Genomic DNA, 115,343 nt, shown 5'->3' with positions numbered 1-115,343 from the left:
CAGCCTCGAGGGGCTGAGAAAAGGTTGCCATCGTCATACAACACTATCGTGTGCTGGTCGTTGATACCCAATTTACCCATGGCTTCACCGAATGCTTCGGCGCTAGGCAACATGTGAGGCAGAGAGGTATTGTGGTCGGAAACCTCATCAATATTGAAGAAAACCGCGCCTGGGATATGACCTTGCTCAAACTCGGCCTGAATATCGCGTTTAGGGTTCAGCCCCGGCGGTGACAGCCGGGCATCCAGAATAACCACTTGTTTATCGTCTAAATGTTCAGCCAGCCAGTGCGGGCTAACCAGAAAAGAAGGGTTCATCGAAAGTCACCTGTCCATGGGTTAATGAAAATGTTTAGCTTACAACTATATATCTAAATTGGGCTCGGGGGTTTTTCTCTCGTCACTATCTTTCCCTATTGCGCGTTGGCTCTGATTTTTTCCGTTGTCTTAGTATGGATACGGGCTTATCTGGCTTATCAGCAGCGCAGTGGGGGATTTGTGGTGAATGGCTATACTGAATGGTTAGGCGAGTACGCATTCCAGTCGGACAAGGTTTAAATTCACCCGTGAGGCTGACTCCCCTCGTGATGATAGCAGGGAGAATAGGCTAAGTTTGCGTGGGTTTAACGGATAGCCGCTGAGGATTAAATGAACGACTAAGGCAAATAAAGTCGACATAGTTATTGATTTGTTAATAGTTATTGGGTCATAAAGAACGCTGTAACCCATTAAAATCCTTCGATGATAAGAGGCAAACCGATGGCACTAACCCTTACCTTTAGACCTGTTATAGCACTGGCAACCATCATGTTAAGCCTGACGACCGGTCTGGCACAGGCGGCAGATAGCGTGCGTGTGGGGTCTAAAATTGATACTGAAGGCTCGCTGCTGGGCAATATTATTGTGCAAGTTCTGGAGGCCAATAATATTAAAACCACCAACAAATCTCAGTTGGGGACGACCAAAGTGGTGCGAGCGGCTATCAGTGCGGGTGAGATTGATATCTATCCTGAATATACCGGTAACGGTGCCTTTTTCTTCTCGGATGAAAAAGATCCAGCGTGGAAAAACGCGAAGGCTGGTTACGAGAAAGTCAAAGCGCTGGATTATGAAAAAAATAAACTGGTCTGGCTGGATGCAGCGCCAGCAAACAATACCTGGACCATTGCGGTTCGTCAGGATTTAGCCAGTCAAAATAATCTTAAGACGCTGGCTGATTTAGGAAAATGGATAAGCGATGGCGGTCAGTTCAAACTGGCGGCGTCGGCAGAATTTATTGAACGACCAGATGCATTACCTGCGTTTGAACAGGCGTATGGCTTCAAATTAACTCAGGACCAACTGCTGTCGCTGGCAGGAGGCGATACGGCTGTCACCATTAAAGCGGCAGCGGAGCAAACCTCCGGCGTGAATGCGGCGATGGCTTACGGTACTGACGGCCCGGTGGCCGCTTTGGGCTTACAAACGCTGACCGACCCTAAAGGCGTACAACCGATTTATGCCCCGGCGCCGATTATCCGGGAAGCAACGCTGAAGCAGCATCCTGAAATTCCTGCCGTGTTGAATCCGGTTTTTGCAACTCTCGATGGCCCAACCCTGCAAAAACTGAATGCGCGAATTGCTGTAGAAGGACAGGACGCGAAGAAGGTTGCCGCGAGCTATCTAAAAGAGAAAGGGTTTATCAAAGGTTAATCCTCGTAATGAAATACTGACCGGCGACGGATTGCATCTTTAGCCGGTCATGGAGACTTTTTGTTTATGTTAGTCAAAAACCGCGTGCTGCTGGCGCTGGTGATATTGCTGATTTTGGCAGGTGCCGGGCTTCCTTTTCTCAGCCACGCGCCGAATCGGTTGATTTCAGGGCAGGGTATCGCCTTCTTGTCTTTATTACATGGGCCTGCGGGGTTAGTACTGTTGCCTGTTATCGCTTTGATTGCCCTTTCTTTTGTTTCCCCTCAGCCTTGGATTTACGCGGCCATTGTCCTGATGGCGGAGTTGCTGCTTTTCGGTTTGGTCTGGTTGGCGGGATTTACTGCCTTTCAGCTTTCCGGTAGCGAAGAAAGTTTGGTTCGCACTTCGCTGAGCGGCGCTTTCTGGCTCATGGCCGGATTAACCTTTCTGATTGCCGTCGATAGCCTTTCTAGGGCAATGTCCAGTCCGCTGTGGCGTATGTTAGCCAGCGTGCAGGTACTCGCCCCTGTGATTATTCTGTTGTTTATCGGTCAGTTGGATCAGCTATCGCTGATGAAGGAATATGCCAACCGACAGGACGTCTTCGCTGACGCCTTCTGGCAGCACCTCGGAATTTTGCTGGCGACGGTTATTCCTACCGTTTTGCTGGGAATCCCGCTTGGGATGCTGTGCTTTCGTTCTTATCGCCTGAAAACCGCTATTTTTTCTGTGCTCAATATCATCCAGACGGTGCCTTCTATTGCGTTATTTGGTTTGTTGATCGCGCCGTTGGCGGGGTTAGCCGCAGCTTGGCCGTGGCTAGCAGAGCTGGGGGTGAGTGGGATCGGTCTGGCTCCAGCAATTATAGCGTTGGTACTTTACGCCTTGCTGCCGTTGGTTCGCAGCGTGGTCGCCGGATTGGAAAGCATACCGGATAGCGTGATGGAATCGGCGAGGGGAATGGGGATGACCGGCAGCCAACTGTTTGTTCGGGTACAGATCCCGCTGGCGTTGCCGTTGATTCTATCGGGCATTCGCATTGTGGCAGTGCAAACCGTTGGATTAGCGGTGGTTGCAGCCTTGATTGGTGCCGGTGGATTAGGCGCTATCGTGTTTCAGGGCTTGTTAAGCAGCGCATTGGATTTGGTGTTGTTGGGGGTTATACCGGTGATAGTGATGGCCATCGTTGTTGATTCACTGTTTAAATTTATGGTTTCTTTTCTGGATGTTACCCGCCGATGATTCATTTTTATCAGGTTAGTAAATATTTTGCCGGCAAACTGGCGGTAGATAATCTCTCACTGGATATTGCCAAAGGGGAGTTTACCGTTTTGATCGGCACTTCTGGATCGGGTAAGTCCACGACGTTAAAAATGATTAACCGGCTGATCGAGCACGATGAAGGGCAAATTCATTTTGCCGGTGAAGAAATTCAAAAATTCAAACCCGAAGATTTGCGCCGCCGGATGGGCTATGCGATTCAATCTATCGGCCTGTTTCCGCATTGGACGGTAGAGCAAAATATCGGCACCGTTCCGCAACTGCTTAAATGGCCGCGTGAGAAAATCCGCCAGCGGGTCACGGAGTTATTGAATCTATTACAACTGGATGCGGATCAGTTCCGCCACCGTTATCCCCATGAGCTTTCGGGTGGGCAACAGCAGCGGGTTGGGGTTGCCAGAGCGCTGGCTGCCGACCCGGAAGTGCTGTTGATGGATGAACCTTTCGGCGCGCTGGATCCGGTGACTCGCTCAGCGCTGCAGTTTGAAATTGCCCGCATACACCAAATGTCAGGCCGAACCATAGTGCTGGTAACCCATGATATTGACGAAGCCTTGAATCTGGCCGATCGCATTGTGCTATTGGATCAGGGGAAAGTGGTGCAGCAAGGCACGCCAATTCAAATGTTGACGCAGCCGGCTAACGATTTTGTGCGTGATTTCTTTGGCCGGAGCGATTTGGGGATCAAACTGTTGGCACTTGGTTGGGCGGCGCAGCGTATGAGGGTTGGGGAACGCGTGGCGGGAGAGCCGATTTTAGCGTCAACCAGCCTGCGGGAAGCGCTTTCGCTGTTTGTCTCACGTAAAGCCGATAGATTGCAGGTGATCGACGAATTATCACAGCCTCTCGGCGTGCTCTATTTTTCCGATCTGATCGCCAGTCAGGAGCAACCATGACTTCATCTCTTTGCCGTAGGTTATGGCGTAGCGTTACCGATCCATTGAGCTGGGCAATTTTACTGCTGTTGGGATTGGTATTTGGCATGACATCGCTGCATGGCCTATTTGCGGCCTGGTTCCCCGATCTCGATCGTCCTATTTATTTGCAGGATACGTTCTGGTCGTTATTGGAAGCTCACGTGTTGCTGGTGTTAATTTCCAGCCTGATCGCGGTGTTTTTTGGCGTTGCGACAGGCATTGCCGTTACGCGTCCGGCAGGGAAGGAATTTCGTTCGGTAGTTGAAACGGTGGTGGCGATTGGGCAAACCTTCCCGCCGGTGGCTGTGCTGGCTATCGCGGTGCCGGTGATGGGGTTTAGTGAGAAACCGGCAATTATTGCATTGGTACTCTATGGGTTGCTGCCGATTCTGCAAGGCACGTTGACGGGGCTGGAATCCGTATCTCAGGCCACCCGTGAAGTCGCTCAAGGCGTAGGGATGAGTGCCAGACAGATTTTATGGCGCGTAGAATTGCCGCTCGCCGCTCCGGTTATTGTCGCGGGAATTCGCACATCGGTGATCATCAATATTGGGACTGCCGCAATTGCTTCTACGGTAGGGACCAAAACCTTAGGTTCTCCAATCATTATCGGTTTAAGTGGTTTTAATACTGCTTATGTTATTCAGGGCGCTTTGATTGTAGCGCTGTTAGCTATCATTACCGATATGTTGTTTGAACGCTGGACGCGAAAACTCGCGGCCTGGCGCGAGTTACAATTGATATCTCCGTCGAATAACCCGTAATTCACGCTTTTTATCCTCAGCGATATTCTGGAGCCTTTGGTGATCTTCTGGCCTATTTACTGAGTGCATTAAAGTGGCGTCTAGCCATTCTGGCCGTGTTTACGCGGGCATTTAATTGCTTAGGGTGTGCATCAGGTGCCGGATAGCTTGGGATGGAAAGAAGATCTATTGGCACAGTGGCGGCATCCGTATTGCCGCTAGTTTGCTCGGTAAATATATCTGGTGGTTATTAACCTTAATTAGACAGGGAATTAAAGTGGCAATAACTGCTCCAGCGGCGTTAGCAGCGTATTGCTGGAAATTTTTTACGTCACTTCTTTATCTAAATATTTGCTGATTAACGAGATGGGGATGTTCGCGGCTAGACAGGGTTTAGTGAGTTTATAACATAAATAAAAATAATTAATTAACGGCATTAATTTACTTATTTATTCACTGTGGTCGGGGCAAGAAAAAACGCGCCTCATAACTCAATAACCTCTAAAGTCAGGGGTGACTCAAATCTGATTTATATCAATTCGATTGATTATAATTAATTTCTAATATGTCTATTCATACAGCACCGTTTAATTCCCTATAAAAATATAGTTATCTCCTGTGATTAAATTATTTGAAGATAACTGTAAATTCATGTGTTTACAAATGTATACAAAAGCATACAAACTTCTTTTTTACATATTACGATTCTTGTTGTATCTGATCTTATTGATTCCGATCGTATCGAAGTCATGTTTTATTAATCAATGAATTAGCTTATTTATAAAATTGAATCGGTTAATTTATTGTTGTCAAAATGTTTTTTATTTGTTTATTATTGGTATTTATTTATTTATTTCAATGTGTTGTGGTTATTTCATTTTTTTGGCTATTGTCTTTTTTTTATTAAGGTTTTTTTGCGATTTCGAAAATTTACGGATTTTCCACCTGCCTAATTGGTTGTTGTGTCATGTTTTTTTGATCAGGATTAAAATTTTTCTAGATTATTTATTTTCTTTCTTTATAAATTTTATCGTCTATCTTTAAATACGCATGCGGTTATTACTCATTATTTCATCCCATTCCTGGGGGTTTGTAAGGATTACCTATGTCTACAGATGATCAAAAGGTGGGCCTAATTCCTGTCACCTTGATGGTAGCAGGCAATATAATGGGCTCTGGCGTTTTTCTTTTACCTGCTAACTTAGCCTCAACCGGCGGGATAGCTATTTGGGGATGGTTGGTAACTATTATTGGTGCACTAGCACTTTCTATGGTTTACGCAAAGATGTCATCCATAGATGATAGCCCCGGTGGTTCTTATGCCTATGCACGTCGCGCATTTGGGCCATTTTTAGGGTATCAGACCAACGTACTTTATTGGTTGGCCTGCTGGATTGGGAATATTGCCATGGTGGTAATTGGGGTAGGTTACCTCAGTTATTTCTTCCCAATTTTAAAAGAACCTATGGTATTAACCATCACTTGCGTAGTGTTCCTGTGGATATTTGTTGGGCTGAATATTGTCGGTCCTAAAATGATTACGCGGGTTCAGGCTGTCGCCACCTCACTGGCATTAATCCCGATAGTCGGGGTTGCGCTGTTTGGCTGGTTCTGGTTCAAAGGCGAGACCTACATGGAGGCATGGAACGTCAGCGGACTAGGGACTTTCAGCGCGATTCAAAGCACTTTAAACGTGACTTTGTGGTCATTTATTGGGGTTGAAACCGCCTCTGTAGCCGCTGGGGTAGTTAAAAATCCTAAACGCAACGTACCTATTGCTACCGTCGGCGGCGTATTGATCGCAGCGGTATGTTACGTCCTGTCCAGTACCGCCATTATGGGGATGATCCCGAACGCCGCGCTGCGCGTTTCTGCCTCGCCTTTCGGTGATGCGGCTCGTTTAGCGTTGGGTGATACCGCGGGTGCCGTGGTTTCCCTGTGTGCTGCAGCCGGTTGTTTAGGTTCACTGGGGGGCTGGACGCTGGTAGCGGGTCAAACAGCCAAAGCTGCAGCGGATGACGGTCTGTTTCCACCGATTTTCGGTAAGGTCAATAAAGCCGGTACGCCGGTAGCCGGGTTGCTTATTCTTGGCGTATTAATGACTATCTTCCAAATCAGCAGCATTTCGCCAAACGCGGCGAAAGAATTTGGTCTGGTCTCTTCAGTTTCGGTCATATTCACTTTGGTGCCTTATATCTATACCTGTGCGGCCTTGCTACTACTGGGTCACGGGCATTTGGGCAAACAGATCAATACCTATATCGCCATTACCATGGTTGCGTTTGTTTACTGTATTTGGGCTGTGGTGGGCTCCGGTGCAAAAGAAGTGATGTGGTCATTTGTGGTACTCATGGTTATCACTGCACTTTATACATTTAACTATAACCGTACCCACAAAAACCCGTTCCCGTTGGATGCTCCATTGGATAAAAGCAATTAATTCATCACCCCGCGCCGAAAGGGGCGGGGAAACATGAATCTGATGTTTTAGTCTTATAACAAGGACAACTACGATGATTGATTTAAGTAGTCACAAAAAACGCAACGTTTTGGTGGTGGACAGTAATATTCTCGAAGCCAATACCGCGAATGGACGAGCCGTTAACGAACTGATTGAAGCCCTGAGAGACATTAATTTCAATGTTATCGCCGCCGCGACCTTTGAAGACGGTATTGCTACGGTCGCTTCAGACTCTTCTTTGTGTTGTATTTTTGTCGATTGGACATCCGGTGGCAACGACGATGCTTCCCACAGCCAGGCTTCCGCGCTACTAAAAGAAATTCGCCGCCGCAATAAGGATGTGCCGGTATTACTGATGGCAGAGCATTCTTGTATTGATAGCCTTAGCCTGGAAACCATGCGTTTGGTGAATGAATTTGTCTGGATGCATGAAGATACCGCTGAATTTATTGCCGCTCGCGCCCATGCGCTGATCGTAAAATATTATGAACAGTTGCTGCCGCCGTTTACCAAAGCACTTTTCCAATATACCGAAGATAACCCGGAATACTCCTGGGCCGCTCCCGGCCATCAGGGCGGGGTTGCATTCAGTAAAACGGCAGTAGGCCGCGAGTTCCTCGATTTCTTCGGTGAAAATCTGTTCCGTACCGATACCGGTATCGAACGTGAATCATTGGGTTCGCTGCTGGATCACAGCGGTCCAATCAAAGATTCAGAAGCTTACGCCGCCCGCGTTTTCGGGGCGCATATGAGCTATTCCATGCTGAACGGGACCTCCGGTTCTAACCGCGCGATTATGGCGGCGGTAGTCGGAGAGAAAGAAGTTGCTCTGTGTGACCGTAACTGTCACAAATCCATTGAGCAAGGATTGGTCATGACCGGCGCGCTGCCGGTGTTCTTTATTCCTACCCGTAACCGCTACGGCATTATCGGGCCGATTCCTAAGTCTCAATTCAAGTCGGAGTCTATCCAGCAGAAAATTGAGCAAAATCCATTGAAATCACAGGTTAACAGTACAAAGCCGGTCTATGCCGTAGTCACTAACTGTACCTATGACGGTATGTGCTACAACGCTAAACAGGCGCAGGATCTGTTGGCGGAAAGCGTTGATCAGATTCACTTTGATGAAGCCTGGTATGCTTATGCCCGCTTCAATCCAATGTATCGGGATCGCTATGCAATGCGCGGTAATCCGGCGGATCACGATCCCGATGGTCCAACGGTCTTTGCGACCCAATCAACCCATAAACTGTTGGCAGCGTTGTCTCAGGCTTCTTATATCCACGTGCGTAACGGTAAGAAACCGATTGAGCATTCTCGTTTTAACGAGTCCTACATGCTGCAATCGACCACTTCTCCGCTGTACGCCATTATTGCCGCGAACGAAGTTGGCGCAGCCATGATGGACGGCGAGCAAGGGCACGCTCTGACGCAGGAAGTGATTAACGAAGCGGTCGATTTTCGTCTGGCGCTGGCTAGAGCCCATGATACTTTCGCTAAGCAAGGGGAATGGTTCTTCAAGCCGTGGAACGCACCGGAAATTACCGATACGAAAACGGGTAAGAAAGTGCCGTTTGCGCAGGCCTCTCGCGAGCAGCTGGCAACAGATCCATCTTGTTGGGTATTGAAACCGGGTGAAAACTGGCACGGCTTCGATCAATTGGAAGACGATTGGTGCATGTTGGACCCAATTAAAGCCGGCATTATGGTGCCGGGCATGGGTGACGACGGCAAAATGCTGGACAAAGGGATTCCAGCGGCGGTGGTAACGGCCTACCTCGGTGAGAAAGGGATTGTACCTTCTCGTACCACCGATTTTATGGTGCTGTGCCTGTTCTCCGTCGGCGTAACTAAAGGGAAATGGGGGACCTTGATCAACGTATTGCTGGAATTCAAACAGCACTACGATGACAACACGCCTATTGCCCTGTGTCTGCCGGAACTGGCGAAAAACTACCCGCAGCAATATGGCAAAATGGGGCTGAAAGACCTGTGTGACGACATGTTCGCCCACATGAAAACCAGCGAAATGGATAAATTGCAATCTGAAGCTTTCAGCAATTTACCAAAACCGGTTACTTTGCCGCGTAAAGCATTCCAGGATCATATGGCAGGCCGGTGTGAATTACTGCCGATTGATAAACTGGCGGGTCGTATTTCAGCGGTTGGGGTTATTCCTTACCCACCGGGCATCCCTATTATCATGCCGGGGGAAAGCTTTGGTTCTAACGATGAGCCTTGGCTGCGCTATATCCAGAGCATCGCGGAATGGGGTGAAAAATTCCCAGGTTTCGAGAAGATTCTGGAAGGCTCCGAGCAGAAAGACGGTAAGTACTATATTTGGGTACTGAATAAATAATATTTGGGTACTGAATAAGTCATTACCGGTAGTCAAACCGCAGAGAGAATTCTCTTTGCGGTATTAAAGGGTAAAGAGCGAAGGATCTGCACTTTGCCCTTTTGGCGTTTAAACGGTCTGACAAAGTTAAGGAATATTGATGATTGGCAGGGCGTTCTAATCTGAATAAAGGCAATACGGATGTCATTAAGGAACTGAAGGAGTAACGAAGGGATGAGCTGTGTGTACGCTGTGCCCCTTCCGCTCGCAGGTGGTTGATGGGGTTAGGGGCTAACAGTCTGTTTACAGCAGCGATGCCATGATGAATTGAGTGATTAAGGCTGCTTTTGACCGGCATTCGACATCCCTGCCGGTGCGATGTCACCTAGCGGAGAGTGTACTGTTTCGGTTTCCTGCGGCGTGGTTGAACGGGTATACATGTTCAGACCCGCTAGGAATACGCCGCCCAGAGAACTCATAGCCATCACCGCAAACAAGGCGATCAGTAATTTCTTCTGCATAGTTATATTTTCACTTTTTATCGAAACAGCAGGAATTATAGACGGTTCCCTTAGCGAAACAAGGGGGCCGCTTTTAACGCTTACCAATTAAAAACTTGCCTAATGTTACCAATACTACCGCCGAGACAATAATCGCCAGTGCCAGCCACTCGGTCAGAGACAGACTCTCGCCGGCAAATCCGATGCCCAACAATACTGCCACCACCGGGTTAACGTAGGCATAGCTGGTCGCCACCGCCGGAGGGACATTTTTCAGCAGGAACATATACGCGCTAATGGCCAGCATTGAACCGAATACAATCAGGTACATCAAAGCCAGAATTCCGCTGAGGGTTGGCGGTTGCGTCAGTTTTTCTTCGCTTAAGGTTGAACCCAGCAGTAATACTACGCCAGCAACTAACATTTGAGCAGCGCCAGACATCGCGCCCGCAGGTAATGCCAGTCTGGAACTCCAGATCGAACCAAAGGCCCAGCTCGCCGAAGCCACTAAAATCATCAGCGCGCCGGTAGGATTTCCCAGCAAATTGCTGCCAGTATTTAGCAAAATGATACCAACCAGTCCCAGCGCAATGCCGGCCCACTCCAGTTTGGTATTCTTCATGCCCCACAGCAGACTAAAACACAGGGTAAACAGCGGAACGGTGGCGGCCATAACCGCCGCGATACCAGAAGGAACGTGCTGATGTTCAGCAAGAGTCACCAGCCCATTACCAATGGCTAATAGCAAAATCCCGATGGCGCTGGCCGCCAGCCATTGGCGTGGGGTAGGTAACTTATGGCCACGAATAGCCAGAAAACTGAACAGAATAATCCCCGCCACCAGATAACGAATTCCGGCCATCATCAACGGAGGCCAGCTTTCTACGCCAATACGAATCACCAGATAGGTCGATCCCCAAACGAAATACAGCGTGAAAAGCGCGCCAATTAACGGCCACGGGTTACGGCTAGTTTGTTTTAGCATGATTATTCAACAGGTAAGGGTGGGAAAGTATGGTTTAGTAAACATGATCTGGCTGATGATAAGCAAAGGATTAAATACTTTTTTTCCCATATTATCTGCGGGGATAAACGCCCCGCAATCACTAGGCTTTTATCTATCGTATTTATGGTGCTACCAAACGCCTAACGGTAGCGGGTTACTTAAAACGCTGGATGTTATGGCACCTTCTATCGATAAAAGCACAGATTGGCCTTATCCTACGCGGGATCGCTTTGGCATTTGGCTAATACCTTTATTGAGTTAGGCGGATAAAGCGTTGGGCCAACCTCGTTATCAGCATTGGATTACTATGGGCCGTTTTAGCCAACCGACAGGAACATCTGTAGCTAAGGTGCGTGGGGCGGTGAACGGGGCTTTACGAGATAACGGGCCGCTACTGACTCCCGAGACGCGTTAATTTTCTGTATGAATGAAATTGAAATATAAAAAAGCCGGGAATACATCCCGGCGAACGACCTGAAAAATACTTCATATAAAATGAGGATAATGCTTTACAGAAAAATTAGAATTGATAAACCAAACCGACGGCAACGATATCGTCATTATTCAGCTTCAGTTTGTTGTCGTTGCTCAACTGATTAATTTTATAATCAACGTAAGTAGACATATTTTTATTGAAGAAGTAATAAGCGCCTACATCAATATATTTAACCAAATCGACATCGCCCAGACCTTCAATATCTTTACCTTTTGATTGAACATAGGCAAGAGAAGGTTTCAGACCGAAATCGAACTGATATTGAGCCACTAATTCAATATTTTGTGCTTTATTTGCAAAGCCGCTCACCGATGTTGATGTGTTATTAATGCTGGCCGTGCCGGAAATTGGCGTCATATTACGGGTTTCGGCATAGGTTGCAGCCAGATAAACGCCGTTATCATCATATTTCAGACCCGTGGCGAAGGCTTCAGCTTTATCGCCTTTACCGAATGCGCCAGCCTTCTGAGCGGTTGTACGGTTGGAAGAGGTATAAGCAGCGCCGATGCTAACGCCAGAACCAATTTCATAGCTGGATGCCAGACCAAAGCCGTCGCCGTTTTGTTTCGAAGTCCCGCGGGAAGTATCGTCGTTTTTGCCCTGATATTGCAGGCTAAATTTCAGACCGTCCACCAGACCGAAGAAATCGCTGTTACGATAAGTGGCAACGCCATTGGTGCGGCCAGTCATAAAGTTATCGGTTTTTACATAGCTGTCGCCACCAAATTCCGGCAGCATATCGGTCCACGCGCCGATATCGTATAACACGCCGTAGTTACGACCATAGTCGAAAGAGCCTAATCCGGCGTAGCGCAAACCGGCAAAACCTAAACGGGTTTTGGTATCGGCGGTGCCCTCGCTTTCCGCGTGGTTTACCGCAACATGATATTCCCACTGACCGTAACCGGACAGTTTGTCATTAATTTTGGTGACGCCTTTAAAGCCAAAACGAACGTAAGATTTATCTCCATCATTATTTTTACTATCAGAAAAATAATGTAGACCTTTTACTTTTCCGTATAAGTCGAGTTTATTACCGTCTTTATTATAAATTTCCGCTGCGTGGGAAGTTGTAGCAATTAAAAGTGCCGGTATTAACATTGCCAGAATATTAATTTTCATGTTTTTGCCCTGTTTTCTTCATTGAAAGATGCCAATCATCAAAGTTTTTGCTGTATTCAATATCTGTCTGAACTTTCTCAGCGCAGAATTTTTACCGCAACTGTGTGATGTATTTATGACAAAGTGAATTTAAGGATGAGATAAGCAAAAATAGTGGATGATTAGCGGTGAAGACGCTGAATTATTCTACGCATTCGTGGTCTCGAATAGGCTGACGTGAGCGGCACACTGTGGGACAATAAGGTCACATTCAGTTTAGATAAGATATGCATGGCGTTATCCCCCACAGTAAAAGATCAAATCAGCCAGTGGTATAAGGCTCTTGGGCAACAGATTCCGGACTTTGTTTCTCGTGCTCCGCAACGTCAAATGATTGCAGAAGTGGCGAAAACGCTGGCTGGTGATGCCGGTCGACATTTGGCTATCGAAGCCCCAACCGGCGTGGGGAAGACCTTGTCGTATCTGATTCCCGGTATTGCGATTGGCCGTTCGGAAGCCAAGCCGCTGGTGGTAAGCACTGCTAACGTGGCGTTGCAGGATCAGATTTACAGCAAGGATTTGCCGTTGCTGAAAAAGATCATTCCTGATTTGAAATTTACCGGCGCATTTGGGCGCGGACGCTATGTTTGCCCGCGAAATCTGGCCGCCATGAGTACCGATGTCTCTGGACAGGGTGATTTATCACTGTTCTTGGGCGATGAACTGGCGCCAGCCAACGGCGAGGAACAGGCAACCTGCGTGGGGCTGTCTAAAGCGTTGAGTCGCCAGGTTTGGGATGGGCTGCGCGATCATCATCAACAATCTATCAGCGATTCTCTGTGGGGCAAGCTCAGCACTGATAAAGCCAACTGCTTAGGGCGTAACTGCCATTATTTTCGTGAATGTCCCTTCTATATTGCGCGTAAAGAGATCGAAACCGCGGATGTGGTGGTAGCCAACCATGCATTGGTCATGGCGGCGCTGGAAACCGAATCGGTATTACCGAATCCAAAAGAATTATTATTGGTACTAGATGAGGGGCATCATCTTCCCGATGTGGCGCGGGATGCGTTGGAAATCGAAGGTGAGATTACCGCCGTCTTTGCCAATATGCAGTTGGATATGATTACCCGCCTGGTGGATCAGTGCATGGTGCAATATCGGCCGAAAAACCCGCCTAAACTGGCTAATTCGGAACGGTTAAAAGATCACTGTGAGCAGATGCGGGAGCTGATTCTGCAAGTGGAACAGCAGGTTAGCCAATTGCTTCCTACGGATACTATTCAGGCGACTTATCGTTTTGAAATGGGCATCCTGCCGGAAAGCCTGACAGAAAACTGCGCTAAATTATTTAAGTTAACGGATGCACTACGTGGTTTAGCCGAGTTTGTTCTCAATGATTTAACCGAACAAACTGGTAAGCACGATATCGTGCGGCTGCATCGGGCGATTTTACAGATGAGCCGTACTTTCGGTTATCTGGAGGCAATGACCAAACTGTGGCGTCTGGCCGCAATGGATAAAGCTTCAAATGCGCCTATTTCTAAATGGGTTACACGGGAATATCGCGAGAATCAGACCCACCTGTCCTTCCACTGTGTGGGGATTCGCGTTAGCGATCAGTTAGATAAAATGCTGTGGCGTAAAGTCCCCCATGTCATTGTAACGTCGGCTACGCTGCGTTCCCTCAACAGTTTTGCTCGCCTACAGGAACTCTCCGGTTTGAGCGAAAAGGCCGGCGATCGTTTTGTGGCGCTTTCCTCCCCGTTTAACCACGTTGAGCAGGGAAAGCTGGTTATTCCCAAAATGCGTTTCGAACCGACAATGGCGAACGAAGCGGAGCATTTGGCTGAAATGGCGCAGTATTTCCGAGCTGAACAGGCCAGTGGTCATCATAAAGGCATGCTGATTTTGTTCAGCAGCCATCGGGCGATGCAAACCTTTCTGAGCCACGTCACCGATCTGCGTTTAATACTGCTGGTTCAAGGAGACCAGCCGCGCTACCGGTTGGTTGAAGAGCATCGTAAACGGGTGAAAAAAGGAACGCCCAGCGTGCTAATTGGTTTGCAATCCTTTGCGGAAGGCTTGGATCTGAAAGGGGAGTTACTGACGCAGGTGCATATCCACAAGATTGCATTTCCGCCGATTGATAGCCCGGTGATTTTGACGGAAGGAGAATGGCTGAAATCATTAAAACGCTATCCGTTTGAAGTGCAAAGTTTACCTAGCGCTTCGTTTAACCTGATTCAGCAGGTGGGGCGTTTGATCCGCAGCAATGAGTGCCATGGCGAAATTATAATTTATGATCGCCGTTTACTGACCAAAGGCTACGGCTCACGCTTGTTGGCGGCGTTGCCGGTTTTCCCTATCGAACAGCCGGAGATGCCAGAGGTGTTAGCGACGCCTGTTGCGGTAAAAAAAACGTCGGTTAAAGCAGCGAGCACGCGAAAAAAAGCCTCCAAACGTCGCCGCACGGACGTTACGCTGGGCAGCTAACGGCGCAGTCAAAAATGCGCGAATGGCAGTGAGCAATTCACTGCCATTTCTATTTGTGGCTAGGCGTTTCAAACGGCTTCACGCAATTCTCTTTCATCTCAAAAAAATCCGTGGCTAAGATTAAATTAGCCGCAGGTCAGTCAACTCTTATTTGCTAACTCATAATCGTTAAGTCTGGGTGTACCTCCGGCAGTGGCGTAGTTCAGTTTCCAGCCCATTTTATGGGTCTATCTGGCGTCAGAGGTAAGCAGCATGAAACAGGTTATGGCAGAGTTTATTGGTACTTTCTGGTTAGTTTTGGGCGGCTGCGGCAGTGCGGTGTTGGCGGCTATGTTTCCAGTAGCGGGAATCGGTTTTCTGGGCGTGGCATTGGCGTTTGGTTTAACCGTCGTCACTATGGCTTATGCTTTGGGCCACGTCTCCGGCGCGCATTTTAATCCGGCGGTATCGCTGGGGCTCTGGGTGGGCGGACGATTTTCCGGCGCGCAGTTGCTCCCCTATATTATTGCGCAGGTTTTGGGGGGGTTAGCCGGTGCTACGGTATTGTATCTTATCGCCAGTGGTAAGGCGGGATTTGACGTTACCGCAGGCTTTGCCAGTAATGGCTACGGTGTGCGTTCTCCGGGGGGCTACAGTCTGCAATCGGTGTTGATTGCAGAAGTGATTCTGACAATGGGGTTTGTGATGGTGATTATGGGCGCGACGGATTCCCGTTCACCCGCCGTCGCAGCGCCTTTAGCCATAGGTTTATGTTTAACCTTAATCCATTTGATCTGTATTCCGGTGGATAATACTTCGGTTAATCCAGCTCGCAGTACTGGCGTGGCCATTTTTGCCGGTGGAATTGCCTTACAGCAGCTTTGGGTATTCTGGTTAGCGCCGTTGATCGGCGGAGCTTTAGGTGGCGGTCTCTACCGCGCGTTGTTTAGCCCTACGTCGTCGAAGACCTAATGTTATTCATCCGCTCCCTGCGACGCCGGTTGGGCTGCGGGGGGCGTTTTCCTACGCAGCCAGTGGCAAAGTCTTCGACGTTTTACCGCTTATCTAACCCCTAGGCCCCATGATTAAGACCTGACAGTAAAATGGCCAGCGTGCTAATCAGCAATAGTAGACCGATGATATCCAATCTCTTCTGGCTGGTATCAAGATGCGATTCGCGTACGTTGCTCCGACAGCAGGCAACGCTCGGTAAAATCAGCGGTAAATTGAGTAAAAATACCCAACGCCAGCCTAAGGTGCTAACCCGTATTCTGCCCGCCACCGCCCCAATCACCAATCCCAGTCCGTTTACGACCAGCGACGTGCCTATCGCTCGTCCGTGCTTTTTTGGGAAAAGCGGCGGCAATCAGGCTGACTGTTACCGTATAAAGCACAGCTAGGCTGCTTCCTGGGATAAGCGAAAGAGATTCAGCAGCCAAATACTATCTACCAGGCTGCGCCGGGTGATGATAAGCCAAATAGCGTTATCCCTCGATAAAGTGCCCGATGGCGGCAGAAGCGACCCGCCAGCCGCCCGGTGGTATTGACGAGAATAAAGTCGATACAGTCAAAAAACTGGCCAGACTGATTACCGTCAGCATGCGACTTATTATCGACGGGGCAGAGGCCAACCCATCCGAAGTGAGCGCTGAGGTCATAAGGATCAGCCGGTAAGCAGGAATCTTCATTGTGTCGTGGCGAGTTGCGTGAATCGGTTGTGGCATTTTTTATTCTATAGCGGAATTAAATTCTCCAATGGGGTATCAATCAGTACAGCTTTATTTAAGATGGTTGATATTCATTGGGCTTCGATCTTCGATAAGGAGAAAGTGATGATTTCCGGCGATCGTTTGCACGGCATACGAGCTTTTGTCCAAGCGGCGCAGGCTGGCAGTTTTAGCCGTGCAGCAGAACAGCTTGGTTTATCCCGCTCGGCGGTGGGTAAAGCAGTGGCGCGGCTGGAATCCCGCCTATCGGTGCGTTTGTTTCAGCGCACCACTCGTAGCCTTTCTCTGACCGACGAAGGGCAGATTTTCTATGAGGATTGCGTAAAAGCGCTGGATGCGCTGGATGCCGCAGAGATTCAGTTGGCGGCGCGAGCCGTGGCTCCCAGCGGGCGCTTGCGCGTGTCATTGCCGATATTGTTTGGCCAGCAGTGGGTGATGCCGCCGTTGCTCGAATTAGCCGACAGCTTTCCCGCGCTACAGTTGGAAATTTTGTTTTCCAATCGCCTGGTGGATTTTGCGGAAGAAGGCGTCGATCTGGCTGTGCGTATTGGGCATATCGGTGATGCAGCTGGGTTGGCGGCGCGAAAGCTGGGAGAGCAACAGTGGGTACTGTGCGCCAGTGCTGATTACTTAGCCACCTACGGTCATCCCACTTCCATTGCGGATTTAGCGCATCATCGCACGATTAGTTTGTTACGAAATGGTCGCAGTCAAACGTGGCGTTTGGTGAATGACGCAGGTAAAACCGAATCTATAACGCCAGCCAGTCGTTTACGATTGGATAATATGGCGGCGGTAGCCACGGCTGCGGAAGCGGGGCACGGTATCGCGCTACTGCCGCGTTGGCTCGTCAACGCTGCACTGCAAAGTGGTCGATTGATGGAAACCTTGCCAGGCAATACTGGCATCAGTTTACCGATTAATATTGTCTGGCTAAATGGGCAGGTGATGCCCGCGCGGATTCGGGCGGCGATTGATAGGCTGGTGGAGGCATTTACACCACAGGCCCCCTGGGAGTCAGTGAGCCGGTTTTAGCCAAATCAAACCTGAGTTATGCTAAACAAAATAGCGAGAGGAAGCCTTTGTTGATGGATTACCGCAAAATTATCAAAGAAGTAGGACGTGGCAAAAATCACGCCCGCGATTTGGATCAGCAGACAGCCTGCGAGCTATATCAACGAATGCTGGCGGGGCAGGTGCCTGAACTGGAGTTGGGGGGCATTCTGATTGCTTTCCGTATCAAAGGGGAATCGGAGGCGGAAATCCTCGGTTTTTATCAGGCTCTGCAGCAGCGAGTGATGGCGCTAGAGGCCCCTGAAGGTCGGCCAATGCCGGTGGTGATCCCAAGCTATAACGGCGCGCGGAAACAGGCTAATTTGACGCCGCTTCTGGCGTTGCTGCTGTCGCGTCTAGGGCTGCCGGTGGTGGTACACGGTGTGAGCGAAGATAGCACTCGCGTGACCAGCGCCGAGATTTTTCAGGCGCTAGGTATGCCTTGGTCTGAGACGAAAGAAGATGCTCAGGCTCGGTTAAATAACGGCCAGCCGGTCTTTATTCCGGCATCGGTATTTTCCCCAGAGTTAGATAGTCAGCTACAAATGCGCTGGCGTATGGGGGTGCGTAATAGCAGCCATACCTTGGCAAAACTGGCGACGCCGTTTCTGCATCAGCGAGCGCTGCGTTTGGCCAGCGTTTCACATCCAGAATATTTGCAAAAGGTCGGTGGATTCTTTCAGGCAATTGGTGCTCCGGCGTTGCTGCTACAGGGAACTGAGGGGGAAGTTTACGCTAATCCGCTGCGCTGCCCGCCGCTCCACGCGATCGTTGGCGGAGAGCAAAGAGTCTTGTTGGAGCGTGCGGAAGAAAGTGACGTGCCCGATCTACCTGCATCCAAAGATGCGACAGAAACTGCGCGCTGGATTGAACGCTGTTTGGCTGGCGAAGTGCCGGTTCCGTTATCGATCCTGAAGCAGTTAGCCTGCTGTCAGGTTATTGCCGGGCAGGCAATATCGGTAGAGCAGGCATTGCAGCAATTTGCCGCTAAATAACCCGGTTTTCATAGAATAAACTACGTGGTTTCCGCCAGTTTTAGCCCTGATTGGCTTCCCACTGGCATCAGGTCTGCGAGAGTTTTTAGCGTGATAACCCTATCAATTATGCAAGGAATCCTATGCAACAGGCTTTGCGTTATTTCAACGCGTTGAATCAAGATTATCTGGCAGTGCATCAGGCCAAAGAAGACCTGTTTTGGCAGAATTATATGGGGTTGGGGGATGCCGGCGTTGGGACGCAGTTCTCAGCGGCGGAAACAGCATACAAAAGGTTTATTGCGGAAACTCGCCGTTTAAAAGAGCTGCGTGAACTGATTACGACATTAGAAGCCCAGCCCAAAACGCCGGAAAATCAAGGTTTGCTTCATGGGCTGCGGGGCTGGTATCGCTTTTTTGACTGTAACGCCATTGAAGATCCTCAGGCGCAGGCTTTGCTAGATGAAATCATTGCCTTCGAGTCCGATCTTTATCAGCGGCGCAAAACTCACCTGCCAATGCATTTTAATGCTAAAGGTGAAAAAGTAGCGGCTTCTCTGGGCGAGTTGCTGACCAATCAGGCCACTAATGAACATGAAGCTTTTCGACAAAGTTCTCAGCAGGCGTTGCGCGAAGTAGAGCAATGGTTATTGCACAATGGATTGCCTGAGTTGATTATCTTGCGTAACCGATTTGCTCGCCAAATGGGGTATCGCAACTATTTTGACTATAAAGTTAATAAAACCGAACAAATGACGCCGGAACAACTGTTTGCCATTCTGGATATTTTTGAACAGCAAACTCGTGAAGCTAACCGGCGTAGCCTGCAACAACTGGAGGAAAAACATGGAGAGTCTGCATTAGAACCCTGGAATATCCGTTTTGCCAGCGCTGGAGACGTCACCCGTCAGCTCGATCCTTATTTTCCTTTTGCCGAATCATTAGATCGTTGGATCAACAGTTTTAAACGCCTGCACATTGGTTTTCGCGGCGCGGAGATGAATCTGGATTTACTGGTTCGCGCTGGAAAATATGAAAATGGTTTTATGCATGGTCCGGTGCCGCCATTTGTTCAGCAGGGTAAATGGATACCGGCGCGGATCAATTTTACCAGTCTGGCGAAACCCGATCAGGTGGGAAGTGGAGCTTCAGGCTTGAATACGCTGTTCCATGAAGGCGGCCATGCGGCGCATTTTGCTAATATTGTGCAAAATGCCCCTTGTTTCTCGCAGGAATTTCCACCGACCTCAATGGCTTATGCCGAAACTCAGTCGATGTTCTGCGATAGCCTGCTGGACGATGCGGATTGGTTAAAACGTTACGCCAAAAATGCTGCCGGTGAACCGCTGCCAGATGAATTAATTCACGCCAATATTGAATCTCGCCAGCCTATGCGCGCATTTAATGAACGTCATATTTTACTGGTGCCTTACTTTGAGTGGGCTTTGTATCAATGGGATGACGTGCAGCTAACGCCGCAGGCAATGACCCAACTGGCGCGAGATATTGAGCAAAAAATTCTGGGTGTTAACGGTAGTCCAAGGCCAACGCTGGCGATTCCTCATTTATTATCGATGGAATCAGCCTGCTCCTATCAGGGTTATCTATTGGCGTTGATGGCGGTAGAGCAAACTCGCGCTTTCTTCCTGCAACGTGACGGCTATTTAACTGATAACCCAGCAATTGGCTCGGATCTGGCGGAACATTACTGGCGTCCCGGTAATAGCGTTAGCCATGATGAAACCTTACGGAGTTTGACTGGCGAAGGATTTAATCCCGTTTATCTGGCGGCGGCCTGCAATCAAACGGTTGAGCAAGCGTGGGCTGCGGCACAGGATGCTATTGCCAGCGCCGCGCAGCGACCACAGCCAGCGGCTGATTTTGATCTGAATGTCAGTATCCGAGTGGTCGATGGTGAACGTTTGCTGGCTGATAATCAGCATGGAGACGAAGCGATGTGTCGTGCTTTCGCTAATGCTATTAATGCTATTTAATCAATAGGATGGAACGAAAAATGCCCATCAGGGGTGCTGATGGGCATTTTCGAACTGCTCAGGAATATCAGTTATAAATCACTGCGGTGCCGTGCATCAGGTTGTTACCGGTTGCAGAAGTCATGGTGAAGGCTTTAGCGCCGGCAGCATCAGCTTTTTCAGCTAACTGTGCTTTCAGGCTGCTCAGGTCAGTTGCGCCGCTAACGGAGATTACGCCCGCTTTCTGGTATTGAGCCGCGTCCTGGCTATTAACGTGCTCAGCGGCAACGCTGGCAAATGAAAGGGTAGTTAGAGCGATAACTGCAACAAAGTTTTTGATGTTTTTCATGATATAATCCTATCCGGTTTCGTTAGAGTGAAAGGGCGTTCCCTTTCGATAGAAGCTATGTTACGCCTCTGTGATATTTATGAAACCAGATAGAATTGAGAATCTAATTCAATTTTTATGAATAACATCTAACGTGCAACGACACCCTGAGGACGCAGCATATCAAAGCGCTGTTCTTCGGTGATGCCATAATAAGCACTCGGCCCGCCTCCGCGCAGAATAGGCTGCGCCGCCGTGGTCAGATAGGTGCCGTTACTGTCTAGCAATTGACGATTAATATGCACCGCAATCACTTCCCCTAGTACCAGCCAACTATTGGTATTGCCGCCGTCGGCAGCCTTTAACTGAATACATTGTGTGAGTTTACACTCAAAGTTCACCGGACTTTCCGCGACGCGATCTACGGCGACCAGCCTACCCGGTTGAGGCGTTAAACCGGCAAACTGGAATTCATCCTGCTCCCGAGACAGCGGGGCGGAACTGTTATTCATCGCCTCCGCTAACGGGCGGGTGGCCAGATTCCAGACGAACTCGCCGGTTTCCACAATATTAGCCACGCTGTCTTTCCAACCGTTGCTGGAAAAACCGATGATAGGTGGCGTATAGCTAAAGCAGTTAAAAAAGCTGTAAGGGGCTAGGTTACGCTGGCCTTTGGCGCTAACAGAGGAAATCCAGCCGATAGGCCGTGGGCCGATAATGGCGTTTAATGGGTCGTGGGGCAGGCCATGACCGCTGGCGGGTTCATAATAGTAATTGTCTTCGGTACTCATAACATCCCTACATAAGGTTTATCATAAGGAGTCAGCTTAGCGGCTAAACGGAATTTCGCGCACTCTCGCTGGAAAATTAACAGGTTATTGGCGGCCTGCTTTGTCACTCGCCCGTTTTAAGGCGATTTATGCTATCTTACGCGCCAGAAAATGCCTATCAGAGACTCAAAACGATGGAAAACAAAAAAATCTTTCCCAAAGAAAAAAGCGGATTACATCCCCGAAATCGCCATCGTTCCCGCTACGATTTTGATGCGCTTTCAGCCAGTTGCCCTGAATTAAGCGTATTTTTGGCGCCTAACGCTTACGGTGATATTTCTGTGGATTTTGCCGATCCTGCGGCGGTAAAAATGTTAAACCGAGCGCTGTTAAAACATTTCTACGGTATTGAATTCTGGGATATTCCGGCGGATTATCTGTGCCCGCCGATACCTGGGCGTGCAGATTATCTGCACCATTTGGCCGATTTGCTGGCTAGCTGCAATGGCGGCGTGATTCCTCGAGGGAAAAGCGTGGCGGTATTAGATGTCGGCGTGGGTGCCAACTGCATTTATCCGATTATCGGTCAGCGTGAGTACGGCTGGCGCTTTACAGGTACAGAAATCGATCCGCATGCGCTAAGCGCGGCGAAAATGGTGGTATCGATGAACCCGACCTTGAGAAATACGCTACGTCTGAAATTGCAAAAACAGCCTGAAGCTATCTTCGACGGCGTTTGGGCCGTTAACGAACGCTATGACGTCACCCTGTGTAACCCTCCGTTCCACGGTTCTGCGGAAGAAGCCGCGGCTACAACTCGTCGTAAATTACACAAATTGGGCAAAGGTGAAGTGGCGGCTAAGCCGGTGCAGAACTTTGGCGGCAAGAATAGTGAACTGTGGTGCGACGGCGGTGAAGAAGGCTTTGTTACTCGCATGGTGCAAGAAAGCGTTCCGAGGGGCAATCATTGCCTGTGGTTCACTTCATTGGTATCGAAAAAAACCAGCCTGCCAGCGATTTATCACGCTTTACGCTACGCGAAGGCGGTAGAGGTTCGCACTATCGATATGGCGCAAGGGCAGAAAGTCAGCCGTTTTGTGGCCTGGACATTCCAGACTGAAGAGCAACAGGCTGCCTGGGTGGCTGAACGCTGGTAACGTAGCGTGCTATTCGGTTGAATAGGATTGGTTGAAAGTATTGATTAAAGTCCTTGAATGAACCCTTAGCCCGGCGGCAACGGTGGTGTTATCTGCTGAATGTTGTCGGGCCATATTTTATTTCTGCTGTATCCCCACTTTTTGTTCCACTTATCGGCTTTCCTAGCCATTTTATCAAAAATAATCACAGTTTTTATCCGGTTACTGTGTCGAGCAGTTAACACTATCCTTACTTTGTTCTACGCTTAAAGGATAAATACCCGACGGGCAATATAGCCTGCTAATGATCATATAAATTACAAAATTTTTCGGTGTGACTTTCTCTAATTATTACAGCAATGTCTCATTCTCCCAGGGTGAAGACTAAAGCTTACGGAGGATATTTTTAATGTTCTTCGAGCTTTGGCATGTTTTTTCTAAAAAAAGCATGTTGATAAAGATAAGGCCTCGGCTTATTCATTATTCGCCATAAGGACTCTCAGCTATGTTCTTTAATTTACGATCTTCTCATGCGCCCTGGCGTTCCGAATTAACCTCGATAGATAGCGCAGTACCGATGATTATATTTAAGCCTGATGGGACGGTAATACAGGCAAATCAGTTATTTCTACAGGCGATGGGATATCAGCGCGAAGAGATAATAGGCAAGCATCACCGAATATTTTGCGATCCAAATTATGTTGGAAGCGAAGCCTATAAACGCCACTGGCAGATATTAAATCAGGGAAAGCCGATCACTGATAATATCAAACGTATTCGCAAAGATGGCTCGGCGGTCTGGTTGCAAGGGACTTACACGCCAGTGTTGGATCGTCAGGGTAAAGTAGTGGAAATTATTAAGATTGCCAGCGATGTGACCGAGCGAATTTTACAGTCTCAAGAGCACCAAAGTCTGCTAAAAGCCCTAAATCGTTCAATGGGCATGATAACCTTCACTCCCACTGGCATTATTCTGGATGCCAATGACAATCTATTAAATATCATCGGTTACTCCCTTAGCGATATTCAGCATAAACCCCATCAAATTCTCTGTAAGCCTGAATTTGCCCATAGCGACGAATATCGCCAGCATTGGCAACGTTTGGCGCGTGGCGAATTTATTGTCGGCCGCTTTGAACGTATGAATAGTCGTGGGGAAGATGTCTGGCTGGAGGCTAGCTATAACCCGATTATGGATCACGATGGGCAGGTAATAAAGGTGGTTAAAATTGCTCAGGATATTACTCAGCTAATTCAACAACAGCAGCATGAAGAAGCGCTGATGCGCAATGTACACCATCTTTCAGTCAATACCGATAAGTCAGCGTCCGAAGGGGCAAATATTGTCCAGCAGGCGGTGAAAGGCATGCAGGAAGTGGAATCTATTGCCCGCGAAACGTCGGACGTAGTGAGCGATTTAGGGCGTTGTTCCAAGGAGATCGGCACCATTGTAGAGGCCATTCGTAAGATATCCTCTCAAACTAATTTGCTGGCGATTAATGCTTCCATTGAGGCTGCTCACGCGGGAGAGCATGGCAAAGGGTTTTCCGTGGTGGCCAGTGAGGTGCGATTGCTAGCGGATCAGTCCCGTAAAGCTGCCACTGAAATCGAGCACATGACCAAAACGATCCAGAACGGAGTGACTGCAGCGATTAAAGGTATGGGAACCTGCGTGGAACAAGCCGGTGGCGGCGTGTCGCTTACTCAGGATGCGGGGGAAGTGATTAATCAGGTCAATATTGGTATGCAGGATGTGGTTAAGCTGATGGCGGCGTTCGCGCAGATAAAAAACCGGCAAAATTATAGCGGTAGTTAATTGAGAAAAATTAATTCAATAAACGTTAATGAGATAAACAGGGATAAGAAATCGTGAAACACCCAGCGGGAGCCATTAGCCGCCCGCTGGGTAGGGTTTATCAGGAAACGTGCTGCAAGAACTCACGTAGCCTGTCGCTTGGCGGGTTGGAGATCAACGTATCAGGATCGCCATCCTCAGCCACGCGGCCTTTATCAATAAAGATCAGGCGTGAGGCTACTTTCTGTGCAAAGCCCACTTCGTGGGTGACGATGACCATGGTCATGCCTTCTTCGGCTAAATCTTTCATTACGGTCAACACTTCATGACGTAATTCCGGATCCAGCGCCGAGGTTGGCTCATCAAACAGCATCAATTTAGGTTTCACCGCCAGCGCGCGGGCGATAGCCACACGCTGTTGCTGGCCGCCAGACAGTTCGGCTGGGTAATGATGTGCCCTCTCGGACAACCCTACTTTTGCCAACAGGGCTCGCGCCTGTTTTTCTGCTTCAACCTTACTGGCTCCACGCACACGAATCGGGCCAAAAGCCACGTTTTCCAGCGCGGTTAAGTGAGGGAACAGATAAAACTGCTGGAACACCATACCGGCTTCCTGACGAATCAGACGCTCATCGACTTTTGGGTCGTTAACATCCAAACCATCGACAATCAGTTGGCCTTTTGTGATGACTTCCAGCTTGTTGATGCAGCGCAGCAACGTGGATTTACCTGAGCCTGACGGCCCGATGATCACCACCACTTCTCCCTTGGTGATATTCAGATTGATATCGTGCAGCACCTGGGTTTGGCCAAAGTGTTTAGAGACGTTTTTGAATTCAATCATATTATTTTCAGTTTTCTTTCTAACCGACGCAGGACGAAACTCAGCGCCAGCGTGATAATCAGGTAAATCACCGCAACAGCCGTCCAGATTTCCATGGCGCGGAAGTTACCGGCGATAATCTCCTGACCCTGACGAGTCAGTTCGGCTACACCAATCACGATAAACAGTGAGGTGTCCTTAATGCTAACAATCCATTGGTTGCCCAGCGGTGGCAACATGCGACGCAATGCCAGAGGGGCAATAACGTAACGCAGGGTATCGCGTTTGGATAAACCCAGAGCCAAACCGGCTTCACGGAAACCATTGTGGATTGACAACACTGCACCGCGGGTAATTTCCGCGATATAGGCGCCGGAGTTGATAATGATGGTGACTACCGCCGCCGAGAAAGGATCGATGCGAACCGGCATCATCATTGGCAAAGCAAAATAGATAAACATCACCTGTACAACGATAGGTGTACCGCGAATCAACTCAATAAAAACTAATGCAATATTTCTACTTAACCAACCACCGTAAGCACGGGCAAAACCTGCTACAACCCCAATGATCAGGCCGCCAAGTAACCCTAGGACCGAGATCCATAGGGTTAACTTAGCGCCTTCAAGCAGGATTGGTATGGCGGGCCAAATAGCGCTCCATTCAAACTGCATGGATATTCTCCTGGTCTAAAAACGGCAAACAATTAATTACTTAGGTTCAACACCGAACCATTTTTTATAGATTTCGTTGTAAGTGCCGTTCTCTTTTAATGTTTTCAGTGCAGCATTTACTTTCACACGCAATTCGCTGCCCTGTGGGAAGGCGATACCGTATTGCTGAGCTTTGATGGAATCACCCACCGCTTTAAACTGGCCATTGCCGGCAGTTTTAATGAAATACAGGATGTTTGGCGTGTCATGCAGTACTGCATCAGCGCGGCCAGTACCTAATTCCAGGTAGGCGTTATCGATGTTAGGGAACTGACGCAGATCTTTGGTTTTGATGTTGGCTTTTGCGTAATCAACAGAACCGGTGCCACTTTTCACTGCAACAACTTTGCCTTTCAGGTCGGCTTCACCTTTGATGTCATTAGTGGTGGTTTTTACCATGACCAGCAGGCCACTGTTGTAATAACCATCAGAGAAATCAACGGCTTTTTTGCGTTCGTCGGTAATGGTGATACCCGCCAGAGCTAAATCAACGTTTTTGGTTTGCAAAGCAGGAATGATGCCGCTGAAATCCATTGGTTTCAGCTCATAATCCAGATTCAGCTCTTTGGCAATGGCGGCCCAAAGGTCAACATCAAAACCAACGTACTTATCCCCTTGTTTAAATTCGAAAGGAACGAAAGCGGTATCCGTGGCAACAATCAGTTTGTCCGCTGCGTGAGAACTTACTGCAAAGGCCAGAGTGATTGCGGCCAATGAAACTTTTACAAGTGACTTCATATGTGGGAGTTCCTTTGTACTTTGAGTGGAGGAGATCCGTTTTTTTATAATTCAGGGAGCAATATGAAAAGATCGTGCCAAAATTGCAAGTCTTTTAAAAATAAAGCAATTAATCTAAATAATTAGGTTGCAACTACTTAGTTACTCTATTTTGCACTACTATGGGTCACCATAATGGTGCGTTTCTGCCATTTTGGTGCAATCACTCCATGAGTAACTCATCGGTAACTAATTAGTCAATAATTAATGATTTTAGTTTAACAGTTAAGAAACAAAAATGCGGGTGAGTTCAGGTTTTTATACGTAAAGAATAATGATCGACATTTATTGATGAGAGAAATAACGAAGGTTTAAGAAGTCGGTATTAGTGAGTGAGTATGAGAAAATATAGGATAAAGAGGGGAAGTTAGCGTAACTGGCTGTCTTTACTGCCTCGGCGGTTATAGCCAGCGTGATCAGCCTGTTGTTTATCCAGGATATTTTGACAATTGATACAATACCGAACGCCGGTTAGCGCTTTTCTACGCGCCTCAGGAATTTTTTCACCGCACTCTAGGCAGTATAAAGCGCTCTCGCCCTTACCCAGCGCTTGACGCGCACGCTGAACCGCATCGTCAACGGTAGAATCAATCTGATCTTGCACTGCGCCGTCTCCGGCCCATCCGCTTGCCATCGTCAGTTTCCCCCCAAAATCATAAGGGCCAGCTAAGCCGACCCTCCATAGTATTTCATCTAACAATTATTAATTAAATTATTCGATATTAGCTTCGATAAACCACAGGAACTGATCCAGATCGCGAGAGGCGGCGGTAAACATATCCGCAGTGTCTTCGTCTTCGACCTGAGTAATCGCCTTACGAATATCATTCGCTACCACCGCATAGCGGTCGGCCAGCGCTTTCAGATGCTCTTGCACGCTATGAATATTGGTCGGATAGCTTTTCAACGGGGATTTATCGTTGACGACTTGTACGGTTCCCAGCGCTACACCACCGAGTTGCACCGCGCGCTCTGCAAAGGTATCCAGGTGGCCGGTAATTGCGGTACGGAAGCCATCCAACATTTCATGAACGGCAATAAAGTTGGCGCCGCGCATGTTCCAGTGAGCCTGTTTGGTGATCAATGACAGATCGATAAACTGAATCAGCATGTGGTTCAGCGCTTTGATTGCGCCAATTTTTACGCTTTCATCCAAATCATTACGGGTGTAAAGCAGGTCAGAAGATTTCGTTTTTACCAGTTTAGCGGTACTCATAATAGGTATCCTCATGCTGTATTGGTTATTAATTTCTTTACCGGGTCAAGTATAGCAGGATTATATAATTCCGTTGCTCCGATACGGCCTATCAATTTAATTGGTTATAACGTCAGATAATTAGTAATAGAAAATTTTCGAATAAAGATTCTGTAACTTCATGATTTAAAATAAATTAGCTGAAAATATTTATTCATCGGTGCTTGCAGGCCTATTTATTTTTGGATAAATACAGTTGGTTAACCTGTACGGGGCAATAGGTTGTCCATATTTATATGGCTGCGGCCTTTAATTTCTGCTCACTAAGATAAAGATAATTCTTTATGAAATATAGCTATTGTAATAATAGCTATATACAGGGCGTTAATTGAGAGGTTTTCTGGGTTATAAATCAAAAAAATATACGGGCTGATATTAGTCGGAAGTCATCAAATGAATACTTTGTTGATAGCGATAGGGTTATTGCTATCCGCAAGGAAGAAAAAGTCTATCAGGCCGTTTGAGCGATGATAAACAGGCGAGGAAAAGCCAGCAGCAGGTTACCATTATTGTGTACCGGATAGGCCGCCGTGATTTTTAGCAGATAAGCTTGCAAGAAATCTTGCCGGTCGGTCTCATTTAAAGGGTCAATAAAAGGGCGTAAGCCTGTGGATCGTACCCAGTCAACGATTGCCTGAGCCGAAGGCATCGGGTGGAAATACAGGGTTCGCCAAATATCCACGCGTTGAGCAAGAGGATTCAGCAGATCGTAATATTCGCTGGCCGACAAAATTTTTACACGTTCGGCGTTACTTGCCGCTAATTGTTGTTGCCAGCGGCCTTCAGTGGCGACTTCTCGCATGGCGCGGTGGCTGGGTTCGTCACGGTTATCGGGCATTTGGATGGCCAGAATACCCTGCGGGGCCAAATGGCTCATCAATTGAGGAATCAAAAGGCGATGATTTTCTAACCATTGTAGGGATGCGTTGGCATAAATCACATTTTGTGGCTGAGGAGGTTGCCAATGCCGAATATCCGCAGGTTGAAATATACAGTCTGGCAACCGCTTTTGCGCGCTTTCCAGCATTGCCTGAGAGTTATCGATTCCTACCAGATGGGCGTGAGGAAAACGCTGTCGCAGTAATTCGGTGGAATTACCCGGCCCACAGCCTAAATCGCTGACAAAATCGGGCGTATTTATTGCCACGCGAACCAGTAAATCTGTTGCCGGTCGGGTGCGTTCCGCTTCAAACTGGCGGTACAAATCAGGATTCCAGTCTTTCATCCTAAGCCTCATTGTTGTCGGGTGATGAGCTCAGCACGCCGGCATTAAATATTCTGTAATGGTCCGCTGTATAATACCGCTCCGGTAGGTTGCCCAGTTGGAGAACCGCCATGGGGTTCTACACTGATTGCCAGCACGTTGCCTTTGGTTAAGGGAACTTCGTTGAACGCGATCTGCGTCGGCCCGCTAGCATTTAACAAGCCGAGAGAGTGAGGTTTTTCGCCAGCGGCAATACTCCACAGTTCAAGGCTATGCTGCTCGCCAATCGGGGCTGCGCTTAACGGCGTTAACGTCAGGCTACGGGTAGATTTATCCATGCTGACAATCCATTGGCCGTTTTGCTCGCTGCTGGCCAGTACCGCCACCGGAATGGGGGCTTCAGGCTGTACCAGCAGGCGGGGGACCAGCAAGAGTGCCGCCAGACAGGCTGCGATCGCCCAGCCGAGATAAGTGCCGCTTGCGCGACGTATTGAAGACACTTCGGATTTTTTGGGGGGAGGCAATTGGAGCTGGAGTTTTTTCCATATCCATGCCGGCGGCGTCACGGGCTGTAAGCTATTGTCCATTTGGCTAAACAGGTTTTGCCAACGAGACACTTCTTCTGCCAGTTCGGGATTCCGTAGGATTTGTCGCTCAAATTTAATTCGAGCCAGCCCGCGCAGAGTGCCCAGCGCATATTCTGCGGCCAGTGCTGATTGATATTCGCGTCTGTTTTTCATATTCCTACGCAGCTCTTTAAGTGCTCCAGCGCGCGGCGGATCCAGCTTTTCACCGTGCCAAGAGGCTGTTGTAAGTGTTCTGAGACCTCGCCATGAGAAAGTCCCTGATAATAAGCCAGCATAATACTTTGCCGCTGTTCAGCGGGGAGGTGCGCCATGCAATGTTCCAGCAGCTTGGCTTCTGAACTTTGCTGTAGCTGGGAGGCTGGCGAGGGCGCGTCATCGGCTAGATTATCGGCCTCGTCTTCATCCCATCCCTGCAAACGGTTATCATTGCCACGCATCAAGTCTATTGCCCGATTACGGACAATATGTGTGAGCCAGGTAAGGGGAGAACTGAGGCGGGGATTGTAATTATTCGCCTGACTGAGCACGGTGATAAAGCAATCGTGTAATACCTCTTCGGCTCGGGCATGGTTACGTAACATACGTAAGGCAACGGCGAAAAGACGTGGGGAAGTTAACCGGTATAATCGTTCAAATGCCGATTGGTCGCCTTTGCCAATCGCTTCCAGTAGCTCAATTTGTTCAGCCAAAGACGCTTCATTCATTCGTAATCCCTAAAAGCAAGGTGCAGTGAGACACTGCACCCAGTATAGACCGCTTTTATTTAGGCATTAGAACGGTATCAATAACATCTATCACACCGTTTTTCTGATTCACATCATAAGTGCTGATATTGGCCAGATTGCCTTTGGCATCTTTAATCTGAATATTATGAGGGCCATTGTTCATAAACCACAGAGGCTGACCGTTGACGGTTTTCAGTTCGGCGGTGCCGCCACCCTCTTTAATTTTTTTCTCAAGCTGTTTCATATCGTATTTGCCGGGTACCACGTGGTAAGTCAGAATTTGGGTCAGCACGGCTTTATTTTCCGGTTTGACCAGATTCGCAACGGTTCCGGCTGGCAATTTAGCAAACGCGGCATCGGTTGGTGCAAACACGGTAAATGGCCCTGGCCCTTGTAGGGTATCCACCAGACCGGCAGCTTTAACGGCCGCCACCAAAGTTGTGTGATCTTTAGAATTCACGGCATTCTCAATAATGTTCTTACTCGGGAACATTGCGGCTCCCCCCACCATCACTGTGTCGGACATCATGGCTGCCATAGATACACTGCTGAATACTAAAGAGGCACAGATAGCGGTACGGATAAGCGTTTTCATAATGTTATTCCTTATTAGGATGGAAGAGGTGAGTCTTGCCTCACATCTACCTATACGAATCAGCCAGCCGTTTTGGATGCAAAAAGAAGTGAAAATAATCAAAAAAAAACGCCAGTCCTTATAAAACAAGGCATAGCGTAATGAATAAGTCTTATCTAACCGGTGTTAAACCTGAGTGGTTGGCTCAGGATGCAGAAAGCGGTGCATGACGTAAGCGTCTACGTAACCCTGTTTCGGGTGTTTAAACGCCTGCGGCAGGGTTGCAATAATGTCGAAGCCCAGTTTTTGCCAAAGGCTGACCGCCAGAGTATTGGTACTGACGACAAAATTGAACTGAATTGCCCGGTAACCCAAGCGCTGAGCTTGTTCAATGCAGTGCAGCCCCAGCTTTTTACCAATGCCTAAACCTCTGACGCTGGCATCGACCATAAAAGAGGCGTTGGCAACGTGACAGCCTAACCCTCGCTGGTTATCAATCAGCTTATACATCCCGACAATTTTATCTTCATGCAACGCGACCCAACAGCGCACGCCGTCACCGAACCAATATTCATAAGCGACCCGCTCTGGCGTGTCTGCGATGAAAACGTAGGTGTCTTCACTGGCGATAACCGCCTGAAAAAGTGGCCAGATTGCGGCGAAATCTTCAGGTGTTGCCGGTCTTATTTCCATGCCACTGTTCTCATATTGATTAAGTCAATTCTTCAATCTTGGGTTTGGCTTTAATCGTTAAAGTCGCGCCAATAGAGGCGGCAATAATACAGCCCAGCGCTGACCATTGTATCAATGTCAGATATTCATTCAGGAAGATTAGGCCAGAGATGGCGGCCAAAGCCGGTTCCAGACTCATTAATGTACCGAAAGTGCGGGCCGGAAGTCGGGTTAACGCCACCATTTCCAGTGAGTAAGGCAAGGCGGTAGAGAGAATGGCAACGGCCAGAGCAATTGGCAGAATGGCGGGAGAAAACAGCGCCATACCGTTATAGGCTACGCCAATCGGGCAGAAAACCAGCGCAGCGATCAGGGAGCCAATGGCTACGGTACCTGGCCCGTGGTTGCCCCCCGCTTTTTGGCCGGAAATAATATAAATTGCCCAGCAGGCACCGGCACCCAAGGCGCAGGCGGCACCGAACAGATCGATACTGTCCACGCTTTTGCCCAGCGGTAATAAGAAGGCTAAACCTAACACGGCCAACCCAACCCACAGAAAATCGATGAGGCGGCGGGAAGAAAACATGGCAACGGCCAGCGGGCCGGTGAATTCAAGAGCCACGGCAATGCCCAAAGGGACCGTTTTCAAAGACAGGTAGAATAGAAAATTCATTCCGCCGAGCGCCAGGCCGTAAACCAGCAACGGCATGCGGCTACCGGCAGTAAAGCGCATCCGCCAGGGCTTAAAAATCACAAACAGAATAAGCGTACCAATCCCCAGACGTAGGGAGGTAATTCCCTGCGCGCCGACCAGCGGGAACAGACTTTTTGCCAGTGAGGCGCCGCTCTGGATCGAGATCATGGCTATAACCAGCAGGAAAACGGGCAGCAGGGGGAGCGATAATTTGGACTGAGAGGACAGCGACATCCGTTAGAGCCTCGGCAAAAGTAGTGAATAATCAGATTATTGCCAGTGTAAATGAAATGCTGCCGATGTATCTAATAATTCGCAAAAGTAGCGGATCAGAGGCGGGGAAAAAGAGAAATAATTTATTGCTGAGTGTTTTTTATGCGTTTTGTGGTTATTTTTTAGGCGGCAAAACTAAGAATTGTCTGGAATAGCGTTAAGTGATGAACTTCACGGTTTCGACAAAAATGCGGCAAAAGTCGTATACTTTTAGCGAGTTACACTGTTCTTGAAAAGATTTGTTACACCATATAAAAGTTTAGACAACGATTCAGGTGCAGAGTTTCTACCTAAGTTTTGTTATATTTTAATGGTGTTTTTGTTTAATTGAAAATAATTTGCGTCTTGAGGTGGTTATGAAAAAAATTGCATGTCTTTCAGCAGTAGCAGCTTGTGTATTGGCAGTGAGCGCAGGTAGTGCATTTGCAGGCCAGAGTACCGTTACTGGCGGTTACGCTCAGAGCGATTACCAAGGTGTTGCTAACAAGGCTTCAGGTTTCAACCTGAAATACCGCTACGAGTGGTCCGATTCCCAACTGGGCGCTATCGGCTCTTTCACTCACACTGAAAAAAGTTCTTTCGGTGACAGCAGCAGCGTTTACAACAAAGCACAGTACAACGCAATCACTGCGGGTCCTGCTTACCGTATCAACGATTGGGCTAGCGTTTATGGCGTAGTTGGTGTGGGCTATGGTCGTTTCACTGCAAACGGCGCGGGTAACCCAGAAGCTAAATCGGGTTCAAGCGATTACGGCGTAGCATACGGTGCTGGTGTTCAATTGAACCCAATGCAGAACGTAGCGCTGGACTTCTCTTACGAGCAGAGCCGCATCCGTAGCGTTGACGTTGGTACCTGGATCGCTGGCGTTGGTTACACTTTCTAAGAGTAATCAGCCAGTTTAGCATTGGTTCCTACGAGCTAGATGCGAAATCCAATAAAAATCCGCCTCCGGGCGGATTTTTTTATGTGCCGAGTATTATGTGATGCCACATTATGCAGATAGCCGTCTTTATGGAAAAGTATTTCCCAATTAATAGCTATGCCATTATTTTATCGGGGAATATATAAATTTATTTATATCACTTGGTTATTATAAAGAAGCAATTAACCATTTTTATAAGATGGGTATATTCCCGCGCCCGAAGTTAATGTGTTTAATTATATTAATTACAAAACATTGACCAATATTAATTGTTGGCTTGCGACCATTCTGGTCTGACTAGGTTATTCATTATTGATGTGAATAAATAATTACATTATCATTTGTAGCGTCATTTAATTAATAACATGGAGTCGTTAATGAAAGGAATCGGAGCGTTATTACTCAGTTTATTATTAACCGGATGCGGCGGGACGTGGTTCCCAGAAGGTCATTATAGTGAATCTCGTGAGCCTAAATTTCGGGTTCACGGCGATGAACGTACAGGCGCAGAACGTATGGCGGCTTGTCATCGCACTAAAAGTTGTCGCGGCGACGAGTGGCACAAACCTAACCCGGATTATGTGGGCGTTAGCGTGACTTATTGATAAACTGCTTCATCTATTCTTATTGAATATCAATAATGATGGATAATTATTTTAGCCGCCGTTATTGGTATTCAACGCTCAATATCCCGTGTTCTGGGCGTGTGTAAATAAGGTTGATTACGCTGTTTTATCTGGAAATTTTCAAATTAATTTACAGTGTAAAATGCGTAAATAGATCTCACTGATTCACCTTATCTTGCGATATTCAATATAGCGAAGCTATTTGCGCTTCTACAGAAGTGTTTATGTTCTAACAGGGTTGACTCGGAATGTTTCTTGATTAGAACCCCCTTCGCCGAATGAAATTATCCGGAGCCAGCGACGCTGACTCCGAGAGAATGAATAATTTAATAATTACTGGCGGCTTCTTCTATTAGCGCGATGATGTCGTCGGGATGAGAGGCTAGAGACGCATGGCTGGCGTCCAGTCGAATGGTTTTTTTCGGTTTCATGCGTTCTGTAAACCATTGTTGGGTTTCCGGCGGAATCATATGGTCCTGATTGGATATTTGATACCAGCTCGGCTTAGTCTTCCATGCGGGTTCCGTTGAAGTATCGGAGAAGCATTTCCCTGAGGTCGGTTTTTGTGCAGCAGCCATGACAACGGCCTCAATATGGTCCAAATCCTGACAGAAGCTTTCGTGGAATTTATCGTATTTTACCCATAAATAACCGTCTTGATCTGGAAACAGATTAGCGGCTCCGGAAGGTAAATCGCGCAGTTGGAAAATACTGCCGAGACTTTCGCCTTTATCCGGTGCGAAAGCGGCGACGTAAACCAGTCCTACCAAATTAGGTAAATGTCCGAGCTGAGAAATAACCATGCCACCGTAGGAGTGACCGACCAGAATGGTCGGGCCTTGGAGCGAGGCGGCCAATTTTTCGGTGCGTTCCACATCGTCGGCCAGAGAGGTCAGCGGGTTTTGTACCGCATACACAGGATAACCTTTATTATGTAAAGTCGGAATAATATGACGCCAGTGCGAACCATCGCCCCAGGCGCCGTGTACCAACAAGATATTCGGTTTTGTCGTCATATTGTGTCCCATTATCAGAGTGAACTATCAAGCATGATAATCCGCGGCCCCTTGCCGCAATACCACACATCCATCAAAAGTATAGTGTAGATATGTGACTAATTGATGAGGCTGGGCAAATTTGCGCATCGGTTTTAGCCATCTCATAACGCAATAAACTCGACTTACGATCATTTAAAATCAAACGACTAGCATTTAAATTTGGCCGAAATAATAATTCTTATAGAACAATAAATTAATCTATGGGTGATTCTGAATTTAATTATCTTATTGATTTGTAAATATTCAATATGATGACAAACTATAATGTATTAAGAGATTTATTCAGTGCGCTGGGTTCCTGACTAATCATTAATATAAAACAATAGGTTGAGCCACAATGACTGCGCTAGCAAACCCCATCATTCCTCAGATTCAGGATACCCGACTTGAGCAGCAGATACTTCGACGCTCTATTTTCTGCACTGTGATTATTGCGGTGATGGGAATTGGTTTTGGTATTTTGTGTGGGTCAATGTCGATTATTTTTGACGGCATGTTTTCGGCGTTAGATGCTGGTATGTGCAGTTTATCTCTACTGGTGTCACGTTTATTAGGACAGCCGAATAGCCGCCGTTTTCAATACGGCTTCTGGCATGTTGAACCCTTGGTACTGGCATTTAACGGCAGTCTATTAGCCTTTCTATGTCTTTACGCCTTTGTGAATGCAATCAAAGGCATTACAGAGGGTGGCAGGGAGCTGGAATTAGGCTGGGCCATTGCGTATGCATTAGCGGTCAGCATTTTCTGTTTTATCATTTTCCTGAAGCAGCACCGGTTAAATAAACAGGTAAAATCAGAGCTGATTGCGTTGGATACCAAAAGCTGGCTGATGTCTGCCTGCATCAGTTCTGCGCTGCTGGTGGCTTTTCTGCTGTCCTGGAGTTTGGAAGGCACCGCCTATGAGCATCTAATTGTTTATACCGATCCGGCGGTGTTGGCATTGTTAACTTTGGTTTTGATTCCGGTGCCAATTAAAACTGTCATATCCGCCGTGCGCGAAGTATTACAAATGACGCCGGATACGCTTGATGCTTCCATCGAACGTATTATGGAGCTATTAATTTTGGAATACGGTTTCCTGGATTATTCCCATTATGCAACACGGGTCGGTCGAGGATTATTTATTGAAATTCATGTGGTTATTCCGGAATCTATGGAAAGTGATGGCGTGCGGCGTTTTGATAAAATCCGCGATGAGATAGCTTTGGCGATTGGTGATCCCGGACCGCATCGCTGGCTGACAATTTCATTTACCCGCGATCCTAAATGGCTGTAATTATTGTTTAGTCTTCAAGTGTTTTCACCGGAATATCAACGAAGAAAGATGCTTTATTCTCTTGTTTTATCTTTGGGGGAATGGTTCTTCCCTGATTCTATTATTGTTCCACATTGGATATGCACCGGTAAATTTCGCCCAATTTCCTTAATTAATTTAAATTAAAGATTGTCTTATAGCGTTGTATTGCTGTTTTTTCTAAATATTGCTTAAACAACTGGCGAAAGCTGAGAACTTTTCAAAAAAGGCGTGTTTTAATCCCTGCGCAATAAAAATGCAGTATCTCGTTTGGCGAGGCTCCTATACAAACACAGGTTACTGATCTGACGACATCGAGAGATGCCCAAGGTTAAGACAGGCTTTATCGGATTAAGGTTTAGCCCAAAGTAACTTCTGATGACTCTATCAGATACGTTGTATAGTGCTAAAACCTGGACGCGGAGATAGGCAGTCTGCACTCCCTCTTTGGTTACCGCCCCTATGCGATCACTGTTGAAGTCTTAACAGATATAGGGACAATCATGATTAACTCACTATCACACAATAATGCTCAGCTCAAAACCAACACCGATGCTTGCGAAGATGCATCCGTTGCGGCTTATATGAGCGATAATTTTATTACTATTTCTGAAAAACTGACCGCTAAGGAAGCCTGCGACTATTTGCTTTCTCAGCTACAGACGGATGAAATTCCCTCTCAATTATTTGTCACCAGCGATGATTATCACTTGTGCGGCGTTTTGTCGGTAAAGAAGTTATTGCAATCCATTGAACCGAACAGCCCAGTCGGCACCATGATGAATCAAACCTTTTTCCATGTTTCCCCTGATGATGAGCGTAATGATGTCGCGCATCTATTAAATAAAGGCGGCGTTGATGTTGTGCCGGTTTTGGTTAATCGGAATTTGGTTGGAGTATTGGGCGAAAAAGAAATTGCTCGTCTGATCGAAGATGAAAACACCGAAGATGCCCAGCGCCAAGGTGCCAGTTTACCTTTGGATAAACCTTATTTAAGTACCAGCCCTTGGGAATTATGGAAAAAGCGCTGTCCGTGGTTGCTGATGTTATTTGTAGCTGAAGCTTATACCGGTACGGTAATTAAAGCCTTTGAGGAACAGCTGGAAGCAGTTATTGCATTGGCATTCTTTATTCCATTGCTGATTGGCACCGGTGGTAATAGTGGAACGCAAATTACCTCGACTCTGATTCGCGCTATGGCATTAGGAGAAGTCAGCCTGCGTAATGTCGGTAATGTGATCAAAAAAGAGGTCACTACCTCATTAATGATTGCAATAACCATCGGTGGTGCTGCCTGGATCCGGGCCTGGGTTATGGGCGTGGGAATGGATGTTACGCTAGTCGTTAGTCTGGCATTGGTCGCTATTACCATTTGGAGCGCCTTTGTTTCATCCATTATTCCGATGCTACTCAAAAAAGCCGGAATAGATCCTGCGGTAGTTTCAGCGCCCTTTATTGCCACTTTTATTGATGGTACCGGGCTGATTATCTACTTCAAGATTGCGCAAGTTGTTTTGAATATATAACCAAAGAGTGGAATGACGACGGATCGCTGCATTTGTATATGAGTATAGGAATAGTCAATGTTCTGAGTTTCAGTGCAGCATTCTTAATAAAGATGTAGCCGCGGATAAATAAATTGTTCGCGGCTAACATAGAAAGGAATTGAGGAGGCGGTCATCGCAATATATTTTTTAGTAAACATATTAAGGGGATAGCTATAGATTAAATTAAGAAGAGGTTTGTTATGAATAACATGACGGTATTTATGTCGTTTCTTGGAATTATCAGTGTATTGGGTTTTGTGGCCATTTATATGAGTGCGAAATGCGATGAATAACAACAAAGGGTATGATTTTGCCTAGAAGCATCCTTCCTGCAAAAAAAAGTAGGATGTGCAGGAAGGATGAGCGTGCTTAATGATTATCATTGCCAATGCAGTAAGTGAATAAGTGTTTTATAAAATAAAGCAGGTAAAGTTCGGATTTATTTTATAAAATATACAAGGAGGGTGGTTATGGTGTTTTATATTATCGGCATTCTTTATGCCACCTTTATGATTTCTGTCGGTATTTACGAGATTAATCTAGATACGGGGGAAAACCAGGAAACTTTTTATCGGATATTACTGGTGTTCTCAGGTAGCATAATAGTCTTTGCCTTTGTATGGAGCTTGTTACATTGGCTGAAAGGCTCGAAGAAATAAAGAAGAGGCTGCGAAAAAGTGAATAGTTCGCATTTCTCTTTCTAACTGAATTACTAAAGTTAAAACATCCGGCCTAAGGCGGGAGATTTTTCTATGCCTAAAATCGGTCGATGTAAATTCAGCCGTCGCTAAGTGAGTACGACATGCAAAATGAAAAACAAGACGTTGCCTTGAAGTCTATGGTTGCCAGCGGGTTACTTTCGGTTGGTAAATTTGTCGTGGGCATATTTACCGGAAGTATTGGTCTGATTTCTGAGGGAATTCATTCTCTGACAGATTTTATTGCTACAACCATTACCTGGTGTGCGGTACGAGTGAGCGATAAACCTGCCGATGACGATCACCATTTTGGCCACGGAAAGGTCGAGAATATGGCGGCTCTGTTTGAGATTTTACTGCTGGTAATGGCGGCGGGCTGGATCGCCGTAGAGGCATGGAAACATTTCTGGGGGGAAACTCAGCCCATTATCGCTGCGCCAGCGGTTATTGTGACGTTGCTGATTGCGATGGTGATTGATTTCTACCGGGTTCGCGCGTTAAGACGAGTTGCAGCGGAAACAAATAGCGCCGCGTTAGAAGCCGGCGCGTTGCATTTTCTCTCCGATATGATGTCGTCCGGGGTGGTGTTGCTGGGCATGGTATTTGTTTTATTGGGCTATCCAAAAGCCGATGCGGTAGCGGCTATGGTGGTCGCGTTGTTTATTCTGGTGACGGCAATCAAATTAGGAAAACGCTCGTTTAATACCTTAATTGATACCGCGCCCGAAGGAATACAGCACGAAATTACCGGCTCATTGACGCGTTTCCCGGAAGTGCTTGGCGTAGCTAAATGCCGAGTGCGCGATGCCGGAGCGATGTTATTTATCGAAGTGACTATCGTAGTATGTAGAACGTTATCTTTGGAACGTATCGATCGGTTAAAAAGCCATATTTCCGAACAATTGGCGGCAGATTATAGCGAGGCTGAAATAACCGTATTGGCTACGCCGAAGAAGAGAAGCGATGAAAATATGGCGACTCATTTACGGGTTATCGCCGCCAATAATGACGTAGCCATTCATAATTTAACTTTGCAGCAGTTAACTACCCATACCTGTATTAGCCTAGATTTAGAAGTGCCAGCGCATTTCAGCGTGACTCAGGCCGACGTGGTGGCTAAAGCGATGAAATCGGCTATCCGTAACGATTTGGGCAGAGAAACTGAAGTGGATATTCATATTGAACCGCAGATAAACTACTTGCTCAGCACGGAAGATGTGGCGGAAGACGAACTGACGATGATTCGCGAAGCTTTACAGCGTTTAACTCAGCAGGACAGTATTTTGCGAGGGATTCAGGATGTCAAAGCACGAAATACCGACGTTGGTATCGTAGTCAGTTTCAATTGTATTGTGCTGCCGTTTATTTCAGTGATCAAGGCGCATACCGCCATCGATAATATCGAAATGAAGCTGCGCGCGCTTTATCCCACCATTTCCCGCGTTGTGGGTTACGTTGAGCCGACTCCGGTTAATCCTGCTCCGGCATTACTGGTCCCCCCCATCCCCGTAGCTCCCGTGCCTACGGCATAAAATTCAGCAATTATTGTTGTCAATGGCTGTGTGCCGATGGCGCGTTTTACGCGATAAACCGTCAGACAGCCAATATTTTTCGTGACGGTTTTTGGACAGGCAAGCAGTGATTGAAAGCGTCATTCTCGGCGGGCGATGGGAAATTGTGCACACGAAGGGCGATACTGCGGTCATATTGTGGCATAATGCGCGCCGAATCACATATTTCTAATATTGATCTCCCCCTATTCAGTAATCCAATCGAGAGCAAGCTCTGTGCTAAGTACTAACAATATCACCATGCAATTCGGCAGTAAGCCGCTGTTTGAAAACATCTCTGTAAAATTTGGCGGCGGCAACCGCTATGGTTTGATCGGCGCTAACGGCTGCGGCAAGTCAACCTTTATGAAAATCCTCGGTGGCGATTTAGTACCGAGCGCAGGCAACGTATTCCTCGATCCAAACGAGCGTTTGGGTAAATTGCGTCAGGATCAGTTCGCCTTTGAAAACAATACCGTACTCGACACCGTGATCATGGGTCATGGCGAGCTGTGGGAAGTGAAAGAAGAACGCGACCGCATTTACGGTCTGGCCGAAATGAGCGAAGAAGACGGCTATAAAGTCGCCGATCTGGAAGTTGCCTACGGCGAAATGGACGGTTACAGCGCAGAAGCCCGAGCAGGTGAGTTATTACTCGGCGTAGGTATTCCGGTAGAGCAACATTATGGCCTGATGAGCGAAATCGCACCGGGCTTTAAACTGCGTGTGCTATTGGCGCAGGCGCTGTTCTCTAACCCGGAAATTCTGCTGCTCGATGAGCCAACCAACAACCTGGATATCGATACTATCCGTTGGTTAGAGCAGGTGCTGAACGAACGTAGCAGTACCATGATCATTATTTCCCATGACCGTCACTTCCTGAACATGGTATGTACTCACATGGCGGATTTGGACTACGGCGAACTGCGGGTTTACCCAGGTAACTACGACGAATATATGACTGCGGCCACTCAGGCTCGTGAACGTCTGTTGTCTGATAATGCTAAGAAAAAAGCGCAGATTTCCGAATTGCAGTCTTTCGTTAGCCGCTTTAGCGCCAACGCATCCAAATCTAAACAGGCGACTTCCCGCGCCCGTCAGATTGATAAAATTCAGTTGGATGAAGTTAAGGCCTCGAGCCGTCAGAACCCGTTCATCCGCTTCGATCAGGAAAAGAAACTGTTCCGTAACGCGCTGGAAGTGGAATCTATTACTAAAGGTTTCGACAATGGCCCGCTGTTTAAAAATTTGAAGCTGATGGTTGAAGTTGGCGAGAAGGTCGCGATTCTGGGCCCGAACGGTATTGGTAAAACCACTTTGCTGAAATGTCTGGTCGGTGATACTGAACTGGATTCCGGCACCGTTAAGTGGTCTGAAAATAGCAAAATCGGTTATTACGCACAGGATCACGCCAGTGATTTCGACATTGACCTGACGGTCTTCGACTGGATGAGTCAGTGGAAACAGGAAAAAGACGACGAGCAGGCGGTTCGCAGCGTACTAGGGCGTTTACTGTTTAGCCAGGACGATATCAAGAAGAAAGTTAAGGTGCTGTCTGGCGGTGAGAAGGGGCGAATGCTCTTCGGTAAGCTGATGATGGAGCGTCCAAATATTCTGATTATGGATGAGCCAACTAACCACTTGGATATGGAATCCATCGAAGCGCTGAATATGGCGCTGGAAATGTATGAAGGTACTTTGATCTTCGTTTCCCATGACCGCGAATTCGTTAGCTCACTGGCGACTCGCGTGATTGAAATGACGCCAAGCAAAATCCACGACTTTACCGGTAACTACGAAGACTATCTGCGTAGCCAAGGTATTCAGTCTTAATCAATATCGATTAATGCTGAAATTAAAAAAGGCTGGTGCAAATGCATCAGCCTTTTTTGTTTTCTGGCGTAGCCTGACGTTTAGTTTTTACTGCAGACTTCACAGTGAGGTACTTTCGCCAGCTTCATCGTGCGGAATTCCAGTGTCATGGCATCCAGCATTAGGAGTCTACCACGGCGTACCTCGCCATAACCGCTAAGCAGCTTAATGGTTTCCATTGCCTGTAAACTCCCTATAGTGCCAACCAATGGCGCCATTACGCCGGTTTCCACACAGGTGAGGGGGGTATCACCGAACAAGCGACTCAGGCAGCGATAGCATGGCTCATCGTCCTGATAGGTAAATACGCTGATTTGCCCTTCCATTCGAATCGCCGCGCCGGAAACCAGCGGTTTTTTTTGAGTAAAGCACAGACGATTTAGCTGTTCGCGAATGTCCAGGTTATCAGTGCAATCCAGTACTAAATGATGATCGGCGATAGCGGCTGAGAGTGGCGAATCGTCTAGTTGGCGATCCAACGTAGCCACGCTCAAATGCGGATTGATTTCTTCTAAGGTCAGGCGCGCTGACGCGACTTTGCTCATGCCGATCCGGTCATCCCGATGCAGAATCTGGCGCTGTAAATTTGATAAAGAAACGGTATCAAAATCCAGCAGGGTTAAATGTCCAACGCCCGCCGCCGCCAGATATTGCGCGGCAGCGCAGCCTAAACCGCCTAGCCCGACGACCAATACGCGTGAGGCTTTAAGCCTTTCCTGACCGTCGAAATCAAAACCGCGCAGGACAATTTGCCGGTTGTAGCGCAGCATTTCTGCATCTGAAAGTTCCGGCAGCATATCAGCCTCCTAGCAAGCCGTTAAATAGCTCGATTTCTACGCTTTCCCCGACGGCGACCGAACCTCGATCCCGTTCCAAAACGATAAAGCAGTTGCCTTGGCTGAAGGCGCTGAAAACGTGAGAGCCCTGATGCCCGGTGGAGCGGACTTCCAGCTTACCGTCTGCACCGCGGGAGAAAATCCCACGCTGGAAATCCAGTCGTCCCGGCGATTTTTTCAATGGCGTCATCGCCGTTGCAGTCAGACGTAGCGGCGGTTGCCATGAAGTCTGTCCGGCCAGTTTAGCCAGCAGCGGCTGCACCAGTTGATAGAAAGTCACAACGGCAGAAACCGGGTTACCGGGTAGGCCGCAGAACCAAGCGTTCTTCAGTTTGCCGAAAGCGAAAGGTTTACCCGGTTTGATTGCCAGCTTCCAGAAGCCGATGTTGCCCAGTTCTTCCAGCATTTGTTTGGTGTAATCAGCTTCGCCCACGGAAACGCCGCCGCTGCTGATCACCACATCAGCCACTTCATCAGCCTGACGGAAGGCGTGGCGTAAAGCGTCCTGATCGTCTGGGATTACGCCTAAATCGATCACCTGACAGCCCAGTTGTTGCAGCATTAAACGTACGGCAAAACGGTTGGTATCGTAAATTTGGCCTTCTGCCAGAGGTTGGCCTACGGCCTGTAGCTCGTCGCCGGTAGAAAATATGGCGACTTTCAACTGGCGCATGACCTGCAATTTGGCAATGCCGAGAGAAGCTAACAGGGGCAGTTCGGCTACGCCCAGTTTGACTCCTGCGGAGAACACGCTGGCACCTTGCTGGATATCTTCCCCCGCCAGACGAATATTTTGCCCAGTTTTTACTGGGGCAGTGAATAACACGCCTTGTTCACTTACGCTGGCCTGCTCTTGCATAATGACCGCGTCGGCACTGGTCGGAACCGGCGCACCGGTCATAATACGAATGCAGCTGTTGGCGGGCCATTCACCGTGGAATGGCGCTCCGGCAAAGGCTGTCCCTGCGACGTACAGCGTCGTTTGGGCATTAACCTCATGGCTACGTACGGCGTAACCGTCCATCGCCGAATTGGCGAAAGGAGGAACGTTAATGGGGGAGGTCACTGGGCTGGCGGTAATCCGGCCTGCGGCATCCGTCAGCGGAATAATTTCCATCTCTGTGAGCGGAGTAACCTGCGACAGCATTTTTTTCAGCGCCTGTTCCAGAGAAATTAAATCCGAGGTGTTACAGTGATCCATGCTGGACTCCGTGGTCAGGATATTCCGGCGGGTAAGTCAGTCACCGGCGGTAATATATCCAATCAAAAAGGGTGAGAGCGGCTATTATGGCAGAGATCGACAAGCGGGTGAATGAATTGACCGGCGGCATCACAAGCGAAGCAGCGTATCAGGGGATAAACGGGAGCACATATGAATAGCCAACAGATTCTGGATTTCTGGTTTAACGAAATTGACCCGACATTCTGGTTCACAAAAAGCGATGATTTCGATGCTTTGCTGCACAAACGTTTTGGCGCGGTCTGGCAGGCGGCGTCCAAGGGCGAACTGGCGGAATGGCGACTCACTATCGAAGGGCGACTGGCGGAAATTATCGTTTTGGATCAATTTAGCCGAAATTTATTCCGCGATACGCCCGCTTCTTTCTCCTGCGATGGTATGGCCTTGGTGCTGGCGCAAGAAGCCATTAATACTGGCTTAACCGAGCAATTAACGCCGGCACAGCGCGGGTTCCTCTATTTGCCGTTTATGCATTCAGAATCACCGAGGATACATCAGCAGGCTTTAATTTTGTATACCGAGCTTAATAATGGCGATCAGTTAGAATATGAGCTGCGGCATAAAGCGATTATCGACCGCTTTGGCCGTTACCCACACCGTAACTCTATTCTCGGGCGAGTTTCCAGCGCGGAAGAACAGGCGTTTCTTCTGCAACCGGGATCTGGTTTCTAAAAATACCCTACTAGAACCTGGCTATTACGAATATAAAATGGCTAGGTTCTTATTTATTTCAGTGATGATTTAAAATCAATTTCTGCCGCTATCCTTTATTTCTCCATGTACTATCGGATCTCTTATTATAGAAAACACATTGGGAATCGGAGTGAAAAATTTAACCGCGATAGCCACTCCAGTATTACAGTATTTTTTAAAATCATCTGCTTCGCATTCACCATGTTCATTGATGGCATGAGCGATCGAGGCGAAAATAAATAGTGATAAAAATAGAGTAATTTAAAGTCATCTATTTATTAAATGAATATTTATTGCGATTGGGAAAGATGCGGCGTAATTAAAGAAAGCCAATAAACAGGGTTGGCCAGTGAAATAGCAATAATAAACTGATATTTATCGCTGAGGAGAAGGGTATTGAAACGAAATATTATGACAGAGGTAGAATAATTAGTTGGGGAATAAAATCATTCCCCAATGGAGCGACTTATTTATGCAGATACTCAGCGTGGAAGTGCAGATGATCTTCAATAAATGTCGCTATGGTGAAATAGCTGTGATCGTAACCAGGCTGAATGCGTAGCGTGAGCGGCCAGTCTTTTTGGCGCGCCAGTTCCGCCAGTTTGGCTGGCTGCAGTTGATCGGCTAGGAATTGATCGCCATCGCCCTGATCGACCAGAATAGGCAGCGGTTGGTCACTGTTAAACAGTAAATGACAACTATCATATTGCAGCCATTTTGTTTCATCTTCACCAAGATATTCTGTGAATGCTTTACGCCCCCACGGAACCTGACAAGGATTAACAATAGGAGCAAAAGCCGATACTGACTGGTATTGCTGTGGATTACGCAATGCCAGCATTAAGGCTCCGTGGCCGCCCATTGAATGCCCGCTGATAGATTGCCGTTCGCTAACGCTAAAGTGTTGCCGAATTAACGCCGGCAATTCTTCGCTGACATAATCGTACATACGAAAATTCGCTGACCAAGGTTTCTGAGTGGCATTCAGATAGAAACCTGCTCCCTGACCCAAATCGTAGCTTTCGTCATTCGGTACGTCTTCACCACGAGGGCTGGTATCCGGCATTACCAGTACCAATCCCAGCTCGGCGGCAATACGCTGCGCGCCGGCTTTTAGAGTAAAGTTTTCGTCGTTGCAAGTCAGGCCCGACAGCCAGTACAGCACCGGCGGTGGATTATCATCACGCGGTGGTGGCAGATAGATGCTGAATGTCATGTTGCAATTCAGGCTGCGGGATGAATGGCGATAACGCTGTTGCCAGCCCCCAAACATCCGATGCTCTTCGAGAAGTTCAATTGACGTATGCATGTCTGCTCTGCCTCCTAGCTTTATTTATTAAAGTGAATCACGCTGCGAATAGATTTACCTTCATGCATTAAATCAAAGGCTTCGTTGATTTGATCCAGACCCATAGTATGAGTAATAAAATCGTTCAGCTGGAATTTGCCGTCTAAATATTGCTGCACAATGCCCGGCAACTGGGAGCGTCCTTTCACGCCGCCAAACGCAGAGCCACGCCATACACGGCCGGTAACCAGCTGGAATGGACGGGTAGAAATTTCTTCACCGGCCCCGGCTACACCGATAATCACCGATTCGCCCCAGCCTTTGTGGCAGCATTCCAGCGCTGAACGCATAACATTAACGTTGCCAATACATTCGAAGGAGAAATCTACGCCGCCGTCGGTCAGTTCCACGATCACGTCTTGAATCGGTTTGTCATAATCTTTTGGATTAATCAAATCCGTGGCGCCCAGTTTGCGTGCCAGATCGAATTTACTGGTGTTGAGGTCGATACCAATAATACGACCTGCGCCAGCCATCTGTGCGCCGATAATGGCAGACAGACCGATGCCGCCCAGACCAAAGATTGCCACCGTATCGCCCGGCTGTACTTTAGCCGTATTCATTACCGCACCCATGCCGGTGGTAACGCCACAGCCCAGCAGGCAGACTTCTTCCAGCGGTGCTTCTTTATTAATCTTCGCCAGCGAAATTTCCGGTACGACGGTTAATTCGGAGAAGGTTGATGTGCCCATGTAATGGAAAATAGGCTGACCATTCTTAGAGAAGCGTGTAGTACCGTCTGGCATCAAACCCTTGCCCTGAGTGGCGCGAATCGCCTGACACAGATTGGTTTTTCCGGAACGACAGAATTTGCATTCCCCACATTCTGGGGTGTACAGCGGAATGACGTGATCGCCCACGGCGACGCTGGTGACACCTTCACCCACGGCTTCAACAATACCGCCGCCTTCGTGGCCTAAAATCGCTGGGAAGACGCCTTCGGGATCTTTGCCAGACAGGGTGTAAGCGTCGGTATGGCAAACGCCAGTGGCGACGATACGCACCAGCACTTCGCCTTTTTGCGGTGGCATCAGGTCCACTTCTTCAATGGATAGCGGCTGGTTCGGCCCCCATGCGACGGCGGCGCGGGTTTTGATCATCTCCATGGTGTTGCTCCTCGATTTCTCATAGTAGTGTTATGTAAATTAACTTCTTATGTATATTATTTGTTGTATTGGCGTTTTAAGTCGCGGGTTAAGCAGGGGGTTCAATTTGCTCAATAATCAGCTCTTTCAGTGCGCGAACGTTCGGGCTGAAGGCATCTTTACGCCAGATAAGCCAGGTGGCGGTATCGGCGAATTCAGGGGGGAGCGAGTGAACCCGTACCCGTTCGTGACCGGGTAGTAATGCCAGTACTGAATGGGGAATTAGCGCCAGACCAGCGCCGCTGGCAACACAGGCCAACATGGCGTGATATGACTGGATTTCCAGAATAGTGCCAGGCAGCACGCCAGCCTGTCGAAACCATGACTCCAGCCTTAAACGGTAGGAGCAACTGGGGCGGAAGGCAAATAGGGTTTCATCCACTGCGTCTCTAGCCTGATTAATCGGCGGGTGATCCAAGCATGAGATGATCACTAATTGTTCTTCGAAAGATCGGCAGCCATGTAGTTCTTCATGCTGAACTGGGCCATCGACCAATGCCGCAGCCAGCGTGCCGGCGCGCACCTGTTCGATAATTTCGCCGGAAGTGCCGGTGGTCAGCGACAGTGAAACCTGAGAGTAGCGCTGATGATAAGCGGCCAGCAGGTTGGGTAAACGCGTGGCTGCGGTGCTTTCCATCGATCCCAATGGAAAATTGCCCGCAGGCTCCCCGGCATGGGTAATACGCATTGCTTCTTCACTCAACGCCAGAATACGGTTGGCGTAACAGAGAAAATTATGGCCCATCGGCGACAGGCGCAGACGCTGCTTTTCACGGATAAACAGATCGGCACCCAGCTCAACCTCAAGCTGGCGCAGGCGGGTGGTCAGATTCGACGGCACGCGATGCATCTGTTCCGCCGCTCTGGCTACTGAACCGGTTTCCGCTACGCAGCAAAACATGCGGAGTTGGGTTAAATCCATAACTATTCTCTTTTCGTGACGAACTTCGTGAGTATTATTCATTTTTTGTGATTCTAATGCTGAGGCATGATATTAGCAACTTTCTTTTAACCGGCAGTTTGGGAACAGGCAGATCAGAGTCATGGCGTTAAGAATCGCTTTAAGTGGGTTTCTGGCATTAGTGGTCGCAATGGGGATTGGCCGATTTGCCTTTACGCCGCAGGTTCCTCTCATGATAGCTGAACATCAGTTCAGCCTGACCGGCGCGGGGCTGGTGGCGGCATTCAACTATCTGGGTTACCTGTGTGGCGCCTACGATGCGATGCGAGCCAGCCGTTACGTCGAGCGTCGCCTGTGGCTGGGCGTATGGGGTGCCGTGACGCTGACATTGCTTTCCGCCGTAGTGGAAGGCCCGTGGTGGCACGGTGTGGTACGTTTCGCTATCGGTTGGGCTAGCGGTTGGTCAATGGTGCTGGTGGCTGCATGGACCAATGAGCGATTGGCTCACTTTGGTCGTCCGGCTTTTAGTGCTGCGGTATTTGCCGGACCGGGGGCGGGTATTTTCATCAGCGGTATACTGGCCGTCGTGATTCATAGCTACGGGTTAACGGCATCGCAGGCTTGGCTGGTTTACGGCGCGTTGGCACTGGTGCTAATTGGCGCGATCAGTATCAACTTACCCAGAGCAGGAGAGCTGCATCGCCCGCAGGTCGTGGCGGAACCTTTGATTTTGACGCCTGCGCTGAAGCGTTTGGTGTGGAGCTACAGTCTGGCAGGCTTCGGTTATATTTTGCCGGCGACGTTTCTCTCACAAATGGCGACCGCGCGTTTTCCGGACAGCCTGTTCGCTCAGTTTGTCTGGCCGGTCTTTGGTGGTGCAGCGGTGATTGGCATTGGCTTAGGTATTTTGACGCGTCGTTGCCTGACGACTCAAACTCGTCTGGCATTGACGCTGTGGGTACAGGCATTAGGGGTTCTGTGCGCTGAGTTAGTGCCGGGCGTGAGCGGTTTAGTTCTCGGCGCGATGTTTACCGGCGGCGGTTTTCTCTGTGTGGTGCAGCTATCTTTACAGCGCGGGCGAGAGCTGGCGCCGAATCACACGCGCTACATGGCCGGTTTACTCACCACGGGCTATGCCGTTGGGCAATTAGTCGGGCCAATGTTGTCTGCGACCTCCACGGCGTTAACTCACCGGCTAGAGCCTGCGTTGTATATTGCGGTCGTCGCACTGATTGTGGCGGGGGCTTTGGTGTTCAATACGGCGGCGCGCGCCGGAGAAAAAACGACGGAATAAATCGGGGAAACAAAGCATCTGAAACCGCGGTGGATAAGGGCATATTGCCCTTATTTCATCACGACATGAAACACAATCACTGGATAATCCGCACGCTCTCATCTAGAGTGGGGCACAAAATCCGGACGTGATCTGCATCAATGTTTATTCCCGCCGGGTGCGTAAGCCTGTTGGAGAGAAGAATGTCATCGCTAAGTAAAGAAGCAATATTGGTCCATGCCGCATTGGAAGCCCGTGGTCTCGAAACCCCGTTACGGGGACAAGTGTTAGATTCTGAAACGCGCAAACAGCGAATTCAGGAGCATATGACAGAAATTATGCAGCTACTGAATCTCGATCTATCCGATGACAGTCTGGCCGATACCCCAAGACGCATTGCCAAAATGTATGTGGATGAGATTTTCTCTGGTCTGGATTACGCCAATTTCCCTAAAATCACCGTCATTGAAAACAAAATGAAAGTGGATGAAATGGTCACGGTTCGGGATATCACTCTGACCAGCACCTGTGAACATCATTTTGTTACTATCGATGGTAAAGCTACCGTTGCCTATATTCCGAAAGACAGCGTGATCGGTTTGTCGAAAATCAACCGGATTGTGCAATTCTTTGCCCAGCGTCCGCAGGTACAGGAACGTTTGACTCAGCAAATTTTGCTGGCGTTGCAAACGCTGTTAGGCACCAATAATGTGGCCGTATCCATTGATGCGGTACATTATTGCGTTAAAGCACGCGGTATTCGTGATGCGACCAGCGCGACCACCACCACCTCTTTGGGCGGACTGTTTAAATCCAGCCAGAACACCCGGCAGGAATTCCTGCGCGCGGTGCGCCATAGTAGCTAGTCCCTTTTTTGAACGAGACGGCACGCTAAAGTGCCGCTAAACAGGATGTCGAGTATGCGTCAACGGATCGCAACTTTGGACAGCGCGAGAGGGTTGGCCATTCTTGGCATTCTTCTCCTCAATATCAGTGCGTTTGGTCTGCCTAAAGCCGCCTATCTCAATCCCGCTTATCTGGGAATACCGTCACTATCTGATGCTTGGACGTGGGCAATCCTGGATATTTTTGCTCAGGCCAAATTCTTATCGATGTTCGCTATTCTATTTGGCGCAGGTATTGAATTGCTGTTGCATCGGGGCAAAGGCTGGATACAGGCGCGGCTGTCTATTTTACTCCTGCTAGGATTAATTCACGGAATTTTTTTCTGGGACGGCGATATTCTGCTGGCTTATAGTCTGATCGGTTTGGTTTGCTGGCGAATGATTCGTGATGCCAAAAGTGCTGAAAGCTTATTAAGAACTGGCATAGTGCTGTATCTGATTGGCGTCGGTGTTTTGTTATTACTCGGTTTTATCGTTACTGGCGAGCCTGGTCAGTTTTGGATGCCTGGACCGGCGGAATTACAATACGAACAGTACTGGAAGCTACAGGGGGGGAGTGAGGCGTGGATAAATCGCGTTGATTTATTGTCTTCCAATTTGATCGCGATCGGCGCTCAATACGGCTGGGAACTGGCCGGTTTTATGCTCTTTGGCGCAGGATTAATGCGCAGCGGCTGGCTACGTGGGCAGTTTAGTTTGCTGCACTATCGCCTACAGGCTGCGTGGATGATACCGCTTTCACTGGTTATTCAAATCCCGGCTATCGCACTGCAATGGCATCTACAATGGGAATATCGCTGGACTGGATTTTTGCTGCAAGTGCCGCGGGAGTTAGGCGCGCCGCTGCAAACGCTGGGTTATTTGGCGCTGTGTTACGGTTTCTGGCCCAGTTTGTCCCGTCTGCGTATCAGTCACTGGTTAGCCAACGTTGGACGTATGGCGCTGAGCAACTATCTGCTACAAACGCTGATTTGTATCACTATTTTCTACCGTTTCGGCCTGTATCAGCAATTAGATCGCTTGCAATTATTAGCCTTGGTTCCGGTGGTTTGGCTATGTAACCTATTGTTTTCTAACCTATGGTTGGCCTGTTTCAAGCAAGGGCCGGTCGAGTGGGTATGGAGAAAGTTGACCGCACAGGCCTGTGGACAGCGGGCAGAGAGTACTGATAGCAAGAAATGATCTACTTTATGAATAAACTGAGGCTTGCTAGTTAAAAATTTGTATGTAAGCGTTTTCTTTCCTGTGACGTATTTCACGTAGTCACAACCCTAAACTGGTTAGGATAAGTGCCAATATCGGCAGTATGCAGAATGAATGCGCTGCCTTCCTCATCACAGGGCGATATTTCTATGGCCGCAGTCAATTCTATTACTATTCGTGATGTTGCAAAACTGGCTGGCGTTTCTCTCGCTACGGTATCCCGAGTACTGAATAAGAGCGCGGCATGCCGTCCAGCCACGCAGGCCGCAGTGATCAAAGCGGTGGCCGAGCTGGGGTACCGCCCCAATGCCAATGCTCAGGCACTCGCGAACCAAAGCAGTGACACCATTGGCGTGGTGGTCATGGATGTCTCCGATCCTTTTTTTGGCGCATTGGTCAAAGCGGTCGATACCGTAGCACAACAGCATAATAAGTATGTATTAATTGGTAATAGCTATCACCAGGCTGACAAAGAGCGCCATGCTATCGAAGTTCTGATCCGCCAGCGCTGTAATGCTTTGGTGGTTCACGCTAAAGCGTTGGATGATGCGGAACTGATCGCTTTTTTGGAGCAAATTCCCGGAATGGTATTAATAAATCGAATCATTCCCGGCTACGAATCACGCTGCGTTGGGCTGGATAATGTTAACGGTGCGCAAATGGCCAGCCGATTGCTGCTGAAACAAGGCCATAGACGTATTGGTTTTCTTGGTTCTAACCATCCCATCGACGATGTGATTCAGCGCCAGCACGGCTATATTCAGGCTTTGGAAGCGGCAGGGGTTTACCCGCAGGAGAGCTGGCGTGCCTACGCTACGCCGGATCTGGCCGGTGGAGAAGCGGCGATGATCGATTTGTTGAGCCGTAATCTCAATTTGAGCGCGGTTTTTGCCTACAACGATTCTATGGCTGCCGGGGCGCTGGCGGTGCTAAAAGAAAACGGTATCATCGTCCCAGAGCAGTTTTCCCTAGTGGGTTTTGATGATATTCCTATCGCGCGCTATACCAGTCCAAAACTCACTACAGTCCTCTATCCTATTGTTTCAATGGCAACTTTAGCTACTGAATTAGCCCTCTCCGGTGCCAGTGAATCGCGAGAGGATAATGCCAGCTATTGCTTCCAGCCGACGTTGGTTCCCCGTCATTCCGTCACTTCCTGCCAAACTGTGGCATCGCTCACTAGTTGAGTATTTATTCTTGTGTAACCGTTTTCAATCTGTGAGAAAATTCACAGATTATTAACAAGCCCCCGTCTATGCTTTATTCGTTTTCTCTCTGCTTGGATCGAAATTTTACCGCTGAGGTAAGGCAAGTTACCGGTAATGATCCCGCAGATAGTGTGATGCTGTTTTGCCTTCACTAGCGGTAAGCGGTGCTTTTGTCAGGAAAACTGGTCGTTAAGCACTTATGTTTTTGCTGGTGACAGGCTACTTACACCGCTTTTTCGGAGTTGAGTGAGGTCAAGGACGATAGATATTCAGTTGTCAGCTGCTCTGACCGATGGTTTCGATTATCGCTAAGGCAACGGTGTTATCACCCTGTACTACCCTACATAAACCCGGAGATACAAATGAATAAGAAGGTTTTCACTTTAGCCACTCTGGCCGCCAGCATGCTGTTTGGCGCGGCTGCTCAGGCAGATACCCGCATTGGCGTCACCATTTATAAATACGATGACAACTTTATGTCGGTTGTGCGTAAAGCCATTGAAAAAGAAGCCAAAGGTTCACCTGACATCACGCTGTTGATGAATGATTCTCAGAATGACCAATCTAAACAAAATGACCAAATCGACGTATTGCTCGCAAAAGGCGTGAAAGCGTTGGCGATCAACTTGGTTGATCCTGCGGCGGCTCCGGTCGTGATTGATAAAGCCCGCGCAAACGATATCCCGATTGTGTTCTACAACAAAGAACCTTCTCGTAAGGCTTTAGATAGCTACGATAAAGCTTATTACGTTGGTACGGATTCTAAAGAATCCGGTGTCATTCAGGGCGAGCTGATAGCCAAACACTGGAAAGCCTCACCGGCGTGGGATCTGAACAAAGACGGTCAGATTCAGTATGTACTGCTGAAAGGTGAGCCGGGCCATCCGGATGCAGAAGCGCGTACCACTTACGTAATTAAAACGCTGAATGATAAAGAAGGCATCAAAACTCAGCAGCTTCAATTAGATACCGCGATGTGGGATACCGCGCAGGCGAAAGATAAGATGGATGCTTGGTTGTCTGGTCCCAATGCCAACAAAATTGAAGTGGTTATCGCTAACAACGATGCAATGGCAATGGGCGCGGTTGAAGCATTAAAGGCGCACAACAAAACCAATATTCCAGTATTTGGCGTAGATGCATTACCAGAAGCGTTGGCATTGGTTAAATCTGGGCAAATGGCCGGTACGGTGTTGAACGATGCAAATAATCAGGCAAAAGCTACCTTTGATTTAGCGAAAAATCTGGCCGCAGGCAAAAACGCGACTGATGGTACGCAATGGAAAGTAGAAAACAAAGTGGTGCGAATTCCATATGTGGGCGTAGATAAAGACAATCTGGCTCAATTTACCAAATAAGTATTTATTACCTGCTGCTCCGTTTCGCTCAGGGGTGTCCGGGCGGGTCAGCGGGTTTTATCAGGTATCCTTATTTTAAAGCGGTTTTGATCGCCAATGATGCGAAGCCGTTTTTTAGCCAGGTGTAGCTATGGCCGATATTAATACAGCACAGCCGCGCGAGTGGTTGCTGGAAATGAGTAATATTAATAAATCATTTCCGGGCGTAAAGGCATTAGATAACGTTAATTTAAAAGTCCGACCGCATTCTATCCATGCCTTAATGGGAGAAAACGGTGCCGGTAAATCAACGCTATTAAAGTGTCTGTTTGGTATCTATAAAAAAGACTCTGGCAGCATTATCTTCCAGGGCGAAGAAATAGAATTCAAAAGCTCAAAGGAAGCTCTTGAGCATGGTGTTTCAATGGTACATCAGGAATTAAATCTGGTATTACAACGTACGGTGATGGACAACATGTGGTTGGGACGTTATCCAACCAAAGGTTTGTTTGTCGATCAAGAAAAAATGTACAAAGATACCAAGGCAATTTTTGATGAATTAGATATTGATATCGACCCGCGCGATAAAGTAGCTACGCTATCGGTATCACAAATGCAGATGATCGAAATAGCCAAAGCTTTTTCCTATAATGCCAAAATCGTTATTATGGATGAGCCAACGTCATCACTAACGGAAAAAGAAGTGAACCATCTGTTCACTATTATCCGTAAATTAAAAGACCGTGGCTGTGGCATTGTTTATATCTCTCATAAGATGGAAGAGATATTCCAGCTGTGCGATGAAATTACTATTTTACGCGATGGGCAGTGGATCGCCACCCAGCCGCTGGCCGGCCTGGATATGGATAAGATTATCTCGATGATGGTCGGGCGCTCTCTAAGCCAGCGTTTCCCCGATCGGCAAAATAAGCCTGGCGAAGTTATTCTGGAAGTTAAAAATCTTACTTCACTGCGTCAGCCTTCAATTCGCGATGTATCCTTTGATCTGCATAAAGGGGAGATTCTCGGCATTGCCGGTTTAGTTGGGGCGAAACGCACGGATATCGTCGAGACGCTCTTTGGCATTCGCGAGAAAATCAGCGGAACCATCAAACTACACGGTAAATCCATCAGTAATAACAGTGCCAACGAAGCGATTAATCACGGTTTTGCGTTGGTGACGGAAGAACGCCGTTCTACCGGTATCTATGCGTATCTGGATATTGGTTTCAACTCTTTGATTTCTAATATTCGTAATTATAAAAATAAATTTGGTCTGCTGGACAACAGCCGGATGAAAAGCGATACCCAATGGGTGATTGACGCCATGCGGGTAAAAACGCCTGGCCATAGAACCAGTATTGGATCACTTTCCGGCGGTAATCAGCAAAAAGTGATTATTGGCCGTTGGTTACTGACTCAACCAGAAATATTAATGTTGGATGAACCGACGCGCGGTATTGACGTTGGAGCCAAATTTGAGATTTATCAGCTCATCACCGAACTGGCGAAAAAGGGAAAAGGGATAATTATTATTTCATCCGAAATGCCAGAACTGTTAGGGATAACCGACAGGATTCTGGTTATGAGCAACGGTCTGGTTGCGGGAATTGTGGAAACGAAGCAAACCTCGCAAAACGAAATATTGCGTCTTGCATCCTTGCACCTCTAATCTAGTTGAAGGTTCTTATTATGAATGCGTTAAATAAGAAAAGTTTGCTCACTTATCTTAAAGAGGGCGGGATTTATGTGGTTTTGCTGGTGCTGCTGGCAATTATCATTTTCCAAGACCCAACCTTTTTAAGTTTGATGAATTTAAGTAATATTTTAACTCAGTCCTCGGTACGTATTATTATCGCGTTGGGCGTTGCCGGGTTAATTGTGACTCAGGGTACAGATTTATCCGCCGGACGACAGGTTGGTTTGGCTGCGGTCGTTGCCGCAACCATGTTACAAGCGATGGATAATGTGAATAAGGTTTTCCCTGACTTACAAACCGTACCTATTCCATTCGTTATTTTAACCGTCTGTCTGATTGGCGCAATTATCGGTTTGGTTAACGGTATTATTATCGCCTATTTAAACGTCACGCCGTTTATTACCACTTTGGGCACCATGATTATCGTTTATGGGATTAACTCTCTGTATTACGATTATGTGGGCGCATCTCCGATTGCCGGTTTCGATCCTGCGTTTTCCTCATTTGCTCAGGGGTTCCTGCGATTCGGTGATTTTAAACTGTCATACATTACATTCTACGCATTGATTGCCATTGGCTTTGTTTGGGTGCTGTGGAATAAAACGCGCTTCGGTAAGAATATCTTCGCCATCGGTGGTAATCCAGAGGCCGCAAAAGTTTCTGGGGTTAACGTTCCACTAAACCTAATCATGATTTATGCATTATCCGGCGTGTTTTACGCCTTCGGCGGGATGCTGGAGGCTGGACGTATCGGTAGTGCCACTAACAACCTTGGTTTTATGTATGAATTGGATGCCATCGCAGCCTGCGTGGTTGGCGGCGTATCCTTTAGCGGCGGGGTTGGTACGGTCTTTGGCGTGGTCACCGGCGTTATCATTTTTACGGTCATTAACTACGGTTTGACCTATATCGGTGTAAACCCTTACTGGCAGTACATTATTAAGGGCGGAATCATTATTTTCGCCGTGGCGCTGGATTCATTGAAATATGCCAAGAAGAAATAATGGCTAATTGAAAGACGGTCTCAATTAAGACAAAAGCCAGTCAGGAGTCATCCGGCTGGCTTTTGTTGTTTTATACAGTTTGTGGCGACGGAGAAACTCGGACAGGCGCAGCGGGGTGCGTTTCGGTGGCTTACGTCACTACGATTCTATCGCCGCATTCTCCCTTTACCACCTCGGTTGTTCAATACCTAGATGCGGCAAGCTTGCGGCTAAAGGTTATTTCTCTCGCTTATCAGCTGCCAGCTTGTGTTCCAGTTCGACCAACTGTTCCGGTGATACCGCAGGATAGCCCTGAGCATCATCAGGCACGATATGCACTGCCGGAATGGGAATCAGTGGCCCAAGGAAACGCGGCTCGCGCTTCAAAATATAGAGGTCAGTCAATGCTCCTAAGCGAGCAAAAATCTCTCTAACTCGCACCGAAAGCATATTTTTCGGCGAAGGAACCGCATAGCACTGCGCCTGAATCCCCATATGCATGGCTATAAACAGCGCGCGCTCGCAGTGGAAACGCTGCGTGACGATAATAAAATCGTTGGTGTCGAATACTTTGCGGGTGCGAACGATAGAGTCCAGCGTGCGGAAACCGGCATAGTCCAACACGATATCTGCAGGGGCCACGCCAGCGGCAATAAGATCTCGCCGCATGGTCATCGGCTCATTATAACTTTGCTGTGCATTATCGCCGCTTAACAGCAGGTAGTTTACCTTGCCGCTGTTGTAGGCGTTAATCGCCCCTTGAATACGATAAAGGTAAAACTGATTGATGACGCCAGTACGATAATATTTTGCCGTTCCCAACACTACGCCGACCTGACGATGAGGTAATTGTTGAATTTCATCATAGATATAGGGGGCGGTTTTCCAACTTATCCAACGATCGAGCACAATAGCCGACGCCATCAGCAATCCTGCGATGATAAATAAGCTGATAATCAGGCGTTTCCACATTCTCGGGCCTTGGTTGCGTCGATGCTTGGGGTTATCTGCAAGGCTACTTTACCTGATACGGCGGCGCAAGACGTGACGGGGGCAGTTAAGCTGATTTTTGTTATTAAAAAGCAAGGATTTCTCTAACTGGATAGAGATTAACCTGCCCGAGGGCAGGTTAAGGTAACACTAGAAGGAGGTACGCTTGTAGGTTCGGTACTGAGGCTGCCAATAATTATGTTCGATAGCCTGCGCCAGCGCGTTATCCGAGGTGACGGTTGCCACGCCCTGTAACTGTGCGGCTTTACCCACCTGCATCGCAATACTTTTGGAAACAGCCTGAATATCATCAATATTCGGCAGTAAAGCCCCTTCACCGTGAATAGCCAGCGGAGAACAGTCAGCCAATGCGCGGCTGGCGGCCATCAGCATACCGTCGGTAACGCGACGTGCGCCGGATGCCAATACGCCCAAACCGATACCTGGGAAGATATAGGAGTTGTTGCACTGAGCGATAGGGTAAATAGTCTCTTTGTAGCTAACCGGTGCGAACGGGCTACCGGTAGCAACCAACGCTGCGCCGTCCGTCCAGTTCAGGATATCTTCTGGACGCGCTTCTACCCGAGAGGTTGGGTTAGACAACGGCATCACGATAGGACGCGCACAGTGGCTGTGCATCTCGCGGATCAATTCTTCAGTAAACAAGCCCGGTTGGCCGGATACGCCGATTAATACCGTTGGCTTGGCGTGACGAACCACGTCCAGCAGTGAGATCGCATCGTTTTTCAAATCCCAGTTTTGCAGATTTTCGCTTTTCTGCACCAACTTGCTTTGGAAATCCAGCAGGTTTGGCAGTTTATCTGTCAGTAAACCGAAGCGATCGACCATAAATACGCGGCTGCGAGCTTCTTCTTCACTTAATCCTTCGGACATCATCTGTGCGATAATTTGTTCTGCAATCCCGCAGCCCGCGGAACCCGCCCCTAGGAAGGTGACGGTTTGATCACGCAATTGACTACCGGCGGCACGGCTGGCCGCAATCAGACTGCCCAGCGTCACGGCGGCGGTGCCTTGAATATCATCGTTAAAGCAGCAAAGCTCATCGCGATAACGGTTTAGCAGTGGGGTCGCATTTTTCTGGGCAAAATCTTCAAACTGCAATAATACGTTTGGCCAGCGGCGTTTGACTGCCTGAATGAATTCATCGACAAATTCGTAATATTCGTCGCCGGAAATACGCGGATGACGCCAGCCCATATACAACGGATCATTCAGGCGCTGCGGGTTATTGGTGCCGACGTCCAGCACTACCGGCAGGGTATAAGCCGGGCTGATACCGCCACAGGCGGTGTACAGAGACAGTTTTCCAATGGGAATCCCCATGCCGCCGATGCCCTGATCGCCCAGTCCCAAAATACGTTCACCATCGGTCACAACGATGACTTTAACGTTTTGTTTGGTGGCGTTTTGCAGCATATCGTCAATGCGATCGCGGTTCGGATAGGAAATAAACAGCCCGCGAGCTCGGCGATAAATATCAGAGAAATGCTCACAGGCTTCCCCGACCGTTGGCGTGTAAATAATGGGCATCATTTCGCTCAGATGCGCTTCCAACAGGCGGTAAAACAGGGTTTCGTTGGTATCTTGAATATTGCGTAGGTAGATGTGTTTATCATCATCATTTTTGAAGTCTTGGTACTGGCGATACGCTCGCTCAGCCTGTTCTTCAATAGTTTCAACTGCTTCGGGTAACAGTCCGTGCAGGTTAAAGTGGCTGCGCTCGTCGTCAGTAAAGGCGCTGCCTTTGTTCAATAAGGGAAATTCCAACAGAATCGGGCCTGCGTAGGGAATGTACAGCGGGCGTTTACTTTCGTATTCAAGTTCCATGAGTTTTACTCTTAAGCGTTATCGGATGGCCGTTACTGATTCCGATCCTAAGAGATAGGGAAAATATGTACAGCATTTGTTAGCAATTTATAACAATTGCCAACAGAAATGAGAGTTAAAGAGCAAAAATCAACGTGGTAGCGATTTTAATTAGCGTGAATAATGGCGCTTATTAAAGCGCCTGATAACTTTAACCCTTAATTAATTACATAACTCAAATTAATTAATGGTTAGCACTCATTTTGCTTATTTTATGGATTACGGGAGTTTGTCATCGTGAGTTCTATGCGCTGGCCGTATGACACTTCCAGCGTATTACCATCGGGATCGGCAAAATACGCCCAATAACCGACGGGTTCACCGGAATCTTGCGGCGCAGATCGCAGACAACCCTCGGCGCTGGCCAGAGCAACCAATTCATCGACTCGTGCTCGACTTGCGCAGGCAACGCCGAGGTGTCCGAAAGGCCCTAACGGCGTGTCTTTTAGCTCCGGAGATTGCACGAGGACGAGAGCAAAGGGGCGACTGTGATCGGTCATCCATGCTACTTCCATACCGGGTTTGCCTCCTGCCCGACGGTGAATCAGAGTCATTCCGGCGTAACGCTGATAGAAATCAAGACTACTATCAATATTTTGCACCACTAATGCAATGTGGCTTAGCCCCAAGTCGAGCGAATGATTGGTATCAATTACAGTGGTTGTCATAGGTATTTCTCCGGTTAATAACTTGAGGTTTTCTTCACCGGTCAAATGATTCATTATTCATTCAATGATTGATAATCGATATTTTATCTAGTGAGTATTCATTTCATGAATAATTTGCGCGCCATAGATCTTAACCTGCTAGTGATACTGGATGTTTTGCTTAGTGAGCGGCACGTATCCCGAGCGGCTACGCGGTTGCACATGAGTCAACCCGCAGTGAGCCACGCGCTGAATCGGCTACGTTATTTGCTGGATGATCCGTTACTGGTGCGTGCGCCCGGTGGTTTTCAGCTTACCCGTCGGGCGCTTGAGTTAGTTCAGCCTTTGCAGCAGATTCTGGAGCAGGTTCGACAACTGGTGGGTTCTGCTCAATTTGTTCCGGCACAGGCTAGCCAAAGTTTTCGCATTGCGTTATCTGATTATGGTGCGGCCATTGTGTTACCTGGGCTGCTCCAGCGGTTACGCCAGCAGGCTCCGGGCATCGATCTGGTGGTGGTGCAGCTCAGTAGGGAGCAGATGGTTGAGCAAGTGCTAGCGGGGCAGTTAGATCTGGCGCTGGGTGTGTTTCCCCATTTGCCCGCTGGGTTAAGCAGTTGCAGGCTATTTGAAGAACATTTTGTCTGTGTTGCTGACGCGAATCATCCATTAGGGAATGAAAAGCGCCTGACGTTAGACGCTTATCTGGCTCAGCCGCATTTGCTGGTTTCTATGCGTGGTGAAAGCGTGGGAGAAGTGGAGGCGGCACTGACGGATTTGGGCATTCGACGGCGGATTGCCGCAATTCTGCCGCACTTCCTGGTGGCACCGCAGACGGTGGTGGGGACGGATTTACTTTTGACGATCGCCAGCCGAGTTGTCGCGACTCAGCCAGAATCAATGAGGCTACTGCACCTTGAGCTGCCTTTTGTCGTACCGAGCTTTGATTTTGTGCAAATCTGGCATCCACGTCATAGCCACAAAGAAGATCAGCGTTGGCTGCGGCAGCAGGTAGTGGAGAGTCTCTGAAAATAAGCGCCCCGGCGAGGAAAGAAAAATCCGGGGCGGCTAAAGCGGTTAGAAAGTCACGCGGCGAACGTCCGGGCAGCCTATAGCCGCCAGCGTGGCCTGAGTTGCATCCCACTGGCTTAATACCGGTGTTGCAGGTTCAGCTAGAACCGCGCGGCGTACGGCTAGACAATCGCTACCGGACATATTCATCAAAATCAGCGCGGCCTGAAGTGGAGGCAAGCTTGGGTTAAAAGCGGCATTTTCCGCATAGCGCCCGGCGAAAATGGCCCCCTTTGTATCTTCCAGAGCGACGCCGCTGTGCGCCTGACTGTAAGGTGCATGGCTGTGGTTAGCGGCCTCCAGTGCGGCTTGAGCCAAAGCGTCGCTATCATTAAGGCGATAACCGTGATCGACCGCATCCATCAGTAATGTGCTGATGTCCAGATCTTTAGGGCCAAATGAATCAGGCAAATAGTCACCAAGCGTTGCCGTTGGACGACCTGGAAGATGGATATGTAAACCGGTGCCGCTATTCAATTCATTCATAAACTGGCGACAATGACCGCACGGAGTGTAATTGACGGTAATAGAGACTAAACCGGCTTCTCCCCGCAGCCAGGCGTGGGTAACGGCACACTGTTCGGCGTGAATGGTCTGCTGCAGCGGTGCGCCGCTGAATTCCATATTGGCACCGAAATACAGATTGCCGCTTTTACCGCGAGCGATTGCCCCTACTTTAAAATGGGATATCGGCGTGAGTGAGCAGGCGGCAGCCAGCGGTAACAGGGCGAATGCCAGTGCTTCATCATTCAGCCCACTGATAGTTTTTACCGTTTCAACTTCTGCTGCGGTAAGCATTGCAGGGAAATGATCGTTGCTCAGCAGTGGCTCCAGGGCGGATTGCAATGCTGTTGGCAGCTCTGCCAGTGGGGCGCGAAAACGTGCTTGCATAGAAATTCTCTCCAATATTAACGGGAAACTATTTTAGGCAGCTTGCGCGCTCTTAATTGTGATGCAGATCTCGTTACATTTGAAATTCATGCAATGAAATATATTAAATGAGAGATTTATCTCAAATTTATATCCTTAAAATCGTTTATTCGGCACTCATTGCGATTATTTAGCCGAATAAACCTGTGTAGCCGAATAGCTTGTTTAACCGAATAAATGCAGCAATATCGGGAACAGGAACGGGGCTAACAATGAGGTAATAATCCCGCAAATCACCAATGCCAGTGAGCTAAATGCGCCTTCTTGAAAATCGACTTCGGCGCAGCGGGCGGTACCCAATGCGTGAGAAGCGGTACCCATAGCTAACCCACGGGAGGCTTTAGTGACAATTCTTAGCCGATTAAATAAGGTATGGCCGAAAACTGCCCCTAGAATTCCGACAAAAATCACACAGACGGCGCTGATGGCTGGAAGACCGTTTATAGAATCCGCCACTGCCATCGCGATAGGCGTGGTGACAGATTTCGGTAATACCGAAGCGGCTATCTCCGGTGTTGCTCCCATCCATAAGGCTATCGCGGTGCCGCTGACCATCGCCGTGATGCTGCCGATGAAACAAATGGTGATAATGGATTTCCAGCGTGCGCGGATCTGGTGCAATTGCTCATACAGCGGAAAAGCGAGCGCCACGACCGCTGGTTGTAGCAGGTCATTCAGAATTTTACTGCCTTTAAAATAATTGGCGTAGGGCATATGGGTCAGCAGCAGCAAGGGAATGATGATGACCATAGAGACCAACAACGGATTGAGCAGTGGCATTTTCAACCAGGTCGCCAGCTTACGCGCACCAAAGAACACCAGCAGCGTTAAAGGCAGCGACCACCAGATATGCTCCATTATTTGTCCTCCGACTGTTCATCTACTGAACCGAGGATCTTGCGTTCCCGATGGACGAACTGCGAGCTGTAACCCACCACGATCATGACCACTAATGTACTGATAAAACACGACACAATAATAGGACCAAACTGTTTACTGAGCTGGTCATAATACTGCATGACGCCGACACCAATCGGTACAAATAGCAGTGCCATATAGCGGATCAGAATATGGCAGCCGGGTTTGACCCAGCGAGACGGCAGGATTTGCGAAGACAGTAGGGCGAACAGAATCAGCATGCCAATAATGCTGCCCGGAATGGTCATTGGTAGCAGTGCGGACAGCGCGTTACCTGCCCATAAACACAGGTAAATAAAGATAAAGGCCCGTAGGTATTGCCAGCAAAGTGTAATCACATTGCGCATAATAAGTGTCCTAAGTAACGGAGGCATTCATCATACAATTATGCCGAGAAATGTGCTACCGATCACACCATGAATTATATCTATGCTTTTATGCCATTGGCGATGGCCCACTTACGTGAAGTTGGCATGACCATCGCCCGGTTGAGTTAGACTTTTTCTGATGATTGATTAAACACATTATCCTGCGCTTTTGCCAACTGATAACCGCGATAGAAAAAGGCCAAGCCGAGTAATGCTGCCACCATCAACATCACAAACATCATTTCCGGCGCAGCGTAGGCCAGCAAAAATCCGCACATCACCGGATTGAACGCCCCCCCCAGATTGCCTAAGTTTTGTGCTCCGTAATAGCTGCCCTTCAAATGAGCTGGAGCGATGAAGTCGATAAATAAATACTCCACTGGAATCACGATAATCTCGCCAAAAGAGAAGATAGTCATCGCCAGCATCCACATTGGAATAGAACCCTGAGCGGTCATAAAGCCTAACAGGCCCACAATAAAGAACAGAGTACCGAGCATTAGCCAGCGTATTAGGTTCTGCTGATTCATACGGCGACTTAATAAATACTGGAACGCGATAACAATCACGGCATTGACCGTCATGATCGACCCTATCACCTGATAGGCAAATGTCGCGTTTGATACGGTGATCAAATATTGCGAAAGGTAGCCGGTAAATTGCCCGAAGACTACGGCGCTCAACATGCTGCCGAGAGTGAAATATATCAGTCGTTTATCCTGACGCAGAATGCGGAAAGTTTGGGCAAAATTCAGGGGCGCAACGTTTTTGAGTTCAAGACTATCTTCCCGCTCTGGTGGGATGCCGAATTTATCTAACAGAAATATCAGCGTGATAGCGACGGCTAAAGCCAGGCTACCGGACATCAAAAAAGGCAGCATAGGGCTGAAAGCTGCCATCAGCACGCCCAGCGCCGGGCCAACCGCCCAGCCAACGTTAACTAGCGTATAGTTTGCAGAGAAAGCTTTGATGCGCTGAGCTACCGGTAGCCAATCGGCGAAACAGGCTTTGACTGCAATGGCAAATACCGAATACGCCGAATGTAGCACTGCCAGCACTAAAATAATCCACCCCGGTTGTTCAATCCACGGCAAGGTAAAGAAGGTGAGGGCAAACAGGGCGATAGCCAAAAAAATAAGATGATTTTTATTAAATTTATCTACCAGAAAACCGCCGTACAGGCTGGCAATAATCCCCAGAGTCAGACTGGCACCCAAAACTAAACCGACACGATCCGGCGCTAACTGGAAGTGTTCCGCCAGATAAATAGTAATAAACGGCAAAGTAATGGCGCGCCCAATGGTCAACACTAATGAAGACAGCAGAAGTGTGAGCACCAACGGAGGAAAACCTTTCATCATGTTATCTTTTTATTATGTTAATTGAATGTGACATCGGCTCAGGCAGATACCATAGACGATTGTAATAACAAAAAGAGAGGGGGAACGGAAAATATTTTTAGAAACAGCAGATCAACCTGAATCGACCCGCTGGTGGCAGAGCGTTATCCTAAATATTCGATAATAGAAAGACCGCCGTTGTAGTCCGTGCTGTAGATAATTCCTTGCGCATCGACAAAAACATCACAAGATTGAATTACCTGCGGGCGACCCGGTCGCTTGTCCATCATTTTAGTCGGCGCAGCGGGCACCAATGCACCGGTTTCCCTCGGCTGGTAAGGATTACTGATATCGTAGGCGCGCACTCCGGCATTTTGGTAGGTGGCAAAAATCAGCGACGAGCTGATAAAACTGCCGGGACGGTTTTCATGCAAATTATGTGGGCCGAAATGTGCGCCTTTTTTGACGTAATTCTGTTCATTTGGCACTGGAAACGTGGAAATACTGATGGGGTTGCTCGGCTCGCGAATATCAAAGACCCAAATGTGCTTTTCCCCGTCTTCCTGATTATCCAATACCGCTTCGTCCAATACGATCAATAGATTTCTGTCAGGCAACGGTAGCGCAGTGTGAGTGCCGCCGCCAAAAGGTGGGCTCCAGTTACGATGACAAATCAGTTTTGGCTGGTGGCGATCGCTGACGTCCAACAGCGTCAAACCGCCGTCACGCCAGCTTCCGTAGGCGGTATCTCCGCTGATAATGGCGTGGTGCAGCGCATAGCGTTGATCGTCTGGCCAGTTTGGTGTTTCACCGCCAGCGCTATGCATCCCCGGTAACCAATAACGGCCAGCCACCGCTGGATTCTGCGGATCGGCCAAATCTATAGTCAGGAAAATATAATCGCTGTAACCATCTAATAAGGCTGAAACGTAGGCCCAGCGTCCGCCAACGTACCATATTCGGTGAATCCCAATTCCATCTAACGGTAAAAAGCCGATTTGTTGCGGCTGGTCGGGAATGGAAATATCAAAAATTCGTAAACCTGCGGTCCAGTTATGCTCCCCCTGCCGGGTATTGACGCTTTTGCCTACGGATTGAGTGTAATAGACTTTTTCCTCGGCAAAACTAGCGTCAGCAAACAAATCTCTGGCATTAATCACCAATAGCAGATCGTCGTGAGTTTGTAGATGCACGTTCCAGGTATTCGGCGGCGCAGGGATAAAACCGGTGGGTCGCGGATTTTTTGCATCCCGAACGTCAACGATTGATACACCTTGAGAAACCATATGGCCGATATAGGCATAGCCGCGATGCACCATCACCTGTACGCCATCAGGCCGCCCACCCTGATCGCTATGGCCAATCAGCCGCATATTGCGGCTATATTCTGGCTTTGGTAGCGAGCCGTGGGTTGTCATAAGTTTACTCCGCGGTTATTGACTATTTTGGGCCGCCAGCGTGGCGAACCAAGGAGAATTAAAATCGTCAGATTGGCCCCAGCCCGGAATAATTTTGCTCAGACTGGCGACGTTAACTGGCCCCGGCTGACTGGCAAGCAGAGCCTGAGGAATGGCGGCCGCGCGGAATTCATAGGTTGGCGGAGTTGCCTCTCCGGCGATTTTTTTCGCCACCAAACGCAGGTTAACCGCCCCTATTAACTTAGGATCAACCGCTACGCTGACTTTCCACGGACTATTTGCTTCGCGCATTAATTGTAAATCTTGATTCGAAATATCAATGCTATACAGTTTGATCTCATCACGGCCGTTTTCTTTCAATGCCTTATAAGCACCTTGAGTAAAGGCATCCCAGGTACCCCAAATAGCATCGATTTTTCCTTTCGGATACTTTGCCAGAACCGCGCCCACTTTATTCGCCGTGTCTCCCTGTACGTCAGAGGAGACGGCACCGATAGATTCCAGCTCATGAATGCCAGGATGCTGTTTTAGCAGCGCCTGATAAGCGGTCTGGCGGCGTTCCATTGGTGGGAAACCGGCAACCCATAGTTTGATAATATTGGCGTTGCCGTTGAAATCTTTCACTAACTGACCGAATGATTCATTGGTTAATGAGGCGTCATCCTGCTGTGTTAGGGTAACGCCGGGAATATCGCCTTGAATAGCGGTATCGAATACGGATACCGCGATGCCATTGGCGGCAATACGTTTCACCAGTTCGGTAGAGTAGGGATCGCGGCCTTGAGACAAGATAATGCCGTCGTATTTTTGGCTAATAGCCTGATTGACGAAATCCTGAAAACGCGCGTCATCACCGTTACTGAGGAAGGTATCGACTTTAAAACCCAGTTTTTTACCTTCTTTTAATACGCCGGAAAGAAACTGAGTGGTGTTGTCATCCGAACCTAGGTTGCGGATGACCGCAATTTTAATTTGTCCCTGATGGTTAGCGATGGCGTTTGGCACCGGCACCAATGTCGCGTTTTCGGCGGCAAAAACCGGCAGGGCGGTGAGCAGGCTAAAAGCCAACAAAGGGGGGGCAATTTTCTTCATCAGGGGCTCCGTTGTGATGTCGGTAATGTGTGCAAGCAAATGGTTATTGATTTTCTTTTTATGGCTACCTTTACGTCTGGGCGTCCAGATGGCCTTCGCATCATAACCAATTATTTTTTGATAAGGAATTAACTTTGTTATGAATTTTTGGATTTATTTATATCTTTTAGTTTGGCAACAGGCGTTCACGCCGTCTGCAGCGATTCCGATAGAAAAAGGCATATCGGCGGAAAGCTAAAAACTAGCTGAAAAGCGAGGTTAGTCGGCTATTGGAACAGGTGATGAATTGGTACTGCGACATCGGTTAATGATCGCCGAACAGAGAAAAACCTTATGAATGACAATGTTGTTTAGGTTTTCCAATAAGTAACTATTAATAGCACTGCATTTTTTCTATTTTTGAATTATCTACGGTATTATTGGTCAGATATTGACGGAAAGTTTATGTAATGTTCATTAAGTGAATTAAATAAATAAAAACTAAACAGTAGTTAAACAAAATGGCTTATGCCAACCTCCTGTTAGTCAATAAAAATAGACAGAGTTAAGGGAATAGAAGTCACCATGGGTAAAGTTAGCAAGCTATTCAATCGGTTTGGAGCCGATAACCATTCGATATATAACTATACTGATGCAGGAAACTTCTACTCGGAGTTGAGTGACAACTTATCTTTCTACTTTATGTCGCGCGGAGAGTTTTTTATTCTTGTCATGCGCTATATATTGGTACAACCGTTGCTGCTGATTTTGCTTGATGTGTTATGGCCAGAACAATTTGATGATTTGATAGTTATTTTCGTACAGTCGTGGCCCGCGCTCTTGTCTTTGGTGCTGCTGATGCCGTGCTACTACCGCCTAAGATCACAGGGTTTAAGTCCCTATCTGCTCCTGGTGCATTTGTTTCCACTGATTAACTATCTTCCTCAAAATATGTTTACGCTGCCTTTATGCGGCGCATTTATACTTTATCTTTTATTTATCAATATTTATCCGGGTTATTATGTGGCCTGTGAGCGGAAAAAAGAAATCAAGAATGAGCTGCCTGGTGAATATCCGTTTGGACTCACGTTTGTTTGTTTTCTTGTCTTGAATTTATTACCATTTCTTTATTTTGATATGGATGACGCCGCCATTTTGTTAATTATGGCTTCGTGGATTTCTTTCCTGTTAGCTAAGTTTCACTGGCCAGTTGTGGTGATAAACATCATTGGTTCTGTTGGTGTTTTTCTTTTCCTTAGCTCTGATTTTTCAGATTTGAAGCATCATAATAATATTATTATTAATGCGGTGATAAAAATCTCACTATTGGATTCAGTATTATTTCTGATGTTTTCTCTCAGCCTGTTCCTGAATATGTTGTTCTGGTTGGAAGAGTTCCAGCGGGATAAAGGGAAAGTGGTGAGGCAATAGCTAGAGTAATAATATTTCTTTATTTTAATAGGAGAAAAAAATGCCGGTCAGGTCTCCCCTCCGGCATTTTTATTTCTTGCCAGCCACATTAACCCGGCTGGCAAACTCAGCGCTTATTTAACCTGCATACCAGGTTGAGCGCCGCTGTCTGGGCTAAGCAGGAAGATATCTTTCCCACCAGGGCCTGCGGCCATCACCATACCTTCGGAAATGCCGAAGCGCATTTTGCGTGGAGCCAGATTCGCTACCATGACGGTCAAGCGGCCTTCCAATACTTTAGGATCGGGATAAGCGGAGCGAATGCCAGAGAATACCTGACGAGTTTCACCGCCAAGATCCAGAGTGAGTTTCAGCAGTTTATCGGAACCTTCAACGAAATCAGCCTGTTTGATCAGCGCGATACGCATATCAACTTTGGCAAAATCATCGAAATTAATGGTGTCCTGAATAGGATCATCTGCCAACGGGCCGGTAACGACGGCGGTGGGGGCCAGATTATCTTTAGAATCGCCAACCATCTCGTTCACTTTATCCAGATCGATTCGGTTAAACAGCGCTTTAAACGGACTAATCTGATGATTTAGCAACGGTTGCTCAATGCTATACCACGTTAGTTCAGTATTGAGGAAGGCCTCAGTACGTTCAGTCAGCGCTGGCAGTACGGGTTTCAGGTAAGTCATCAATACGCGGAACAGGTTAATGCCCATAGAGCAAATAGCCTGTAGATCGGCATCGCGGCCTTCCTGCTTCGCGACTACCCAAGGTGCTTGCTCATCCACATAGCGGTTAGCCACGTCAGCCAGCGCCATGATTTCGCGAATGGCCCGACCGCTTTCACGGCTGTTATAAGCCTCGGCGATAGATGCTGCTGCATCGATAAAGGTCTGATATAACTTAGGATCAGCCAGTGTATCGGCTAATTTTCCGTCGAAACGTTTATTGATAAAACCGGCGTTACGTGAGGCCAGATTCACCACTTTATTCACGATGTCGGCATTTACGCGCTGCACAAAGTCTTCCAGATTCAAATCGATATCATCGATGCGTGAAGACAGTTTCGCCGCGTAGTAATAGCGCAGGCAATCGGCATCCAGATGTTTCAGGTAGGTGCCCGCTTTAATAAAGGTGCCGCGAGACTTCGACATTTTTGCGCCGTTAACCGTGACATAACCGTGTACAAATAGGCTAGTTGGTTTGCGGAAGTGACTGCCTTCCAACATGGCCGGCCAGAACAGGCTGTGGAAGTAAACGATGTCTTTACCGATAAAGTGGTACAGCTCGGTGGCAGAGTCTTCACGCCAGAATTCATCGAAATCCAGATCGCCGCGTTTGTCGCACAGATTCTTAAATGAACCCATATAACCGATAGGCGCATCCAGCCACACATAGAAATATTTACCCGGCGCGTCCGGTACTTCAAAACCGAAGTAAGGTGCATCGCGGGAGATATCCCATTGTTGCAGACCGGAATCGAACCATTCCTGCATTTTGTTTGCCACTTGCTCTTGCAGTGCACCAGAGCGAGTCCAAGCCTGAAGCATTTCGCTGAATGCAGGCAAATCGAAGAAGAAATGTTCTGATTCACGCATGACCGGCGTAGCGCCGGAAACGGCAGATTTCGGCTCGATAAGTTCAGTCGGGCTGTAGGTCGCGCCGCAGACTTCACAGTTATCGCCGTATTGATCCGGAGCTTTACACTTCGGACAGGTACCTTTTACAAAGCGATCCGGCAGGAACATGCCTTTCTCAGGGTCGTACAGCTGAGAAATGGTGCGGTTCTTAATAAAGCCGTTTTCTTTCAAACGACGATAAATCAGGCTCGACAGCTCGCGGTTTTCATCACTGTGAGTGGAGTGATAGTTGTCGTAGCTGATACCAAAACCGGCGAAATCCTGTTGGTGTTCCTGGCTCATCTCCGCGATCATTTGCTCAGGTTCAACGCCCAACTGCTGTGCTTTCAGCATGATTGGCGTGCCGTGGGCATCATCCGCACAAATGAAATGAACCTCATTGCCGCGCATTCGCTGGAAACGGACCCAGATATCTGCCTGGATGTGCTCGAGCATATGACCGAGATGAATAGAACCGTTAGCGTATGGTAGCGCGCACGTCACCAATAATTTTTTCGCGACTTGAGCCATAGTAGGAAATTGCTTTCTGTAATAGGAATAAGGGGTCTTTGATGTTAACCGATTCGGCCGGTTGTCGCTAGGGTCCGCGGACGACTGGCGGCGCTTAAGTCAAATCAGCGGGTTTTGACGCAGTTTTTCTTTATGAACTCCACGCCACTAGCCGAGTTCTGATATGCTAAAGCTTATTGTCTTTAGGTTAATAACGATAAATTCAAGGAGCCGGGATGAGCCCAAAATCCCCCGAGCAGACCACCCCTGACCTGCTGCAATCTCAAGTTTCCAAGGTGCTTACCACCTTCACCCATCCGACGCTGCAAAAAGACCTGATCACCCTGCGCGCTTTGCATCACTGTGCGCTACTGGATCATGTGCTGCATATCGAACTGATTATGCCTTTCGCCTGGCAATACGGTTTTGAAACACTGAAAGAAACCGTCAGCGGTGAGCTATTACAGCTGACCGGCGCTAAGGCGATCGACTGGAAGTTATCGCACAATATTACGACGCTGCGCCGTGCCAACGATCAGCCGGGAGTAAAAGGCGTGCGTAATATCGTCGCCGTCAGTTCCGGTAAAGGCGGGGTAGGGAAGTCCAGTACCGCGGTTAATCTGGCCTTAGCGCTGATTGGCGAAGGCGCTAAAGTGGGCATTCTGGACGCGGATATTTATGGCCCGTCGATTCCAAACATGCTGGGTACGATGAATGAGCGCCCAACTTCACCGGATGGCAAGCACATGGCGCCGATCCTAGCTCATGGGCTGGCGACTAACTCTATTGGTTATTTGGTGACTGACGAAAACGCCATGGTGTGGCGCGGGCCGATGGCCAGTAAAGCGCTGATGCAGATGTTGCAGGATACGCTGTGGCCAGATCTGGATTATCTGGTGATCGATATGCCTCCGGGCACCGGCGATATTCAACTGACGCTTTCGCAGAATATTCCGGTTACCGGCGCGCTGGTTGTAACCACGCCGCAGGATATTGCGCTGATCGATGCGATGAAAGGCATTGTGATGTTTGAAAAAGTGAATGTGCCAGTGTTGGGTATTATCGAAAACATGAGCATGCACATTTGCAGCAACTGCGGGCATCTGGAGCCAATCTTCGGCACTGGTGGGGCAGAAAAACTGGCCGAAAAATATCACTGTAAGCTGTTGGGGCAAATTCCGTTGCATATCTCCCTGCGTGAAGATTTGGATCGCGGCGAACCAACGGTTATCAGCCAGCCTGACAGTGAGTTTACCGATATTTATCGCCAACTGGCCTCAAACGTGGCGGCAGAAATGTACTGGCAAGGTGAAGCCATCCCAACAGAAATTTCTTTCCGCGCGCTATAAGATCTTTTCTAGCATCAAAATGGCCTGTCCGTACCTTACGCACAGGCCATTTATTCTTTCAGCTAGGTTTTAGCTTTAAAATTCTGCTGCCAATGGGCTGATTTCCCCATTCTGCCAAATAATTCACCTATCTGGCCTGCATTGCTACGCCTTAGCGCTGGCGTCATGCCGGTGAACTCCTTATAATTGGCGCGTTCTTAGCACCCCCCGTGCTTTGCCCCCCTTCACACTACGTAATCAGGTCTTTAATTTTATGACTGACAAGGCACATCAGTGCGTCATTATCGGGATTGCCGGCGCATCTGCCTCCGGGAAGAGTCTTATTGCCAGCACGCTGTATCGCGAATTGCGTGAACAGGTTGGCGATCAACATATTGGTGTTATTCCGGAAGATAGCTACTACAAAGATCAAAGCCACCTGTCGATGGAAGAGCGTGTTAAAACCAACTATGACCATCCCAACGCTATGGATCACAATTTGCTGCTACAGCATTTGCAATCGCTGAAAGCGGGCAGCGCGATTGAATTGCCGCTGTATAGCTATACTGAACATACGCGTAAAGAAGAAACCGTTCGTCTCGAACCGAAAAAAGTGATTATTCTGGAAGGTATCTTACTGCTCACCGATATGCGCCTGCGTCAGGAAATGAACTTCTCTATTTTCGTCGATACTCCGCTGGATATCTGTCTGATGCGACGGATGAAGCGTGACGTAAACGAACGCGGTCGCTCCATGGAATCGGTGATGGCGCAGTACCAGAAAACTGTGCGTCCAATGTTCTTGCAGTTTATCGAACCTTCCAAACAGTACGCTGACATTATCGTACCGCGCGGCGGCAAAAACCGTATTGCCATTGATATTCTGAAAGCCAAACTTAGCCAGTTCTTCGAGTGATATCCGTCTGGATCTTTGCTCTTTTCTATGGCAGTTTTTGTAACATACGAATTTAAATGGAGATTTGATCGATGAGACTGTGCGATCGTGATATAGAAGCGTGGTTGGATAATGGCAAGCTGGTTATCACCCCACGTCCGCCGGTAGAACGGATCAACGGCGCGACAGTCGATGTTCGCTTGGGCAATCAATTCCGCGTATTTCGCGGTCATACGGCGGCATTTATCGATTTAAGCGGCCCGAAAGATGAAGTCAGTGAAGCGCTAGATAGAGTCATGAGCGATGAGATTATCTTGCCGGAAGGTGAGGCATTCTTCTTGCATCCAGGCGAGCTGGCGCTGGCCGTTACCCACGAATCAGTCACAATTCCCGATGATTTGGTCGGTTGGCTGGACGGGCGTTCCTCTCTGGCACGTTTAGGGTTGATGGTTCACGTTACCGCTCACCGAATCGATCCCGGCTGGCAAGGTCGTATTGTGCTGGAGTTCTATAATTCCGGTAAGCTGCCGCTGGCACTGCGTCCGGGGATGTTGATTGGCGCATTAAGCTTCGAGCCGTTATCTGGCCCGGCGGCGCGCCCGTATAACAGCCGTCAGGATGCCAAATATCGTGGTCAGCAAGGGGCGGTTGCCAGTCGTATCGATAAAGACTAAGTCGCGTTAGCCTGCATTCCTGTTTGGACAAGAGGACGTCATGAGAAGATTACTGACAACGTTAGCCATCTTGCTGGTGGTAGTAGTCGCGGGGATGAGCGCGCTGGTACTACTGGTTAATCCGAATGACTTTCGTGCCTATATGGTCAAACAGGTCGAAAAAAATAACGGTTACCGACTGGCGCTGGAAGGGGATATGCGCTGGCACGTATGGCCGCGCTTAAGTATTATTTCTGGTCGAATGTCACTGACAGCGCCCGGTGCCGATGCGCCGGTGGTGAGTGCAGAAAATATGCGGCTGGACGTCAAGCTCTGGCCGCTGCTCTCTCATCAGCTAGCGGTAAAACAGGTGATGCTGAAAGGTGCTGTGGTGCGCTTAACGCCTGATAGCGAAGCCCGTTTGCAGCCTGATGCTCCCGTGGCTCCGGCGGGAAATGCGCCGGTAACGGAAACCACATCCTGGAAGCTGGATATCGATAAGGTGCAGGTGGCCGATAGCCTGCTGATCTGGCAGCGAGATGCTGACCAAATCAATGTTCGCGATATCAATTTATTACTCGAGCAAGGCCCGCAGCGTCAGGTAAAAGTCAACCTGAGCAGTCGGGTTAACCGCAATCAGCGAGATCTGACATTCTCCCTTGACGCCGACGTGGATATGCAAAATTATCCGCAACATATGGGCGCGAAAATCAGCCAGTTTACTTACAAGCTGGATGGTGCCGACGTTCCGGTTGGCGGGATTGCCGGGCAAGGTTCGTTGGTGGCGACCTACCAGCAAAATAGCCAGCAGGTCAGCATTGAGCAGCTTAACGTTAGCGCCAATAATAATGTGCTAACTGGCAGCGTTCAGGCGCGGTTGGGTTTTCTTCCCCACTATGACCTGGATCTGAAAAGCGACAGTCTCAATCTCGATCAACTGTTTGGCTGGCAGGCAAAAAGCGCTGATACTGCGTCGTCTGCCAGCAGCAAACCTCAGGTAGCCGCTGCGCCGGTTATCGCTAGTCAGGAAGCCGACGTGGGTCGGGATTTACAAGGCCTGCGTGATTTCACTGCCAAACTGGCATTAACCGCGACCAATCTGGTTTATCGCGGAATTAGCGTGAATCAATTTAGCGTACTGGCGGAGAATCAGCAGGGGAAACTGTCGGCGAGCCGTCTTTCCGGTCAGGCATTAAAGGGGGAGTTTTCTTTCCCCGGCACTTTGGATGTCACCAGTAAGCGCTTACTCATTGCCGTTGAACCAACCATTAATCATATGGAGCTGGGGCCGGTGCTACAGGCTGCGGAATTGCCATTGGTCTTGACTGGGCAGTTTTCGATGACTGGCCAGTTATCCGGCGAAGGATTTGACGTGGAGTCCTTTAGCCGCCGTTGGAACGGCGATGCGAAACTATCGATGACCAATGCCCAGCTGCACGGCATTAATATCCAGCAGTTAATACAGCAGGCGGTCACGCGGAGCACTAGCGACGTGGGCGCGGTGGAGCGTTTTGAGCGCTATACCGAAGTCAGTCGACTACAGACTAATTTGGCACTCAATAAAGGTTTATTGAAGGTCAGCGGGCTGAACGCGGATTCGACTCTGATTTCGCTAAAAGGCAGTGGTTCGCTGAACTTACCGGCGCAGCAAGCCGATATGAGTTTGGCGGTTCGTGTCATTCAGGGCTGGAGTGGTCAGGATAAGCTGGTTAAAACGCTGCAAAATACCGATATTCCGCTGCGTATTTACGGCCCGTGGGCGAGTTTGAAATATCAGTTAGACGTAGAGCAGTTATTGCGTAAAGAATTGCAGCAACGAGCGAAAAGCGCACTCAATGAATGGGCGGAGCGTAATAAAGATAAGCGCAACGGTCAGGATTTAAAAAAGTTGCTGGATAAACTGTAATTGCGTATCGGGTTGGCAGTGGGGAATCCGGCTGCCAGCCTGTTTGGGTTGAAAAATTGTTATTTTATTGTTTGCACCTTTAACGTTTTTCCCCCTTAAAGCCAGACTTCTCATCACATATTACTTCTTCTATATAAAATCCCTGCTTATCATTGATAGATGTCATAAAATCTCGGGCTGACTTTAGGCAGAGTGCAGAACGTATTTTTGTCCAATTCACGAAGAAAATAATACCTGGATGCGTTAAGTTCCGGCCTGTACCGGGTAAGAGAGGATTAATGTTGGATCTATTGATTGGGGTGGTTGTGGCGGTAGGCGTTGGCCGCTATATCATTAAGGGCTATTCAGCCACTGGGGTGCTGATGGTCGGTGGTTTACTGTTGCTGATAATCAGCGCACTGATGGGAAAAAGCGTATTACCGGCCAGTGCCACGTCAACCGGCTGGCGGGCTACTGACATTGTTGAGTATGTCAAAATCCTGCTGATGAGCCGCGGTGGCGATCTCGGCATGATGATCATGATGCTGTGCGGGTTTGCTGCCTACATGACGCACATTGGCGCCAATGATGTGGTGGTGAAGATTGCCTCCAAACCGCTGCAAATGATTAACTCGCCGTATTTGCTGATGGTCGCCGCGTATATTGTGGCTTGCCTAATGTCACTGGCGGTTTCTTCAGCTACCGGGCTGGGCGTATTGCTGATGGCAACCTTGTTCCCGGTTATGGTGAATGTGGGCATTAGCCGTGGCGCCGCTGCAGCAATTTGCGCCTCGCCGGCGGCGATTATTCTGGCTCCTACCTCTGGTGACGTCGTACTGGCGGCGAAAGCATCGGAAATGCCGCTAGTTGATTTCGCTTTTAAAACGACTTTGCCAATCTCTATCGCCGCGATTGTTTGTATGGCGATAGCGCATTTCTTCTGGCAACGTTATCTGGATAATAAAAGTCAGGAAAAGCATGAAATGATGGATGTGAATGAGATCACAACCAATGCGCCGAGCTTTTATGCCATTTTGCCCTTTACGCCAATTATTGGCGTGCTGATTTTTGACGGGAAATGGGGACCAGAGCTACACATTATTACCGTACTGGTGATTTGTATGCTGTTGGCTGCGGTTATTGAATTTGTGCGCAGTTTCAGCGCTAAAACGGTATTCGCCGGTCTGGAAGTGGCCTATCGCGGAATGGCGGACGCTTTTGCAACCGTCGTCATGCTATTGGTGGCGGCGGGCGTATTCGCCCAAGGGCTGAGTACGGTTGGTTTCATCAGTGGGCTGATTGGTTTAGCCCAATCCTTTGGTACTGGCGGCATAGTGATGATGCTGGTGCTGGTCACTATTACCATGCTGGCGGCAATGACTACTGGCTCAGGTAATGCACCTTTCTATGCCTTCGTCGAGCTGATTCCGAAACTGGCAGCTCAAATGGGGATAAATCCAGCCTACTTGGTTATCCCAATGCTACAGGCGTCAAATCTGGGACGCACCTTGTCACCGGTTTCTGGCGTAGTGGTTGCGGTTGCAGGGATGGCGAAAATATCACCGTTTGAAGTGGTAAAACGTACTTCAGTACCGGTTCTGGTGGGATTGGTGGTGGTTATCGTGGCGACCGAGATTCTGGTTCCACTGCGTTAAGGCTTAAATAGATTAAGCACTTAGACAGAGCGTTAAATGGATAGCGTCAGGCATAATACAAGTCAGAGCCTGGCGCTATCGGCAGTTTAATTTCTTAGACTTCGTAGTCCGGTTCCGGTACTTTCAGCGGAGTTATTTTCACTTTCAGAATCCGGTGGCTGCTCACTTCCAGCGGCTCAAACAGATAATCCCCGATCTGCAATTGCTCACCGACCTGAGGAATGCGCTGGGTGTGTTCCATCAATAGTCCCGCAAGCGTGTGATATTCTCTTTTTTCATCAATAGGTAAAGGTAAATACATCACCAAATCTTCGAGCGGCATATAACCGTTGGCAATCCAGGTGCCGTCATCGGCTTGTTGAATATCATGACGAGCATCCGCTACTTCACCGGCTACCGGCAGATTACCAGCGATAGTTTCCATCACGTCTGTCAATGTCACTACGCCTTCAATAGAGCCAAACTCATCAACCACAAACGCGAAATGGGTTTGCGCCTGACGGAATTGCTCCAAAGCCATTAGTAGCGAAACTTGCTCAGGGAAAATCAGTGGCTGACGAATCAGTGCACGTAAATCCAGTTTCTCTTGCTCAAGCTGCTGTTTCAAGAGGTCAATAACGTGAATGACCCCTAAAGGTTCGTCGGTGGTGCTATCTTCGGTCACCACAATTCGGGTATGCAGATTTTTAGTCAGCAGAGCAGTTAGTTTTTCCGGTGGATCGTTCAGATCCAGATATTCCACGTCGTGACGCGAAGTCATGATGCTGCTGACCGTTCGCTGAGCTAGCCCCAACACGCGCTCGATCATGCGCCGTTCCTGCTGGTTAAAGACTTCCTGATTTTGGCGCCCTTGATCTGCAATCAGGCTGGCAGTGTGGTTATCCAGCTCGGCTTCTTCATGTTTACCACTCAAAATCCGCAGTACCGCTTCTGCGGTTCGTTCACGCAGCGGACGCGCCGAGGTGAGGAAGCGACGGCGGTTAAACTGCGCGAACTGATTCAGTGATTCAATAATTACTGAGAAACCAATAGCTGCATACAGGTAACCTTTTGGGATATGATAGCCAAAACCTTCTGCGACTAAGCTAAAGCCGATCATCAGCAGGAAGCTTAAACACAGAATAACAATGGTTGGATGCGCGTTAACAAAACGAGTTAATGGCTTGCTGGCCAATAGCATCATGCCGATTGCAATGATTACGGCCGCCATCATGACCGCCAAATGGTCAACCATTCCGACCGCGGTGATGACAGAATCTAATGAGAAAATAGCATCCAGCACCACGATCTGCGCCACTACCGGCCAGAATCTTGCGGTTTTACGCTGATTATTTTGCTGGTGATCTTTACCTTCCAGCCGTTCATTTAGCTCCATAGTGGCTTTGAACAGCAGGAAAATCCCCCCAATCAGCATGATTAAGTCTCTGGCGCTGAAAGGGTGCTCGGCAATAGTGACCAGCGGTGCTGTTAGCGTCGCCAGCCAGGAGATACAGGCCAGCAGCACCAAACGCATAGCTAAAGCACAAAGCAGCCCGGTGACTCGCGCTTTATCCCGAAGATGGCGGGGAAGTTTATCTGCCAAAATGGCAATAAAGATGAGGTTATCAATACCTAATACAATTTCTAGCACGATTAGCGTTGCCAATCCCGCCCAAATTGTTGGATCCATGATCCATTCCATATGCCCAGTTTCACCTTTTATTTCTACGGCTTATGCCGCAGTCAGAATAATGGGCGCTGATCGGGTAAAATTCAACTCTCAATAGCCTTGGGGCCGGGAACTGCGGGGGAATTGACCTAAGTGATGAGTCATTATCCTAAAATCAGACTGATATATCGTAATGAGGCTGAGATTATCCTAAGGTAAAGTTAATTAGTTGGTAAGCCTATTGTTTACATAATCTAGAATATACTGAATAAGTGAAATGGTTTTATCAGTGACAGATGCAAAAAAATGATGATAGATACCTTGCTTGTTAATATATGACGGATAAATATTGAGTGATTTTCACTCACCCATTTATCTGATTTGTAATAGATTGATATACATTTTTGCTGTGGGACTGACCTGTTTGGGCATACATTCTCACTCTTGTTAAGAATGTGTCACCGCACTGAATTTTACCGGTTGATAGCTTACCGCAGTCGGTTGTTTGAGAATAAGGTAGGGCAGATGAAGAAGAATTTGAAGGCTGTAATTCCGGTGGCTGGTCTTGGTACCCGAATGTTGCCTGCGACCAAGGCAATTCCGAAAGAAATGTTGCCGGTCGTTGATAAGCCATTGATTCAATATATCGTGAATGAATGTGTAGCCGCCGGAATTAAAGATATCGTTCTGGTCAGTCACTCATCGAAAAATGCGATAGAAAACCATTTTGATACCTCATTTGAGCTAGAAGTTGCGCTAGAGTCACGAGTAAAACGGCAGTTACTTAATGAGGTGCAAAATATTTGCCCGCCGGATGTCACAATTATGCAAGTGCGTCAGGGGCAGGCCAAAGGGCTGGGGCACGCAGTGCTGTGCGCACAGCCAATGGTCGGTGATTCGCCTTTTATTGTGCTCTTGCCTGATGTGTTACTGGATGATTCTACCGCCGACCTGTCGCGGGAAAACCTAGCCAGCATGATTAAGCGTTTTGAGGAAACTGGTCATAGCCAGATTATGGTTGAGCCTGTTCTGCAGCAAGACGTGTCTAAATACGGTATTGCAGATTGCGGTAACGTGAAACTGCAGCCGGGCGACAGTAGCCTGATGACCGCCGTAGTCGAAAAGCCAAGCGTGGCGGAAGCACCGTCAAATCTGGCGGTCGTTGGGCGTTACGTATTGTCTGCGGATATCTGGCCTCTGCTGAAGAAAACGCCGAGCGGAGCGGGCGGCGAAATTCAGCTAACTGATGCGATTGCTATGCTAATGGAACAGCAACCGGTAGAAGCATTCCATATGACGGGCAAATCCCATGATTGCGGCGATAAACTTGGTTATATGAAAGCTTTTGTGACCTACGGTATTCGCCATGATACTGAAGGCGAAAAATTCTCTGCCTGGTTAAAACAGCAAATAGACGCATAACGTAGAATTCGCGCGTAATTTCCGAATAACAGGCTTTATTTGCATGAAAACTTTTTAGGTGAATATGACTAAATTAAAAGCAGTCATCCCGGTTGCTGGCTTAGGTATGAGAATGCTGCCCGCAACGAAAGCCATTCCAAAAGAAATGCTGCCAATCGTTGATAAGCCACTGATCCAACACGTCGTTAACGAATGCGTTGCCGCAGGTATCACCGATATTATTTTGATCACGCATTCCTCAAAAAATGCCATAGAAAACCATTTTGATACTTCCTATGAATTGGAAGCAATGCTGGAAGCACGAGTGAAGCGCCAGCTGCTGGAGGATGTGCAATCCATTTGCCCGCCGGGGGTAACCATTATGCATATTCGTCAGGGGCACCCGGAAGGACTCGGTCACGCGGTGCTATGTGCTAAGCCGCTAATCGACGGTCAACCTTTCGTGGTTCTGTTGCCTGACGTCTTGATTGATGACGCTAAGTCTGATTTGACCAAAGATAATCTGGCTCAGATGATCACGCGTTTTGAAGATACCGGTGTGAGTCAGGTATTGGTTCAGCCAATGTCTGTTGAAGAACTGCCAAACTATTCGGTCATTACTTGCGAAGCGCCTGGACTGGCTCCGGGTGAGGCAAGCCCAATAGTGGATATGCAAGAAAAGCCAGAAAATCTGACCGGAATGAAGTCAAACCTGTCAGCGGTTGGCCGTTATGTTCTTTCCGCCGATATCTGGCCATTGTTAGAGAAAACCGAACCGGGTGCTTGGGGACGCATTCAGCTAACTGATGCTATTGCTGCGTTGAATGCTCTACAACCGGTGGATGCGGTAGCGTTGACCGGTCAGGCTTATAACTGTGGCGAAAAACTGGGTTATATGCAGGCCTACGTCGCTTACGGTTTGCGTCATCCGGTTCAGGGGGATGAGTTCAAGGCCTGGTTAAAGGATTTTGTGTCTTAATCCGCTGAAATGATCGTAAATCAGGCAACCATTCAGGTTGCCTTTTCTTTTGGGGCGAAGATTATTTTGCCCCAAGCAAACGACTGCGTTCAGCAACTGGTCGGTTGTGCTGTCTATCGCACCAATCACTACCCACCTGACATAATCCTGAGTTAACATGTTTCCCACTGCAAAAACCTGCGGGCTTATCGGCCAATCGCGGGTGTCATCCTTCAGACAGGAGTTTTTTTAATGTCCAAACAACAGATCGGCGTTGTCGGTATGGCGGTAATGGGCCGTAACCTGGCGCTTAACATCGAGAGCCGCGGCTATTCCGTTTCCATCTTTAACCGTTCATCAGATAAAACCGACGAAGTGGTTGCTGAAAACCCAGGTAAAAATCTGGTGCCGAGTTATACCGTTGAAGAGTTTGTGGATTCACTGGAAAAACCGCGTCGTATTTTGCTGATGGTGAAAGCAGGTGAAGCTACTGACAAAACTATCGCGTCGCTGACTCCTCACCTCGATAAAGGTGACATTTTGATCGACGGCGGTAATACCTATTACAAAGACACCATTCGTCGTAACCGCGAACTGTCTGAACAAGGTTTTAACTTCATCGGTACCGGCGTGTCCGGCGGTGAAGAGGGCGCACTGAAAGGCCCTTCAATTATGCCTGGCGGTCAGAAAGAAGCTTACGAGCTGGTTGCTCCGATTCTGGAAAAAATTGCTGCTCGTGCTGATGACGGCGAAGCCTGCGTAGCTTATATCGGCGCTGACGGTGCTGGGCACTACGTGAAAATGGTGCACAACGGTATCGAATATGGCGATATGCAGCTGATCGCTGAGGCTTATTCTTTGCTGAAACAAGCGCTGAGCCTGAATAATGAAGAACTGGCTGCGACTTTCTCCGAATGGAATAAGGGTGAGCTGAATAGCTACCTGATTGATATCACAAAAGATATCTTCACCAAGAAAGATGAAGAAGGTAAATATCTGGTTGATGTGATTCTGGATGAGGCAGCGAACAAAGGTACCGGTAAGTGGACCAGCCAGAGTTCTCTGGATCTGGGTGAACCTTTGACTCTGATTACCGAGTCCGTCTTTGCTCGTTACCTGTCTTCCCTGAAAGATCAACGTGTTGCTGCATCTAAAGTGTTGACTGGCCCAACGGTTAAAGCTTTCGAAGGTGATAAAGCTGAATTTATCGAAAAAGTTCGCCGCGCGCTGTACTTGGGTAAAATTGTTTCTTACGCTCAGGGTTTCTCTCAGTTGAAAGCGGCTTCCGACGAGAATAACTGGGATCTGCACTACGGTGAGATTGCTAAGATCTTCCGCGCTGGCTGTATCATCCGCGCGCAATTCTTGCAAAAAATCACCGATGCTTATGCAGATAATCCTAAAATTGCAAACCTGCTGTTGGCACCTTACTTCAAACAGATCGCTGATGAATATCAGCAAGCGTTGCGTGACGTCGTGTCTTATGCGGTTCAGAACGGCATCCCAACGCCAACCTTCTCTGCTGCAATCAACTACTACGACAGCTATCGTTCTGCCGTACTGCCTGCCAACCTGATTCAGGCGCAGCGCGATTACTTCGGTGCGCATACTTACAAACGTACTGATAAAGAAGGTGTTTTCCATACTGAGTGGATGGAATAATTGCTTAGTTTAGCGATATAAGCGTGAATGCATGATGTTTGGGCAGCGCTCATCATTGTAACTGACAATCCGTTAGCCTGATGATGTGCGCTGCTCGTAATAGAACGGCTCTTGCAAGCTACGCCTTAATCGGTAGTAGCAATAGCTAAAATTCGCTAACGAGCTAACGAATAGATAGTTCTGATGATGTATTGATCAGATTTATCGTAATAAAAAGCCCTCGCAAATTAAAGTTGTGAGGGCTTTTTTACGTCGAAATGCCATTGATAAAGGGAAGGCTATTTGACGGTAAGGCTATTTCTCGTGGCGTTCCCGCAGGCGGCCGATCACTTTACTGAGATCCAAATTCTGATCTTGCAGCAGAACCAGCAAATGATAAATCAGATCGGCCGCTTCATTCGTCAGTTCTTCTCGATCGTTTACCGTTGCCGCTAGCGCAGTTTCTACGCCTTCTTCCCCAACTTTCTGCGCGATACGCTTGGTGCCGCTGGCGTAGAGGCTGGCGGTATAAGAACTGCCAGGATCGGCGTTTTTACGTTCAGCTAGCAATTGTTCCAGCTGATACAGGAAACCCCAGTCGCTGGCTGCCGGCGAGAAGCAGCTGTTATTGCCTAAATGGCAGGTTGGGCCAATCGGATTAACTAAAATCAAGAGGGTATCGTTATCGCAGTCAGGGTAGATATTGACTACGTTGAGGAAATGACCAGAGCTTTCGCCTTTAGTCCATAGACGCTGTTTAGTGCGGGAGAAAAAGGTGACTTTGCCTGATTTCTCAGTTGCTGCTAACGCTTCCCGATTCATGTATCCCATCATCAGAACCTCACCGGAGACGGCATGCTGAACGATAGTTGGCATCATGTTATCGACTTTTTCCCAATCTAGCTGGTTGATCTGTTGTTCAGTTAACACACTCTTATCTCCACGCCTTGTTCAGACAAATAGGTTTTTAACTCGCCAATATTAATGATCTGTTTATGGAATACCGATGCTGCTAAAGCGCCATCGACGTCCGCATCGCGGAAGGCTTCCAGAAAATGTTCCGGCGTACCCGCGCCACCGGATGCGATCAACGGTACACGGCAAATAGCGCGCATTTGTTTGAGCTGACGTAAGTCATAGCCGTTGCGTACCCCATCCTGATTCATCATATTCAGAACAATTTCACCGGCGCCGCGTAACTGTACTTCACGAATCCAGTCTTCAGTTTGCCAGGTGGTGGCTTTGGTGCGTTTTTCATCGCCGGTGAATTGATAAACCTGATAACTATCGCTTTCTGCATCGTACCAAGTATCAATCCCTACGACGATGCACTGTACGCCATAGCGATCGGCCAAACGAGTGATCAAAGTTGGATCGGCCAGAGCTGGAGAGTTGATAGAGATCTTATCTGCGCCGTAGGTCAGGATCTGGCCAGCATCCTCGACGCTTTTAATACCACCAGCAACGCAAAAAGGAATATCGATCACTTCGGCAACGCGAGCTACCCAGCTTTTATCCACGACCCGACCATCAGATGATGCGGTGATATCATAAAACACCAGTTCATCTGCACCTTCTGCGGCATAACGCTGCGCCAGAGGAACGATATCGCCGATGACCTCATGGTTGCGAAACTGAACACCTTTGACAACCTGTCCGTCTTTCACATCCAGACAGGGAATTATGCGTTTTGCCAGCATGCGATCGCCTCCTTCACATTAAATTTTCCGTCTAGTAAGGCGCGGCCTACAATAACGCCTTGGACTCCGCTGGTGCGTAGTCTGGCAATATCATCCAGACAGCCAATACCACCAGAGGCTTGAAAAGCCACTTGCGGATAGCTGGCGCATACTTCCTGATACAGTTCGACGTTAGAACCCGCCAGCGTGCCATCGCGAGAAATATCGGTGCAGAGGACGTGTTTCAGACCAAAAGGCAGGTATTGTTCGATAATGTGTTCCAGCGTGACGTTGGAGTTTTCCTGCCAGCCGCTGATAGCGACTTCTTTACGGCTGGTTTTATCAATACGTACATCCAGCGCTAGAACAATGGCATCGGCGCCGTAACGTTCAAACCAGCTCTGTACCAATTCTGGCTGCCTTATCGCCGTTGAACCAATCACCACGCGGGTGGCACCAGCCTCCAGCAGGGCTGCTACATCCTGTTCATTACGAATGCCACCGCCGACCTGCACCGGTACATCCACACCGGCCAGTAGCTCACGCAATAATGGGATCTGGCGGGCTGAAGGATCTTTAGCTCCGGTTAGGTCTACCAGATGTAAAACCTGCGCGCCTTGCTGCTGATAATCCTGTAAACGCGGCAATGGGTGATTGCCGTAATCGCGCTGTTGGCCGTAGTCGCCTTGATGCAAACGCACCACTTTGCCTTCGATCAAATCCAAAGCGGGAATAATCATGGTGCCTACATCTCCAAAAAGTTTTTCAGCAATTGTGCGCCTGCTGCACCCGAACGTTCCGGATGAAACTGCACGCCAAAGAAGTTGTCTTTTTCGACCGCGGCGGTAAACGGCTCGCCGTAGTTGGCCTGGGCGATGGTATTTGGGCATATTGGCATCGCATATCCGTGGACAAAATAGAAGTAGGTGCCATCGGCAATGCCGCGGAACAGATGATTACCTGCCTGAGCAGAAATCTGATTCCAACCCATATGCGGTAGCGGTAAGCCAAAATCGGTCATAAGTTTTACCGGTGCATCGATGATACCCAAGGTATCGATACCACCGCTTTCCTCACTGCGGCTAGCCAAGAGCTGCATACCCAGACAAATCCCCAGAACCGGCTGAGTACAGGCTTTGATCAACTCGATCAGTTCCCGTTCTTTGAGTTGTTCCATGGCAGCATGGGCGGTACCTACGCCGGGCAAAAACAGCTTATCGGCTCGTAGAGCGATTTCCGGATCGCGGCTAACGACCGGCTCGTAGCCCAGACGTTGAACCGCGTAGGTCACGGAGGAGAGATTGGCGCATCCGGTGTCCAGAATGACCACGTTCATTACAGTACTCCTTTCGAGCTTGGCAACGTATTGCCTTCGACGCGAATGGCCTGACGCAGCGTGCGGCCAAAGACCTTAAACAAACTCTCAACCCGGTGGTGATCGTTGCGACCCTTGGTTTTCAGGTGCAGGGTACAGGCCATGGCGTAAGACAGCGAACGGAAGAAGTGCTCAACCATTTCGGTACTTAAATCCCCAACGCGCTGATAATTAAATTCGGCTTTATATTCCAGATGTGGGCGGCCTGAGATATCCAGTGCGCAGCGCGCCAGACATTCGTCCATCGGCAACACAAAACCGAAACGGCCAATACCGCGTTTGTCACCCAACGCAGTGTTAATGGCCTCACCCAGTGCTAATGCGGTGTCTTCCACGGTGTGGTGATCGTCGATATAAAGGTCGCCACTAACCTGAATATCCATACGGAATCCTCCGTGGGTGGCGATCTGATCCAACATATGATCGAAGAAACCTACGCCTGTTTTTATTTTGCTGCCACCTTCTCGATCCAGCCACACGTTCACATCAATGGCGGTTTCTTTGGTCACGCGGTTAACATGGGCGTGGCGATCTCGCTGAGTCAGCTGTTTGGCTATCTGCGACCAGTTCAGACCGTCGCGTTGATAGCGCAGTCCACAAATGCCCATATTTTCGGCCAGCTGTAGATCGGTTTCTCTATCACCAATCACATAGCTATTGGCCCCGTTCATCACGCCGTCGGTCAGATAGTTTTCTACCAGCGCCGTCTTAGGCTTGCGGCAGGCGCAGTTATCTGCTGGGAGGTGCGGACAGATTAAGACGTCCTCGAAGTGGATGCCTTGGGAAGTAAAAATCTGCATCATCAAATTGTGCGGCGGATCGAAGGTTTCCTGCGGGAAACTGTCCGTTCCCAGACCATCCTGATTAGTGATCATCACCAGTTTGTAATCGGCTTTTTGCAGAGCCAGCAGGGCAGGTATCACTTCCGGTTCCAGCGCCAGTTTGTCCAGCCGATCAACCTGATAGTCTTCTGGCGGTTCAGCAATCAGGGTGCCGTCGCGGTCAATAAAAAGAAATTTCTGGCTCATAACGTTCCCTTCAAAGGCTGGATGATGATGTATTGGTTGCATTGGGACTCTTGATACCGGGTAAAGTGGCTAGGGCTGAAATAACCCGTTCGCATTCCTGGCGAGTGCCAATAGTGATACGTAGGCACCCAGACAATCCCGGCTGTTTATTCTGGTCTCTCAGGATAATACCTTGATCCCACAAGCTTTTAAACACGCTGCTGGAAGCAGAAAATCGTGCCAGAACATAGTTTGTTTCACTGCTAAATACCTGTTCTACGCAGTCGCAATGTTGCAATTCGCCGATGAACCATTCGCGAGTGGTTCGTATCTCGGCCACTCGCTGGCGCATGGCGGTGATACCTTGCGGACTCAGTGCCTGCGCCGCGATATCCGCTACCGGAGTGGAAAGCGGGTAAGGAGCAATCACTTTCAGTAGCAGCTGGATAATATCGTTGTTAGCCAGCGTAAAGCCACAGCGTAAACCGGCTAAAGCAAAAGCTTTAGATAGCGTGCGCAAAATTACTAAATTCGGATAATCTTTTAACCATTCACTGACGCTAGCCTGCGGGCAAAACTCGATATAAGCCTCATCTATCGCCACGACAGCGCGGTCTTTGGCCAACGCCAGTACCTGACGTAAATCCTGCTGATCAATCAGGTTTCCTGTGGGGTTATTTGGGCTACAGACATAAATGACTTTTACGCCATCCAGGTTGTCTGCAATCGCCGGTAAGTCCAATTGCCAGTCTTCTTTCGCTGGTACGATACGCCGTTTTACGCCAAAGGTTTCTGCGCTGACCGAATACATGCCATAGGTCGGTGGGCAGAATAAAATGGCATCTTGACCCGGTTCGCAAAAGGCGCGAATCAACAGTTCGATACCTTCGTCTGCGCCTCGGCTGACCAATACTTGATCGGCTCCTATGCCTGCATAATCGGCATAGCGTTCAATGACTTGCTTCGGTTGACATTCTGGGTAACGGTTAAAGGTTTGCGCCGTTAATGTAAAGTCCGGAGCTTGCGGATATTCGTTGGCGTTTAGCCATACATCGCCGTTGCCGCCCAGTCGGCGCGCCGACATATAAGGAGTCAGTTCGCGCACATTGGCGCGGGCCAGATCGGTAATAGACTCACTCATTTTGACTCCTTTTTCATGGCGTTAAGGGCGGTAACTCGCAGGGTAACGGCATTTTTATGGGCCGTTAGCTGTTCTGCCTGCGCTAGAATTTCAATGGTCGGTGCTAAATCCAGTAAACCTTGCGGTGTTAACTGTTGCACAGTCATGCGTTTTACGAAGTCTGCTAAGCCTAAACTTGAATAAGTTGAGGTATAGCCGTAAGTCGGTAATACGTGATTGGTGCCGGAGGCGTAATCGCCAGCGGATTCCGGCGACCAATCGCCAAGGAATACCGAACCGGCGTTCTCAATCAGATCGACCATTTTTTCCGGTTCACGCGTTTGCAGAATCAAGTGCTCCGGGCCGTATTGGTTACTGATATCAAGACATTGCTGGAGATCTTTGGTGACAATAAGACGACTGCTTTCCAGCGCCTGACGGGCGATAGAAGAACGAGAAAGCTGAGCCAGCTGTTTTTCCACTTCAACGGCAACGGCCTGAGCAATGGCGGCATCCGGAGTGAGCAGAATCACCTGCGAATCAGGGCCATGCTCTGCCTGAGAAAGCAGATCTGAGGCAACAAAAGCTGGCGTAGCACCGCTGTCGGCAATCACCAGCACTTCTGACGGACCTGCGGGCATATCAATAGCGGCACCATCGAGGCGTTGACTGACCTGACGTTTCGCTTCCGTGACGTAGGCATTGCCCGGCCCGAAGATTTTGTCCACTTTTGGGACGGATTCGCTGCCAAAAGCCATGGCGGCAATAGCCTGTGCGCCGCCAAGCTGGAACACTTCTTCAATGCCACAAAGCTGTGCGGCGTAGAGAATCTCATCGGCAATCGGCGGCGGTGAACATAGCACTACGCGTTTACACCCAGCAATGCGAGCTGGAGTTCCCAGCATTAATACGGTTGAAGGCAGCGGGGCAGAACCGCCTGGAATATACAGGCCGACGGAAGCTATAGGGCGCGTGATTTGCTGACAGCGCACCCCCGGCTGGGTTTCGACGTCAACCAGCGGCGTTTTTTGTGCTTTATGGAAGATTTCAATATTGCGTACTGCCTGCGCCATTGCCTGTTTAACATCATCCTCCAGACGTGCCGAAGCGGCGGCAATATCGGCAGCACTGATACGAATATCGGCTACCTGCACTTTGTCAAAACGCTGGCTGAAGTCGCGCAGGGCACTATCACCCTCGCTTTTCACCCGATCCAATATCTCATTCACCGCGGCAGTAATACGCTCTGAGGCGCTGATTGCCGGGCGTGTCAGTAACGCTTTTTGCTGTTCTGAACTGCATTGCTGCCAGTCGATCAGAGTATTGAAGTTCGTCGGCTGCATGGTTTACTCCATCATCTTTTCAATAGGTAGAACCAGAATAGAGCTGGCGCCCAGCGCTTTTAGTTTCTCCATGGTTTCCCAGAACAGGGTTTCGCTGCTAACCATGTGCATGGCTACGCGGCTTTTATCACCGGCCAATGGCAGAATCGTTGGGCGTTCGGCGCCTGGAAGCAGAGTAATGATTTCATCCAGACGTTCGCTCGGCGCGTGCATCATGATGTATTTCGACTCTCGAGCTTGAATAACGCCTTGAATTCGGGTCATCAGGCGGTCGATTAGCTGCTGTTTAGCTTCTGGCATTTCGCCATCTCGTTGAATCAAACAGGCTTTTGAACGATAAATGACTTCTACTTCTCGCAGCCCGTTGGCTTCCAATGTGGCACCGGTTGATACTAAATCGCAGATGGCATCGGCCAGACCGGCGCGGGGAGCCACTTCAACGGAGCCATTCAGTAAACAGGATTTAAAACGGACGCCTTGTTTATCAAGGTATTGCTTTAGCAGATGCGGGTAAGAGGTGGCAATTCGGCTATTTTGCAAACATTGTGGGCCACTGTATTCCGCATCCAGCGGGGTTGCCAGAGACAGGCGGCAAGTACCAAAATCCAAGCGGCGCAGGGTAAAGTAACGAGGATCTTCCCCTTGGGCGCGACGGTTAAGTAATTCTTCTTCCAGAACGTTTTCGCCAATAATGCCCAAATCAACTACGCCGTCCATAACCAGGCCGGGGATATCGTCATCGCGAACGCGCAGGATATCGATAGGCATGTTTTCGGCGAAGGCAATCAGGCGCTGTTGTTGCAGGTTGATTTTGATACCACAGCGCGACAGCAGTTCTTGGGAATCTTCGCTCAGGCGGCCTGATTTCTGCATTGCGATACGTAAACGTGTTTTATCCAACATGGTAAACCTCATAACTTATTCATTTAAATTCAAAAGTTTTGGGCAATAAAAAAACCCTCGGAAGATAATCTTCCGAGGGTTTTCTTTAATGCGTTCTTACGCCACCTGGAAGATTCGTTAACCGTCTTCCAGCACACATCGGCCTGTCAGACTAGTCAGGATGATGGTGATGATGGTGATTAAATTGAACGCGATTCATAATAGTTTCTCACTTTGGGTTATAGGCTCGCGCCAGTAACCAGAATTTGTAAAGTATCGTTTGCTCTGTCAATCAACCTAAACTATCTGATGATGTGAAAGCAATCTTTTTTTATTAAGATGATTTTATTTCACAGTGATAACCCCTGCGATTCGGGACTATCCTCTTATTCAGATGACTCATTGCTGCCGTCGAATTTGTAAGCCGTATATTTAGCGTGTTACGCCTTGGTATTATCCTGATTTGAGGGTAATTTGGCATGATGAATGGAAGATGACTCGGCCATAACCCAATAACTTAGGGGCCTGAGCCATAAGATTTTACTGCATAGGCAGGAGAGCAGATTGATGAAAAAGGTCGCTATCATAGGTTTAGGCTGGTTGGGAATGCCGTTGGCCCAGTCCTTGCTGCGGCGGGGCATTCAGGTGGTGGGGAGCAAAACTACGCCTGACGGCGTAGATGCGGCCCGTATGAGCGGTATTGAGTGTTATCAGTTGGTTCTGACACCGGAGCTGATTTGCGATCCGGACGATTTGCCACATCTGTTCGATGCGGATGCCTTGGTCGTGACCTTGCCAGCTAGCCGAACCGCTGAGGGAGGCGAAAACTATTTTCTGGCGGTGCAGCAGGTGGTTGATAGCGCTTTAGTTTATGGCGTTCCACGCATCATTTTCACCAGTTCTACCTCGGTTTATGGCGATACCGTTGGAAAAGTGAAAGAAGATTCGCCGCTGAATCCGGTTTCGGTGGCGGGGAAAACGCTGGTGGAATTAGAGCAATGGTTGCATCGACTACCCCATACTTCTGTTGATATTCTTCGGCTTGCTGGGTTGGTCGGCAATGAGCGTCATCCGGGGCGTTTTCTGGCGGGAAAAACGGGCGTAAAAGGCGGTTCGCAAGGGGTGAATTTGGTTCATCAAGATGACGTGATCGCTGCCATTGAACTGCTGCTGAAGTTACCTAAAGGCGGACATATTTACAATTTATGTGCGCCTAAGCATCCGGTCAAAAAAGATTTTTACCCTGAATTTGCCCGAGGATTGCAACTGACACCACCGGAGTTTGCACCTGAAGAGGAAGAGCAGCCCAGCCGTCTGGTTGATGGTAGTCGGATATGTAGCGAACTGGGGTTTGAGTACACTTATCCGGATCCAGAAAGAATGCCGGTAAGCTGATAGTTAAGTGTGAAAAAGTGTGTGGATCGGATTTCGGTTAGCAGTCGTTCGGTTAATCTTGAGCGGGGTGATATCAACCGAAATCTGATCCTTTTGACAGAGTAAAATTCAGCTTAATCCAATCTCGATCACTTGCTTAAATGCCGGACGCTGGCTGATTTGCTGATACCAACGTTCCAGATGCGGATAGTGGCTGCGTTCGATCGGTAAATTGAACCAGGCATAAGCGATGCAACCCAAAGGAATGTCTCCGACACCAAAGTGTTGGCCAGATAAATAAGGTTGTTTTTCCAATTCGCCGTTTGCAATTCCCATCAGCGCATCCCATTCTTTTATGCCCTGCTGAATTTTCTGTTTGTCCTGCTGTTCCGGTGGAGTTCGCACCAAACCAACAAATACGGCTTTGAACGGAGCGGCTAAAGTCTGAGCCCAATCCATCCATTTTTCTGCGCTGGCACGCTGTTGGATGTCCGCTAGGTAAAGTGTGCTCTTTTGGCCGTATTTCAACGCAATGTAGCGGACGATCGCGTTAGATTCCCACAAAATAAAGTCGTCGTCTTGCAGGCAGGGAATCAGCCCGTTAGGGTTTAGTGAACGGTAGTTTGGGTCGTCCAGCTTGCCAAATTTGCCGCCGGCATCAATTTGCTGATATTTCATGCCCAATTCTTCCAGACACCACAGTACTTTTTTTACATTGGTGGAATTGTTTCTACCCCAAACTTTCAACATTGATTCCTCACTTATTGACCTGGATGATTCGGTCTAACCGAAGTGTTATCGTCACTATAAGCCGGTTTCATAGCCTAAAGAAGTATGATTGTGTATCAAATACTTACCGTGCCAATGAGCGATATTCCAGTCGTGGAGAATAGCGAGATCTGCCAATTGATTATTGGGATTGATAACCGTCGCGTAATCTACAAACTCCAACATTGGTCGATCGTTTATTGAGTCGCTGTAGCCATAAGTATTCGAAAAACATAGATGTGGCGAGTTATTCAGCCACTCATTGATGCGCAGAACCTTACCTTCGCGAAAAGTGAGAACGCCGTAGGTTTCTCCGGTAATCCGGTTATCTTTCAGCGCGACACCAATGGCCAACGCAGTATCGGCGCCTAATTGACGTGCAATGGGCGCGACTAAATGCTCGCCGCTGGCCGAGATAATCAGAATATGATCTCCCCGTTGTCGATGCCAATCCAACTGCTCCCGCGCCTGCGGATACACTCGCGGCAAAATTTCCTGCTGAATAAAGCTTTCAACCCAACCAGTTACTTCTTGTGTGGAATAGCCGACTAGCGGAGCCAGTGTGGCGTGCATGTAACATTCCATGGAAAGTTGGCCACGGTAATAATCCTTCATCAATTCCTGTTCTTTTTTTAGCAAAGACAGCGGCGCCAGTTTTTTTGCCACTAACCAGCGCAGCCACAGGCTGGCACTGTCTTCACAAATCACGGTTTCATCTAAATCAAATAAGGCTAAGTCCATCGGCTACCTCTCAATGCATTTATAACTATTAAAGTGTGGCACAGTCGGGGGAATGAGCCTGAAGCAGGAACAACCGCAGTGATACAGCCATTAACCGATAAAGTAATCCAGTAGATGAATATTGGGTAGCGAATTGACTACGTATCCTAAGAGTAAACGGAACCGCTGTTTCCTATGGCGTAGATTATGGGTTATGGCAAAAGATTTTCTGTTTTCAACCGTCGTTAGGAGGAAAAAGAGCCAAAAGAATAAGTCAAAACTGTGACCATTTAATGGCGGAAAGGGGCATTTCTATAGATTTTCACGGTTATTTCTTCTCTTTCTACACACATCATTCTCCGTGAAAGAAATAACATAGAACCTAAAAATATTGGTGGTGGGCAGATTTTGCGTGTTAATTGTTTATATCGTTTGGATATAGATTGTTAAATAAATAGACGAGAATGCTCTTAAAGAGGCGCGAGATATACTCTACAAGAACCTTGTCATCAGTCTGTTTTTCCCCACTGCTTAGGAGCTGATTATGTTTGTTATTCGTTTGTATTGTTGTCCGGTATTTATGGGTTCTGAGCAGGATAAAACGCGGAATAATCATACTACCGGAGTAGAAAATGAATCACGAAACAACACGTTACCGTCTACCTCTTCTGGATCTGTCTCAGCTTAAGTGCGGAGAAACCCAGCGCCAGGCATTTTTGACCGAATTACGCCATGCGGCACGAGATATCGGCTTTTTCTACCTAACCGGACACGGAGTCAATCCCGAGCTGTCCCGGCAAATTCAACACCTTTCCCGACGTTTCTTTCAGTTACCCACCGCCGATAAACTGACGGTGGAAATGGTGCATTCCCCTCATTTTCGCGGATATAACCGAGCAGCTTCCGAGCTGACTCGCGGGCAACCGGACTGGCGCGAACAGTTTGATATCGGCGCGGAGCGTTCCCCCTTGAAACTGCGCCCGGAAACCCCCGCTTGGGCGCGTTTACAGGGGCCAAATCAGTGGCCGCCAGCTTTGCCGGAATTGAAGCCTCTATTACTACAATGGCAAGCGGAAATGACTCAAATGGCGCTGCGTTTGCTACAGGCTTTTGCGCTGGCGTTGGAACTGGATGAACACGCTTTTGATGAGCTTTATGGTGATAAACCTAATGAGCATATCAAACTGATTCGCTATCCGGGGCGAGAGACTACCCAAAGCGGGCAGGGCGTGGGCGCTCATAAGGATTCAGGCTTCCTGAGTTTCTTGCTACAGGATAACCAAAAGGGGTTGCAGGTTGAGGTGGAGGACGGCTTATGGATTGATGTCGAGCCGTTGGAAAACTCTTTTGTTGTCAACATTGGCGAGTTGTTGGAGCTGGCGACCAACGGTTATCTGCGCGCCACGGTGCATCGGGTTGAAACGCCGCCAGCGGGTGTCGATCGGCTGTCCATTGCCTTTTTCCTCGGGGCGCGTCTGGATGCGGTGGTGCCTTTGTATCAGTTGCCTGAACATTTGGCGGCAGAAGCCAGCGGCCCCGCCAGCGATCCGCTCAACCCGTTGTTTCGGGACGTCGGTGTTAACTATTTAAAAGGGCGCTTACGTTCCCATCCAGATGTAGCTCAACGCTACTACCCGGATGTGTTAGCCACTGCTGAATTAACGACAGCTTAATCCTATTGCTGATAACTGAATCAATTGCCTGAGGTAATAACGATGAATAATACGTTTGCAATGGGTTTTGCGCGTACCGCGCTGATCACGGCGTTGGCATTTTCCCTTTCTACTCAGGCTTACGCGGCAGATGCGCTACGGGTGGCTGCCGATCCGGTGCCTCACGCCGAGATTTTACAGTTTGTACAGAAATTGGATCCGTCGCTGAATCTGAAAGTGATTGAAATTCCGAACGGTGTGAATTCTAACGAACTGTTGGCACATGGAGATGTGGACGCTAATTATTTCCAGCATGCGCCTTATCTCCATTCACAGGAACAGGCGCTAGGGCAAAAATTTGCCATCGTCGCGACGGTACACGTGGAGCCGTTGGGTATTTATTCCCATAAGCATAAAACTTTCGCTGAAGTACCAGAAAAGGGCACGGTCGCCGTACCCAATAATGTGACCAACCTGAGTCGCGCGCTGTATTTATTACAAGATCAGGGGCTTATCACGCTAAAAGCGGGATTTACCGATCCGGCTAAACATCAGGCTACGCCGAAGGATATTGCCGGTAACCCCAAGCAATTGAGGGTTCTGGAAATAGAATCGCCACAGATTCCTCGCTCGCTGGATGACGTTGATTTGGCGGTAATTAACGGAAATTACGCGTTAGAGGCGGGGTTAAATCCAGCGAAAGATGCGCTTGGGCTGGAAAAAGCCGCTGGCAATCCTTACGCCAATATTCTAGTGACAACGCCTGCCTTAGAAAATGATCAACGTATCAAACAGTTAGTCAAAGATTTGCAGTCGCCGCAGGTGGCTAAGTTTATCGCCGAAAAGTATGCCGGCTCGGTGATTCCAGTGGCCGCCGTGGACAGCAAATCATGATCGCCATCGAACGGCTGAGTAAAACCTATCAGCAAGCTGGGCAGCCGATGGTTGCCCTACAGGATGTTTCGCTGACGGTGCCTACTGGTTCGGTATTTGGCATAGTGGGGCGCAGCGGCGCGGGGAAAAGTACCTTAATTCGTTGCTTAAATCTGTTGGAGCGGCCTACTTCGGGCCGTATTCAACTTGATGGCCGAGAATTGACCACGCTTGGCGATAAAGCACTGCGCGTCGAGCGTCAGAATATCGGTATGATTTTTCAAAATTTCCATTTGCTGCACTCGCGCAATGTCAGCGACAACGTCGCGGTGCCGCTGGAAATTATCGGCATAGGAAAAACCGAGCGAAGACGGCGCGTTGCCGAGTTATTGGCGTTGGTCGGATTGTTGGATAAAGCCGCAGCTTTTCCCTCCCAACTTTCCGGTGGGCAAAAACAGCGGGTAGGTATCGCTCGGGCGCTGGCGGCCAAGCCGAATTATCTGCTGTCTGACGAAGCGACCAGCGCGCTTGATCCAGAAACCACCACCTCCATTCTGGCGTTGCTTAGAGCCATTAATCAGCAGCTTGGATTAACCATAGTGCTAATTACCCATGAACTGGAGGTGGTGAAATCCATCTGTAATTACGCAGCATTAATGGAGAAAGGCCGAGTGATTGAAACCGGCGCCATTACAGATTTGCTAGCTAATCCCGCATCGCGCCTTGGGAAGTCACTGTTGCCGGCCTGCGGCAGCGAGCTGTTGAGCGGTACGCCGGTGGCGGAATTGACTTTCTTCGATACGCTATTGGCTTCGCCGGTGTTAAGCGCATTGGCGCAGCAGCATGCGGTTGGCGTCAGGTTGCTGGGCGGTGGCGTAGAATCTATTGGCGGTCAACGGGTTGGGCGTCTGCAGGTGGATTTTAGTCATCCGGAAGGTGGGCTAAATCTGGCCGAAGTGCTGCAATTTCTAAACGAACGCGGCGTGAGGGCGGAATTGATATGAGTAACGGCATGGATTGGCAAGAATTATTGGATTTGGTTACAAATGCTACCGGTGAGACTCTGTATATGGTGATATTGGCTACGTTTTTCACCTTATTAATCGGTTTGCCTTTGGGGATTCTGCTGTTTATATCCCGTAAAGATGGCGTTTTCCCCCTGTTGCGTATCAATGCTTTGATTGGCGCAATCGTGAATCTGGGGCGTTCCATGCCGTTTGTGGTACTGCTGATCGCGTTGATTCCGATTACCCGCTGGATTATCGGCACCACGCTAGGCAGTACGGCAGCAGTGGTTCCTATTACTTTAGGAGCCATTCCTTTTTTTGCCCGCGTAGTCGAAGCGGCATTGGACGAAGTGGATAAAGGACGTATCGAAGCGATTTTATCTATGGGCGGTTCGGCGCGGCACGTCATCCAGAAAGTTTTACTGCCGGAGGCTCTACCGGCACTGTTAGCTGGCGTGACGTTAACGGTAGTCATGCTGGTGGGATTTTCTTCTATGGCGGGCGTGATAGGCGGCGGTGGGCTGGGCGATTTGGCTATTCGCTATGGTTATCAGCGCTTTAATAATGAAGTGATGGTTGCCACTTTAGTGGTACTAGTCATTTTGGTTCAGGGAGTACAAAGTTTGGGCGATCGTTGGGTGAGATCTTTGGCGCACCGACGTTAATACAACGCGTTTTGTTTATTTAACCTCATACTCGCCCGCAGGTCACGCGGGCTGTTGTATTCCTTATATGCTGACACCGCGGAATTTTATTTCCAAAATGGGCGATTATAATCACGCTGAATATCGCTGCGGCTCATACCAATATCCCGTAGCTGATTTTCGGTGAGTCTTAGCAGCGTATGCATTGCCAGCCGCCGTTGGTTCCAGCCAGACAGAGCATTCCCTATTTTCAGGCTAAAACGCAGTAACACATTTCGCCGATTCTCTTTATCCTGTGATTGGGATAAATGGCATTTATCTGTTTGATTATTAACAATATGACTCATTGCTCGTGACTCCTTATCGGTGGAATATCAGCATGAGGCTTTGGCTAAAAACATTACAGATGCAAATAGGGACTATTATTTCCATACAGATGTGAGATAAATGAACTGAATGGTGAGAAATTGCGCCATCTGTACTGGTTATTAATTCTCAGGTGGTGCTATTTGTGACACGCTATCAACAATTGGCTGATATTCTCAGCGAGCGCATTGAACAAGGATTGTATTCTTGTGGTGAACGGTTACCTTCCGTCAGGCTGCTAAGCGAGGAGCACGGCGTCAGCATCAGTACGGTCCAGCAGGCTTATCGTTCTTTGGAAAAGTGTCTATTGATCGAGGCCAGAGCCAAATCTGGTTATTTTGTGCGTGGGAATCAACGGCGTCCGGATCTGCCTGCGGTTTGCCGCCATGCCCAGAGGCCGGTAGAAATCTCACAGTGGGAACACACGCTGGCATTTCTGCATGACAGTACCGGAGAAGACGTATTGCATTTAGGCTCAGGTACGCCCGATATTTCAGGCCCCGGCATAAAGGTGCTCAGCCGGTTGCTTAGCCGTATCAGTTTGCACCAAAGTGAAGAAATCATGGCTTATGGCAGTTTGCAGGGAAGCCTGATTTTACGCGAACAAATTGCCCGCCTGATGCTGGATAGCGGTAATCACCAGTCAGCGGAAAATATCATTATTACCGCCGGTTGCCACGGTGCTTTAGCTATTGCCTTGGGCGCTGTATGTCAGCCTGGCGATATTGTCGCCGTTGATTCACCCAGCTTTCATGGCACCATGCAAAGTCTGAAAGGCATGGGGATGAAAGTGATTGAAATTCCGACGGATCCGGTGATCGGCATGAGTCTGGAAGCGTTGGAAATGGCGCTGGAACAGTGGCCGATCAAAGCCGTTCAGCTCACGCCCACCTGCAATAATCCGCTGGGTTACAATATGCCAGATGTGCGTAAAAAAGCCTTACTCATCTTGGCTCAGCGTTACGATATCGCCATTATTGAAGACGATGTTTACGGTTCTCTGGCCTACCAATATCCGCGACCGGCGACTATTGCCTCGTTTGACGACGATGGCCGAGTGTTACTGTGCAGCTCATTTTCTAAGACTTTGGCTCCGGGGCTGCGCGTTGGCTGGATTGCGCCGGGGCGCTATTTAGAAAAAGCGTTACATATTAAATACATTACTGCTGGGCGAACCCCTACGTTGCAACAATTAGCGGTAGCGGAGTTTATTCGACAAGGAGATTTCACCCAGCACCTGCGACGGATGCGCCGTCAGTATCAGCAAAATCTCGATATTATGACCAATTGGGTGACCAAATATTTTCCGCCCAGCACTTGCCTGAGTCGGCCACAGGGCGGTTTTATGCTGTGGGTAGAACTGCCTGAAGGGTTTGATTCTTTGCGCCTTAACCGCATGTTATTGCCTCACAAAGTACAGATCGCAGCTGGTTTTATCAGCTCGGCGTCGGGGAAATACCGTAATTCTCTGAGGTTATGTTTTAGCAAACCGATGACGGACGAAATTGAGCAAGCGGTTAAATTGGTAGGTAAAACGGTCAGTGAAATGCTGGCGGAAGGTTAAGGAAAACGTTTGATAAACGGCCCGATAGCGGGCCGTTGGTGACTTAAATCTATTCTGGCTGGGATTAACCCGCCAATGCCTGCGCTAAATCGGCGATCAGGTCTTCGGTATCTTCAATCCCGACTGAAAGACGTAATAACTGCGGCGTAATGCCGTGTTTAAGGCGAATATCCAAGGGGATAGAAGCGTGGGTCATGCTGTAAGGAAGGCTAATCAGGCTTTCAACACCCCCCAAACTTTCCGCTAAAGTAAACAGATGAGAACGTTTAATCACTTCGCGGGCATACTCTGGTTCGCCTTTCAGGCGCACGGCGATCATGCCGCCAAAACCGGACATTTGCTGACGCGCCAACTGATGCTGAGGATGGCTTTCCAACCCAGGATAATACACCGCTTCTACCTGCGGTTGCTGTTCCAGCCACTGGGCAATGCGCAAAGCGCTTTCATTGTGACGTGACATACGCAAAGCTAGAGTGCGTAGGCCGCGCAGCGTCAGGAAACTGCTGAACGGGTCGAGAATCCCACCTACCGCATTGTGTAAAAAACTGAGTTGTTCCGCTAATTCTGAGTTATTTCCTACTGCGGCGACACCGGCTACCACGTCCGAATGGCCGTTCAGATATTTAGTGGCTGAATGCACCACAATATCAAAACCCAAATCCAGTGGGCGTTGGATGTAAGGCGAGGCAAAGGTGTTATCCGCCACGCTGATTAATTGATGCTTTTTAGCCATTGCGGCGATGGCGGCCAGATCAGCCAGTTTTAGCAACGGATTGGTGGGAGTTTCCACCCAAATCATTTTAGTCTCTGGTTGAATCGCCTGTTCCAGTGCGGCAGTATCCGCTGGCGAAACGTAGGTTACGCGTAGGCCAGCGGTGCGATTACGCACTTTTTCCAGCAGGCGATAAGTGCCACCGTACAGATCGTCCACCGCGACAATATGGCTGCCCTGATCCAATAATTCTAACACCGTTGAACAAGCCGCTAGACCAGAGGCAAAAGCATAGCCTCGCGTGCCGTTCTCCAACTCAGCAATGGCTTTCTCCAACGCGCAGCGGGTAGGATTCCCGCTGCGGGAATATTCGTAGCCGGTGTGCTCTCCCGGCGCGGGCTGAGCGAAAGTGGAGGTCGCGTAAATCGCGGGCATCACTGCGCCAGTGCTGTCTGGGGTATAACCGGCGTGTACAGTCAGGGTGTCAAACTTTGCCATGATAAAGTCCTTGAAATAAAAATTAAGCCAGTGCCTGGCGGCGGGCATTTAGCACATCGGTGCGGGTAATCAGGCCGAGAAAACGCTCCCCGTCCAGCACGATAGCCACATGTCCCTGATCAAATGTGGTGAGTAAATCGGCGTAACTCGCTTCTTTCTGTAAGGTTTTTACCTGCCGCGTCATTGCTTCGCTGGCCGGTAAATTGAAATGGCTGGCATCTTTTTGCACGCTGTGTAGCAAATCCCATTCGTCAATCAAACCGACGACGCGTTCGTTTTCCAGTACCGGCAGTTGGGAAATATCGTAAAGACGCATACGAGCATGAACCATCGCCAGTGAATCTTGCGGTGAAACCGACACGGTAGCGCCTTCCTCGTGGCAATAAGTGATGTAATCGCGTAGATCGCCATGCTTCGGGCGAGTCAATAAACCTTGTTCCAGCAGCCAGTAATCGTTAAACATTTTCGAAAGATATTTATTGCCACTGTCGCAAACGAAAGTGACGACGCGTTTAGGCTCGGTTTGTTCCTGACAATAGCGCAGGGCAGCCGCCAACAGCGTTCCGGTGGAGGAACCGGCCAGAACGCCTTCTTCTTGCAACAGACGGCGGACGGTGGCAAAGGCTTCTGCATCATCGATTTGGTAGGATGTCGTAACCTGCGAGAAATTGCTAAGGGGGGGAATAAAATCCTCACCAATGCCTTCTACCAGCCAGCTGCCGGCTTCTCCGATCCGATCTTTCGCAACGTAATCCGCCAGAATAGATCCTGCCGGATCGGCCAGAATAAATTGAGTATTGGGGGACACTGCGGCGAAATACTGGCTTAAACCGCTCAGCGTTCCGCTGGAGCCAACACCAACCACGATGGCATCCACCTGACCTTCCATTTGTTCAAATAATTCCGGGCCGGTGGCGGTACGGTGAGCTGCGGGATTGGCCGGGTTATTAAATTGGTCTATATAAAACGCGCCGGGTATTTCCTGTGACAGTCGTAGGGCGTAATCCTGATAATAGGCCGGATGGCCTTTACCCACGTCGGAACGAGTCAACAGCACCTGCGCACCCAACGCTCGTAGATGGAAGATTTTCTCCTGACTCATCTTGTCCGGCACGACCAGAATCAGTTTGTACCCTTTTAATGCCGCGACTAACGCTAATCCCAAACCGGTATTACCCGCTGTGGCTTCGATAATGGTGCCGCCCGGCGGTAAATGACCGTCACGCTCTGCCTGTTCAATCATTGATAGCGCCACGCGATCTTTAATCGAGCCACCGGGATTCTGGTTTTCCAGTTTCACGAAAAGCTGACAAGGGCCAGTATCAAAGTGCGTGAGTTCCAGCAGGGGAGTGTGTCCGATAAGATCGATAACTGAACGCGGGATTGCCATAACTGCTCCAGAAGCCAAAAGAACGGGTAAACGATGGCGAAATCATAGCTCCTGTTTCTTAGTCGCTAAAAATAACAAATAACCCTCTAATAGTTCTTTTGGTTATATAAAGGGTGTTTTTAAGACGTTTAGGTGCTTAGATGGAAAGCGGTATAGCTATCAAGATGTTTAGCCATGTAGCCATTGAAAATAGACCAAGCGTAAATAAGCGCAAAACATCACCCCTTTGGCGCCGTTATCGGATAGATTTAAAGAGGGTATGAAATTTTGACTAAGCTAAAGTCTCTACCCCAGTGAAAAACGCGACTTTTTACGTATTGAATAACGGCTTAGTTCTGGGAATACCGCTTATTTCCTATTATTTGCAAGGATACTCTGGCGACCTCATGATGAAATATACACGCTCCTCCAAGCTAAAAAACGTCACTTTCAGTGCCGGTTTACTGTTGCTGGCGTTACCTGCCGTCAGAGCGGCAGATGAACAACCGGCTCCTCCCATTGATGCTAAAGCTTACGTATTGATGGATTACAACAGCGGCAAAATATTGGCCCAGAACAATCCGGATCAGCGTTTGGATCCGGCCAGTCTGACTAAAATCATGTCCAGCTATGTGATTGGGCAAGCGATTAAAGCGGGCAAAGTCCATCCTGATGACACGGTTACCGTGGGCAAAGACGCTTGGGCTACCGGTAATCCGGCATTGCGCGGTTCGTCGTTAATGTTTTTAAAACCGGGCGATCAGGTCAAACTGATGGATCTGAATAAAGGCATTGTTATTCAATCAGGTAACGATGCCAGTATTGCGCTGGCTGATTATATTGCCGGCAGTCAGGACAGTTTTGTCGGTTTGATGAATAACTATGCCAAAGCCTTGGGGCTGGATAATACTCACTTCCTGACGGTACACGGTCTGGATGCGGAAGGGCAGTACAGTACCGCGCGGGATATGGCGGTATTGGGGCAGGCGCTGATTCGCGACGTACCAGAAGAATATGCGTTACATAAAGAGAAAGAGTTTACCTTTAACAAGATTCGTCAGATCAACCGTAATCGCCTGTTGTGGAACAGCAATCTTAACGTCGATGGTATGAAAACCGGTTATACCGCTGGCGCAGGCCATAATCTGGTTGCCTCGGCTACCGATGGCCCTATGCGTTTGATTTCCGTGGTATTAGGTGCGCCAAGTGACAGGGTACGTTTTAGCGAAAGTGAAAAACTGTTGAGCTGGGGCTTTCGCTTTTATGAAACCGTGGTGCCGATTAAAACCGACAAGCCCTTCGTGACTCAGAAAGTCTGGTTTGGTGATACCAGTCAGGTTGATCTGGGCGTAGCGCAGGATGCGGCTATCACCATTCCTAAAGGGCAAATGAAAAACCTGAAGGCCAGCTATAAATTGGATTCCACCGAGCTCCGTGCGCCTCTGGCTAAAAATCAAAAGGTTGGCGTGATCGATTTCCAGCTAAATGGCAAAAGCATCGAACAGCGTCCGCTGGTGGTGATGAACGAAGTGAAAGAAGGGGGGGTCCTTAGCCGCATCTGGGACTTTGTGATGATGAAATTCAGCCAATGGTTCGGCGGTATCTTTGGATAATCGCGACCTCGGTTAAACTCAGCGATAAAAAAACAGGGCCGCAATAAATGCAGCCCTGTTTTATTTTTCAGTATAAAACCGTTTAGAAGTAGAAAAACCGATCAGTCGCAGGGAACGATTTTAATCGCCAGCCCACCGCGAGAAGTTTCGCGATACTTGGAGTTCATGTCTTTCCCGGTTTCGTACATGGTTTCAATGACTTTATCTAGGCATACGCTAGGCTCGCTGGTACGGCGCAGAGCCATACGAGCAGCGTTGACGGCTTGTACCGCTGAAATAGCGTTACGTTCGATGCAAGGCACCTGAACCTGTCCGGCGACTGGGTCACAGGTCAGCCCAAGGTTATGCTCCATCGCAATTTCTGCGGCGATACAGACCTGCGCCGGGCTACCGCCCATCAGTTCAGCTAATCCAGCTGCCGCCATCGAGCAGGCTACGCCCACCTCGCCCTGACAGCCCACTTCCGCGCCAGAAATAGATGCGTTCATTTTATATAGCGCACCAATAACACCGGAAACCAAGAAGAAACGGCTATATGAGTTTTCGTTAACTGGACGAATAAACTTATCGTAATACGCCAATACCGCCGGAATTATGCCACAGGCACCGTTAGTTGGTGCGGTAACGACACGGCCACCGGCCGCATTCTCTTCGTTCACCGCCAGCGCATACATATTGATCCAGTCCACTACCATCATCGGATCGGTGTTATTTTTGTCGTTGGTCACCAGCATACGGCGCAGGGCTGCGGCGCGGCGTGGAATGCGCATTGGCCCAGGCAACAAACCTTCGGTATTGATACCACGCTCGATACCGCTTTTCATCACATCCCAAATGGCGGCAAAGTGCGCGTTTAGCTCTTCTTTGGTATGCAATGCCAGTTCATTTTGCAGCACTAACCCAGATAGTGACAGACCGGTATCTTTACAGTGTTTCTGTAAATCACGGGCTGAACTGAATGGATAAGGTACAGAAACTTCATTGCTGGCTGCTTTGCCAAAGTTTTCTTCGTCAACGATAAAGCCGCCGCCGATGGAGTAATAGGTTTTGCTGTACAGCAGTGTGTCACCGGCAAAGGCACTGATGGACATCCCATTTTCGTGCAGCGGCAAATTGGTCTCGTGGAAATTCATTCCCCCTTGTAGCGGGAAATCCACTTCATGAGCGCCCTGAGCCAGTAGCAGACGCTCACGGTGTTCAACATCACGGATAAACTCCGGAATGCTATCGATATCAACGGTATCCGGCAGATTCCCTGCCAGACCCATAATAATGGCGATATCGGTATGGTGACCTTTACCGGTCAGGGATAATGAACCGTAAATGTCTACGGAAATTCGGGTGACGGCAGAAAGATGCCCTAGTGCGATCAAATCATCGGTAAACAGCTTACCGGCCTTCATCGGGCCGACAGTGTGTGAGCTGGAAGGACCAATACCAATCTTAAAAATGTCAAAAACGCTGACCATATACTCGCCTCCTTCGTGTTAAAGGCGTTAATTATGAAATTGCTTACATTACCGTGGAGTGGGGAGCCGGTACGATCGCACCGGCTTTTGAAACTTTAAGTCTACAGCTAACTGTTTTACCGTCCCCCTAAAGATGAACGGTAACGAAAAGTGGCCGGCGCAGCGCACCGGCCGAACAGTCTTATTTGAACAGGCTGAACATAATTGCTGAGATAGCAATCAGACCCATAATCACAACGAATACGTTGCTGATATGGCCACTGTATTTGCGCATCGCTGGAACTTTGTGAATCGCATACATTGGCATCAGGAACAGAATCATTGCGATAACCGGGCCACCCAGAGTTTCGATCATGCCCAGAATGCTTGGGTTCAGGGTTGCAACGATCCAGGTTGTGACCAGCATGAACAGCGCAGTGATGCGGTTCAGTTTGTCGCCATTGATGGTTTTACCGCGGCTACGCAGAGATTTAACCACCATACCGTTGAAACCTTCACGAGCGCCCAGATAGTGGCCCAAGAAAGATTTGGTAATAGCGATAAAGGCAATAACCGGCGCCATGTAGGCAATCATCGGGGTATTAAAGTGGTTAGCCAGGTAAGACAGAATAGAAATGTTCTGTGCTTTGGCTTCCATCAAATCTGCTGGAGACAGGCTCAGAACGCAGCTGAATACGAAGAACATCACGGTCAAAACCATCATGATGTGGCTGTAAGCCAGAATGCGAGAACATTTTTTCTCCGCGTCCTGACCGTATTCTTCACGTTTTGCTACTGCAAATGCTGAGATGATAGGGGAATGGTTGAAGGAGAACACCATGACCGGAATAACCAGCCACAGGGTCATCAGCATACCGTTGCCTACACCGTTACCGTCGATAGACAGGTTTTGGAAGATAGCGCTGCTCCAGTTTGGAATCAGGTACACAGCCAACAGCATCAGTACTGCAACAAACGGGAATACCAGAATACTCATCGCTTTTACGATGAAGTTTTCACCGAAACGAACGATGGTCATCAGACCAACGATCAAAATCAGGGACAAAATAGCCCGCGGTGGTGAAGGCAGGTGCATCTGATGGGTAATAAAGCTATCAACGGTGTTGGTAATTGCAACGCTGTAAACCAACAAAATTGGGTAGATAGCGAAGAAGTACAACAGAGTAATCAGTTTACCCGCGCCAACGCCGAAGTGTTCTTCAACAACTTCAGTGATGTCTTCGCCCGGATTTTTACCGGAAAGAACAAAGCGGCAAAGACCGCGATGCGCGAAAAATGTCATCGGGAAGGCGATGATAGCCATCACGATTAACGGCAGTAAACCACCGATACCGGCGTTGATTGGCAGGAAAAGCACGCCCGCGCCAATTGCTGTACCGTACAGACCCAGCATCCACATGGTGTCGCTTTTACGCCAGGTGCTGGTTTTGGTGTTTCCCGTGGATGAAATGGTGCCAGTTTGAGTAGTGTCCATAAAGATCTCCGATTTGAACACGAAATTGAAATTAAGATCCGAAAGTTAAATACCTGTTAGTGCGTTATGAGTCGCATAATCAGATGAAAAATTCAGTCACAGTAATGCGTTTTAAATCTTATCAGGTCGATTTGGTTCTCTTTAAGTAGTGCAAATAACCTGAAGACGTAAAAAATAAAATTTAATCCGCGGCGAGCAATGATGTCGCTCTATGCTGATATTTTTATGGTTCTAATTCGTACCCTGGTTTTTGCTGGCGGCAAGATAGCGATTCATAGTGAAAAGTACCGTGATCATGCTCTCAAATGCTGAATAAACGCCTATAAGCCCAGTTGTTATGAATTTCCATCTAATTGTTACAATTATGTTTGGTGTTTTGTACTGCAACCTGCTTGATAAATGATAAAAAGCAAAACTGTATTTCAATTTAGATTGAGTCAGCGACTTAACCTTTGCTCTTTATATCTTGAGGCGCAATATATTTTAACCGGCGCGTCGAATCTAGCGGAAATCGAAATTTTCAGTATTTTATTGACGAAAATCATAATGCCAAAATAACGAATATAACATATATGATTGATTTTAAATGAAAATGTGTGTTTATTTCCGTTGGGGAATAATGTATTGATATTAATCAGTATCACGCAGGGCTGTTTGTTATATAAACAGTTAAATAGCTGAGTAAAAGGAAAGGGTTAAATTCTATTTGTTTGACAAATTCTTTTTAAATACTGACGTAGGGTTTATTTGTCATATGAAAGTGAGGCAAGTTACTTTTGTCAGACAATATAAAAGGCGAGTTTTAGCGCTTAAAGGTATCAGGCTGTAATAAATGTTAAAATAATTTACTTTTCAAACCGACCGTTCGAACATTTAATAAACAACCATTAAAAATAAAGTGCGTTATTTATAGGCAGAAAGTCATTAACCATAATATAAAAAAGGTTATTTCATTATGCCGTCAGTCGGGTGAAAAATTTAATTTCTAACTAAAAAGTAAAGTACGTGATGATATTTATAATTTGCTATTTTGGCGCCATGAGGGATGCATAAACTCAGTTAAGCAAACTTTACTCTAACGTCGGATGGAAAAAGGGGGCATCCACTGGTTAAACGGTACTTTCGGCTCAAAGATCGCCAAACATCGAACATGAGAGCCGCGCTTGCTGACTGTTGTCGTTTAACTGTGGATTTCTATGCCGGTTTCGTTAAAGAACGAACGGAAGGAGCCATCAGGCTGGCGGTCGGTGACCAGAGTATCAAATAGCGTCAGTGGCCCAATACTGGCAGGTTTGATTTGGCCGAATTTACTGTGATCGGCTACCAAAATCTTGCGCTGAGATTTGCTCAGTGCGCGCTGTTTCCACGGAACTTCATCGAAATTAAAACAGGTTGCGCCGAATTCAATGCTCACTCCGGCGGCAGAGATAAAGGCTTTATTCGGGCAAACATTATCCAGTTCGTTATGTTGGCCTATGGGTGAGAAAATATAGTTGTTTGGCTTGAATTCGCCGCCGCACAAGATCACTTTGCAGTTCGGTTTATCTTGAAGCGAAAGAAAGGTATTCAGAGAATAGCAGAGGGCAGTGAAGGCCAATTCTTCGGGAATTTCGTCGATAATTAGTGGGATAGTGGTGCCGCAATCAAAGAAAATCGTGTCGTTCTCTTCAATGAGCTGTGCGGCCAGTTGCCCAATTTTGCGCTTTTCCTCTACCTGTTTTGCCTGCTGATCGGAAACAAAATAGTTATTAGCGCTGTTTGCCTTGGGATCCATCACCACGTAACCACCCAGAAGAATCACGGCAGAAGGTTCCGCGCTAAGATCTCGGCGGATCGTCATTTCTGAAACTCGGAGCAAACTGGCCGCGTCTTTCAAATGAATTTTGTCGGAACGTTTTAAAGCGTGAGTCAGTTTATTAATACGTTCGGCACGGCGAGTTTCCATTAACGCTTCCCAACAAAGTAAACCCGGCCTAAGCCGGGTTAAAGATAATTAGTAGCTGGACGCAGCTGCTTGCTGGCCAGATACGATGGCTACACCTGAACTTGTACCAATTCGTGTTGCGCCGGCCAGAATCATTTTCTCGGCAGTAGCGCGGTCGCGCACGGCACCTGAAGCTTTTACACCCATATCCGGGCCTACGGTAGCGCGCATCAATTTCACATGTTCTTCACGGGCGCCGCCGGTGCTGAAACCTGTAGATGTTTTCACAAAAGCAACGTCAAGTTCACGGCACATTTCGCAAACTTCAACGATTTGCTCATCGCTGAGCAGGCAGGTTTCCAATATTACCTTCAACGGAATAGCGGCGCAAATATCGCGTACGGCTTTAATATCTGCTTTAACTTCAGCGACTTTACCGCTTTTTAACCAACCTACATTAATCACCATATCAATTTCTTGTGCGCCAGCTTCGATAGCTGCCTGAGCCTCAAATACTTTGCTGGAAGTCAGACCTGCACCGAGAGGGAAACCAATCACCGAGCAAACTTTCACATCGCTGCCCGCAAGCTGGCTGGCAGCCACAGGAACATAGCCGGAGTTAACACAAACGGCGTAGAAATGATGCTGTTTGGCTTCTTCACACAGTTTGACGATCTGCGTTTCGGTGGCGTCCATGGCTAATAGGGTGTGATCGATATAATTAGCATAGTTGATAGTCATAAAAAATGTCCTTGATTTGTGTAGGTAATATCATTTGATGTGATAATAGTAACATTTTAGGAAAATGACAACCTTTATGTTTTTATAATCACATTATTAACCCTTTTGGTGTTATTTAAATAACATTGAGTGATTGTGTTATTTCATATCATGAAAGGGATAGAGATATAACTGGCTGATTTATAGTGAGTTATCTGTGAGGCGGGGATTTTTACGAGAAAACCGGCAGAGGTTCTGCCGGTAAAATGCGAACAGTTGGTAGAAATTAACCTTTTACCCACCCTTTACTGATAGGAAAAGAGAAACAGCGCTGATAAAGATTTTCCAATCCTTTCGCAATGTTATCGCCAAACAGATTCCACAGTAACTGTGAGAATAGACAGCCGACGATTGCGACCAGGAAGCCACCAACCATATCTAACGGCCAGTGCACACCGAGGTAAATCCGCGACCAGGCTATTGCCAGCCCGACGATCAACAAGGTAATGCCGGACCAAATCCGATGCCAGCATAAAAAAGCCAGCGCAAAGGTGAAAATGGCGGTGCCGTGGTCGCTGGGGAAGGAGCTGTCCGGTGCGTGAGGTAAAAAGTTATAGCCGAAACCATCGACAAACGGGCGATTATGCGGGAATAACATACCGATACAGACCGATGAAAGCATGGCAAAAATCAGCGCAATGGCGGTTTTACTGATGGCCTGACGCTGTAGCGACATTTGTTCTCGCGGGCCCCACAGCCACAGGCCGATCATCAGTAATGGAATGATGCTGATGAGGTCTCTGGCAATAAAAATGGCGAACTTCACCAACCACTCGGGTGAATTGGGCGTGGCGTTAATCAGAGAAAACAAAAAATGATTTAATTGTTCCATTACTCAGTACCTTAATGACGGTGGTAATAACCACTAATCAACCAAAAAAGAGCCAATTGGCTAAGCCAGACCCACCACCCAGCCCACAGGTTATGAGTCAGAAAATGTGCGCCGCGCATGACCTGACCGAATCCCATTATCATTCCCAGAAATACGCCGACTAACCAGCAAAGCGTGGCAAGACGAGGGTTTTCAGGATAAAACAGGAAGAATACGGCCATCAGCGCAAAACCGCTGGAGGCGTGTCCTCCGGGGAAACAGTGACCGGGACCTGCACCGACCGGAGCGGTATCCATTAGTATGTAGCTGGCGGCTTTTCCACCGTATTCCACCAAGTCCCAAGGACAGGAATGAGCGCTGGTAGACTTCAATATCCCAATAACCAAAGGGCCAACACCGATCAGTAACGTGGTCACCACTAGTCGAATATTTCGGCGGTAGACTCCCCAAAATAGCGAGCAGACGGCCGCGCTGATAATCGTGATTTTTAACAGCCGATGATTGAACAGATCTAACCAGTAGTTGTGTTCCCAAGGGAAACTTTGGGTTTTTGGATCAAACCAATAGCCACTTATTAGCAAGTCGAGCTGTTCATTACGGGATAACCACAGAAACACCAATCCGCTGATTGTTAACCCAAAAACCTGCCAAAGGTAAAAGGATAACGGCAATGAGTAAAGAGGGTTTGTCCTAATTATCATTCCCGTTGAGACTTGATTTAATGATGACGGAGTGTTTTCACTGTTCTTCACGGTTAATCCAGTAGGATATTCATAATCGTCCCACTGTAATAATTCTATATTAAGAAAGCCTTAGGGCACTTTTGGCGCAGATAAGCACCGTTTTAGAACAGGGAATCAGCGTGTAAGTAACGCTAAAGATTAGGAGGAGGTAAATGATCGGGCAACAAGGGGAAAAGGGCTGATGACTTTGAAAAACGGGCAAATTAACAGGATAATAAACGCTGAAAAATTATTGAGAAGAAGATGTGATGCGTCGAGTAATGAATACTTTCGTTCCTTTGCTATCGGTATTGCCTTATTGAGCACCCGCGCTGCTGCGGAGCGAGTTAGCATAACGAAACCTTTCGTGTGCCCTGATATTTCTCCTTTGCCACAGCATGTGACAAGCGAAGGTAATCTGGTGATCGATGGGCAAACCTATTATCTTTGGAAGCCTAACGCAGCAGCGGCTTCAGCACCTTTGACCAACACCATCTGCTCATCTAGTGATGGCAAAACCGCAGTTGATATTATGCAGTATCGAGACGGACGTTTTCAGCAGGCATTTATTTCGTTCTCTACCAACATTCGCAAACTGCCGTTCGGTGAAGACCCTGAGAAATATATAATCGGAGAGAGAGATTCATACATGGAAGGTGGGCAGGGGTGCCATAACTAATAGTCAGTGATCGAGCCGAATCACCGCCGCCGCACGGCGTTTTTAAGTGCCTGAGCAAAAGTGTTTTGCTACGCCATCGCCAATTTGTCGCCATTAAGCTGAATCCGCATTTAATCTTGTTGTTTATAGGATTATTTTATTTCAGACAAGAAAAAACCCGATTAGTCTTGAACCTAAGAAGGCGGGACTATCGGGCTCCTCAATATGGGGACATCAAAGAAAAGCAGTGGCACTAATTCAGACTACGGCTAAACCATAAAGTTCTTGCCGCATGCGAAAAATATAAAATTTATTGTACCTTCACCGAAAATAGATCGGCGCTATCCCCAAATTCCCGGCCAGATAATCACAATCAGTGAGCCGGCTAGGGTCAGCAATACGTTAGCAATGGCGTAAGTGCCCGCGTAACCTAGCGCTGGAATGTTACTGCGGGCCGTATCGCTGATAATGTCCATCGCAGGGGCGCAGGTTCTGGCGCCCATGATTGCACCGAATAATAATGCGCGATTCATTCGTAAAATATAGGCACCGAACAGGAAGCAGATAATGACCGGTACCAAACTGACTATCAGCCCGGATATCAGCATTTGCCCACCCACGGCACCCAGGCTGCTGTTAATACCGCCACCGGCGCTTAGGCCAACGCCAGCCATAAACACCATCAACCCAAATTCTTTCACCATATTGAGCGCACCCTGCGGGATATAGCCGAAAGTCGGGTGGTTGGCTCGCAGGAAGCCCAGCATGATGCCAGCCATCAGCAAACCTGCTGCGTTACCGATACCGAAACTGAAATTGCTGAATTGGAAGGTAATCAAACCAATCATCAGGCCAATAATAAAGAAGGCACAGAAAGCCAGTAGATCGGTGACCTGACTATGAATAGAAATAAAACCGATTTTTTCCGCAACGCTTTTGACCCGACGGGCATCGCCGCTGACCTGTAAGACATCGCCTTTATTCAATACGATGCTGTCATCTATAGGCATTTCAATTTGACTGCGAATAACGCGGTTCAGGAAGCAGCCGTGATCGGTCAGTTTCAAATGACTCAGGCGTTTACCTACTGCATTGCTGTTTTTGACCACGATTTCTTCGGTAACAATACGCATATCCAGCAGGTCGCGGTCGAAAACTTCTTTACCGTTACGGAAACTAGGATCGAGGCGCGAATGTGCATCCGGGTAGCCAACTAGCGATATTTCATCGCCAACCTGTAACACCGCATCGCCGTCCGGATTAGCCAGAATGCCGTTGCGGCGAATACGTTCGATGTAACAGCCGGTTTGACGATAGATTCCCAGCTCGCGTAAATTTTTGCCGTCGGCCCAGGCCACCAGCTCCGGGCCCACGCGGTAAGCGCGGATCACGGGCAAATACACTTTACGCTGGCTATCCGTATCCAGACCGCGCTCTCGGGCAATTTGCTGGGCACTGGTCGGCAAATCCTGGTGTTGCAGTTTTGGCAGATAACGCGCGCCAAAAATCAGGCTAACCAAACCAATTAGGTAGGTTAGGGCATAGCCGAGGCTCAGGTTATCTTGTGCGTGTTGCAAAGTCGGGTTATTGGCAATGGTATGGCGTAGGGTGTCTCCGGCACCGACCAGCACTGGCGTCGAGGTCATAGAGCCGGCGAGCATACCGGCGGTGAGACCAATGTCCCAACCGAACAGTTTACCCAATCCAAGCGCCAGAACCATGGCGCTTCCGACCATCACCAGTGCCAGCATCAGGTAGTTTTTGCCATCGCGGAAGAATATAGAGAAGAAGTTTGGGCCCGCTTCGACGCCGACACAAAAAATAAATAGCATAAACCCCAGGTTCAGGGCTTCGGTATTGATAGCGAAATGCTGTTGTCCCAACAGTAGAGAAACAACCAATACGCCGATAGAGTTACCTAACTGGACCGAGCCCAGCCGTAATTTACCGAGGCACAACCCCAGCGCGAGAACTACGAATAACAGCAGAATGTAGTTGCCGTTTAACAGATTTGCGACGTTTATATTCACGGAGGATAACTTATTGTTTAACCTGAAGTAGATAACGCTAATAAGGGTTATGTGACCCAGTAATATCTGCATTCGTTGCCAGATGAATGCCTTCAGCAAAATCTGATGCATGTAACGGCAATAGCGGTGGTTATTCTAGTCTGTCCGCGGGATTACAGCCAGTAGTAAGCGGGGAAAACGGTGTTAGCGGATAAATATGCTTTTAACGGGGAAATTAATAGCGGGATCGGCCAAAAAAACAGGGGTTACTTGTGGGATTTTCGTGATTTTATTTTGAAGTTTCATAAGAGTGCTTAAGCAAAATAAAATAAGGGTGCCAAAGCACCCTCTCTTTATCGCAGTTTAGCCATCACTTAATGGCTTCGGCATCGCTATTATTTGAACAGATTCAGATGTTCTTTAGCGTAAGCTTCAAAATCAGTGAAACCACCGATGTGTTTTTCATCGATAAAGATTTGCGGTACGGTTTCAACCGGCTTACCGACAGTTTTTTCCAAATCGGCTTTGGTGATCCCTTCTGCATGGATGTCGATATAGTTGAAATCAAAATCGTCACGCTCAGCTTTCAGTTTTTCAGCCAACTCTTTGGCACGGACGCAGTAAGGGCAACCAGGACGTCCGAAAATTACAGTAAACATGCAAAACTCCTTGATTATGTTGAGTTAATCACTTCGTCTGCCAATCGGTATCTATCCGATTGCTGAATGACTTGTCGCGTATTACTCACTTTCAATGGGTGTTACTATGCCCGTTGATGAGACGAAAACAAAGCAGGAATTGCCTGTTAATCCGATTATCCGAACCTATTTACATCCGTCGATTCTCTGGGTTAACCGATTATTTGCATTAATTGAGTGTTGTAGCATTGGCGGATTCAACACCTTTGGCTAAACCTTATAAATATGTTGTACAGGAGGAAACGATGCGTGCTTTAGGCGATATGCCCAAAATGGTGATTATTTTGGAAGCCTTGGGAATGTTATTACTGGTGCTGGCCTATTTAAGTATTAACCATTACGTCACGCTGCCCGCAGGGTTAAGTGAGCCTAGCGTCGCGATTATGATGATATTTATTGGTATTGGGTTAATGGTTCCCGCCGCAGCCTGCATAGTTTGGCGCGTGGCGCAGGGTTTTGGCCCGCTGTTGGGAATGAATGGGATCGATAAAAAAGAAACCACTCAAACGGCGGATAAAGAGGAGAAAAAGCCTTAACCCCTGATAACGATAATGACAAAAACTGATTTTCCTTGTTGTT

Annotated in this window: 105 protein-coding genes, 1 pseudogene, 1 riboswitch and 1 other annotated feature (1 of these 108 only partly in view); of the genes and pseudogenes, 49 read left to right on the top strand and 57 right to left on the bottom strand. The window is 48.3% G+C overall.

Annotation, left to right across the window (positions count from 1 at the left end):
- Positions 1 to 317 carry the 5' portion of a 3-mercaptopyruvate sulfurtransferase gene (sseA, locus tag AD970_RS02030; protein WP_049596658.1) on the bottom strand. Its footprint begins 535 nt before the window's first position, so only the first 317 of its 852 coding nucleotides appear in the window; its start codon is at positions 315 to 317; its stop codon lies off the left edge, out of view.
- 441 nt (positions 318 to 758) lie between these two features.
- Between sseA and osmF the strand changes: the two genes are divergently transcribed.
- The 6 genes from osmF (at position 759) to AD970_RS02000 (ending at position 9,431) form a co-directional block, all read left to right on the top strand.
- A complete protein-coding gene (gene osmF / locus AD970_RS02025; RefSeq protein WP_049596657.1) occupies positions 759 to 1,691 on the top strand; it encodes a glycine betaine ABC transporter substrate-binding protein OsmF in 933 nt (310 codons plus the stop codon).
- A gap of 66 nt (positions 1,692 to 1,757) precedes the next feature.
- On the top strand, positions 1,758 to 2,912 hold the full coding sequence (locus AD970_RS02020) for an ABC transporter permease (RefSeq protein WP_049596656.1): 1,155 nt from the start codon (positions 1,758 to 1,760) through the stop codon (positions 2,910 to 2,912).
- Positions 2,909 to 3,847, top strand: a complete 939-nt coding sequence (locus tag AD970_RS02015; protein WP_049596655.1) for an ABC transporter ATP-binding protein — start codon at positions 2,909 to 2,911, stop codon at positions 3,845 to 3,847. Before AD970_RS02020 ends, AD970_RS02015 begins: the two co-directional genes overlap by 4 nt.
- Positions 3,844 to 4,632, top strand: a complete 789-nt coding sequence (locus AD970_RS02010; RefSeq protein WP_049596654.1) for an ABC transporter permease — start codon at positions 3,844 to 3,846, stop codon at positions 4,630 to 4,632. Before AD970_RS02015 ends, AD970_RS02010 begins: the two co-directional genes overlap by 4 nt.
- 1,084 nt (positions 4,633 to 5,716) lie before the next feature.
- On the top strand, positions 5,717 to 7,051 hold the full coding sequence (gene adiC / locus AD970_RS02005; protein ID WP_049596653.1) for an arginine/agmatine antiporter: 1,335 nt from the start codon (positions 5,717 to 5,719) through the stop codon (positions 7,049 to 7,051).
- 73 nt (positions 7,052 to 7,124) lie between these two features.
- Entirely contained in the window at positions 7,125 to 9,431 is a 2,307-nt protein-coding gene (locus tag AD970_RS02000; protein ID WP_049596652.1) for an Orn/Lys/Arg family decarboxylase, read from the top strand.
- A gap of 314 nt (positions 9,432 to 9,745) precedes the next feature.
- Here AD970_RS02000 and AD970_RS01995 read toward each other — a convergent pair whose 3' ends face one another.
- From AD970_RS01995 to ompC, 3 genes are all read right to left on the bottom strand, one after another.
- A complete protein-coding gene (locus AD970_RS01995; protein ID WP_049596651.1) occupies positions 9,746 to 9,931 on the bottom strand; it encodes a hypothetical protein in 186 nt (61 codons plus the stop codon).
- A 73-nt stretch (positions 9,932 to 10,004) separates the two neighbouring features.
- Positions 10,005 to 10,895, bottom strand: a complete 891-nt coding sequence (gene yedA / locus AD970_RS01990) for a drug/metabolite exporter YedA (protein WP_049596650.1) — start codon at positions 10,893 to 10,895, stop codon at positions 10,005 to 10,007.
- A gap of 541 nt (positions 10,896 to 11,436) precedes the next feature.
- Positions 11,437 to 12,534, bottom strand: coding sequence for a porin OmpC (gene ompC, locus AD970_RS01985; RefSeq protein WP_049596649.1), 1,098 nt, complete (start codon positions 12,532 to 12,534; stop codon positions 11,437 to 11,439).
- Between the two features lie 270 nt (positions 12,535 to 12,804).
- On the opposite strand from ompC, the gene dinG reads away from it, so the two are divergent.
- The 3 genes from dinG (at position 12,805) to AD970_RS19505 (ending at position 16,388) form a co-directional block, all read left to right on the top strand.
- Positions 12,805 to 15,009, top strand: a complete 2,205-nt coding sequence (gene dinG, locus AD970_RS01980) for an ATP-dependent DNA helicase DinG (protein WP_049596648.1) — start codon at positions 12,805 to 12,807, stop codon at positions 15,007 to 15,009.
- Positions 15,010 to 15,240: 231 nt separating this feature from the next.
- On the top strand, positions 15,241 to 15,960 hold the full coding sequence (aqpZ, locus tag AD970_RS01975; RefSeq protein ID WP_268872132.1) for an aquaporin Z: 720 nt from the start codon (positions 15,241 to 15,243) through the stop codon (positions 15,958 to 15,960).
- A 164-nt stretch (positions 15,961 to 16,124) separates the two neighbouring features.
- Positions 16,125 to 16,388 carry a hypothetical protein gene (locus AD970_RS19505; RefSeq protein WP_157045418.1) on the top strand — a complete coding sequence of 88 codons (264 nt, stop codon included), beginning with the start codon at positions 16,125 to 16,127 and terminating at the stop codon, positions 16,386 to 16,388.
- Positions 16,389 to 16,472: 84 nt separating this feature from the next.
- On the opposite strand, the gene AD970_RS19500 is transcribed toward AD970_RS19505, so the two are convergent.
- Positions 16,473 to 16,712 (bottom strand): hypothetical protein, encoded by a 240-nt coding sequence (locus AD970_RS19500; RefSeq protein ID WP_157045417.1) that lies wholly within the window; start codon positions 16,710 to 16,712, stop codon positions 16,473 to 16,475.
- Between the two features lie 63 nt (positions 16,713 to 16,775).
- Here AD970_RS19500 and AD970_RS01965 point away from each other — a divergent pair, with 63 nt between their 5' ends.
- From AD970_RS01965 to AD970_RS01955, 3 genes are all read left to right on the top strand, one after another.
- Positions 16,776 to 17,750 carry a LysR family transcriptional regulator gene (locus tag AD970_RS01965; protein WP_235786888.1) on the top strand — a complete coding sequence of 325 codons (975 nt, stop codon included), beginning with the start codon at positions 16,776 to 16,778 and terminating at the stop codon, positions 17,748 to 17,750.
- 53 nt (positions 17,751 to 17,803) lie between these two features.
- Positions 17,804 to 18,763 (top strand): DNA-binding protein YbiB, encoded by a 960-nt coding sequence (ybiB, locus tag AD970_RS01960; RefSeq protein WP_049596644.1) that lies wholly within the window; start codon positions 17,804 to 17,806, stop codon positions 18,761 to 18,763.
- 122 nt (positions 18,764 to 18,885) lie between these two features.
- Positions 18,886 to 20,736, top strand: coding sequence for a M3 family metallopeptidase (locus AD970_RS01955; protein WP_049596643.1), 1,851 nt, complete (start codon positions 18,886 to 18,888; stop codon positions 20,734 to 20,736).
- A 67-nt stretch (positions 20,737 to 20,803) separates the two neighbouring features.
- Here the strand turns inward: AD970_RS01955 and bhsA are convergent, their stop codons facing one another.
- Both bhsA and AD970_RS01945 read right to left on the bottom strand, forming a co-directional pair.
- Positions 20,804 to 21,064 (bottom strand): multiple stress resistance protein BhsA, encoded by a 261-nt coding sequence (gene bhsA / locus AD970_RS01950; protein ID WP_049596642.1) that lies wholly within the window; start codon positions 21,062 to 21,064, stop codon positions 20,804 to 20,806.
- Positions 21,065 to 21,192: 128 nt separating this feature from the next.
- Positions 21,193 to 21,834 (bottom strand): flavin reductase family protein, encoded by a 642-nt coding sequence (locus AD970_RS01945; RefSeq protein ID WP_049596641.1) that lies wholly within the window; start codon positions 21,832 to 21,834, stop codon positions 21,193 to 21,195.
- Between the two features lie 173 nt (positions 21,835 to 22,007).
- On the opposite strand from AD970_RS01945, the gene rlmF reads away from it, so the two are divergent.
- Both rlmF and AD970_RS01935 read left to right on the top strand, forming a co-directional pair.
- Positions 22,008 to 22,970, top strand: a complete 963-nt coding sequence (gene rlmF, locus AD970_RS01940; RefSeq protein WP_167337477.1) for a 23S rRNA (adenine(1618)-N(6))-methyltransferase RlmF — start codon at positions 22,008 to 22,010, stop codon at positions 22,968 to 22,970.
- A 484-nt stretch (positions 22,971 to 23,454) separates the two neighbouring features.
- The gene (locus tag AD970_RS01935) at positions 23,455 to 24,765 is read left to right on the top strand and encodes a methyl-accepting chemotaxis protein (protein ID WP_049596639.1); all 1,311 of its coding nucleotides are present in this window, start codon (positions 23,455 to 23,457) and stop codon (positions 24,763 to 24,765) included.
- A 100-nt stretch (positions 24,766 to 24,865) separates the two neighbouring features.
- On the opposite strand, the gene glnQ is transcribed toward AD970_RS01935, so the two are convergent.
- The 11 genes from glnQ to rhtA form a co-directional block, all read right to left on the bottom strand.
- Complete coding sequence (gene glnQ, locus AD970_RS01930) at positions 24,866 to 25,588, bottom strand: glutamine ABC transporter ATP-binding protein GlnQ (RefSeq protein WP_049596638.1); 723 nt, start codon at positions 25,586 to 25,588, stop codon at positions 24,866 to 24,868.
- A complete protein-coding gene (gene glnP / locus AD970_RS01925) occupies positions 25,585 to 26,241 on the bottom strand; it encodes a glutamine ABC transporter permease GlnP (protein WP_042528064.1) in 657 nt (218 codons plus the stop codon). Before glnP ends, glnQ begins: the two co-directional genes overlap by 4 nt.
- Before the next feature lie 36 nt (positions 26,242 to 26,277).
- Positions 26,278 to 27,018: a glutamine ABC transporter substrate-binding protein GlnH gene (gene glnH / locus AD970_RS01920; RefSeq protein ID WP_049596637.1), complete on the bottom strand. Its 741-nt coding sequence runs from the start codon at positions 27,016 to 27,018 to the stop codon at positions 26,278 to 26,280.
- Between the two features lie 406 nt (positions 27,019 to 27,424).
- On the bottom strand, positions 27,425 to 27,691 hold the full coding sequence (locus AD970_RS01915; RefSeq protein ID WP_049596636.1) for a DksA/TraR family C4-type zinc finger protein: 267 nt from the start codon (positions 27,689 to 27,691) through the stop codon (positions 27,425 to 27,427).
- Positions 27,692 to 27,769: 78 nt separating this feature from the next.
- Positions 27,770 to 28,273 (bottom strand): DNA starvation/stationary phase protection protein Dps, encoded by a 504-nt coding sequence (dps, locus tag AD970_RS01910; protein WP_049596635.1) that lies wholly within the window; start codon positions 28,271 to 28,273, stop codon positions 27,770 to 27,772.
- Between the two features lie 490 nt (positions 28,274 to 28,763).
- Positions 28,764 to 29,537 carry a trans-aconitate 2-methyltransferase gene (gene tam, locus AD970_RS01905; protein WP_049596634.1) on the bottom strand — a complete coding sequence of 258 codons (774 nt, stop codon included), beginning with the start codon at positions 29,535 to 29,537 and terminating at the stop codon, positions 28,764 to 28,766.
- A gap of 44 nt (positions 29,538 to 29,581) precedes the next feature.
- A complete protein-coding gene (locus AD970_RS01900; RefSeq protein ID WP_049596633.1) occupies positions 29,582 to 30,256 on the bottom strand; it encodes an anti-sigma factor in 675 nt (224 codons plus the stop codon).
- A complete protein-coding gene (locus tag AD970_RS01895; RefSeq protein WP_049596632.1) occupies positions 30,253 to 30,807 on the bottom strand; it encodes a sigma-70 family RNA polymerase sigma factor in 555 nt (184 codons plus the stop codon). Before AD970_RS01895 ends, AD970_RS01900 begins: the two co-directional genes overlap by 4 nt.
- Positions 30,808 to 30,862: 55 nt before the next feature.
- Entirely contained in the window at positions 30,863 to 31,423 is a 561-nt protein-coding gene (locus AD970_RS01890) for a fasciclin domain-containing protein (RefSeq protein ID WP_049596631.1), read from the bottom strand.
- A 165-nt stretch (positions 31,424 to 31,588) separates the two neighbouring features.
- Positions 31,589 to 32,095, bottom strand: coding sequence for a GNAT family N-acetyltransferase (locus AD970_RS01885; protein ID WP_049596630.1), 507 nt, complete (start codon positions 32,093 to 32,095; stop codon positions 31,589 to 31,591).
- A gap of 19 nt (positions 32,096 to 32,114) precedes the next feature.
- Positions 32,115 to 33,002: a threonine/homoserine exporter RhtA gene (rhtA, locus tag AD970_RS01880; RefSeq protein ID WP_049596629.1), complete on the bottom strand. Its 888-nt coding sequence runs from the start codon at positions 33,000 to 33,002 to the stop codon at positions 32,115 to 32,117.
- 395 nt (positions 33,003 to 33,397) lie between these two features.
- On the opposite strand from rhtA, the gene ompX reads away from it, so the two are divergent.
- Together ompX and AD970_RS01870 are read left to right on the top strand one after the other, a co-directional pair.
- Positions 33,398 to 33,925, top strand: coding sequence for an outer membrane protein OmpX (ompX, locus tag AD970_RS01875; protein ID WP_049596628.1), 528 nt, complete (start codon positions 33,398 to 33,400; stop codon positions 33,923 to 33,925).
- A 416-nt stretch (positions 33,926 to 34,341) separates the two neighbouring features.
- The gene (locus AD970_RS01870) at positions 34,342 to 34,569 is read left to right on the top strand and encodes a hypothetical protein (RefSeq protein WP_049596627.1); all 228 of its coding nucleotides are present in this window, start codon (positions 34,342 to 34,344) and stop codon (positions 34,567 to 34,569) included.
- 347 nt (positions 34,570 to 34,916) lie between these two features.
- On the opposite strand, the gene AD970_RS01865 is transcribed toward AD970_RS01870, so the two are convergent.
- Positions 34,917 to 35,606 carry an alpha/beta hydrolase gene (locus tag AD970_RS01865; RefSeq protein ID WP_049596626.1) on the bottom strand — a complete coding sequence of 230 codons (690 nt, stop codon included), beginning with the start codon at positions 35,604 to 35,606 and terminating at the stop codon, positions 34,917 to 34,919.
- A 379-nt stretch (positions 35,607 to 35,985) separates the two neighbouring features.
- Between AD970_RS01865 and AD970_RS01860 the strand changes: the two genes are divergently transcribed.
- The 6 genes from AD970_RS01860 to AD970_RS01840 all read left to right on the top strand — a co-directional run bounded on the left by AD970_RS01860 (position 35,986) and on the right by AD970_RS01840 (position 42,570).
- On the top strand, positions 35,986 to 36,924 hold the full coding sequence (locus AD970_RS01860; protein WP_049596625.1) for a cation diffusion facilitator family transporter: 939 nt from the start codon (positions 35,986 to 35,988) through the stop codon (positions 36,922 to 36,924).
- A 276-nt stretch (positions 36,925 to 37,200) separates the two neighbouring features.
- Positions 37,201 to 37,374, top strand: a riboswitch (M-box (ykoK) riboswitch).
- A gap of 71 nt (positions 37,375 to 37,445) precedes the next feature.
- A complete protein-coding gene (locus AD970_RS01855; protein ID WP_049596624.1) occupies positions 37,446 to 38,468 on the top strand; it encodes a magnesium transporter in 1,023 nt (340 codons plus the stop codon).
- A 221-nt stretch (positions 38,469 to 38,689) separates the two neighbouring features.
- A complete protein-coding gene (mgtS, locus tag AD970_RS20320) occupies positions 38,690 to 38,782 on the top strand; it encodes a protein MgtS (protein WP_157045416.1) in 93 nt (30 codons plus the stop codon).
- Positions 38,783 to 38,959: 177 nt separating this feature from the next.
- On the top strand, positions 38,960 to 39,148 hold the full coding sequence (locus AD970_RS01850) for a hypothetical protein (protein ID WP_049596623.1): 189 nt from the start codon (positions 38,960 to 38,962) through the stop codon (positions 39,146 to 39,148).
- 143 nt (positions 39,149 to 39,291) lie between these two features.
- Positions 39,292 to 40,719, top strand: coding sequence for a cation diffusion facilitator family transporter (locus tag AD970_RS01845; RefSeq protein ID WP_049596622.1), 1,428 nt, complete (start codon positions 39,292 to 39,294; stop codon positions 40,717 to 40,719).
- A gap of 255 nt (positions 40,720 to 40,974) precedes the next feature.
- Positions 40,975 to 42,570 carry an ABC-F family ATPase gene (locus AD970_RS01840; RefSeq protein WP_072080580.1) on the top strand — a complete coding sequence of 532 codons (1,596 nt, stop codon included), beginning with the start codon at positions 40,975 to 40,977 and terminating at the stop codon, positions 42,568 to 42,570.
- Between the two features lie 80 nt (positions 42,571 to 42,650).
- Here the strand turns inward: AD970_RS01840 and moeB are convergent, their stop codons facing one another.
- Together moeB and moeA are read right to left on the bottom strand one after the other, a co-directional pair.
- Positions 42,651 to 43,406, bottom strand: coding sequence for a molybdopterin-synthase adenylyltransferase MoeB (gene moeB / locus AD970_RS01835; protein ID WP_049596620.1), 756 nt, complete (start codon positions 43,404 to 43,406; stop codon positions 42,651 to 42,653).
- Between the two features lies 1 nt (position 43,407).
- Positions 43,408 to 44,646 (bottom strand): molybdopterin molybdotransferase MoeA, encoded by a 1,239-nt coding sequence (gene moeA, locus AD970_RS01830; RefSeq protein ID WP_049596619.1) that lies wholly within the window; start codon positions 44,644 to 44,646, stop codon positions 43,408 to 43,410.
- A gap of 171 nt (positions 44,647 to 44,817) precedes the next feature.
- On the opposite strand from moeA, the gene AD970_RS01825 reads away from it, so the two are divergent.
- Positions 44,818 to 45,357, top strand: a complete 540-nt coding sequence (locus AD970_RS01825; RefSeq protein WP_049596618.1) for a DUF924 family protein — start codon at positions 44,818 to 44,820, stop codon at positions 45,355 to 45,357.
- Between the two features lie 487 nt (positions 45,358 to 45,844).
- Here the strand turns inward: AD970_RS01825 and fghA are convergent, their stop codons facing one another.
- The 3 genes from fghA to ptrR all read right to left on the bottom strand — a co-directional run bounded on the left by fghA (position 45,845) and on the right by ptrR (position 48,793).
- Complete coding sequence (gene fghA, locus AD970_RS01820) at positions 45,845 to 46,687, bottom strand: S-formylglutathione hydrolase (protein ID WP_049596617.1); 843 nt, start codon at positions 46,685 to 46,687, stop codon at positions 45,845 to 45,847.
- 20 nt (positions 46,688 to 46,707) lie between these two features.
- Entirely contained in the window at positions 46,708 to 47,832 is a 1,125-nt protein-coding gene (locus AD970_RS01815; protein ID WP_049596616.1) for an S-(hydroxymethyl)glutathione dehydrogenase/class III alcohol dehydrogenase, read from the bottom strand.
- Between the two features lie 88 nt (positions 47,833 to 47,920).
- The gene (gene ptrR / locus AD970_RS01810) at positions 47,921 to 48,793 is read right to left on the bottom strand and encodes a putrescine utilization regulator PtrR (protein ID WP_049596615.1); all 873 of its coding nucleotides are present in this window, start codon (positions 48,791 to 48,793) and stop codon (positions 47,921 to 47,923) included.
- Positions 48,794 to 48,914: 121 nt separating this feature from the next.
- Between ptrR and AD970_RS01805 the strand changes: the two genes are divergently transcribed.
- The 7 genes from AD970_RS01805 (at position 48,915) to mglC (ending at position 57,401) form a co-directional block, all read left to right on the top strand.
- Positions 48,915 to 50,066: a YbfB/YjiJ family MFS transporter gene (locus AD970_RS01805; protein ID WP_049596614.1), complete on the top strand. Its 1,152-nt coding sequence runs from the start codon at positions 48,915 to 48,917 to the stop codon at positions 50,064 to 50,066.
- A 182-nt stretch (positions 50,067 to 50,248) separates the two neighbouring features.
- Positions 50,249 to 50,911 carry a GTP cyclohydrolase I FolE gene (gene folE, locus AD970_RS01800; RefSeq protein WP_049596613.1) on the top strand — a complete coding sequence of 221 codons (663 nt, stop codon included), beginning with the start codon at positions 50,249 to 50,251 and terminating at the stop codon, positions 50,909 to 50,911.
- Between the two features lie 54 nt (positions 50,912 to 50,965).
- Complete coding sequence (gene yeiB, locus AD970_RS01795) at positions 50,966 to 52,132, top strand: DUF418 domain-containing protein YeiB (protein WP_049596612.1); 1,167 nt, start codon at positions 50,966 to 50,968, stop codon at positions 52,130 to 52,132.
- 170 nt (positions 52,133 to 52,302) lie between these two features.
- A complete protein-coding gene (galS, locus tag AD970_RS01790) occupies positions 52,303 to 53,340 on the top strand; it encodes an HTH-type transcriptional regulator GalS (RefSeq protein ID WP_049596836.1) in 1,038 nt (345 codons plus the stop codon).
- Between the two features lie 383 nt (positions 53,341 to 53,723).
- Positions 53,724 to 54,719, top strand: coding sequence for a galactose/glucose ABC transporter substrate-binding protein MglB (gene mglB, locus AD970_RS01785; protein WP_049596611.1), 996 nt, complete (start codon positions 53,724 to 53,726; stop codon positions 54,717 to 54,719).
- A 130-nt stretch (positions 54,720 to 54,849) separates the two neighbouring features.
- Positions 54,850 to 56,370, top strand: a complete 1,521-nt coding sequence (mglA, locus tag AD970_RS01780) for a galactose/methyl galactoside ABC transporter ATP-binding protein MglA (RefSeq protein ID WP_049596610.1) — start codon at positions 54,850 to 54,852, stop codon at positions 56,368 to 56,370.
- A 20-nt stretch (positions 56,371 to 56,390) separates the two neighbouring features.
- Positions 56,391 to 57,401 (top strand): galactose/methyl galactoside ABC transporter permease MglC, encoded by a 1,011-nt coding sequence (gene mglC / locus AD970_RS01775; protein ID WP_049596609.1) that lies wholly within the window; start codon positions 56,391 to 56,393, stop codon positions 57,399 to 57,401.
- 216 nt (positions 57,402 to 57,617) lie between these two features.
- Here the strand turns inward: mglC and sanA are convergent, their stop codons facing one another.
- From sanA to AD970_RS01760, 3 genes are all read right to left on the bottom strand, one after another.
- Positions 57,618 to 58,352: an outer membrane permeability protein SanA gene (gene sanA / locus AD970_RS01770; RefSeq protein WP_049596608.1), complete on the bottom strand. Its 735-nt coding sequence runs from the start codon at positions 58,350 to 58,352 to the stop codon at positions 57,618 to 57,620.
- 168 nt (positions 58,353 to 58,520) lie between these two features.
- On the bottom strand, positions 58,521 to 60,218 hold the full coding sequence (locus tag AD970_RS01765; protein WP_049596607.1) for an NAD-dependent malic enzyme: 1,698 nt from the start codon (positions 60,216 to 60,218) through the stop codon (positions 58,521 to 58,523).
- A gap of 251 nt (positions 60,219 to 60,469) precedes the next feature.
- A complete protein-coding gene (locus AD970_RS01760) occupies positions 60,470 to 60,925 on the bottom strand; it encodes a VOC family protein (RefSeq protein WP_049596835.1) in 456 nt (151 codons plus the stop codon).
- A 105-nt stretch (positions 60,926 to 61,030) separates the two neighbouring features.
- Here AD970_RS01760 and AD970_RS01755 point away from each other — a divergent pair, with 105 nt between their 5' ends.
- Positions 61,031 to 61,930: a LysR family transcriptional regulator gene (locus AD970_RS01755; protein ID WP_049596606.1), complete on the top strand. Its 900-nt coding sequence runs from the start codon at positions 61,031 to 61,033 to the stop codon at positions 61,928 to 61,930.
- 48 nt (positions 61,931 to 61,978) lie between these two features.
- Here AD970_RS01755 and cdd read toward each other — a convergent pair whose 3' ends face one another.
- The 6 genes from cdd to AD970_RS01725 all read right to left on the bottom strand — a co-directional run bounded on the left by cdd (position 61,979) and on the right by AD970_RS01725 (position 68,038).
- On the bottom strand, positions 61,979 to 62,863 hold the full coding sequence (gene cdd, locus AD970_RS01750; protein ID WP_049596605.1) for a cytidine deaminase: 885 nt from the start codon (positions 62,861 to 62,863) through the stop codon (positions 61,979 to 61,981).
- Between the two features lie 204 nt (positions 62,864 to 63,067).
- A complete protein-coding gene (locus AD970_RS01745; protein WP_049596604.1) occupies positions 63,068 to 63,760 on the bottom strand; it encodes a CidB/LrgB family autolysis modulator in 693 nt (230 codons plus the stop codon).
- On the bottom strand, positions 63,760 to 64,167 hold the full coding sequence (locus AD970_RS01740) for a CidA/LrgA family protein (protein WP_049596603.1): 408 nt from the start codon (positions 64,165 to 64,167) through the stop codon (positions 63,760 to 63,762). Before AD970_RS01740 ends, AD970_RS01745 begins: the two co-directional genes overlap by 1 nt.
- Positions 64,168 to 64,313: 146 nt before the next feature.
- Positions 64,314 to 65,546 (bottom strand): MFS transporter, encoded by a 1,233-nt coding sequence (locus tag AD970_RS01735; RefSeq protein ID WP_049596602.1) that lies wholly within the window; start codon positions 65,544 to 65,546, stop codon positions 64,314 to 64,316.
- A gap of 146 nt (positions 65,547 to 65,692) precedes the next feature.
- Entirely contained in the window at positions 65,693 to 66,946 is a 1,254-nt protein-coding gene (locus tag AD970_RS01730) for an LVIVD repeat-containing protein (RefSeq protein WP_049596601.1), read from the bottom strand.
- 15 nt (positions 66,947 to 66,961) lie between these two features.
- The gene (locus tag AD970_RS01725) at positions 66,962 to 68,038 is read right to left on the bottom strand and encodes a sugar ABC transporter substrate-binding protein (protein ID WP_049596600.1); all 1,077 of its coding nucleotides are present in this window, start codon (positions 68,036 to 68,038) and stop codon (positions 66,962 to 66,964) included.
- Positions 68,039 to 68,602: 564 nt separating this feature from the next.
- Between AD970_RS01725 and AD970_RS01720 the strand changes: the two genes are divergently transcribed.
- Entirely contained in the window at positions 68,603 to 69,448 is an 846-nt protein-coding gene (locus AD970_RS01720) for a hypothetical protein (protein ID WP_072080578.1), read from the top strand.
- Positions 69,449 to 69,561: 113 nt separating this feature from the next.
- On the opposite strand, the pseudogene metG reads toward AD970_RS01720, so the two are convergent.
- Positions 69,562 to 71,601 (bottom strand): annotated as a pseudogene (gene metG, locus AD970_RS01715) (methionine--tRNA ligase); the annotation flags it as partial.
- Positions 71,602 to 71,804: 203 nt separating this feature from the next.
- Here metG and apbC point away from each other — a divergent pair.
- From apbC to dcuC, 5 genes are all read left to right on the top strand, one after another.
- Positions 71,805 to 72,917 (top strand): iron-sulfur cluster carrier protein ApbC, encoded by a 1,113-nt coding sequence (apbC, locus tag AD970_RS01710; RefSeq protein WP_049596598.1) that lies wholly within the window; start codon positions 71,805 to 71,807, stop codon positions 72,915 to 72,917.
- Between the two features lie 253 nt (positions 72,918 to 73,170).
- Positions 73,171 to 73,812 carry a uridine kinase gene (udk, locus tag AD970_RS01705; RefSeq protein ID WP_049596597.1) on the top strand — a complete coding sequence of 214 codons (642 nt, stop codon included), beginning with the start codon at positions 73,171 to 73,173 and terminating at the stop codon, positions 73,810 to 73,812.
- A 71-nt stretch (positions 73,813 to 73,883) separates the two neighbouring features.
- Positions 73,884 to 74,465 carry a dCTP deaminase gene (gene dcd / locus AD970_RS01700; protein ID WP_049596596.1) on the top strand — a complete coding sequence of 194 codons (582 nt, stop codon included), beginning with the start codon at positions 73,884 to 73,886 and terminating at the stop codon, positions 74,463 to 74,465.
- A gap of 40 nt (positions 74,466 to 74,505) precedes the next feature.
- Positions 74,506 to 76,350 carry an outer membrane assembly protein AsmA gene (asmA, locus tag AD970_RS01695; RefSeq protein WP_049596595.1) on the top strand — a complete coding sequence of 615 codons (1,845 nt, stop codon included), beginning with the start codon at positions 74,506 to 74,508 and terminating at the stop codon, positions 76,348 to 76,350.
- Positions 76,351 to 76,628: 278 nt separating this feature from the next.
- A complete protein-coding gene (dcuC, locus tag AD970_RS01690) occupies positions 76,629 to 77,984 on the top strand; it encodes an anaerobic C4-dicarboxylate transporter DcuC (RefSeq protein ID WP_049596594.1) in 1,356 nt (451 codons plus the stop codon).
- A gap of 94 nt (positions 77,985 to 78,078) precedes the next feature.
- Here dcuC and AD970_RS01685 read toward each other — a convergent pair whose 3' ends face one another.
- Entirely contained in the window at positions 78,079 to 79,665 is a 1,587-nt protein-coding gene (locus AD970_RS01685) for a TerC family protein (RefSeq protein ID WP_049596593.1), read from the bottom strand.
- A 492-nt stretch (positions 79,666 to 80,157) separates the two neighbouring features.
- Between AD970_RS01685 and galU the strand changes: the two genes are divergently transcribed.
- The 3 genes from galU to gndA all read left to right on the top strand — a co-directional run bounded on the left by galU (position 80,158) and on the right by gndA (position 83,653).
- Positions 80,158 to 81,054 (top strand): UTP--glucose-1-phosphate uridylyltransferase GalU, encoded by an 897-nt coding sequence (gene galU / locus AD970_RS01680; protein ID WP_049596592.1) that lies wholly within the window; start codon positions 80,158 to 80,160, stop codon positions 81,052 to 81,054.
- Between the two features lie 64 nt (positions 81,055 to 81,118).
- Positions 81,119 to 82,012 carry a UTP--glucose-1-phosphate uridylyltransferase gene (locus AD970_RS01675; protein WP_049596591.1) on the top strand — a complete coding sequence of 298 codons (894 nt, stop codon included), beginning with the start codon at positions 81,119 to 81,121 and terminating at the stop codon, positions 82,010 to 82,012.
- Between the two features lie 231 nt (positions 82,013 to 82,243).
- Positions 82,244 to 83,653, top strand: a complete 1,410-nt coding sequence (gene gndA, locus AD970_RS01670; protein ID WP_049596590.1) for an NADP-dependent phosphogluconate dehydrogenase — start codon at positions 82,244 to 82,246, stop codon at positions 83,651 to 83,653.
- A gap of 294 nt (positions 83,654 to 83,947) precedes the next feature.
- On the opposite strand, the gene hisIE is transcribed toward gndA, so the two are convergent.
- The 9 genes from hisIE to hisL all read right to left on the bottom strand — a co-directional run bounded on the left by hisIE (position 83,948) and on the right by hisL (position 91,258).
- The gene (gene hisIE, locus AD970_RS01665) at positions 83,948 to 84,562 is read right to left on the bottom strand and encodes a bifunctional phosphoribosyl-AMP cyclohydrolase/phosphoribosyl-ATP diphosphatase HisIE (RefSeq protein WP_049596589.1); all 615 of its coding nucleotides are present in this window, start codon (positions 84,560 to 84,562) and stop codon (positions 83,948 to 83,950) included.
- Positions 84,556 to 85,332 carry an imidazole glycerol phosphate synthase subunit HisF gene (hisF, locus tag AD970_RS01660; protein WP_049596588.1) on the bottom strand — a complete coding sequence of 259 codons (777 nt, stop codon included), beginning with the start codon at positions 85,330 to 85,332 and terminating at the stop codon, positions 84,556 to 84,558. Before hisF ends, hisIE begins: the two co-directional genes overlap by 7 nt.
- Positions 85,314 to 86,051 (bottom strand): 1-(5-phosphoribosyl)-5-[(5-phosphoribosylamino)methylideneamino]imidazole-4-carboxamide isomerase, encoded by a 738-nt coding sequence (gene hisA / locus AD970_RS01655; RefSeq protein WP_049596587.1) that lies wholly within the window; start codon positions 86,049 to 86,051, stop codon positions 85,314 to 85,316. The genes hisF and hisA overlap by 19 nt, the downstream gene beginning before the upstream one ends.
- Before the next feature lie 5 nt (positions 86,052 to 86,056).
- Positions 86,057 to 86,647, bottom strand: a complete 591-nt coding sequence (gene hisH, locus AD970_RS01650; RefSeq protein WP_049596586.1) for an imidazole glycerol phosphate synthase subunit HisH — start codon at positions 86,645 to 86,647, stop codon at positions 86,057 to 86,059.
- Entirely contained in the window at positions 86,647 to 87,714 is a 1,068-nt protein-coding gene (hisB, locus tag AD970_RS01645; RefSeq protein ID WP_049596585.1) for a bifunctional histidinol-phosphatase/imidazoleglycerol-phosphate dehydratase HisB, read from the bottom strand. The genes hisH and hisB overlap by 1 nt, the downstream gene beginning before the upstream one ends.
- Positions 87,715 to 87,724: 10 nt before the next feature.
- Positions 87,725 to 88,834, bottom strand: coding sequence for a histidinol-phosphate transaminase (gene hisC, locus AD970_RS01640; protein ID WP_049596584.1), 1,110 nt, complete (start codon positions 88,832 to 88,834; stop codon positions 87,725 to 87,727).
- Complete coding sequence (gene hisD / locus AD970_RS01635; protein ID WP_049596583.1) at positions 88,831 to 90,156, bottom strand: histidinol dehydrogenase; 1,326 nt, start codon at positions 90,154 to 90,156, stop codon at positions 88,831 to 88,833. The genes hisC and hisD overlap by 4 nt, the downstream gene beginning before the upstream one ends.
- A gap of 3 nt (positions 90,157 to 90,159) precedes the next feature.
- Positions 90,160 to 91,059, bottom strand: coding sequence for an ATP phosphoribosyltransferase (hisG, locus tag AD970_RS01630; protein WP_049596582.1), 900 nt, complete (start codon positions 91,057 to 91,059; stop codon positions 90,160 to 90,162).
- Positions 91,060 to 91,104: 45 nt separating this feature from the next.
- Positions 91,105 to 91,235 (bottom strand) — a sequence feature (His leader region).
- Positions 91,211 to 91,258, bottom strand: a complete 48-nt coding sequence (gene hisL, locus AD970_RS19490; RefSeq protein WP_002231208.1) for a his operon leader peptide — start codon at positions 91,256 to 91,258, stop codon at positions 91,211 to 91,213. (Overlaps the previous feature by 25 nt.)
- A gap of 347 nt (positions 91,259 to 91,605) precedes the next feature.
- Between hisL and AD970_RS01625 the strand changes: the two genes are divergently transcribed.
- Complete coding sequence (locus AD970_RS01625) at positions 91,606 to 92,433, top strand: SDR family oxidoreductase (RefSeq protein WP_049596581.1); 828 nt, start codon at positions 91,606 to 91,608, stop codon at positions 92,431 to 92,433.
- A gap of 108 nt (positions 92,434 to 92,541) precedes the next feature.
- On the opposite strand, the gene AD970_RS01620 is transcribed toward AD970_RS01625, so the two are convergent.
- Both AD970_RS01620 and AD970_RS01615 read right to left on the bottom strand, forming a co-directional pair.
- Entirely contained in the window at positions 92,542 to 93,162 is a 621-nt protein-coding gene (locus AD970_RS01620; RefSeq protein ID WP_049596580.1) for a glutathione S-transferase family protein, read from the bottom strand.
- 54 nt (positions 93,163 to 93,216) lie between these two features.
- Entirely contained in the window at positions 93,217 to 93,921 is a 705-nt protein-coding gene (locus tag AD970_RS01615; RefSeq protein ID WP_049596579.1) for an HAD family hydrolase, read from the bottom strand.
- Between the two features lie 611 nt (positions 93,922 to 94,532).
- Here AD970_RS01615 and AD970_RS01610 point away from each other — a divergent pair.
- From AD970_RS01610 to AD970_RS01595, 4 genes are read left to right on the top strand one after another with little or no spacing between them, the layout of a single operon-like run.
- Positions 94,533 to 95,573: an isopenicillin N synthase family dioxygenase gene (locus AD970_RS01610; RefSeq protein WP_049596578.1), complete on the top strand. Its 1,041-nt coding sequence runs from the start codon at positions 94,533 to 94,535 to the stop codon at positions 95,571 to 95,573.
- A gap of 42 nt (positions 95,574 to 95,615) precedes the next feature.
- Positions 95,616 to 96,446, top strand: coding sequence for a MetQ/NlpA family ABC transporter substrate-binding protein (locus AD970_RS01605; protein WP_049596577.1), 831 nt, complete (start codon positions 95,616 to 95,618; stop codon positions 96,444 to 96,446).
- Entirely contained in the window at positions 96,443 to 97,429 is a 987-nt protein-coding gene (locus tag AD970_RS01600) for a methionine ABC transporter ATP-binding protein (protein WP_049596576.1), read from the top strand. The genes AD970_RS01605 and AD970_RS01600 overlap by 4 nt, the downstream gene beginning before the upstream one ends.
- Complete coding sequence (locus tag AD970_RS01595) at positions 97,426 to 98,097, top strand: methionine ABC transporter permease (protein WP_049596575.1); 672 nt, start codon at positions 97,426 to 97,428, stop codon at positions 98,095 to 98,097. Before AD970_RS01600 ends, AD970_RS01595 begins: the two co-directional genes overlap by 4 nt.
- Before the next feature lie 86 nt (positions 98,098 to 98,183).
- Here AD970_RS01595 and AD970_RS01590 read toward each other — a convergent pair whose 3' ends face one another.
- Positions 98,184 to 98,423, bottom strand: a complete 240-nt coding sequence (locus tag AD970_RS01590) for a DUF1127 domain-containing protein (protein WP_049596574.1) — start codon at positions 98,421 to 98,423, stop codon at positions 98,184 to 98,186.
- Between the two features lie 164 nt (positions 98,424 to 98,587).
- Here AD970_RS01590 and AD970_RS01585 point away from each other — a divergent pair, with 164 nt between their 5' ends.
- On the top strand, positions 98,588 to 100,006 hold the full coding sequence (locus AD970_RS01585) for an aminotransferase-like domain-containing protein (protein WP_049596573.1): 1,419 nt from the start codon (positions 98,588 to 98,590) through the stop codon (positions 100,004 to 100,006).
- Between the two features lie 64 nt (positions 100,007 to 100,070).
- Here the strand turns inward: AD970_RS01585 and AD970_RS01580 are convergent, their stop codons facing one another.
- Together AD970_RS01580 and AD970_RS01575 are read right to left on the bottom strand one after the other, a co-directional pair.
- Positions 100,071 to 101,216 (bottom strand): trans-sulfuration enzyme family protein, encoded by a 1,146-nt coding sequence (locus tag AD970_RS01580; protein WP_049596572.1) that lies wholly within the window; start codon positions 101,214 to 101,216, stop codon positions 100,071 to 100,073.
- Positions 101,217 to 101,238: 22 nt separating this feature from the next.
- Positions 101,239 to 102,606, bottom strand: a complete 1,368-nt coding sequence (locus AD970_RS01575; RefSeq protein WP_049596571.1) for a pyridoxal-phosphate dependent enzyme — start codon at positions 102,604 to 102,606, stop codon at positions 101,239 to 101,241.
- 386 nt (positions 102,607 to 102,992) lie between these two features.
- On the opposite strand from AD970_RS01575, the gene AD970_RS01570 reads away from it, so the two are divergent.
- Positions 102,993 to 104,198 (top strand): serine hydrolase, encoded by a 1,206-nt coding sequence (locus tag AD970_RS01570; RefSeq protein ID WP_049596570.1) that lies wholly within the window; start codon positions 102,993 to 102,995, stop codon positions 104,196 to 104,198.
- Positions 104,199 to 104,299: 101 nt separating this feature from the next.
- Here AD970_RS01570 and AD970_RS01565 read toward each other — a convergent pair whose 3' ends face one another.
- The 6 genes from AD970_RS01565 to AD970_RS01540 form a co-directional block, all read right to left on the bottom strand.
- Positions 104,300 to 105,667: an L-serine ammonia-lyase gene (locus tag AD970_RS01565; protein WP_049596569.1), complete on the bottom strand. Its 1,368-nt coding sequence runs from the start codon at positions 105,665 to 105,667 to the stop codon at positions 104,300 to 104,302.
- A gap of 181 nt (positions 105,668 to 105,848) precedes the next feature.
- Positions 105,849 to 107,141 (bottom strand): HAAAP family serine/threonine permease, encoded by a 1,293-nt coding sequence (locus AD970_RS01560; RefSeq protein ID WP_049596568.1) that lies wholly within the window; start codon positions 107,139 to 107,141, stop codon positions 105,849 to 105,851.
- 1,180 nt (positions 107,142 to 108,321) lie between these two features.
- The gene (deoR, locus tag AD970_RS01555) at positions 108,322 to 109,086 is read right to left on the bottom strand and encodes a DNA-binding transcriptional repressor DeoR (RefSeq protein ID WP_049596567.1); all 765 of its coding nucleotides are present in this window, start codon (positions 109,084 to 109,086) and stop codon (positions 108,322 to 108,324) included.
- A 48-nt stretch (positions 109,087 to 109,134) separates the two neighbouring features.
- Positions 109,135 to 109,806 carry a deoxyribose-phosphate aldolase gene (deoC, locus tag AD970_RS01550; protein WP_049596566.1) on the bottom strand — a complete coding sequence of 224 codons (672 nt, stop codon included), beginning with the start codon at positions 109,804 to 109,806 and terminating at the stop codon, positions 109,135 to 109,137.
- A gap of 265 nt (positions 109,807 to 110,071) precedes the next feature.
- Positions 110,072 to 110,677, bottom strand: coding sequence for an undecaprenyl-diphosphate phosphatase (ybjG, locus tag AD970_RS01545; protein WP_049596565.1), 606 nt, complete (start codon positions 110,675 to 110,677; stop codon positions 110,072 to 110,074).
- Between the two features lie 11 nt (positions 110,678 to 110,688).
- Entirely contained in the window at positions 110,689 to 111,348 is a 660-nt protein-coding gene (locus AD970_RS01540; RefSeq protein ID WP_049596564.1) for a phosphatase PAP2 family protein, read from the bottom strand.
- Between the two features lie 253 nt (positions 111,349 to 111,601).
- On the opposite strand from AD970_RS01540, the gene AD970_RS01535 reads away from it, so the two are divergent.
- Positions 111,602 to 112,078, top strand: coding sequence for a hypothetical protein (locus AD970_RS01535; protein WP_049596563.1), 477 nt, complete (start codon positions 111,602 to 111,604; stop codon positions 112,076 to 112,078).
- A 320-nt stretch (positions 112,079 to 112,398) separates the two neighbouring features.
- Here AD970_RS01535 and AD970_RS01530 read toward each other — a convergent pair whose 3' ends face one another.
- Positions 112,399 to 114,087 (bottom strand): aspartate:alanine antiporter, encoded by a 1,689-nt coding sequence (locus AD970_RS01530; RefSeq protein WP_049596833.1) that lies wholly within the window; start codon positions 114,085 to 114,087, stop codon positions 112,399 to 112,401.
- Positions 114,088 to 114,461: 374 nt separating this feature from the next.
- On the bottom strand, positions 114,462 to 114,725 hold the full coding sequence (locus AD970_RS01525) for a GrxA family glutaredoxin (RefSeq protein ID WP_049596562.1): 264 nt from the start codon (positions 114,723 to 114,725) through the stop codon (positions 114,462 to 114,464).
- A gap of 284 nt (positions 114,726 to 115,009) precedes the next feature.
- Between AD970_RS01525 and AD970_RS01520 the strand changes: the two genes are divergently transcribed.
- On the top strand, positions 115,010 to 115,300 hold the full coding sequence (locus AD970_RS01520) for a YbjC family protein (RefSeq protein ID WP_049596561.1): 291 nt from the start codon (positions 115,010 to 115,012) through the stop codon (positions 115,298 to 115,300).
- The last annotated feature ends 43 nt before the right edge of the window (positions 115,301 to 115,343 follow it).

Origin of the sequence: Yersinia nurmii (genome assembly GCF_001112925.1) — a bacterium.
GTDB lineage: Bacteria > Pseudomonadota > Gammaproteobacteria > Enterobacterales > Enterobacteriaceae > Yersinia > Yersinia nurmii.
This window is presented reverse-complemented; position numbering and strand designations above follow the sequence as displayed.

Coding starts and splice junctions, on each gene's coding strand:
- osmF (WP_049596657.1), top strand. CDS start 759: ATGGCACTAACCCTTACCTTTAGACCTGTTATAGCACTGGCAACCATC.
- AD970_RS02020 (WP_049596656.1), top strand. CDS start 1,758: ATGTTAGTCAAAAACCGCGTGCTGCTGGCGCTGGTGATATTGCTGATT.
- AD970_RS02015 (WP_049596655.1), top strand. CDS start 2,909: ATGATTCATTTTTATCAGGTTAGTAAATATTTTGCCGGCAAACTGGCG.
- AD970_RS02010 (WP_049596654.1), top strand. CDS start 3,844: ATGACTTCATCTCTTTGCCGTAGGTTATGGCGTAGCGTTACCGATCCA.
- adiC (WP_049596653.1), top strand. CDS start 5,717: ATGTCTACAGATGATCAAAAGGTGGGCCTAATTCCTGTCACCTTGATG.
- AD970_RS02000 (WP_049596652.1), top strand. CDS start 7,125: ATGATTGATTTAAGTAGTCACAAAAAACGCAACGTTTTGGTGGTGGAC.
- AD970_RS01995 (WP_049596651.1), bottom strand. CDS start 9,931: ATGCAGAAGAAATTACTGATCGCCTTGTTTGCGGTGATGGCTATGAGT.
- yedA (WP_049596650.1), bottom strand. CDS start 10,895: ATGCTAAAACAAACTAGCCGTAACCCGTGGCCGTTAATTGGCGCGCTT.
- ompC (WP_049596649.1), bottom strand. CDS start 12,534: ATGAAAATTAATATTCTGGCAATGTTAATACCGGCACTTTTAATTGCT.
- dinG (WP_049596648.1), top strand. CDS start 12,805: ATGGCGTTATCCCCCACAGTAAAAGATCAAATCAGCCAGTGGTATAAG.
- AD970_RS19505 (WP_157045418.1), top strand. CDS start 16,125: ATGATATCCAATCTCTTCTGGCTGGTATCAAGATGCGATTCGCGTACG.
- AD970_RS19500 (WP_157045417.1), bottom strand. CDS start 16,712: ATGCCACAACCGATTCACGCAACTCGCCACGACACAATGAAGATTCCT.
- AD970_RS01965 (WP_235786888.1), top strand. CDS start 16,776: ATGGTTGATATTCATTGGGCTTCGATCTTCGATAAGGAGAAAGTGATG.
- ybiB (WP_049596644.1), top strand. CDS start 17,804: ATGGATTACCGCAAAATTATCAAAGAAGTAGGACGTGGCAAAAATCAC.
- AD970_RS01955 (WP_049596643.1), top strand. CDS start 18,886: ATGCAACAGGCTTTGCGTTATTTCAACGCGTTGAATCAAGATTATCTG.
- bhsA (WP_049596642.1), bottom strand. CDS start 21,064: ATGAAAAACATCAAAAACTTTGTTGCAGTTATCGCTCTAACTACCCTT.
- AD970_RS01945 (WP_049596641.1), bottom strand. CDS start 21,834: ATGAGTACCGAAGACAATTACTATTATGAACCCGCCAGCGGTCATGGC.
- rlmF (WP_167337477.1), top strand. CDS start 22,008: ATGGAAAACAAAAAAATCTTTCCCAAAGAAAAAAGCGGATTACATCCC.
- AD970_RS01935 (WP_049596639.1), top strand. CDS start 23,455: ATGTTCTTTAATTTACGATCTTCTCATGCGCCCTGGCGTTCCGAATTA.
- glnQ (WP_049596638.1), bottom strand. CDS start 25,588: ATGATTGAATTCAAAAACGTCTCTAAACACTTTGGCCAAACCCAGGTG.
- glnP (WP_042528064.1), bottom strand. CDS start 26,241: ATGCAGTTTGAATGGAGCGCTATTTGGCCCGCCATACCAATCCTGCTT.
- glnH (WP_049596637.1), bottom strand. CDS start 27,018: ATGAAGTCACTTGTAAAAGTTTCATTGGCCGCAATCACTCTGGCCTTT.
- AD970_RS01915 (WP_049596636.1), bottom strand. CDS start 27,691: ATGGCAAGCGGATGGGCCGGAGACGGCGCAGTGCAAGATCAGATTGAT.
- dps (WP_049596635.1), bottom strand. CDS start 28,273: ATGAGTACCGCTAAACTGGTAAAAACGAAATCTTCTGACCTGCTTTAC.
- tam (WP_049596634.1), bottom strand. CDS start 29,537: ATGAAAGACTGGAATCCTGATTTGTACCGCCAGTTTGAAGCGGAACGC.
- AD970_RS01900 (WP_049596633.1), bottom strand. CDS start 30,256: ATGAAAAACAGACGCGAATATCAATCAGCACTGGCCGCAGAATATGCG.
- AD970_RS01895 (WP_049596632.1), bottom strand. CDS start 30,807: ATGAATGAAGCGTCTTTGGCTGAACAAATTGAGCTACTGGAAGCGATT.
- AD970_RS01890 (WP_049596631.1), bottom strand. CDS start 31,423: ATGAAAACGCTTATCCGTACCGCTATCTGTGCCTCTTTAGTATTCAGC.
- AD970_RS01885 (WP_049596630.1), bottom strand. CDS start 32,095: ATGGAAATAAGACCGGCAACACCTGAAGATTTCGCCGCAATCTGGCCA.
- rhtA (WP_049596629.1), bottom strand. CDS start 33,002: ATGTCGCTGTCCTCTCAGTCCAAATTATCGCTCCCCCTGCTGCCCGTT.
- ompX (WP_049596628.1), top strand. CDS start 33,398: ATGAAAAAAATTGCATGTCTTTCAGCAGTAGCAGCTTGTGTATTGGCA.
- AD970_RS01870 (WP_049596627.1), top strand. CDS start 34,342: ATGAAAGGAATCGGAGCGTTATTACTCAGTTTATTATTAACCGGATGC.
- AD970_RS01865 (WP_049596626.1), bottom strand. CDS start 35,606: ATGACGACAAAACCGAATATCTTGTTGGTACACGGCGCCTGGGGCGAT.
- AD970_RS01860 (WP_049596625.1), top strand. CDS start 35,986: ATGACTGCGCTAGCAAACCCCATCATTCCTCAGATTCAGGATACCCGA.
- AD970_RS01855 (WP_049596624.1), top strand. CDS start 37,446: ATGATTAACTCACTATCACACAATAATGCTCAGCTCAAAACCAACACC.
- mgtS (WP_157045416.1), top strand. CDS start 38,690: ATGAATAACATGACGGTATTTATGTCGTTTCTTGGAATTATCAGTGTA.
- AD970_RS01850 (WP_049596623.1), top strand. CDS start 38,960: ATGGTGTTTTATATTATCGGCATTCTTTATGCCACCTTTATGATTTCT.
- AD970_RS01845 (WP_049596622.1), top strand. CDS start 39,292: ATGCAAAATGAAAAACAAGACGTTGCCTTGAAGTCTATGGTTGCCAGC.
- moeB (WP_049596620.1), bottom strand. CDS start 43,406: ATGCTGCCGGAACTTTCAGATGCAGAAATGCTGCGCTACAACCGGCAA.
- moeA (WP_049596619.1), bottom strand. CDS start 44,646: ATGGATCACTGTAACACCTCGGATTTAATTTCTCTGGAACAGGCGCTG.
- AD970_RS01825 (WP_049596618.1), top strand. CDS start 44,818: ATGAATAGCCAACAGATTCTGGATTTCTGGTTTAACGAAATTGACCCG.
- fghA (WP_049596617.1), bottom strand. CDS start 46,687: ATGCATACGTCAATTGAACTTCTCGAAGAGCATCGGATGTTTGGGGGC.
- AD970_RS01815 (WP_049596616.1), bottom strand. CDS start 47,832: ATGGAGATGATCAAAACCCGCGCCGCCGTCGCATGGGGGCCGAACCAG.
- ptrR (WP_049596615.1), bottom strand. CDS start 48,793: ATGGATTTAACCCAACTCCGCATGTTTTGCTGCGTAGCGGAAACCGGT.
- AD970_RS01805 (WP_049596614.1), top strand. CDS start 48,915: ATGGCGTTAAGAATCGCTTTAAGTGGGTTTCTGGCATTAGTGGTCGCA.
- folE (WP_049596613.1), top strand. CDS start 50,249: ATGTCATCGCTAAGTAAAGAAGCAATATTGGTCCATGCCGCATTGGAA.
- yeiB (WP_049596612.1), top strand. CDS start 50,966: ATGCGTCAACGGATCGCAACTTTGGACAGCGCGAGAGGGTTGGCCATT.
- galS (WP_049596836.1), top strand. CDS start 52,303: ATGGCCGCAGTCAATTCTATTACTATTCGTGATGTTGCAAAACTGGCT.
- mglB (WP_049596611.1), top strand. CDS start 53,724: ATGAATAAGAAGGTTTTCACTTTAGCCACTCTGGCCGCCAGCATGCTG.
- mglA (WP_049596610.1), top strand. CDS start 54,850: ATGGCCGATATTAATACAGCACAGCCGCGCGAGTGGTTGCTGGAAATG.
- mglC (WP_049596609.1), top strand. CDS start 56,391: ATGAATGCGTTAAATAAGAAAAGTTTGCTCACTTATCTTAAAGAGGGC.
- sanA (WP_049596608.1), bottom strand. CDS start 58,352: ATGTGGAAACGCCTGATTATCAGCTTATTTATCATCGCAGGATTGCTG.
- AD970_RS01765 (WP_049596607.1), bottom strand. CDS start 60,218: ATGGAACTTGAATACGAAAGTAAACGCCCGCTGTACATTCCCTACGCA.
- AD970_RS01760 (WP_049596835.1), bottom strand. CDS start 60,925: ATGACAACCACTGTAATTGATACCAATCATTCGCTCGACTTGGGGCTA.
- AD970_RS01755 (WP_049596606.1), top strand. CDS start 61,031: ATGAATAATTTGCGCGCCATAGATCTTAACCTGCTAGTGATACTGGAT.
- cdd (WP_049596605.1), bottom strand. CDS start 62,863: ATGCAAGCACGTTTTCGCGCCCCACTGGCAGAGCTGCCAACAGCATTG.
- AD970_RS01745 (WP_049596604.1), bottom strand. CDS start 63,760: ATGGAGCATATCTGGTGGTCGCTGCCTTTAACGCTGCTGGTGTTCTTT.
- AD970_RS01740 (WP_049596603.1), bottom strand. CDS start 64,167: ATGCGCAATGTGATTACACTTTGCTGGCAATACCTACGGGCCTTTATC.
- AD970_RS01735 (WP_049596602.1), bottom strand. CDS start 65,546: ATGAAAGGTTTTCCTCCGTTGGTGCTCACACTTCTGCTGTCTTCATTA.
- AD970_RS01730 (WP_049596601.1), bottom strand. CDS start 66,946: ATGACAACCCACGGCTCGCTACCAAAGCCAGAATATAGCCGCAATATG.
- AD970_RS01725 (WP_049596600.1), bottom strand. CDS start 68,038: ATGAAGAAAATTGCCCCCCCTTTGTTGGCTTTTAGCCTGCTCACCGCC.
- AD970_RS01720 (WP_072080578.1), top strand. CDS start 68,603: ATGGGTAAAGTTAGCAAGCTATTCAATCGGTTTGGAGCCGATAACCAT.
- apbC (WP_049596598.1), top strand. CDS start 71,805: ATGAGCCCAAAATCCCCCGAGCAGACCACCCCTGACCTGCTGCAATCT.
- udk (WP_049596597.1), top strand. CDS start 73,171: ATGACTGACAAGGCACATCAGTGCGTCATTATCGGGATTGCCGGCGCA.
- dcd (WP_049596596.1), top strand. CDS start 73,884: ATGAGACTGTGCGATCGTGATATAGAAGCGTGGTTGGATAATGGCAAG.
- asmA (WP_049596595.1), top strand. CDS start 74,506: ATGAGAAGATTACTGACAACGTTAGCCATCTTGCTGGTGGTAGTAGTC.
- dcuC (WP_049596594.1), top strand. CDS start 76,629: ATGTTGGATCTATTGATTGGGGTGGTTGTGGCGGTAGGCGTTGGCCGC.
- AD970_RS01685 (WP_049596593.1), bottom strand. CDS start 79,665: ATGGAATGGATCATGGATCCAACAATTTGGGCGGGATTGGCAACGCTA.
- galU (WP_049596592.1), top strand. CDS start 80,158: ATGAAGAAGAATTTGAAGGCTGTAATTCCGGTGGCTGGTCTTGGTACC.
- AD970_RS01675 (WP_049596591.1), top strand. CDS start 81,119: ATGACTAAATTAAAAGCAGTCATCCCGGTTGCTGGCTTAGGTATGAGA.
- gndA (WP_049596590.1), top strand. CDS start 82,244: ATGTCCAAACAACAGATCGGCGTTGTCGGTATGGCGGTAATGGGCCGT.
- hisF (WP_049596588.1), bottom strand. CDS start 85,332: ATGCTGGCAAAACGCATAATTCCCTGTCTGGATGTGAAAGACGGACAG.
- hisA (WP_049596587.1), bottom strand. CDS start 86,051: ATGATTATTCCCGCTTTGGATTTGATCGAAGGCAAAGTGGTGCGTTTG.
- hisH (WP_049596586.1), bottom strand. CDS start 86,647: ATGAACGTGGTCATTCTGGACACCGGATGCGCCAATCTCTCCTCCGTG.
- hisB (WP_049596585.1), bottom strand. CDS start 87,714: ATGAGCCAGAAATTTCTTTTTATTGACCGCGACGGCACCCTGATTGCT.
- hisC (WP_049596584.1), bottom strand. CDS start 88,834: ATGAGTGAGTCTATTACCGATCTGGCCCGCGCCAATGTGCGCGAACTG.
- hisD (WP_049596583.1), bottom strand. CDS start 90,156: ATGCAGCCGACGAACTTCAATACTCTGATCGACTGGCAGCAATGCAGT.
- hisG (WP_049596582.1), bottom strand. CDS start 91,059: ATGTTGGATAAAACACGTTTACGTATCGCAATGCAGAAATCAGGCCGC.
- AD970_RS01625 (WP_049596581.1), top strand. CDS start 91,606: ATGAAAAAGGTCGCTATCATAGGTTTAGGCTGGTTGGGAATGCCGTTG.
- AD970_RS01620 (WP_049596580.1), bottom strand. CDS start 93,162: ATGTTGAAAGTTTGGGGTAGAAACAATTCCACCAATGTAAAAAAAGTA.
- AD970_RS01615 (WP_049596579.1), bottom strand. CDS start 93,921: ATGGACTTAGCCTTATTTGATTTAGATGAAACCGTGATTTGTGAAGAC.
- AD970_RS01610 (WP_049596578.1), top strand. CDS start 94,533: ATGAATCACGAAACAACACGTTACCGTCTACCTCTTCTGGATCTGTCT.
- AD970_RS01605 (WP_049596577.1), top strand. CDS start 95,616: ATGAATAATACGTTTGCAATGGGTTTTGCGCGTACCGCGCTGATCACG.
- AD970_RS01600 (WP_049596576.1), top strand. CDS start 96,443: ATGATCGCCATCGAACGGCTGAGTAAAACCTATCAGCAAGCTGGGCAG.
- AD970_RS01595 (WP_049596575.1), top strand. CDS start 97,426: ATGAGTAACGGCATGGATTGGCAAGAATTATTGGATTTGGTTACAAAT.
- AD970_RS01590 (WP_049596574.1), bottom strand. CDS start 98,423: ATGAGTCATATTGTTAATAATCAAACAGATAAATGCCATTTATCCCAA.
- AD970_RS01580 (WP_049596572.1), bottom strand. CDS start 101,216: ATGGCAAAGTTTGACACCCTGACTGTACACGCCGGTTATACCCCAGAC.
- AD970_RS01575 (WP_049596571.1), bottom strand. CDS start 102,606: ATGGCAATCCCGCGTTCAGTTATCGATCTTATCGGACACACTCCCCTG.
- AD970_RS01570 (WP_049596570.1), top strand. CDS start 102,993: ATGATGAAATATACACGCTCCTCCAAGCTAAAAAACGTCACTTTCAGT.
- AD970_RS01565 (WP_049596569.1), bottom strand. CDS start 105,667: ATGGTCAGCGTTTTTGACATTTTTAAGATTGGTATTGGTCCTTCCAGC.
- AD970_RS01560 (WP_049596568.1), bottom strand. CDS start 107,141: ATGGACACTACTCAAACTGGCACCATTTCATCCACGGGAAACACCAAA.
- deoR (WP_049596567.1), bottom strand. CDS start 109,086: ATGGAAACTCGCCGTGCCGAACGTATTAATAAACTGACTCACGCTTTA.
- deoC (WP_049596566.1), bottom strand. CDS start 109,806: ATGACTATCAACTATGCTAATTATATCGATCACACCCTATTAGCCATG.
- ybjG (WP_049596565.1), bottom strand. CDS start 110,677: ATGGAACAATTAAATCATTTTTTGTTTTCTCTGATTAACGCCACGCCC.
- AD970_RS01535 (WP_049596563.1), top strand. CDS start 111,602: ATGACTTTGAAAAACGGGCAAATTAACAGGATAATAAACGCTGAAAAA.
- AD970_RS01525 (WP_049596562.1), bottom strand. CDS start 114,725: ATGTTTACTGTAATTTTCGGACGTCCTGGTTGCCCTTACTGCGTCCGT.
- AD970_RS01520 (WP_049596561.1), top strand. CDS start 115,010: ATGCGTGCTTTAGGCGATATGCCCAAAATGGTGATTATTTTGGAAGCC.